The organism is Streptomyces sp. NPDC058051 (genome assembly GCF_042885475.1).
Lineage (GTDB): Bacteria > Actinomycetota > Actinomycetes > Streptomycetales > Streptomycetaceae > Streptomyces.
Genome location: NZ_JBHVRW010000004.1, coordinates 113,032 through 227,741, shown reverse-complemented (window position 1 = coordinate 227,741; position 114,710 = coordinate 113,032). Strand labels below are relative to the sequence as shown.

The following is a 114,710-nucleotide window of genomic DNA, read 5'->3' as shown; positions in this document are numbered from 1 at the left end:
GGATATGGGGCGTTGACCCCCCGGTGTGCGCCTTCGCGCATTGACCGTGCCCGGCTGCCCCCGTATGCTACAAGTTGCGCTGCGAGCCTGCGCGCCTCAGACCTAGCAGGCCGCGCTCGCGTCTGTTGTATGTCCCCTCGGTTCACGAGGCGCCTCCCGTCCGACGGGGCCGGTGCTTCCCGGGCTGTCCGGCTTCTTCAGAGGCGATACGGGCTCCCGGCGTAGCAGTACCTACGACTCACTGTCCGTACCGGAGCCCTTTCCCACATGACGAGCAGCACCGAGACCACCGCCACCACCCCGCAGGTAGCGGTCAACGACATCGGTAACGAGGAAGCCTTCCTCGCCGCGATCGACGAGACGATCAAGTACTTCAACGACGGCGACATCGTCGACGGCGTCATCGTGAAGGTCGACCGGGACGAGGTCCTGCTCGACATCGGTTACAAGACCGAAGGCGTCATCCCTTCCCGCGAGCTTTCGATCAAGCACGACGTCGACCCGAACGAGGTCGTCAAGGTCGGCGACGAGATCGAGGCCCTGGTTCTCCAGAAGGAGGACAAGGAAGGCCGCCTCATCCTGTCCAAGAAGCGCGCTCAGTACGAGCGTGCCTGGGGCACGATCGAGAAGATCAAGGAAGAGGACGGCATCGTCACCGGTACCGTCATCGAGGTCGTCAAGGGTGGTCTCATCCTCGACATCGGCCTCCGTGGCTTCCTGCCGGCCTCCCTTGTCGAGATGCGCCGCGTCCGCGACCTCCAGCCCTACGTGGGCAAGGAGCTCGAGGCCAAGATCATCGAGCTGGACAAGAACCGCAACAACGTGGTCCTGTCCCGCCGTGCCTGGCTGGAGCAGACCCAGAGCGAGGTTCGCCAGACGTTCCTCACGACCCTGCAGAAGGGTCAGGTCCGCTCCGGCGTCGTCTCCTCGATCGTCAACTTCGGTGCGTTCGTGGACCTCGGCGGCGTCGACGGTCTCGTGCACGTCTCCGAGCTGTCCTGGAAGCACATCGACCACCCCTCCGAGGTTGTCGAGGTCGGCCAGGAGGTCACCGTCGAGGTTCTCGACGTCGACATGGACCGCGAGCGCGTCTCGCTGTCCCTCAAGGCGACGCAGGAAGACCCGTGGCAGCAGTTCGCCCGTACGCACCAGATCGGGCAGGTTGTTCCCGGTAAGGTCACCAAGCTCGTTCCGTTCGGTGCGTTCGTGCGCGTCGACGAGGGCATCGAGGGTCTGGTCCACATCTCCGAGCTGGCCGAGCGCCACGTGGAGATCCCGGAGCAGGTCGTCCAGGTCAACGACGAGATCTTCGTCAAGGTCATCGACATCGACCTGGAGCGTCGCCGCATCAGCCTCTCGCTGAAGCAGGCCAACGAGTCCTTCGGTGCCGACCCGGCCTCGGTCGAGTTCGACCCGACCCTGTACGGCATGGCCGCGTCCTACGACGACCAGGGCAACTACATCTACCCCGAGGGCTTCGACCCCGAGACCAACGACTGGCTCGAGGGCTACGAGACCCAGCGCGAGGCGTGGGAGACGCAGTACGCCGAGGCGCAGCAGCGCTTCGAGCAGCACCAGGCCCAGGTCATCAAGTCCCGCGAGGCCGACGAGGCCGCTGCTGCCGAGGGCGCTGCCGCCCCGGCCGGTGGCGCCCCGGCTGCCTCCGGCGGCAGCGGTGGCGGCTCGTACTCCTCGGAGTCCGCGGACAACTCCGGCGCCCTGGCGTCGGACGAGGCCCTGGCTGCCCTGCGCGAGAAGCTGGCGGGCGGCCAGAGCTGACGCTCCGCCCCTCCGGCCGCTGATCGGCTGCACAAAGCGCGACGAGTGAGGCCCGCTCCCTTCGGGGGGCGGGCCTCGCCCGTATGTGCGGCGCGGTCACGGAGTCATGGCGTGACGGCGATGTTGGTCAGGCCCTTGCCGCCCGTCACCGTGTTGCCGCTGTAGACGGTGGTCGGACAGCTCGCGCCGTAGTTGGTGATGTTGAACGCGATCTGCTTGTCACCCGTGGAGCCGGTCAGGTCCGAGGTGTTGTCGCGGAACACCGTGCCGCAGCCCCAGCCGCTCTGCTGGGTGTGGGTCTCATAGCCGTTGTTGGTCGTACGAGAGCCCCGGTTGCCCTGCACCAGGACGTCGTTGCCCTTCACATCGACCCAGGAGTCGTCGTAGTTGGCACCGGTCAGCCCGCTGCCGTCGAAGGTGTTGCCGATGATCTGCGTCCCGGTGGTGCCCTCCTTGATGTCGACGTTCTCGCCGCCGACCCCCGGACCGATCGTGTTGTTCAGGATCTGGACCCGGTCGCTCCTGTCGGACAGATCGCCTGCCGTGCCGACATAGACGCCCTCGCCCATGCCGCGGCCGTCGTGCCCGGTGTCGTGGATCCGCGAGTTCTTGATGACGCCGTCACTGCTGGACGTGCGGAAGTGGACGCCTTCCATGTCCAGGTCGTGCACGGTCACCGAATCGATGACGACACCGGTCGCGGCGTCGGTCACGATGCCCTTCTGACCGCCGGTGACGGTGATGCCCCGGACGGTCCAGTAGGAGGCGCCGTTGAGGTGCAGCCCGTATCCGCCGCCGGCCGTGAGGACCGCGTCGGCGGAGCCGGTGAGGGTGATCCGGGCGGACGCGGTGGCGGCGGCGGTCGCCTTGAAGTTGCCGGTGTACGTGCCGTCGGCCAGGTGGATCGTGTCGCCCGGGGTCGCGGCGGTGAGCGCGGCCTTGAGCTGGGCGGCGGTGCTCACCTCGACAACCGACACCGCGATCGCATTCGCGTTCACGTTCATGGCGGAGGCGGAGGCGGAGGCGGAGGCGGGGGAGGTGGTGAGGGCGAGGCCGCCGGTGGTGAGCGCGGTGGCCAGCAGGGCGGGGAGCAGTGAGCGGGTGCGCATGGGTGCCTTCCCGTCGAAGAAGTTCAAGAGTTCTCGTACGTGAATGTGGGGCGAGTCTCTGAACGTGCCGCCTGGTGACGGTAGGGGTGCCACAGAGGCGTGTCAAGGTCTGGACCAATAGGTGCGCCGGCGGCGGATGGGGTGAACGCAGGGAATCGTGCGGGATTCACGAATAGCTGAGGGCCCGTAACAAGCCCTTGCCGGGATCCCGGCAACCTCAAAGAGCGGAAGGGGGGCCGGTGCATGACACACGCACTTTGCGCGACCCGTCAGCGGTGCCGGGCGCGAGCCGCCGCACGCTTCTGCGCGACGTGGGGCTCACGGGGCGAGAAGGGTGAGGGGGGTAAGGGTGCGATGTCCGCGACGGTGAGGGCCCTCGGTTTCGGAACCGGCCGGATTCCGCAGGGGATGGTCACCCCCGACTGCGGTCGTGAACTCGGCTTCTCCACCGAGGTGTTCACCAACGTGAACGTCAACGCCGCTATCTTTAACGAGAAGGCGGGCATGAAGGCTCCGGTGCGCTACCGGACCGCCCAGGCCGACCTGTACGGCTACGTCGCCGCACTCCTCTCCGGGAGAACCGACAAGGGTGCCCTCGACCGGCAGATCACGGCCGAGGGCCAGGAGCGACTCCTGGAGTTCCTCAAGGACTTCGGCGACATCGGCGACACGCTCGACTGCACAGGAACCCCTGGCGCGGCTGAGCGGACACGTGGCAGCACGGCGCGTCCGCCTCGGCCCGGAAGACGGTGACGGCGCCGCGCATACGCGTCCTCGCGTGCGTTGCGGCATGCATGAAACGCCCGGCGAAGGGGCACGGTCCGGGAATGCCCGTGCCCCGTCGGGCGTTCTTCTCCAAGAACACGAGGAGGAGCGGTAACCGTGCCTGATCCGCAGAGTTTGTACGAATGGGAGCCGAAGGGACTGGCCGTCGTCGACATGGCGCTCGCCCAGGAGTCGGCCGGCCTGGTCATGCTCTACCACTTCGACGGATACATCGACGCGGGCGAGACCGGAGAGCAGATCGTCGACGGCCTGCTCGAAACCCTCCCGCACCAGGTCGTCGCCAGCTTCGACCACGACCGGCTCGTCGACTACCGCGCCCGCCGCCCCCTGCTGACCTTCCGACGCGACCGCTGGTCGGCCTACGAGACACCGACGATCGACGTACGGGTCGTGCAGGACGCCACCGGAGCGCCCTTCCTGCTGCTCTCCGGGCCTGAGCCGGATGTGGAGTGGGAGCGCTTCGCCGCCGCCGTCGAGCAGATCGTCGAGCGGCTCGGCGTCCGCCTCGCGGTGAACTTCCACGGCATCCCGATGGGCGTTCCGCACACCCGCCCCGTCGGCATCACCCCGCACGGCAACCGCACGGACCTCATGCCCGGCCACCGCAGCCCGTTCGACGAGGCGCAGGTGCCCGGCTCCGCCGAGGCGCTGGTGGAGTACCGGCTGATGGAAGCGGGACACGACGTCCTCGGTGTCGCCGCCCACGTGCCGCACTACGTCGCCCGCTCCTCCTACCCGGACGCGGCGCTCACCGCCCTCGAATCGATCACGGCCGCGACCGGCCTGGTCCTGCCGACCGTCGCCCACGCGCTGCGCACGGAGGCCCACCGCACGCAGACGGAGATCGAGCGGCAGATCGGCGAGGGGGACGAGGAGCTCGTATCGCTCGTGGAGGGCCTGGAGCACCAGTACGACGCGGTCGCGGGCTCCGAGACCCGGGGCAATCTGGTCGCCGAACCGGTCGACCTGCCGTCCGCCGACGAGATCGGTCTCGAATTCGAGCGGTTCCTCGCGGAACGCGAGGGAGACGCCTGATCAGCCGTCCCGGGCAGCCCCGTCGCTCCTCGTACCAGTGGCCTGACCTGCTACGTTCGCCCTGCGGCGAGCGTGCGGGCCGGGTGGCGCGACGGGGCGAACAGGGCCCGGAGGGGCGCTAGGCTGCCCAGCATGCTGAAAGTGGGCCTGACCGGTGGGATCGGCGCCGGCAAGAGTGAAGTGTCCCGGCTGCTCGTCGGATACGGGGCCGTGCTGATCGACGCGGACCGGATCGCCCGGGAGGTCGTCGAGCCGGGTACCCCCGGGCTCGCGGCCGTCGTCGAGGCGTTCGGAGCCGGCATCCTCAACGCCGACGGCACCCTGGACCGGCCGAAGATCGGCGCGATCGTCTTCTCGGACGCCGACCGGCTCGCCACCCTCAACGCGATCGTCCACCCGCTGGTCGGTGCCCGCTCCGCCGAGCTGGAGCGGGCCGCAGGACCCGACTCGGTGGTCGTCCACGATGTGCCCCTCCTCACGGAGAACGGCCTCGCCCCGTTCTACGACCTGGTCGTCGTCGTGGACGCCACTCCCGAGACCCAGCTCGACCGGCTCGTACGGCTGCGCGGCATGACCGAGTCCGAGGCCCGCGCCCGGATGGCCGCGCAGGCCACCCGGGAGCAGCGGCGTGCCGTGGCCGATCTGATCGTCGACAACGACGGGCCGCTGGAAGAACTGGAACCCCAGGTCCGCAAGGTCTGGTCGGAGCTGACCCGGCGGGCGGCGGCCGGCTGACCTCCGGACTCCGGACCGGAATACCGGACAGCGGCCGGAGGTTGGGAACGCGGTAGCGAAGGGAAGGATGCGATCGTGCGCGAGAGGACCCCGGAAACCGACGTCATCGACTTCCGCGCGGCCGAACGGCTGCTGGCGGCACGCGACCCCCGGGGCGCGGTCAAGCTGCTGGACTCGGTGATCGCGTCCCATCCGGAGAACACGGCTGCCCGGCTCCTGCGGGCCCGTGCCTTCTTTGCAGCCGCGCAACTGCGCCCCGCCGAGCTGGAATTCGAACTCGTCCTGGAGCGCGAGCCGGACAATGCCTTCGCGCACTTCGCACTCGCCCGCACCTTCGAGCGCTCCGGCCGCTCCGACCGGGCCGCCCGCCACTTCCGGCTGGCCGCCGCACTCGACCCGAACCCCGAGTACCTGAAGGCGGCCCGCTTCCCCGCGCAGGACTGACGCGCAGGACTGACGCGCAGGACTGACGCGCAGGACTGATCGGTCCCGGTCCCGTACGCAGGACCGACCGTTTCCCGTAAGCAGAACCGGCCGGATCCCGCCCGCAGGGCCTGCTGGTCCCTGCGGGCGGCGGCGGTCTTGCCGCAGGGGGTATCCGCTGCCCGGGTCAGTGCCCGTACCTGCCGTGTCCGCCGTGGTCGGGCTCGTACGGCGGGATGTTGCGGCCCGGCTGGTAGTGCGGGCCCTGGTGGATGTGGTGCACGATCACCGCGATGTCCACGAGGACCAGCAGGAGCAGCAGACCGCAGGCGGCGGCCCATCCCGGGCGGCCGGTCAGCGTGAAGGCGGCCAGGCCGAACACGGCCCAGACCAGCCCCCATAGACTCAGGCAGAGCCGCAGCCGCAGGGGACTGCGGGCAGTCGTCGGTTCATTACCGGTACGCATGGCGATCGCCTCTCTTACCAGGATGGACCCACGACGCCGTTGTGCGGACTGTCGACGTCGGAATTGAGGGGATCGTGCGTGAACGGCACATCGTGGGACGACCGTGCGGGCCGCAGGGCGAGGGTCCGGGGCTGTCTGCTGGGCGGGGCGATCGGAGACGCCCTGGGGAATCCGGTGGAGTTCCTGTCGCTCGCCGGTATCCGCCGTGCCCACGGTGAACACGGCGTACAGGGCCTCACCGCGGACGACCAGGGAGTCGCCGGACGGGTCACGGACGACACGCAGATGACCCTGTTCACGGCAGAAGGGCTGATCAGAGCCCATGCCCGGGCGCGGTCGAAGGGGGTCGGCGGCGGTGAGACGGGGATCGTGCGGAACGCCTATCTGCGCTGGCTCGACACCCAGAACCACCCGGCTCCGCCGGCTCGTGGCGGCGACAGCCCGGTACGGACCGGCTGGCTCAGGCAGCAGCCCTGGCTGTACGCGCGCCGTGCCCCCGGCAACGCCTGCCTGACGGGGCTCGGGACGGGGCATGTCCCCGAACCGTCGGACCGGCTCGGCGAGCCGGGCCCCGTCAACACCGGGTCCAAGGGATGCGGCACGGTGATGCGGTCCGCGCCCTTCGGCCTGGTGGGGGAGGACGCCCAGGGGGCGTTCCGGCTGGCCTACTGGTGCGCGCAGATCACCCACGGCCACCCGACCGGCGCGTACGCGGCCGGGGCGTTCGCCGCGATCGTGGCCCACCTCCTGGAGGGCGACTCGATGGCGGGCTCGGTGCTGCGGGCCGTCGATCTGCTGGGCCGCCACCCGGGGCACGAGGAGACGACGGCGGCGCTGCGCGCGGCCGTCGACCTGGCCGCCGAGGGCGGGCCGACCGCCGAGCGGGTGGAGACCCTGGGAGCGGGCTGGGTCGCCGAGGAGGCCCTTGCCATCGCCGTGTACTGCGCCCTGGTGCTGCCGGGCGCCGACCAGGTGGCCCAGGCGCTGCTGCTCTCGGTCAACCACTCCGGCGACAGCGACTCCACCGGTGCGGTCTGCGGCAATCTGCTCGGCGCGCGGCACGGGGACGTGCACCTCCCGCCGTCCTGGCTGGTGGCGACCGAGGGGCGAGCGGTGATCACCGAGGTGGCCGACGACCTGTGCGTGGAGTTCGAGCAGGCGGTCGTGTGGCCGGCCGACCGCTATCCGATGCACTGACGGGCCGGTGTACGCTCCGCGCGCCGAAGGACCGCCGGTGCACCCGGGGTGACGGTCCTTCGACGCACGGCAGTTGACGGCCCGTCAGTACTCCGTGGGGAGAGGTCCGGTCAGTCCGTCAGCATCTTGGCGCGCAGCGCGGCCACCGTCGCGTCGTCGAGCTTCAGGCCCTCGCGCACGTAGGCGTCGAAGGTGCCGTACAGCTGGTCCACCTCGTCGAACGCCGCGCGCAGCCAGCTCAGTTCGACGGCCCCGGGGTTGCCGGTGTACTGGTTGCTGGCGAGGAAGTCCGCTTCGACGGTGGCGCGCGGGACGCCGAGCAGAGTGAGCAGGACGGCGGTTCCCCAGCCGGTGCGGTCCTTGCCCGCGCTGCAGTGGAAGACGGTCGCGCCCGAGGTGTTCGTGGTGACGGCGGTGACCAGATCGTGGAACGCGTAGTCCGCACCCACGAAGTTGACCATGAACGGGTAGCCGATGGACTGGCCGAGGTCGGACGAGCCGGAGAACAGACCGGCCGCGATGGCCTCGGCCAGCGTGGTCAGTGCGGAGTCGTGGAAGCGGATGCCGTGGCTGAGCGACGCCACATCGGCGACCTGGTACTTCACTCCGGCGGGCAGCCGGTCAGGATCGTCGTTGCGCTCGATCGCGTTGCGCAGATCGACGTCGAGGGTGAGGTGCTGGGAGAGCAGCCGCTGCTGTTCGGCGTCGGTGAGAGCGTTGAGCTTGTTGGAGCGGTAGACGAGACCGGAGCGCACCCAGCGGCCGTCGGAGGTGCGGTAGCCGCCGATGTCCCGGAAGTTGCGGGCGGACTCGATCCCGAGCGAACGGTCGGCGACGACGAGTGGAGAGCCGCTGTCCGGAGTGAGCCGGAAGTACCAGCGTCCGGCTGTGGAGAGTGTCCCGGCGGGGACGGTCAGGGAACCGCTGCCGGGGGCGGTGCCCACCGGGGTGCCGGTGGTGGCGTCGGGTGAGGTGACGGCGGTGACGGTCACGGATCCTGCGGCGGAGGACCAGGAGAGCGTGTATCCGCCGTCGGCGGCGCGCTGGGCGGTGGCCGCCGTGAACGGCACGGCGGACTGGAGGGCGGCCGTGGCGCCGGCCGCCGTCGGTGTGTGCGGCGTGGCGGCGATGGCCGGCGGGGCAAGGACCGTACCGGCGAGCAGGGTGGCCGCGACGGCTGCCTGGATGATGCGGTGCTTACGCATGGTGCTCCTTGTCTGATCCCTGTGGGGGAGGGCGGCGTCAGGAGGTGGGCGTGGCGGTGCACGGCGAGTTGCCGCAGACATTGATGACACGGCCGGTGGTCAGGAAGGTGGCCTTCTGCCGACGTGCGGCCGAAGAGTTGCGGGGGTCGGAGTGCGGGTCGTGGCCGTACTGCGGTCCGGCGGGCGGGGTGTTGGTGAGCGGCGGGGTGGGGGTGCCGCTGTCCCACACCGTCATGACGGACCCCTGGTAGGGGAGTTGGTCTCGGGTGAGGGTTCTGATGCCCCAGTACGGGACCGTGTCCGGGCTGCGGTCCGCGGTGAGCGCGGGGGCGAGCAGTCGGGCGCCGATGGTGCGTGCCTCCACGTCGGCTGCCACGCCCGCGACCTGGTGGTCTCCGTACGCGATGTGCATCAGTACCTGGTGGTGGTCGGTGAGGTGGTTCGCGTACGCGTCGGTCTCGCCGCGGTCCCACACCATCTGGAACAGTTGCAGGACGATCTGCTGACGCAGCTTGTCCGGGTAGGAGAGGTCCAGGACCTGCTGGAACGGGGCGAAGTCGGCGCTGCGGTTGAGCAGCAGGCCGTAATTCATGCCGGTGACACCGAGGACCCCGCGCCGGATGTCGGGCGAGGCGGCGACGAGCGCGCCGCCGAGGATTCCGCCCTGGCTGTTCCCGTCGTACGCGATGCCGTGGCGGATGTCGACGAGCGGTTGCCCGTGATCGTCACGGAACGCCGCGTCGGTGGTCAGCCCGTCGGTGTGGATCAGTGCACGGGCGAGGAAGAGGGCGTTCAGCATGCCTTGTTCGCTGCGTTCGGGAACGGCGGGGAAGAGGTTCGGGTCGGCGAGCGCACCGAGCACCACGGGGACGTCCTCCTCGGCCATCCCGATCCAGTCCGTCGCGCAGAACGTGAAGCCGTGCTCGGCCGCCATGGCCTTGACGTTGCTCGCGCCGACCTCCGAACGGCGGCCGAGCAGACCGTGCCCGTAGAGGGAGGGGTGGGACGGTGTACGGAACGCGGAGCGCGGTATCTCGCAGCGGAACGAGGCGAGTTGGGTGTTGAGCGGGAGCCGGCGCGGGGCGCCGTCACGGCCCCGCGCGAGGACGGAACCCGGCGGTCCACCGGGCAGGTTCAGATAGCTGGGCACGCTGATGCTGCCGGTCACCTCCCGGGCGATCCCGGGGTCCTGGTCGGCCGTGAAGTCCGTGACGTCCGTGACGGCGAACGCGGGGGAACGGTCGCCGAGCCGGCGGAACGCGTCGTCGCGGAGGGTGAAGAGGTCACCGGTGAGACTGCGGGTGCTCGCAACGGTGAAGTCCCAGGCGAGGTACAGCCCCTCGGTGCGGACTCCGGCCCTGCGCAGTGCCTTCAGGGCGGGTCGGAGCCGGTGCTGACGGGCGTGCAGCGGTTCATCGGCGGCGAGGGTCTTCCCGGCGACGGCGGCGAACGGTGCGGCGGCCGGAATCGTATGTCCCGCACCGTCCTTGAGCCGGCGCAGGGCTACGGCGTAGTGGTGGCCGTCGCGGAAGTTGCGCGCGGGGTGGATCAGCAGCGCCTGGCGTGCCGGGTCGGTGGCGTTGGCGTCCAACTCGGCCCAGTACGGCCACCGTTCGCCGGTTCCGGTGTCGAGCAGCACGACGGGCGCGTCCGCGGCGAGGGAGCGGCCGATGTCGGTGAGCGGGGCGGCGCCGGTCTCCTCCAGGTCGACCCCGGGCACCTGGGCGATCAGCTCGGAGCCGGGGGAGAAGCCGTCGGACCTGTTCCAGGCGGTCGGGTCGACGGGGAGACCGGCGCTCGGGCGCGGGAGGTCGGCCGGGCCGAAGGCCACCCGGCGTCCGGTGTCGGTGGCCGGATCGCGCCGGGTGTACCAGTCGTTCGGGAACGGCAGCAGACACTCGGCGGGCGCCAGCGGGTCGCAGCCGGTTCCGTGCGGCACGGTGGCCCGTGCCGTGGGTGCGGTCGGGACCAGAGCGGCGGCGCCGAGCGCCGCCGCCAGCAGTCCGTTCAGCAGCCCGTGCCGCAGTCGGTGCCGCAGTCGGTCCCGCAACGGGGGTCAGCTCCCCTGGATGTGTGCGCCGATGATGGCGGCGTAGTTCGCCTCGCCGTTGCGGTTGGGATGCAGCGGGGCGGCCGCGGCGGTGGGCACGTATCCCTCGACCCACTTGTCCGACGGGGCCTGGCAGGCGTCGTGGCCCTTGCTGGGCGTGGCGAGATCGATGTACTCGGTGCCGTGCAGGGCGCTCTGCTCGGCGATCACCGTGTTCATCCGGTCGACGCTGCCCTGCAGGAAGTCGGCGTCCACCGGGAGCACCGGCTGGAGCGGCCAGCAGCCGCCGGGCTTGATGTAGAGGCCGTACCCCGTGACGATCACCCGGGCCTGCGGCGAACGCTGGTGGATGGTGTCCAGTACGACACCCAGCTTCGGCGCGAACTCGGCGATGCGCTGCCCCACCTGGTCCACGCCGCCTTCGTTGTACTTGTCCTTGCACGGAGTGGCGGTCGGGTCGAGAGTGGCGCAGCCCTCCGCGATGCCGACCAGGCCGGCGTCGTTGCCGCCGATGGTCAGGGTCACCAGGTCCGTGTCCGGGCGCAGCGCGTCGAACTGCGGCGGGGCCGACCCCATCGGAATGTCGAGCAGCGAGAGCGACTGCTTCTCGGTCATGTGCTTCGACGCGGCACCGCTGCATGTGACGTCGCGCAGCGAAGCGCCGAGCCGCGCCGCGAGCTCGTGCGGGTAGTTGTGCGTCGACCGGCCGCAGGCCACCGGTCCGGTGATGTCCGGGATGAGCGGCCCGGAGGCCATGGAGTCGCCGAGGGCGACATAGGACGTGGTGGCGTCCTCGGCCGCGGCGGATGCCGGCACCGCGCCGGTGCCCAGGGCCAGACCGGCCAGGGCGAGCACGCCCATGCCAGCTCTGACGGAACGACAAAAACCTTTGTTCTGCGACAGGTTCACGAAATCCTCCGACGGTGGGGCGTGGTGAGGCGTGGCACGTGACGCCGGTCATCATGCAGACTCAAGAGCCGTCGTTTAACTGGTGGGTAACGCAGACTTCTGCGGGGGAACTTGTGACGCGTGACAAACAGGGGTCCGGCGAGACGGAGGAGCGGTGCGGCTCCACAGGGCCGGTGAGCGCACCGCTGTCCATCGCCGGACGCCCGGTGGCCTCCCATCTGCGCGCCCGTGTTCCGGCCCTGACCGGCCGTGTCGTCGCCCGGCTCCTCGCCGATCTGCCGGTCTACGCGGACCTGCCCCACGAGGAGATCTCCGGCGACATCGCCGACATCGTCCAGCACAATCTCCGGCTCTTCGCCGACGTCGTCGAGTACCGCCGCCCCGCCACCGACGCCGAACTCGACCAGCAGCGCGACTCCGCCGCCCAGCGCGCCGAGGAGGGCGTGCCGCTGGACGCGATTCTCACCGCGTACCAGGTCGGAACAGCGATGTGCTGGCAGGAGACCGCCGAAGGAGCGCTCCCCGGCGATCTCCCCACCGTCCTGGAGATCATGGACCGCATCATGGTCCTCCAGCAGCAGCTCACCTCTGCGGTCAGCGGCGCCTACCTGGAGGCGCGGCAGATCCTCGACAGCCAGGAACACGGCGGCCGGCACGCCCTGATGGCCGCCCTGCTGACCGGCGAGCCACTGGACCGGTTCACCCACGGCACCGGACTGCGGCCGGCCGTCCGCTACCTCGCGATGACGCTGGCGCTGGCCCCGCACCCCGACGAACTGGCCCAGTCACCGGGGCCGGGTGCCGGCGTCGCGGCCCGCCGCAAGATCCGCCGTGTCCGTACCGTCCTCGACCATTTCGCGGGTACGCCGGTGCTCACCGCCCTCGACACCTCCGGAGGCACGGTGCTGCTGCCGGCGGCCGAGCCGCCGCCGTGGCACGGTCCGAGCGGGCTGTGCGCACTCGTCGACGAGGCGACCCGGGCGGCAGGGGTGCCCATCACCGCCGCCGCGGAGACCGCGGAACCGGAGACCGTGCCGGCCGCCGTGGCCCGCAACGCCGAGATCGTCGACCTGGTCGCCCGGACGGGCCGGCCTCCCGGCCTGTACCGGCTGTCCGACGTCCTGCTGGAGTACCAGCTCAGCAGGCCCAGCGAGGCCCTGCGCGGGCTGGCGCACCTGCTGATGCCGCTGGAGGAGAAGCCGGAACTGCTGCACACCCTGGAGACGTATCTCGCGCTCGGCCTGGACCGGCGGACCACCGCGTCCGCCCTGCACATCCACCCCAACACCGTCGACTACCGCATCCGTCGCATCGACCGCCTGACCGGACTCTCTCCCGCCCGCCCCGTCGATCTCCAGCACATCAGTGCGGCCCTGGTCGCGCGTCGCTCGGTGTGACGGGCAACCGGTGCGCGGGCCGGCGGGCCGGTCGACCTGCCCGCCGACCGGGCGCGGCTTCGACGGCGCCCGCGTGAACGAGCGCGGAAGGACGTGAACGAGGCGGAAGGACGTGAACGAGAGCGAGCGCGCGTGAACGAGAGCGAACGGGCGTGAACGAGAGCGAGCGCGCGCGAACGAGAGCGAATCGGCCGGTGCGGATGCCGGAACGCATGGTGCGGGGCGCAGGGGCCGACGGATACGGTGAGGGGTGACGGCGGGTGGGCAAAGGACGAAGGGGGCGCTGTGGAAGCCGAGTTGGTGGCACTGGCGGCATCGGGGGCGACAGCACTCGTGCAGCACATGGTGGCCGATTCCTGGAGCCAGGTGCGCGAACGGCTGGTGTCCCTCTTCGCCCGGGACGGAGCCACGGCCGAGGAAGAGGCTGTGCTGACCGGGGAGTTGGAGGCCGCGCGCGGCGAGCTGACCGCCGCGCGCGGCGGAGGCGACGACGCGCTGGCCGGGGACGTCGAGGCCGAGTGGCGTGCACGGCTGCGCCGCACGCTCGCCGAGGATCCGAGGGCGGCCGACGAGCTTCGCGCCATCCTCGCCGAGTCGGCACCCGCGGGCGACCGCACCCGCGCCGGAGACGTGCACAACACCATCAGCGGGAAGGCCCGCATCAGCGGTGCGGTGATCCAGGCCGGCGAGATCGGCTCCATCAACTTCGGCACCGAACGCTAGTACCTCTCCCGGCCATGTTTGCCGGTCACGGCACCGGGCGTTCAGTCCTGGGAGGCCGTGGGCGGGAACGCGACGACCGGATCCAGCGGGCTTCGCGCCGTGCAGGGGGCTTCACGCTGCCCAGCGGACTTCGCGCAGGTCGGCGGACTTCGCGGCGGTCAGGGTGCCTGGCGGCGGCCGACGGGCTTGGCGGCGGCCGGCGGGCTGCGGCCCCGGCTGTCCTTCCGCTCGGCCGTGAGGCCGGTCAGTGGACCGTGCTGAAGCTGCGCCACGGGAGCGTGCCGGTCCCGATGACGTCGCTGAATGTGGTCGCGAGGTACGTCGTGCCCGGACCTGTGCAGTCGGGGGTGCGGTACAGAATGATGTCGATCAGAGTGCCGTTGCTCACTTCCTTCGCACCGGCGTGAGCGAGCCGGTGGCAGCCCTTCACCAACGGACTGTTCACCATGATCACGGCATCCCGCTCCGTCGTGTAGGTGACCGGCCCGACCGCGGTCCGGCCGAGACCGGAACAGCCTGCGACGGTGAGGGTCAGGAGCGCGGTCCCGGCTGCGATGCCGAGTCGGCGGCGCCGGTGATCGATCACGGGCATGGGCGGGTCCTCGTCTGTCTCGTCCGGCTCATCGGCCGGCGCGGCGTACACCACAGGGCCGCATCTGCTGCGGAGAACGTGCTGACGCTGGTCACCCTGCCCGCTCCACGGAGCCCCGGCATCCGGGGAGCGGCCGGCCGGGGGACAGGTCGTGACGGGTCGATCCCGGACAATGTTCATATCGGGTGATAGTGGGCATACCGTGGTAGCAGTGAGTGGTTTACGTGGTTCTACGTTTCCGGCATTCAGGGGGCCGTCATGGTCCAGGAGCTCGTGATCGCGATAGTGGGGGCGGCCTCGGCGGGTGCGCTCTACATGGCGGCGGCGGCCAAGATCGTCAAGCAGTACGAGCGGGGCGTCGTGCTACGGCTCGGCAGGCTCCGTGACGACGTGCGCGGGCCCGGATTCACCCTGGTGATTCCCGGCGTCGAGCGGCTGCGCAAGGTGAACATGCAGATCGTGACCATGCCGGTGCCCGCTCAGGACGGGATCACCCGGGACAACGTGACGGTGCGGGTGGACGCGGTCATCTACTTCAAGGTGGTCGACGCGGCGAGTGCCGTGATCCAGGTGGAGGACTACCGGTTCGCGGTCTCGCAGATGGCACAGACCTCACTGCGGTCGATCATCGGCAAGAGCGATCTCGATGATCTGCTGTCCAACCGCGAGAAGCTGAATCAGGGCCTGGAACTGATGATCGACAGCCCGGCGGTCGGATGGGGTGTGCAGATCGACCGGGTGGAGATCAAGGATGTCTCGCTGCCGGAGACGATGAAGCGCTCCATGGCCCGTCAGGCGGAGGCCGACCGTGAGCGGCGGGCCCGTGTCATCAACGCGGACGCCGAACTCCAGGCATCGAAGAAGCTCGCCGAGGCGGCGGGGCAGATGTCCTCCCAACCGGCCGCCCTCCAGTTGCGCCTGCTGCAGACGGTGGTCGCGGTCGCGGCGGAGAAGAACTCCACGCTGGTGCTCCCGTTCCCGGTGGAGTTGCTCCGCTTCCTGGAGCGGGCACAGCAGCAGCCCGTACAGCAGGAGACGCCGCAGCCGCAGCAGGCTGTTCGACCGCCGCAGCCGCAGCCGCAGCCGCAGCAGGCTGTTCGACCGCCCCAGCCGCAGCCGCAGCAGGCTGTTCGACCGGCACAGCCGCAGCGTCCCGCTCCGGCACAGCCGCGGCCGCGGCCGCGGCCGCCGCAGCAGCCGCCTTCCGTGGCGCCCGCGCCCGCGGCCACGCCCGCTGCTGCCGATGCCACCGGGCCCGCGCGGCCTCCTCGTCCGAAGCCGTTCGCGCACCACTGAGCCGGGCCACGCCGAATCTCGACCGATCCGTTCCCGGGCCGCTCCGGCCCGGGAACGGATCGGTCGGCTCGGGTCGGTCCCGGAACGGTCCGGATCGGACAGTACCGCCCCTGACCTGCGGGGACAGAGGCGCGCGGTCGATTGTCAGACCCTCCGCCTAGACTCGCAGGAGTCAAAAGGATCAAGACGATCAAGGCGATCGAGAGGATCGGCGCGGGAGGGGAGGGGACCGATGACCACGGCACAACACGGGATGGACACATCCGCCGCCCGCCTCCTGAGCTGCGCCGCCGTCTTCCTGCCCGCGTCGTTGCCGCGGGACGGGCGCGTCGCCTTCTGGGATCCCGACGGCGGTCCTCTTCCGTATCCGGAGGAGCTTGCCGATCCCGGGAATCGGGCACCCGGCTCCACCACCGGGGAGATCACCGTCGTCCGTCGGCACGGGCGGCAGGACGGTGTCCGTCGGCGTTCGGTGCCCGCCGTCCTGCTGTCCGTGACCGATGCCGTGCCGCTGCTGGCCCACGCACGGCATCGGCAGTCCGCCCACCCCGCCACCCGCTGCTGGGGTGCCGCCGCACTCCAGGCGCTCCATCTGGTGGCGCGCGGCAGGCTGCTCCCCGGTCTCACGGCCGACGACCACGACGCCTGGCGGGCCGGTCCGCGCGACGCCGAGGACGTCGCTCATCTCCGGGCGATCGCGGCGGCCATGCCGGTCGAGGGGTACGCGGTCCCGCTCCCGGATGTCACGCCGCTGCGGATCCCCGATCCGGAGTGGCTGCTCGGAGCGTTCCTCGACGCGGTCGCCGACACCCTGCCCCGGACGCCCGCCGCGGCGTACGCGATGGGCGCGCCCTTCGCCGCTCCGGAGGCCCAGCATCTGCCCGGCGCTCGCGACTGGTCCGTCGAAGTCGCGTCCGGCCTCGACGCGGGGGTACGGGTCTCGCTGCGCCTCGACCTGTCGGCGTACGACCTCTTCGACACGACCGGTGCGTACGACAGCCCCGCCGACGCCGATACCGGCGTGGGCTCCGACGACGAGGGCGCCGACGTCACCCCGGCCGACGCCGATACCGGCGTCGGCTCCGGCGACGAGGGCGCCTCCGGTGCACCGGGGGATGTCCCTTCCCGCGCCGCGCGGCACGCCGCCGCGGCCATCACCCAGGTGCACAGCCTGGCCGATCCGACCTACGTGGTCGACGCCGCCGCCCTGTGGAACGGCGGGGCGGGGGAGCCGTTCGGCCCCCGGGCCAGGATCGACGCCGTGCTCGCGCTGCGCCGTGCCGCCCGCGTCTGGGCACCGCTGGAGCGGTTGCTGGACCAGCCGGTGCCCGATGTACTCGCCCTCGAAGAGGATGAGCTGTACGAGCTGCTGAGCGATGCCGGAGCCAGGCTGGCGGCAGCCGGGGTGAGCGTCCACTGGCCCAGGGAGCTCGCCCGTTCCCTCACCGCCGCCGCCGTTGTTCGGCCCGCCCCCGGTTCGGCCACCGACGGCACTTCCTTCTTCGACACCGAGCAGCTCTTCTCCTTCAACTGGCAGTTGTCACTGGGCGACGAGCAGCTCACCGAAGCGGAGATGGACGTTCTGGCGGAAGCCCACCGACCGGTGGTACGCCTGCGGGACCAATGGGTCGTCGTCGATCCCGCGCTCGTGCGCAAGGCGCGCAAGCGGGAGCTGGGCCTCCTCGATCCGGTCGACGCCCTCGCTGTCGCCCTGACCGGCAGCGCCGAGGTGGACGGCGAGCAGATCGAAGCGGTGCCCGTCGGCGCGCTGGCCGCACTCCGTACCCGCATCACCGACGACGACGCCACCCTCACCCCGCCGCCCGGGCTGAACGCCACGCTCCGCGACTACCAACTGCGCGGTCTCGCCTGGCTGGACCGGATGACCTCACTCGGCCTCGGCGGCTGCCTGGCCGACGACATGGGCCTGGGCAAGACGATCACCCTCATCGCACTCCACCTGCACCGCGCCCACCCCGCCCCCACCCTGGTGGTCTGCCCCGCCTCCCTCCTGGGCAACTGGCACCGGGAGATCAACCGCTTCGCCCCCGGTGTCCCCGTGCGCCGCTTCCACGGCACCGGCCGCACGCTCGCCGAACCCGACGGCGGCTTCGTCCTCACCACCTACGGCACGATGCGTTCGAGCGCGGAGCAACTGGCCGACCACAGCTGGGGCCTGATCGTCGCCGACGAGGCCCAGCACGTGAAGAACTCGCACTCCTCCACGGCGAAGGCGCTGCGCACCATCCCGGCCCCGGCCAGAATCGCCCTCACCGGCACACCCGTGGAGAACAACCTCTCCGAGCTGTGGGCCCTGCTCGACTGGACCACCCCTGGACTGCTCGGCCCCCTCAAGACGTTCCGGGCCCGCCACGCCCGTATCGTCGAGAGCACCGGGACGCCTGCCGGTCTCGCCAACGACGAAGCGATCGAACGGCTTTCCCGGCTGGTGAGGCCCTTCCTCCTGCGCCGGAAGAAGTCCGACCCGGGCATCGCGCCCGAGCTGCCGCCCAAGACGGAGACCGACCACCCCGTCTTCCTCACGCGGGAGCAGGCCACGCTCTACGAGGCGGCGGTCCGCGAGACGATGGCCTTCATCGAGGCGTCGGAAGGCATCGCCCGCCGCGGTCTGATCATGAAGCTGCTGGCCTCGCTCAAGCAGATCTGCAACCACCCCGCGCAGTACCTGAAGGAGGAGCCGACCCGGCTCGTCGGCCGCTCGGGAAAGCTCGCCCTGCTGGACGAACTCCTCGACACGATCCTCGCCGAGGACGGGTCCGTCCTTGTCTTCACCCAGTACGTCACGATGGCCCGGCTCCTCTCCGCCCATCTCGCCTCGCGCGCCATCCCCTCCCAACTCCTCCACGGCGGCACGCCGGTGGCCGAGCGGGAACGGATGGTGGACCGCTTCCAGACCGGTGAGGTCCCCGTCTTCCTGCTCTCCCTCAAGGCGGCGGGCACCGGGCTGAATCTCACCAGAGCCGCCCACGTCATCCACTACGACCGCTGGTGGAACCCGGCAGTCGAGGAGCAGGCCACGGACCGGGCGTACCGCATCGGCCAGACGCAACCCGTGCAAGTGCACCGGCTGATAGCGGAAGGCACGGTCGAGGACCGGATCGCCGAACTGCTGCAGGCCAAACAGGTCCTGGCCGACGCGGTCCTCGGCGTCGGCGAGACCGCGCTGACCGAGCTCAGCGACCGTGACCTGGCCGATCTCGTCTCGCTCCGGAGACCGTCATGAGCCCCCGCCCCGAGCCCCGGCCGTACGTCCGCCCCGAGCCTCACCGCCATGCCCGTCCCGAGCCCCGCTCGTACGCCCGTGCCGAGGCCCGCCCCGTGGCCCGTTCACGCCCCGGCCCCGATGACCTGCGGCGCACCTTCGAGGCCGTGCCGCCCCGCACGTCCGACGGCGACGAGCCCTTCGCGGACAGCTGGTGGGGTCGCGCCTGGGTGGCCGCTCTGGAATCCCTGTCGATGGACGAGGGACGGCTCTCCCGCGGTCGCTCGTACGCCGACAGCGGCAAGGTCGCGGCGATCACCGTCACCCCCGGACGGGTCGTCGCCTACGTCCACGGCAGCCGTCCCCGCCCCTACCGCGCCGAGCTGCGTCTGCGGTCGCTCGCCGACGCGGACTGGGACACGTTCCTTGACGCGGTCGCCGCCCGGCCCGGTCACCTCGCCGCGCTGCTGACCAAGGAGATGCCGCACTCCCTCGTCGACACGGCGGCCGAGGCCGGTATCGGACTGCTGCCCGCCGCGGGCGACCTCGATCCCGCGTGCACCTGCCCCGACCACGGCTGGCCCTGCAAGCATGTGGCCGCCCTCTGCTACCAGACGGCCCGGCTGCTGGACACCGACCCGTTCGTCCTCCTCCTGGTGCGCGGCCGGGGCGAGCGCGCGCTCCTCGAAGAGCTGGGCCGTCGCAATGCCGCACACTCCGCCAGGGAGCGCCCCACGGCACCCGCCACTCCCTCCGTGCAGGCTCGTGAAGCCCTCGCCGAGCGTTACCTGCCGCCGCTGCCCGCCCCTCTACCGGTCCTGCCGCATCCCGCGCAGCCTCCCTCGTACCCGAGCCTGCCGGGTGCCCGCGACCCGCTCGCCCTCGATCACCTCGCCACGGAAGCGGCAGCCCGGGCGCACACACTGCTCACCACCGGCCACGATCCGATCGCCGGTCTCACCCCCTGGCAGGACGCGGTGCGACTGGCCGCGTCCCGCCCCACCGCCGGACTCACCGCGACCACCCGCGCCCTCTACCGCGAGCTGGCGTACGCCACCAGCCGCACCCCCACCGAACTGGCCCGAGCCGTCGCAGCCTGGCGCCAGGGTGGTGCGGAAGGGCTGGCCGTCCTCGAAACGCCCTGGGATCCTCCGGCCGGCCCCTTCGACCGGGCCCGCCCCGCGCTCGCAGCCGCCGACTTCCCCCGCTTCCACCCCTGGCGCAACCACCTCACACACCCCGGCGGCACGCTCCAGCTCCGCTTCGGGCACGACGGCCGTTGGTACGGCTACGAGTCCGAGCCGGGTGAGGACGACTGGTGGCCCCGCGCCACCCCGGACCCCGATCCGGTGAGCGTTCTGACGGAACTCAGCGGAGCCTGACACACGGTCACCCCCGGACGGGCCGGTAGCCCCCGGACAGGGCCGGTCGGCCCTCAGCCGCTCAACTCGCCAGATGGACGAAGCAGCACGACGACGACCGGCAGCACGATCAGCCGCGCCTTCCGGAACGACTCGTCTTCCTGCTGGGTCAGCCCCCGGTCGGCGCCGTGTGCCGACGCCACATGCTCCCCACGACAGGGGTACGGTTCCCGGTCGCCGGTCGCCGGTCGCCGGTCGCCGGTCGCCGGTCGCCGGTCGCCGGTCGCCGGTCGCCGGTCGCCGCTCCCCGGTCGGTGTCGGAAGTCGGAAGGTCGCGGTCGGTGTCAGAAGTCGGCGTTCGCGCGTTCCTCGATGCGGGCCACCGAGTCCTGGGCGTACGCCTTCTCGTAGGCGTTGCGGATCCGTTCGATCTGCACGTCCCGCACACGTGCCTCGGACGCCGGGTAGAGCAGGGTCAGTTCGTAACTCCGCTCCCGCTCGATCACTCCGCGGGAGTCCCGCCACTGCCCCCGGCCCTCCTGAATGGTCAACCCGTTCGGGAAACGCGGTGTGACCTCTTCGTCGATGAACGCGAGGAACTGGCTGTCAGTCACTTTCGGTCCGCCGTCGGGACGTTCCGTTCCGAAGAGCAACCGGGTCTCGATGTAGGACTTGCCGCGCGTGGCACCGGCCGAGGTCGCGGACTGCGAGGCGGAGGAGGCGCCGTCGCCGAGAGTGGCGTAGGCGACGGGTGTGCCCACGGCAAGGACGGCCAGGGCGGCAGCCGCTGCCGTGAGCGCGGTGTGCTGACCTGGGCCGGCGAGACCCTTCGGGCCGACGACGCGGGGGAGACGAGGCACGGTGGGCCTTCTTTCGGAGTCTGCGAGGGCGAGGCGTGTGGCGGATTCCGTGTCGCTCTGCGACGCGGACACGCGGGGCCACTGTGGCAAGCGGCCCTCGACAGACAGCGGCGGGACATGGGGATCCACGGGAAACCACCCGTACGGGCCGTCCCTGCTCCGCCGGAAACCCGCGGTGTCCACACCTCCCGACTGTTCCGGACGAGACCATGTGTTCCGTCAGAGCCAGGGGAACGAGCGAATCCCGGCGACGCGAATCCCGGCGACGCGAATCCCCGCGAGGCGGCGTACGGCCTGTCCGAGGTGCGGTCACAAAACCCGGTGGTTAAAGCCGACTTGATGTTGATAGCGTCCCCGACGTGGCGAAACTCAATCAGATCATCGCAGTGGAGAAGGGCGTCAAGTCCAAGGCTCACCAGGACCTGACGGCGGCGCATCACGGCCTTCAGAAGACTGGTCTGCTGGCCGGGATCTCCCGGACGTACCAGCCGAAGGACGAGGAGGGCGAGCAGTTGCCGCCCGAGTCGACGCTGGTGCAGATCAAGGCCGAGGACGTGCTGCGGCAGACCGCGACGACCCTGACCCGGCTCTTCGATGTGACCGCCACGAAGGACTGGGCGAACTGTTCGGCCCGCGCGGATGTGAAGGTCGACGGGCGCGTGCTCGTGCGCGAGGTGCCGGTCTCGTACCTGCTCTTCCTGGAGAAGCAGCTGACGGACATCAATACCTTTGTCCGTAAGCTTCCGGTGCTCGATGCCTCCGAGGCGTGGACCCAGGACCCGTCGACGGACTCCTGGAAGACCGAGCCGGTGAGGACCCTCCGTACGAAGAAGGTGCCCCGCAACCATGTGAAGGCGGAGGCCACCGAGAAGCACCCGGCGCAGGTCGAGGTGTACTACGAGGACGTTCCGATCGGGTACTGGACGACCGTGAAGTTCTCCGGAGCCCTCCCCGCCCGTCGGGTCAACGAACTGCTGGACCGGGTGGAGAAGCTTCAGCAGGCCGTGAAGTTCGCCCGCGAGGAGGCCAATGGCGCGGAGATCACCGACCAGCGGGTGGGTGATGCGGTATTCGGTTACCTCTTCGGGTGACCGACCATGGATTCCCCGGCCGCTTGACGCGGCCGGGGTGCGCGAGGAGCGCAAGCTGAAACTGAAGCTTGTCGTGACGACGCGGTTCCAGTGGAGGTTCGAGTCCTCCCCCCGGCATTCAGATCGCCCGATTCGTCGGTGCGACCAGGCAGGCCGGGGTAGCCCAAATGGCAGAGGCAGACCGCGATCAATCTCAGACTCTTGCTCCAGACTCAGCATTCGCCGCCGATCGCCGGATCAAACGGGCACGGGCCCAGGTGCGTCGAGATGTTGGTTCGACTCCAACCCGCGGAGCTTCGATCTGCGGTCGTCTAAAGGCAGGACGCGGCGACATGACAACTGACCCGGGCTCTTAAAAGTGCCGGCGTGCCGAATGGGCGGCATCATTCAGGACCCGGGGGTCGGCTACGCCCCCGGGTCCGCTCCTGCTACCGGCCGCCGTCGCGCGCCGACATCGAGCGACACCCCACGTCCGGCGAAGAAACGCTCGAATTCCCGCAGGGGCAGTTCCGCGGCCCGCGTGGTGGCCGTCGTGCCCGACGGGTTGTGGAAGTGGACGCCGTCGCCGTCCGGCGTACGGGACGTCACCAGCACCAGATGACCGCCCCGGGCCGGGGCCGGCCGCTGCGGATGACGGATCCCGTAGTGGACCGACGTCATCACCGTCCGCCCCTCGTCCAGCAGGGCCAGGATCTCGTCCGTCGACAGGTGGCGGTGGACGGCGGCATCGAAACCGTGCACCTCGCGCACGTACTGTGCGAAGGGCGCGTAGACCAGGCCCCTGATCGCCCCTTCCGCATCCTCCGTGTACGCCCCGTACGCGAGTGCCCCGTCGCGCAGGGCGAACAGTGGCGGGGCGTCGGCGCCGAGCGCCATGCGCAGACAGGTCACACCGCACAGATGACCTGACCAGCGCGCGTACTCGGCGGGCGACGCCGCGCCCGATTCCGCCCATGCCGGGTCCGTCGCAGGATCGCGTCCGCCCTCCACGATCGGGCCGACGAGCTCGAACGAGGCGAACTGGGTGAGAACGGGAACGCGGCAGGCGCGACAGGTCACCGGGGGCATCCGATCACTGGCGGTATCCGGTCAGGAAGCGGCCGATGCGGCTGATCGCCGCGTCGAGATCGTCAGCGTAGGGGAGCGTGAGGATCCGGAAGTGGTCGGGCCGCGGCCAGTTGAACCCCGTGCCCTGCACGACCTGGATCTTCTCCCGCAGCAGCAGATCCAGGACGAACCTCTCGTCGTCGACGATGCGATGCACCTTCGGATCGATGCGCGGGAACGCGTACAGCGCTCCCTTCGGCTTCACGCACGACACACCCGGGATCTCGTTCAGCTTCTCCCAGGCCCGGTTGCGCTGCTCGTACAGCCTGCCTCCCGGGGCCACCAGGTCCCGGATGGACTGCCGGCCACCGAGCGCGGCCTGAATCGCGTACTGCGCGGGAGCGTTCGGACACAGCCGCATGGAGGCGAGCATCGTCAGCCCCTCCAGGTAGTTGCGGGCGTGCTGCTGCGGACCGGACACCACCATCCAGCCGGAGCGGAACCCTGCCACCCGGTACGTCTTCGACAGGCCGCTGAAGGTGAGGCAGACCAGGTCGGGAGCGAGGAGCGCCACGCTGTGGTGCTCGGCGTCGTCGTAGAGGATCTGGTCGTAGATCTCGTCGGCGAAGACCATCAGGCCGTGCCTGCGCGCCAGATCGAGGATGCCTTCGAGAACCTCGCGCGGATAGACGGCACCGGTCGGGTTGTTCGGGTTGATGATCACGACGGCCTTGGTGCGATCGGTGATCTTCGACGCCATGTCCGCGAGGTCCGGGTTCCAGTCCGACGCCTCGTCACACGTGTAGTGCACGGCCCTGCCGCCCGCGAGGGTCACCACCGCGGTCCACAGCGGATAGTCGGGGGACGGGATGAGGACTTCGTCACCGTCCTCCAGCAACGCCTGTACCGACATGGAGATCAGCTCCGACACGCCGTTGCCGAGGAAGACGTCGTCGACTCCGACATCGGTCAGGCCCATCGCCTGATAGCGCTGGGCCACCGCGCGGCGGGCGGAGAGGATGCCGCGCGAATCGCTGTAGCCGTGGGCCTGCGGGAGCATCCGGATCATGTCCTGGACGATCTCCTCCGGCGCCTCGAAACCGAAGAGCGCGGGATTGCCCGTGTTGAGGCGGAGCACGCTGTGACCCGCCTCCTCCAGGGCGTTGGCGTGCTCGATGACCGGGCCCCGGATCTCGTAACAGACCTCGTTGAGCTTGCTGGACTGCCGGAATTCCATGCGGTGGCCTCCCCGACCTGATTGCGATACTTGGTTTTACCAAGCTCAGGCTTGGAAAGTCCAACAACATGTCTAGACTGCGTCGCATGCCACGTCAGCAACAGCCCGCAACCCGCTCGGTCCGCCGCCGGAGTTACGACCAGTTCTGCGCCACCGCGCGCTCCCTCGACGCCGTGGGCGACCGGTGGACCCTGCTGATCGTCCGTGAACTGCTGGCGGGCCCCCGCCGCTACACCGACCTCCACGCCGACCTGCCGGGCGTCAGCACGGACGTCCTCGCCTCCCGGCTCAAGGACATGGAGCAGAGCGGCCTGCTCACGCGCCGCCGCCTTCCGCCGCCCGCCGCCGCCTCGGTGTACGAACTGACGGAGCGCGGCCACGGACTGCTGCCCGTGCTTGCCGCGCTCGCCGAGTGGGGCGCGCCCGCGCTCGCCGAGCGGCGGCCCACCGACGCGGTGCGGGCGCACTGGTTCGCACTGCCGCTGCTCCGCGCCCTGGACGGGCTGACCCATGCCGGAGTCGTCGAAGTCCATCTGGACGAGGGTGAGTTCCATGTGCGCGCGGGTGGCGCGGAAGCCGGTGCGAGGATCGAAGACGGCGTCCGGGCCGGGGCCGGGGCCGGGGTCGGCATTGGCATCGGTGTCGGTGGCGGTGTCGCGGAGGCTGCCGCGTCCGGGGCGCCGGTGGCGGTGTACGGGGACGGTCCTGCCGCCCGCCCCGATGCCCGTATCGCGCTCGACGTCGAGGTCTGCCTGGCGCTCGGGCGGGGGGAGTTGACGCTCGCCGAGGCCGTCAAGGACGGACGGGTCGAGGTGTCGGGCGAGGGGCCGCTCGCCGCCGAGATCCGCGGCGAGTGACCGGTCGCGGACCGGAGGGTTCCGCGACGTGGCTCGCGGGTAGCGTGGGGGCATTTGGGACGCCCGGTTCCGGGACACCTGGTTCGGGATGCCCGACTCGGGACGCCCGGTTCGGGATGCCCAGGACGCTTCCGCACCACCGAGGCAGAGGAGTCGCAGGTGAAGGTCGGCAGACTGCAGGGGAGCCCGGAACCGCGGATGCGACAGGGAAGTCTCACCAAGGCTCTGGTCGTGGGAGGTTGCGTGGCCGCGCTCGGCTTCGTTCCGTCGGCGGCCGTCGCCACACCCGGCAGCGGTGTGGGCGGCACGGTGGTCGCGGAGGGCACATCGGTGGGGAAGCTGAAGGTGAAGACCCCGAACGGCCGCACCGATGTGACGTTCCGGACCATCACCGTCGAACCGGGCGGTTCCACCGGCTGGCACACCCACAGAGGTCAGCTGATCGCCGTCGTGAAGTCAGGGACGCTGACGCGCACACTGGACGACTGCTCGGTCGAGGTGACGCCTGCGGGCTCCTCCTTCATCGAGCCGTCCGGGGTCTCGCACCGTCACATCGGGCGCAACCTGGGGACCGAGCCCGTCGTGCTCTGGGTGACCTATCTGCTGCCCGAAGGCAGCGCGCTCTCCGACGACGCCGACGCGGTGGACTGCGACGCGAAGAAGTAGCGGAGCGCGACGCCCGCCCACCGCCGGGAGCGGCTGCCGTTCGGCGGGCGTCTTGTTCGCTGTGGCTGTGGCTGTGGCTGTGGCTGTGGCTGTGGCTGTGGGCGTGGGCGTGGTTGCGCGCGTGGCCGGGCGGCTGCCCGACTTGATCTTGTCTCGATCACCGCCGTGCCACAGTCTGGGGCCATGCAGAATCTTCCGACATTCGTTCTCGTTCATGGCGCCTTCGCGAATTCGTTCTCCTTCGCGCCGCTGCAGGCCGAACTTGCCCTGCTCGGGCATCGCTCCGTTGCGGTCGACCTTCCCGGTCACGGATTCCGGGCGACATTTCCTGCGGCTTACCAGGCTCCTCAGGACCTCGACGCGCTCGCCTCGGAACCGGGGAGCATCAAGGGCGTCACGCTCGCCGACAATGCCGCCCATCTGATCGAAGTCCTCGAACGGGCGAAGCGGAACGGGCCGGTCATCCTCGTCGGCCACAGCCGGGGCGGCATCACGATCACCGCAGTCGGCAACGCACGACCCGATCTGATCGACCGGATCTGCTACGTCTCCGCCTGGTGCCCCGTCGATCTCGACGTCAGCGACTACTACGCCGAGCCGGAGATGGCCGAAGCGGACTCCGGCGCATTCGCGTCGACGCTTGTCGGGAACCCGGCCGAGCTCGGTCTGATCCGGACCAACTTCCGGACCGCTGAACCGGCGTCGCTCGCCGCCTTCCGGGATGCCTTCGCCGCCGACCTGGGCGACGACGAGTTCCGGACCTTCCTGAACACCTTCCAGCCCGACGAGAACCTTGATGTCGGTACGTCCGCCGACCGGGCACAGGCCACGAGTTGGGGCCGGATTCCCAAAACCTTCGTGCGCCTCGCCGACGACGCCGGCATTCCGCTCGCCATGCAGGACCGCATGATCCGCGAAGCGGACGCGCTCACCCCCGACAACCCCTTCGACGTCAGGACGCTCGCGGGGAGCCATCTGCGCTGGCTCGTCCACCCCGAGCCCGCCGCCGAACTGCTCGCGGACCTCGCGGCGCGCTGACGGCCGCCATCCCCTCCGCAGCACTGAGATCCCGGAAGCCGCTGCTCGCCGACCTCGGGCGGCGCCGCGCCGGAGTCCGTACAGGCCCGGGCCGGAGTCCGTACGAGCCCGCGCCGGAGTCCGTACAGGCCCGGGCCGGAGTCCGTACGGGCCCGGGCCGGGACAGCCGACGCCGACGCAACGGGCCGGGGTGATGATGGGGGCGTGCGATTCGAAGCGATCACCTGGGAGCGGCTGGCGGAAGCCTGCGCCGCGCACGCCGACGGTCTGAAACCGGCCGACGCCGGTCCCTGGCTGAAGGTCGCCGTCGACGGTGCGCCGGCGGCCCGGACCGGGGAGCTGGCCGGGCGGGTCGCGCAGGCGCTGCGGGTGCGGGGACGTGCGGTGCTCGTTGTTTCGACGGAGGGTTTTCTCCGGCCGGCGAGTCTTCGGTACGAGTACGGCAAGCAGGACCCCGACGCGTACTACGACGGCTGGTTCGACACGGGTGCGCTGTGGCGCGAGGTGTTCGGGCCAGTGGAAGCGGGCGGGAGCGGGCGGGTGCTGCCCGATCTCTGGGATCCGGTGACGGACCGGGCCACGCGGAGCGCGTATCGACTCCTGCCCGAGGGCGGGGTGCTGGTGGTCCATGGTCCGCTGCTGCTGGGGCACTGGTTTCCGTTCGACCTGAGTGTCCATCTGCGGTTGTCGCCGGGCGCACTGCGGCGACATACCGAGGAGAGCGGGCGCTGGACCCTGCCCGCCTTCGCGCGGTACGAGGACGAAGTGGCACCCGGCGCCCGCGCGGACGCGGTCGTACGGGCCGACGATCCACTGCATCCCGCCTGGACCGGGTGGAGGCCGGGCGAGTAGCGGGCCGGCCGGGTCCGGGCCCCGGTGGGTCATGGACCGGGGCGGCCCCCCACGGTGGTGACCGCCTCCGCCCCCGCCCGGCAGCCGGCCTCCACGGCCGAGGCGTCGTCTGCTCCCGACAGGTGCGCCGCGAGGAAGCCGCCGGTGAACGCGTCGCCCGCGCCCGTCGAGTCCACGGCATCGGGCACCTGCGGGGCGGGGACGTGCCGAGTCACCGTTCCCGCGGTGGCCAGAAGAGCTCCACCGCTGCCGAGCGTGACGACCACCCGGGGCACGAGAAGGCTCAACTTGGCTGCGGCGTCAGCCGGTTCGGGGAGTCCGGTGAGGAGTCGGGCCTCGTCCGCGTTGGGCAGCAGCAGATCCGCGCCGTCCACCGCTGTCAGGAAGTGCCCGACACCCAGCGAGGCGAGGAAGCCGGCCGAAGCCGGGTCGACGCTCACCGGAATCTGTCGCCTGCGGGCCTCCCGCAGGGCGAGCAGGGCCGTCGCCCTGCTCGTCGCGGCGAAGAGGAGATACCCGGAGAGATGGAGATGGGCGATGCCGTCGAGCATCGACGGCGACCAGTCGTCACGGGACAGGCGGAGCACGGCGCCGCTGTCGGTGAGGAACGTGCGCTCGGCGACGGAATCGACGAGGGCGACGACGGTGGCGGTCGGCGCGTCGTCGTCCACCGCCAGCAGGCAACGCACTCCCGCCCGCTCCAGCGCCTCCCGGTGCCAGGCCGCGCTGTCGGCGCCGACGCGGGCCAGCAACCGTACGTCGGCGCAGCCCGAACGCACGGCCCAGCAGGCGACGTTGGCACCCGCACCGCCCGGGAGAGTGCGGATCCGGGCCGGTATGTCCGTGCCGTGGACCAGCGCCGTTTCGTGCCGGGCCACGACATCCGTGACCACGTCGCCGACGACGAGCAGACCGCCGTCGGTCATTGGCCGGCCCATGCGCCGGAGATCCGCGCGGCAAGCGATACGTTTCCGCGTACGGCCGCCAGATTGGCCTCCAGCGAAGCACCCCCGGTCGCCCGCATCAGCCGGTCCAGCAGGAACGGTGTGACGGCCTGGCCCACGATGCCGCGCTCCCGGCAGGCGTCAAGGGCCTCGGCCAGCACGCGGTCATGGAGTGCGGGATCCAATTGGTCCTTCACCGGCACGGGGTTGGCGACGATCAGCGCGGAGCCGGAACCGCCGAGTGCGTCCTGAGCCCGCATCACCTCCGCGACCTCCTCGGGCGTCCGTACCGTCCAGTCGACCGGTTCGCCCGAGCTGTTCAGGTAGAAGCCGGGGAAGCGGTCGGTGCCGTAACCGAGCACCCCGACACCGAGCGTTTCCAGGCGTTGCAGCGTGGCGGGGACGTCCAGGATCGATTTCACCCCCGCGCACACCACGGTGATGCCGGTCCGCGCGAGGAGCCGGAGGTCCGCGGACTCGTCCTGTGTCTGCGTCCATTCCCGGTGTACGCCGCCGAGACCGCCGGTCGCGAAGACGCGCAGGCCCGCACGGGCGGCCAGGAACGCCGTCGCGGACACGGTCGTCGCTCCGCTCGTGCCCGAGGCCAGGGCCGGTGCGAGATCCCGGTGTCCCAGCTTCCGCATCGTCGGGTCGGCGGCGACGCGTTCCAACTGGGCTTTGTCCAAGCCGATGTGGGCCCGCCCGTCCAGTATGGCGATGGTGGCGGGCACGGCACCCGCGGACCGCACGAGCCCTTCGAGTTCCTCGGCGACCCGCAGATTGCGCGGGCGCGGCAGACCGTGGGCGATGATCGTCGACTCCAGGGCCACGACGGGGTGGTGCGTGGCGAGGGCCGCCTGCACCTCGGTGGAGAGCGCGGGGGCGTAGGGGTGTGCGCTGTGCGACGCATTCAGTGACATGTCCACATCCCTGTCGCGGGCGCATCGACCTCAAACGTGCGGTGGGGCACCGGCCGCATCACGTGTCCTGCCGTCGCACTCCCGACTCGCTCGGCATCGCTGCTTTCTTCCCGCAGCACCCGCCCCGTACGCAGCACTTGCCCGGTACGTCCCAGCCGCGTCGTACGCGCGACCCGCCCCGTACGCACCGCCCGGCCGGTACGCGCGACCCGACCGCTTCGAGCTGCCCGTCCCTTCCACGCCCCTGGCGGCTCAGAACAGCGGCTGGGGCAGCACGCCCTCCAGAGCGAGCAGTTTCCGCTTGGTTTCGAGACCACCGCCGAACCCGCCGAGGCCCCCGTCGCTCTCCACCACGCGATGGCACGGCACCACGACCGGCAACGGATTGGATCCCATGGCCGCCCCGACAGCCTGCGCCGCCCACGGCTGCCCCACGCGGCCGGCGAGATCCCCGTATCCGACGACCGCCCCGTACGGCACCCCGGCCGCCAGCTCGCGGAGGACCTGGCGGTTGAAACCGGAGGTCAACGACCAGTCCAGGTCCAGCGAGAACTCCCGCGACGCGCCCGCGAAATAGGCCGCGAGCTGGCGTATCGGCTCGGCGAGCCGTGTGGAGCGGGGGTTCTCCACCGGCATCACGCCGAGCCGCGACCGCAACTGCCCGACCGCTTTCTCCCGCACCTCGGGACGGGCGTGGAAGGCCACCTGCGCCAGTCCCGCGTCGGTGGCGGCAAGCAGCAGCGGGCCGATGTCGCTCTCGACGACGGCCCACTCGACGACCCCGTTGCTGTTCATGGAATCACCGTACGGCCGACCACTGACAACGGGCCGCGGCGGCGGGGCAGCCCTGCTCTCAGCCCGCTGCCTCACGCACCGCTCTCAGCCCGCTGCCTCACGCACCGCTCTCAGCCCGCTGCTTCACGCACCGCTGTCAGCGTGTGGCCTCACGCACCACATCGGGGGTGTTGGTGATGATCCCGTCCACGCCGAGTCCCGCCATCTTCGCCGCGGTCGCCGCGTCGTTGACCGTCCAGGTGTTGACCCGGAGCGGCTTGCCGTGTGCGCCCTTCAGGGCGTGCACCGCCGCCACGTAGTCGGCGGAGACCGAGGTGTACGCCGGGTTGATCTGGTCGGTGAACGCCGCGTACGCGGGCAGATCCGCGACCGCGGGGGTACCGAGGAAGCCGGTCGTGATGTCCGGACGCTGCTCGTGCACCTTCTTCACACTGTCCGCGCCGAAGCTCTGGATGACGAGCCGGCTCTTGACGTGCTTGCGATCGAGCCATCCCTTCTGCCCCAGTACGCGCAGGGTCGCCCTCTCGATGCCCGGGTAGATCTCCGGGCTCTTGATCTCCAGCAGCAGCTTCTGGTGATTGCGCTCGACCCGGTCCAGGTACTGCTTCAGGGTGGGCACCCGGGCCCCGGCGAACTGCGGGCCGAACCAGCTGCCCGCGTCCAACTGGGCGATCTCGGCGGCGGTGAAGTCCTTGACCGCCCACGGCGCACGGTCCGGGAAGACCTCCTCGGCGTCGGTGGTCCGCTTCAGGTCGGTGTCGTGGACGACCACCAGGACACCGTCCTTGGTGAGCTGGACATCGTTCTCCACCCAGTCGAAACCGAGTGCGTCGGCCTTGTCGACGGCCGCCAGGGTGTTCTCCGGCGCGTAGGCCGAAGCACCCCGGTGGGCGAAGACGACCGGGGCGGCCGGCTTCTTCGCGGACGCGGTCCGGGCGCTCACGGTCCGGATGCCCGTGATGGTGCTCGTGTGCCCGGCTGTGACCGTGTTCCCCCGGCCCGTGCTCCGCGTATCGGTGGTCGACACCAGCAACGCGCCGGCACCCGCGAGAGTGGTGGCGACGACGGCGGCGATTGCGGTACGTGCGTACACGTGTACTCCTTGCGTCAGAGTTGCGGACGGGCCGAGAGTGGCAGCTTCCCCCCAACGGGGGACAGGCGAAGGATGGCCACAACGTGAACGCCGCTGTTGGGACCGGGTCACGGACCGATTTCCATGTCGATAAAATGCAGCTCATCTGTTTGTCTTCCGGGCCTCGCGCCTTAGGGTCACCCCGGACCCGGGCCTCCGCGAAGGGCGGCGTACGAACATGCAGGGCACGATCGACGGTTTCAGCTACGGAGCGGTGACGCCCGTCGCAGCCTTTCTCATGGCCGGCCTCGGCGCTGCCCTCGGCCTGCGCTGTACGACCCGTTCGCTGCGCACCGAGCGTTCCTTCAAGGCCGGCTGGCTGGCGCTCGGCGCGACCTCCATAGGGTCCGGTATCTGGACGATGCACTTCATCGCCATGATGGGCTTCTCCGTCGAGGGGATGGTCATCGGCTACGACAAGCCGATCACCTTCGCCAGCCTCGCGGTCGCGATCGGCATGGTCGCCATCGGCATCTTCATCGTCGGGTACCGGGGCGCCACCCCTATGGCCCTGGTGACGGGCGGCACCATCACCGGCCTGGGCGTGGCCACCATGCATTACCTGGGCATGGCCGGAATGCGTCTTGAAGGACGGTTCGAGTACAACACGTTGATCGTGGCCCTCTCCGTCGTCATCGCCGTGGTGGCCGCGACGACCGCACTCTGGGCGGCCGTCTCCATCCACGGCTTCCTGCCCAGTCTCGGCGCCAGCGCCGTGATGGGCGTCGCGGTGAGCGGCATGCACTACACGGGCATGGCCGCGCTCAACGTCCATCTGCACACCGGCTCCCTCGCCGACACCACGATGCCCGCAGGACGGACCGCTCCCCTCGTACCGCTGCTGATCGGGCCCGCCTGCTTCCTGCTCCTGGCCGCGGTGGTCGTGATGTTCGACCCCTTGATGGTGATGGGCACCCCGGACTGGAACGACCCCAGTTCCATGAACGGGGCCGGGCGTCCTCCCGGAATCCCGGCCCAGCGCCAGATTCCGCGGTTCGGCACCCATGCCGACCCGGCGTCGTTCCACTCCCGGCCGCGCGACCCCGCGCCGCCCGGAGAATGGTGACCCCGACCCCGCGCGACGGCTGATCCGGCCCGGTTGTCAGTGGCGGGTCGTACGGTGGTTGCATGCGGCCCGTTTCGAAGATCGAACGTTCGGTGGCGCCTTTCGAGGTCGTCAGTCCCTACCAGCCCAGCGGCGACCAGCCCGCGGCCATCGCCGAGCTGGAGCGGCGCATCCGCGCGCAGGAGAAGGATGTCGTGCTGCTCGGCGCGACCGGCACGGGCAAGTCGGCGACCACCGCCTGGATGATCGAGAAGCTGCAGCGCCCCACCCTCGTGATGGCGCCGAACAAGACGCTCGCGGCCCAGCTGGCGAACGAGTTCCGCGAGCTGCTGCCCCACAACGCCGTCGAGTACTTCGTCTCGTACTACGACTACTACCAGCCCGAGGCGTACGTCCCACAGTCGGACACCTACATCGAGAAGGACTCCTCGATCAACGAGGAGGTCGAGCGGCTGCGCCACTCCGCGACGAATTCGCTGCTCACCCGGCGCGATGTCGTCGTGGTCGCCTCCGTCTCCTGCATCTACGGCCTCGGCACACCCCAGGAATACGTGGACCGGATGGTCCAGCTCAAGGTCGGCGACGAGATCGACCGCGATCAACTGCTGCGCCGCTTCGTCGAGATCCAGTACAGCCGCAACGACCTCGCGTTCGCCCGTGGCACGTTCCGGGTCCGCGGCGACACCATCGAGATCTTCCCGGTCTACGAGGAGCTCGCCGTCCGGATCGAGATGTTCGGTGACGAGATCGAGGCACTCTCCACGCTGCACCCGCTCACCGGCGAGGTCATCAGCGAGGACCAGTCCCTCCACGTCTTCCCCGCCAGCCACTACGTCGCGGGCCCCGAACGCATGGAGAAGGCGGTCAACGGCATCGAGCGGGAGCTGGAGCAGCGCCTCGCCGAGCTGGAGAAGCAGGGCAAGATGCTGGAGGCCCAGCGGCTGCGCATGCGCACCACGTACGACATCGAGATGCTGCGGCAGATCGGCACCTGCTCCGGCGTCGAGAACTACTCGATGCACTTCGACGGCCGCGCCCCCGGCACCGCCCCCAACACCCTCCTCGACTACTTCCCCGAGGACTTCCTGCTCGTCCTCGACGAGTCGCATGTCACCGTCCCGCAGATCGGAGCCATGTACGAGGGCGACGCCTCGCGCAAGCGGACCCTCGTCGACCACGGCTTCCGGCTCCCCTCGGCGCTCGACAACCGCCCGCTGAAGTGGGAGGAGTTCCTGGGCCGGATCAACCAGACCGTCTATCTCTCCGCCACCCCCGGAAAGTACGAACTCTCCAGGGGCGACGGCTACGTCGAGCAGATCATCCGCCCCACCGGCCTGGTCGACCCGGAGGTCGTCGTCAAGCCCACCGAGGGCCAGATCGACGACCTGGTGCACGAGATCCGCACGCGCGCCGAGAAGGACGAGCGGGTCCTCGTCACGACCCTCACCAAGAAGATGGCAGAGGACCTCACCGACTACTTCCTGGAGCTCGGCATCCAGGTCCGCTACCTGCACAGCGACGTCGACACCCTGCGCCGCATCGAGCTGCTGCGCGAACTGCGCTCCGGTGAGTACGACGTACTGGTCGGCATCAACCTGTTGCGCGAGGGCCTCGACCTGCCCGAGGTGTCGCTTGTCGCCATCCTCGACGCGGACAAGCAGGGATTCCTGCGCTCGGGAACATCCCTGATCCAGACCATCGGACGCGCCGCGCGCAACGTGTCGGGACAGGTCCATATGTACGCGGACAAGGTCACCCCGGCGATGGCACAGGCGATCGACGAAACCAACCGCCGCCGCGAGAAGCAGGTCGCCTACAACACCGAGCGCGGCCTCGATCCGCAGCCACTGCGCAAGAAGATCAACGACATCGTCGCGACGATCGCCCGCGAAGAGGTCGACACCGAGCAACTGCTCGGCACCGGCTTCCGCCAGGAGAAGAAGGGGGCCAAGGCCCCCGTACCCACGCTCGGAGCCAGGAAGGCCGGTTCCAAGAAGGCCGGGGAGACACGCGCGGTGGCCACCGACCGGCCCACTGCCGAACTGGCCGGGATCATCGAGGAGATGACCGACCGGATGCGGGCAGCCGCCGCCGACCTCCAGTTCGAGGTGGCCGCCCGACTGCGTGACGAGGTCGGTGAGTTGAAGAAGGAGCTGCGCCAGATGCGGGAAGCGGGCCTCGCCTGACCCGCCGTCCCCGGTGTGTTGCAGGACCGACACAAAAACACCCCAAGCGGCCACGCCTCCGGCGCGACTGCGTAGGGTGCTGGAGAACCGCGCACGGACGGGCGCGGGGCAAGCGGAGAGGGGACAGCGCGTGACGGTCAATATGACCAAGGGCCAGGCCATCAGCCTGCAGAAGAGCGACGGGGGGACCCTGACCGCAGTACGGATGGGCCTCGGCTGGCAGGCGGCGCCGCGCCGGGGTCTGTTCGGTTCACGTACGAGGGAGATCGACCTCGACGCCTCGGCGGTGCTGTTCGCGGACAAGCAGCCGGTCGACGTGGTCTTCTTCCGCCACCTCGTCAGTGACGACGGCTCCGTCAAGCACACGGGGGACAACCTGGTCGGCGGCGCCGGCTCCGGCGGCGACGACGAGGCGATCCTCGTCGACCTGCAGCGGGTGCCCGTCCACATCGACCAGATCGTCTTCACGGTGAACTCCTTCACCGGTCAGACGTTCCAGGAGGTGCAGAACGCCTTCTGCCGCATCGTCGACGAGACGAACGGCCAGGAGCTCGCCCGCTACACGCTGGACGGCGGCGGGCAGTACACCGCCCAGATCATGGCGAAGGTGCACCGTTCGGGGAACGGATGGCAGATGACCGCCATCGGCACCCCGGCCAACGGCCGCACCTTCCAGGACCTGATGCCGGCGATCCTGCCCCACCTGTAGGAGCGGCAGGACCAGCCGGTCGATATCAGTACGCGCAGCTCCCGGAGGCATCGGCCGCCGGGAGCTGCACCACATGGTGCCGCATCGCAGAGCACCGCACCGCGCAGCACAACTCACCGAGGAGACAGGGCAATGACGGCCGAACTGGTCCGGGGACAGAACCACACCTTGCCTCAGACCCGTCTGGAGATCCGGGTATCGGCCGGCACGCCTGTCGTGGCCGGTGCGACACTCGGCGACGAGAACGGCACCGTGCACGGCACCGAATGGGTCGCCCACCCGGGATCGCCCCAGCTGCCCGGACTCGAAGTGTCCGCACAGGCCGCCGCCGACCACCGGCTCGCCGTGGACCTCGATGCCCTGCCCCCTTCGGTGCACCGCGTCACCGTGCTGCTGGCCCTGCCCACGGGCATCGGCGGCCCGGTCCGGTTCGGCGTCGTCGCCGCACCGTTCGTCGCCGTCACCGGGCTCGACGGCGGCGAGATCGCCACCTTCACCCTCACCGGCCTGGACACCGAGTCCGCGGTCGCCGCTCTGGAGCTCTACCGCCGCCAGGACGCCTGGAAGGTCCGCGCCGTCGGTCAGGGCTACGCGGGCGGTCTCGCCGCCATGCTCGCCGACCAGGGTCTGACGCAGGCGCCCGAGCTGGCCCATTCGATTCAGGACGCCGTCGTCCGCGGGATGGCCCGCTCGGTCTCCCCGCCCCCGCCGCGCACCCCGGACCCCGACCGGGTCGGTCACGGCACGGGCCCCGCAGCACCTTCGGACGGCCCGACGCCTCCTGTCGCGCCACCGGCGGGCGTCCGGGCCGGCGAACCGCTCACCGGGACCACCACCGCGACGCCCGCGGCCACGACAGGCGGCCCCATCGACTACGCGCACCCGCGGCGTCAGTCGTCGGCGCCCCCGCCCCCGCCCACCGCACCGCCCGCCGAGCCGGGCCGGCCCGCCCGGCCCGTCGCCGGGGACGCGACCGGCTGGTCCATGGAGGAGCGCCTCTACAACCAGATATGGGGCATGTTCGAAGACCTGGCCCGCACCACCGCCGCGTACCGCAGCGCCATCGACTTCGCGGACTCCCGCATGGACCAGGAACTCGACCGGGCCCTGTCCGACCCGCGCAACCGGATCGGTGGCGCCGGCGACCCGGCCCGCGAACAGGCCCGCGCCAAGCGCGACGAGCTGACCGGCCGGGCCCGCGAGGTCCTCGATCGCGACCTCGCCCAGCTCGCCGCCGAGTCCGCCGTCGTGGAACCCGCGCTCCCCGCCGCGTACGCGGGATGGGACAACCCCGTCTGGCACGCCTACCGCGTCCCGATGGAGATGCCCATGGCGGCGCGTCTGGGCGACCTCCATCTGCCCGAGAGCCCCGACCTGAGCATTCCGCTGCTGGTCCGGCTCCCCCTGGAACGCGGTATCTGGATCGACAGCGGCCGTACGGCCTCCGAGGACGCGGCCCTGCTGGACACCGCCCAGCTGCGCCGCCTGGCCGTGGAGAACGCGGTCGCGCACGCGGCCCGCCTGCTGGCCGTCCACCCGGCCGACGAGTTCTCCGTCCATGTCATCGACCCCGCGGGTTCGGCAGCGGGAGCGTTGGCCTCGCTGGTCGAATCCGGGGCCCTCGCCGCACCGCCCGCCGCCGGAGCCGGGGGAGTCGCCTCGGTCCTCGCGCAGCTCACCCGGCGCGTCGACCTGGTGCAGATGGCGATCCGGGCCGGCGCCGCCGATTCGCTTCCGCCGGACCTGGACACGGGCCAACAGCTGCTCATCGTCAACGACTTCCCGCACGGCTTCGACGACCGGGCCGTCACGCAGCTGCGCTACCTGGCCGACGAGGGGCCCTCGGTCGGTGTCCATCTGCTGATGGTCGCGGACCGGGAGGACGCGCGCGCGTACGGACCGGTGCTCGACCCGCTGTGGCGTTCGCTGCTCCGGATCACGCCGGTCGCCGACGACCACCTGGCCGATCCCTGGGTCGGCCATGCCTGGACGTACGAGCCGCCGAGGGTGCCGCCGGGCAGCCGGGTCCTTGAGCAGGTGCTCGCCCAGGTGGCTGCGGCACGACGCCCCCGGCACCTGTGAGCCGAACGGCAATACTGCCTTAACGCACCCCTGACCAGCCCTTTTAGGAGATCTTTACCCTTCTCTTTACCTTTCTTTGGTGTTTCCTGTACTGTTCTTTGGGCGGAGGGGAGTACTCCCATACGCGACGTGCCCGTCAGTACGGACTGTGACCGGTCCCGGGGCGTCGGCCCGTGGCGCGCAGCCCGTGCGCCCGGGTGGAAGAGACCTCCGGCAGCGACGACGCTGATCAGTAGCCGTAGCGAACTGCCGGAGGCGCAGTGGACGTTTCATGGACCCTCTGGGTGCTGACCATTCTTGGTCTGTCAGCCCTTATCGCCGTCGACTTCTTCATCGGGCGCAAACCCCATGACGTGACGACGAAGGAAGCCGGAATCTGGACGGTCGTCTGGATCGCGCTGGCCGCGCTCTTCGGGCTCGGTCTTCTGGTCTTCGGCGAGAGTCAGGCGTCGGGAGAGTTCTTCGCCGGCTTCATCACCGAGAAGTCGCTCAGTGTCGACAACCTCTTCGTCTTCGTCCTGATCATGGCGAAGTTCTCGGTCCCTTCCCACCTCCAGCAACGGGTACTGCTCGTCGGCGTGTTGATCGCGTTGGTGCTGCGGGCGGTCTTCATCGCCGCCGGTGCCGCCGTCATCGCCAACTTCTCGTGGGTCTTCTACATCTTCGGCGCGTTCTTGATCTACACCGCCTGGAAGCTCATCCAGGAGGCGCGGGCCGACGAGGAGGAAGAGGAGTTCGAGGAGAACCGGCTCCTCAAGTCGATCGAGCACCGCTTCGGAGTCGCCGACCGGTACCACGGCACCAAGCTCTTCATCCGTAACAACGGCAAGCGCGTCCTCACGCCGCTGATGGTCGTCATGCTCGCCATCGGCACCACGGATGTGCTGTTCGCCCTCGACTCCATCCCCGCGATCTTCGGCCTGACCCAGGACCCGTACATCGTCTTCACCGCCAACGCCTTCGCCCTGATGGGGCTGCGGCAGCTGTACTTCCTGATCGGCGGACTGCTGAAGAAGCTGGTCCACCTCAGCTACGGTCTCTCCGTCATCCTCGGCTTCATCGGGGTGAAGTTGGTGCTGCACGCGCTGCACGAGTCCGGCGTGCACGTGCCGGAGATCTCCATACCGGTCTCGCTCGGCGTCATCTGCGGCGTGCTGGTGGTCACCACGATCACCAGCCTCCTCGCCACCAGGAAGCAGGAGCGGGCCGAGGCGGACGAGTCCGCGGACAAGGGCGCCGGCATCGGCGCCTGACCGCACCGCCCGAACCGGCCCCGCCCGAGCGGCCGTCGCCGGGTCGGACGGGAACCGGCACCGGCCGGGGCGAGCAACTGTCCGTTGCCCGCCCCGGCCGGCGTTCGTACCGGGGAGTGCGCCCCGCGGCGGCTGCTACCAGCCGCGGGCGCGCCACTGCGGCAGCTGCTCGCGCTCGTCGCCGAGCGTGGTGTCGTGCCCGTGGCCCGGATAGACCCAGGTCTCGTCGGGCAGTGGCTCGAAGAGCTTGGTCTCCACGTCGTGGAGCAGGCTCGCGAAGGCCTCGGGGTCCTTGTGCGTGTTGCCCACCCCGCCCGGGAAGAGGCAGTCCCCGGTGAAGACGTGCGGGGCGCCGTGCGGGTCGTCGTAGATCAGTGCGATCGAGCCCGGGGTGTGACCGACGAGGTGGCGGGCGGTCAGGGTGACCTGGCCGACCCGGATCGTGCCGTTGTCGTCCACCAGGACATCCGTCGGGACCGGGATGCCCTCGGCGTCGTACCGCCCGGCGTACGTCCGCGCGCCGGTGGCCGCCACCACCTCGCCGAGCGCCTGCCAGTGGTCGCCGTGCCGGTGGGTGGTGACGACCGAGGCGATGCCGTCGTCACCGATCAGTCGCAGCAGGGTCGCGGCCTCGTTGGCCGCGTCGATCAGGAGCTGCTCGCCGGTGGCCCGGCACCGCAGCAGATAGGCGTTGTTGTTCATCGGGCCGACGGCGACCTTGGAGATCATCAGATCCGTCAACTCGTGTACGTCCGCACGCCCGCCGACCTTGACCGCTCCGCTGTACGTCATACATCTCAGCCTATAGCGGGGGCAGGACGGGAAGGTCGCCGCCTCCGACGCTCAGCGCCGAGCCGTCGCGCCGCCCGCAGAGCCAGCCGAGCAGCTCGGGGGCCGTGCCGCTGACCGTGACAGGACCACCCTGTGCGCCGCCGCCCGTCGTCCAGGACCGGCCCTCGTCGTCGGTCAGGGCCGTGGGCACGACATCGGGGTGCCCGCCGAACCGCTCGGCGAGGAACGCGATCTCCCGGCCCGTGAACTCCGCGGAAAGATCCTCCAGCTCGTAGCCGATTCCGAGGTCCACGTGGTGCAGCTCGATCTCGATGCGGCGGCGGAAGGGAATCCGGGAGGCCGAGTCGGTCACGCCGTTGCGCAGCGTGACCGTGCGGGACCAGTCGGCCGGGGCCGAGGCGGCGGCCACGAAACGGGCCGCGCTCTCGGCGAGGTCGGTCAGCTGCTCGGCCTTCGGGCGGGGCGCGCCGCGCTCGATGTCGCGGTCGCGGGTTTCGCTGTCTGCGTACATGGGACGGCCCTGGAGAACATTTACGAGCGCGTCGGCGTTACGAGAGAGGTGCGCAACGACATGGCCGCGGCTCCAGCCCGGCAGGCGCGACGGTTCGCGGAGTGCGGCGTCGTCCAGTTTCGCGGTGGCGCTGAGCAGTCGATCGGTCGCTGCACGTACGGCGTCCAGGTCAAGCGCGTGATCCATCATGAGGCCGAGCCTAGCCTCGCCACTCATTCGGGTGAAGGAGTCTGTGACCGTCCGTAAATCGAATGCGCGTGCTATACGCTCGGAGTTGAAAGCTTCGTACATCGCTGTGGCGCCCCCCATACCCTGGGACAGGGGCTCAGTTCCCCCGCTTCTCTCAAGAAAGGTGCGGACCGGCGTGGCCGACCGTCTCATCGTCCGTGGCGCTCGCGAGCACAACCTCAAGAACGTCTCGCTCGACCTCCCCCGCGACTCCCTCATCGTCTTCACCGGGCTTTCCGGGTCGGGTAAGTCGTCTCTCGCGTTCGACACGATTTTCGCCGAGGGGCAGCGGCGCTACGTGGAGTCCCTCTCCTCGTACGCCCGCCAGTTCCTCGGCCAGATGGACAAGCCGGACGTCGATTTCATCGAGGGCCTCTCGCCCGCCGTCTCCATCGACCAGAAGTCGACCTCGCGCAACCCGCGCTCGACGGTCGGCACCATCACCGAGGTCTACGACTACCTCCGGCTGCTCTTCGCCCGGATCGGCAAGCCGCACTGTCCCGAGTGCGGCCGGCCCATCTCGCGTCAGTCGCCCCAGGCCATCGTCGACAAGGTGCTCGGCCTTCCCGAAGGCAGCCGGTTCCAGGTGCTCTCGCCGCTGGTGCGCGAGCGCAAGGGCGAGTTCGTCGACCTCTTCGCCGATCTGCAGACCAAGGGGTACAGCAGGGCCCGGGTCGACGGCCGGACGATCCAGCTCGCCGAGCCTCCCCAGCTGAAGAAGCAGGAGAAGCACACCATCGAGGTGGTCATCGACCGTCTCACGGTGAAGGACAGCGCCAAGCGCCGGCTGACCGACTCGGTCGAGACCGCGCTCGGCCTCTCCGGCGGCATGGTCGTGCTCGACTTCGTCGACCTCCCCGAGGACGACCCCGAGCGTGAGCGGATGTACTCCGAGCACCTCTACTGCCCGTACGACGACCTCTCCTTCGAGGAGCTGGAGCCGCGCTCCTTCTCCTTCAACTCGCCCTTCGGCGCCTGCCCCGACTGCACGGGCATCGGCACGCGGATGGAGGTCGACCCGGAGCTGATCGTCCCCGACGAGGAGAAGTCGCTCGACGAGGGCGCGATCCACCCCTGGTCGCACGGCCACATCAAGGAGTACTTCGGCCGACAGATCAACGCGCTCGCCGAAGCACTCGGATTCCGTACGGACATCCCGTGGGCCGGGCTGCCGCAGCGAGCCAAGAAGGCCCTGCTCTTCGGCCACAAGATCCAGACCGAGGTCCGCTACCGCAACCGCTACGGGCGCGAGCGTGCCTACACCACCCCCGCCTTCGAGGGCGCGGTGCAGTACGTGAAGCGTCGGCACTCCGAAGCCGAGAGCGACTCCAGCCGGGAGCGCTTCGAGGGGTACATGCGTGAGGTGCACTGCCCGACCTGTGAGGGCACCCGGCTCAAGCCGATCGTCCTCGCGGTCACGGTGATGGAGAAGTCCATCGCCGAGGTGTCCGCGATGTCGATCAGCGAGTGCGCCGAATTCCTCGGCCGGCTGACGCTGAACGCCCGCGACAAGAAGATCGCCGAGCGGGTGCTGAAGGAGGTCAACGAGCGGCTGAGGTTCCTGGTCGACGTCGGTCTCGACTACCTCTCGCTGAACCGCGCGGCAGGCACGCTGTCCGGCGGCGAGGCCCAGCGCATCCGGCTCGCGACCCAGATCGGCTCCGGCCTGGTCGGCGTGCTCTACGTGCTGGACGAGCCGTCCATCGGTCTGCACCAGCGGGACAACCACCGGCTGATCGAGACCCTGATCCGGCTCCGCGACATGGGCAACACCCTCATCGTCGTCGAGCACGACGAGGACACCATCAAGATCGCCGACTGGGTCGTCGACATCGGCCCCGGCGCGGGCGAGCACGGCGGGAAGGTGGTCCACTCCGGATCGCTCGCGGAACTGCTGGGCAACGAGGAGTCGATCACCGGTCAGTATCTGACCGGCAAGAAGGCGATCACGATGCCGGACATCCGGCGCCCCGTCGACCCGTCGCGCAGGCTCACGGTGCACGGCGCCCGGGAGAACAACCTCCAGGACATCGACGTCTCCTTCCCGCTCGGCGTGCTCACGGCCGTCACCGGTGTCTCGGGCTCCGGAAAGTCGACGCTGGTCAACGACATCCTCTACACCCACCTGGCACGCGAACTGAACGGCGCCAAGTCGGTCCCCGGCCGGCACACCAGGGTCGACGGGGACGACCAGGTCGACAAGGTGGTGCACGTCGACCAGTCGCCGATCGGCCGTACACCCCGGTCCAACCCGGCCACGTACACCGGCGTCTTCGACCACGTCCGCAAGCTGTTCGCGGAGACGATGGAGGCGAAGGTGCGCGGCTATCTGCCGGGCCGCTTCTCCTTCAACGTCAAGGGCGGGCGCTGCGAGAACTGCTCCGGCGACGGCACCATCAAGATCGAGATGAACTTCCTGCCGGATGTGTACGTCCCGTGCGAGGTCTGCCACGGAGCGCGCTACAACCGGGAGACCCTGGAGGTCCACTACAAGGGCAGGTCCATCGCCGAGGTGCTGGACATGCCGATCGAGGAGGGCCTGGAGTTCTTCGAGTCCGTCCCCACGATCGCCCGCCACCTGCGCACGCTTCATGAGGTCGGCCTCGGATACGTGCGGCTCGGCCAGTCCGCGCCGACGCTCTCCGGCGGCGAGGCCCAGCGCGTGAAGCTCGCGAGCGAGTTGCAGAAGCGCTCCACCGGCCGCACGGTCTACGTTCTGGACGAGCCCACCACGGGTCTGCACTTCGAGGACATCAGCAAGCTCATCAAGGTGCTGTCCGGGCTGGTCGACAAGGGCAACTCGGTGATCGTCATCGAGCACAACCTCGATGTGATCAAGACCGCGGACTGGGTCATCGACATGGGCCCCGAAGGGGGCAACGGCGGCGGTCTGGTCGTCGCCGAGGGCACGCCGGAGCAGGTCGCCGGGGTGCCGGCCAGCCACACCGGCAAGTTCCTCCAGGACATCCTGGATCCGGACCGAGTGAGCGAGGCATCGGTGCCCGCGGCACGCAAGCCCGTGCGGAAGGTGGCCGCGAAGAAGGCGGTCGCCGCGAAGTCGGCCCCCGCCAGGAAGACGGCCACGGCCAGGACGAGCGCGGGCCAGGCCGCCAAGTCGGCCACGGCCAGGACCGCCAAGACAGCTGCGGCGAAGAAGCCCGCGGCGAAGAAGGCGACGCGCGCGCGCAAGGTCTGACGACCCCGTGCCGCGGCGGCGGCACCCGGAACCGGGTGCCGCCGCTTCTGCCGGTACGGCGCCTCGGGCCCGGGGCGGCCCTGTCGCCGCCCGCCTCGGCCCCGGGCGGCCTCTGCCGCCGCATGCCTCGGCACGGCTGAGCGACGCTCCCGCAAGGTCCGGCGAGACCTCGCTCGCACAGGCTCCGTGCCCCCGTCCGCGTGGGCTGCCACACGTGCCCGTCCGTGAGGGCCCCGGCGGCGTCGTGGCCCGGAGGTGTCCGCCCCCGAGTCCCTGGCTCCTGACCAGGGACAATCGGACTTGGGCGGCCCGGCCACGGACCCTGCGTTCTCCGCCGGTATCGTCGGTTCTGTCACCGATGGCTCCGACACCCCCGGTACCCCTGGTACCGCCGGTGTCTCAGTGGCCCCCGATGCCCCTCTGCGACCCTCGCCCCTCCGACCAGTGGAGACCGCATGCCCGGCCAGCCCGCCGCCCGCCGTACCGTGCTGAAGGGCGCCGCGCTCGCCGGCGTCGCCGGGCTGGGCGTGGCCGCCTGCTCGACCGACTCGAAGCTCGGTCATGCCCAGACCCCGACGCCCACCGCCCCTGTCGAGCTCGGTGCCGCGGACGAGGTTCCGGTCGGCGCGTCCAAGCTCTACCGCGACCAGCGGGTCATCGTCACCTGCCCGGCCAAGGGCCAGTACAAGGCGTTCAGCGCCCAGTGCACCCACGCGGGCTGCCTGCTGGACAAGGTCGAGGACAACGTGGGGAACTGCCCCTGCCACGGCAGCCGCTTCGACACCACGACCGGCAAGGCGATGCAGGGCCCGGCGACCGCGCCGCTGCCCGCGGTACCGGTCAGGGTCGAGGGCGGAAAGCTCGTCGCGGGCCCCGACGCCTGACACCCTGCCCGGGACGGGCCGCACTCCTGCCGGGCAGGCCGCACTGTCACTGCCCGCAAGTAGGGTGGTACGCATGGCAGACCCCTCCAGCTACCGCCCCAAGCCGGGACAGATCCCCGACTCCCCGGGGGTCTACAAATTCCGCGACGAACACCGCCGGGTGATCTACGTCGGAAAGGCCAAGAACCTGCGCCAGCGCCTGGCCAACTACTTCCAGGACCTGGCCTCGCTCCACCCGCGCACGCGCACGATGGTCACGACGGCCGCCTCGGTGGAGTGGACCGTGGTCTCCACGGAGGTCGAGGCGCTCCAGCTGGAGTATTCCTGGATCAAGGAGTTCGACCCCCGGTTCAACGTCAAGTACCGCGACGACAAGAGCTATCCGTATCTCGCCGTCACGCTCAACGAGGAGTTCCCGCGGGTCCAGGTCATGCGCGGAGCCAAGAAGAAAGGCGTGCGCTACTTCGGGCCGTACGGGCACGCCTGGGCGATCCGCGAGACGGTCGACCTGATGCTCCGGGTCTTTCCGGTGCGTACCTGCTCCGCCGGAGTCTTCAAGAACGCCGCCAGGACCGGCCGCCCGTGCCTCCTCGGCTACATCGGCAAGTGCTCGGCCCCCTGCGTCGGCCGCGTCACCCCCGAGGAGCACCGCGAACTGGCGGTCGACTTCTGCGACTTCATGGCCGGCCGCACCGGCACGTACATCCGCCGCCTGGAGAAGGACATGGTGGCGGCGGCCGAGGAGATGGAGTACGAGCGGGCGGCCCGGCTCCGTGACGACGTGGAGGCCCTCAAGCGGGCCATGGAGAAGAGCGCCGTCGTTCTCGCCGACGCCACCGACGCCGACCTCGTCGCGGTCGCCGAGGACGAACTCGAAGCCGCCGTCCAGATCTTCCACGTGCGCGGCGGCCGGGTGCGCGGCCAGCGCGGCTGGGTCACCGACAAGGTCGAGAACGTCGACACCTCGGGTCTGGTCGAGCACGCCCTGCAACAGCTGTACGGCGAGGAGACGGGCGACTCCGTTCCCAAGGAGGTCCTCGTCCCGGCCCTTCCCGAGGACCCCGACGCGGTCTCCCAGTGGCTCGCCGACCGCCGGGGCTCCCATGTCAGCCTGCGCATCCCGCAGCGCGGCGACAAGAAGGACCTGATGACGACGGTCCAGCGCAATGCCCAGCAGGCCCTGGGACTGCACAAGACCAAGCGCGCCTCCGATCTCACGACCCGCTCCCGAGCCCTGGAGGAGATCGCCGACGCACTCGGCCTCGACACGGCTCCGCTGCGTATCGAGTGCTTCGACATCTCGCATCTTCAGGGCGACGACGTGGTCGCTTCCATGGTCGTCTTCGAGGACGGGCTGGCCCGCAAGAGCGAGTACCGCCGCTTCCAGATCAAGGGCTTCGAGGGCCAGGACGACGTCCGGTCCATGCACGAGGTGATCGGCCGCCGCTTCAAGAGGTACCTCCAGGAGAAGGAACGGACGGGGGAGTGGGAGGAGACCCCCGCGCCCACGGGCCCCGTCCCGGCACCGCACACCGCCCTGTCGGCGCGGAACGGCCGGACGGCCCCGGTCAGCGGTACGCCCGACCATCCCGCCGAGGCAGCCGCCGCCCCGTCGGGCACCGCCTCCGCCCGGTCCGACGCGGCGCCCGTCCGGTCCGCCGCCGTCGATCCGGACAATGAGCCCCGTGAGGACGACGGCCGTCCCAAGCGGTTCGCCTATCCGCCGCAGCTCGTGGTCGTCGACGGCGGTCAGCCACAGGTCGCCGCGGCCAAGCGCGCACTCGACGAACTCGGGATCGACGACATCGCCGTCTGCGGCCTCGCCAAGCGCCTCGAAGAGGTCTGGCTGCCCGAGGACGACGACCCCGTCGTCCTGCCCCGCTCCAGCGAGGGCCTCTACCTCCTCCAGCGCGTCCGTGACGAGGCCCACCGCTTCGCGATCACCTATCAGCGCGCCAAACGGGCCAAGCGCATCCGTTCCAGCCCCCTGGATGCCGTGCCCGGCCTCGGAGAAACCCGCAAACAGGCGTTGATCAAGCATTTCGGCTCCGTGAAGAAGCTGAAGCAGGCGACAATCGACGAGATCTGCGAAGTTCCGGGGATAGGCCGCAGAACGGCGGAATCCGTGGCTGTCGCCCTGGCCTCGGCCGCCCCGGCCCTGCCTGCCGTGAACACGGCGACAGGAGAGATCATTGAAGATGACGACGGGGGCAGCACCGCATGACTGAGCACGAGCACGAACGAGAAGTCGGGCACGAACGAGAAGTCGAGCACGACAGCACCGACCGAGCAGACGGAGCGGGACACGTGAGTACGGGCACCACGACCGACACGGGCGACGGGAGTACGACCATCCCCGAGCTGGTGATCATCTCGGGGATGTCGGGCGCCGGGCGCAGCACCGCGGCCAAGTGCCTGGAGGACCTCGGCTGGTTCGTCGTCGACAACCTGCCACCCGCCCTGATCCCCACCATGGTCGAGCTCGGCGCGCGCTCGCAGGGCAACGTGGCCCGGATCGCCGTCGTCGTCGACGTGCGGGGCCGCCGCTTCTTCGACAACCTCCGCGAGTCCCTCGCCGACCTGGAGACGAAGCACGTCACCCGGCGCATCGTGTTCCTGGAGTCCTCCGACGACGCCCTGGTCCGCCGCTTCGAGTCCGTCCGGCGCCCGCACCCGCTCCAGGGCGACGGCCGCATCGTCGACGGCATCGCCGCCGAGCGCGACCTGCTGCGCGAGCTGCGCGGCGACGCCGATCTGGTGATCGACACCTCCAGCCTCAACGTGCACGAACTGCGCGCCAAGATGGACGCCCAGTTCGCCGGCGACGAGGAGCCGGAGCTGCGCGCCACGGTGATGTCGTTCGGCTTCAAGTACGGTCTGCCGGTCGACGCCGACCTCGTGGTCGACTGCCGCTTCCTGCCCAACCCGCACTGGGTCCCCGAGCTGCGCCCCTTCACCGGGCTGAACGAAGAGGTCTCCGCCTACGTCTTCGACCAGCCGGGCGCCAAGGAATTCCTCAACCAGTACACGGAACTGCTCCAGCTCATCGCCGCCGGATACCGACGCGAGGGCAAGCGCTACGTGACCATCGCCGTCGGCTGCACGGGCGGCAAGCACCGCTCGGTCGCCATGTCCGAGAAGCTCGCGGCCAGACTCGGGACCGAGGGCATCGAGACCGTCATCGTCCACCGGGACATGGGGCGCGAGTGACCAGCCGCAATCTGCGCCTGCGGCGGCTGCGCAGAGCCACCTCCGCGCTCCCCGGCCGCAAGCGCGGCACACAGCCCAAGGTCGTCGCCCTCGGCGGCGGCATGGGGCTGTCCGCATCGCTCGCGGCGCTCCGCCGGATCACCGGCGATCTCACAGCCGTGGTCACCGTGGCGGACGACGGCGGCTCCAGCGGCAGGCTCCGCGAGGAGCTCGGCGTGCTGCCGCCCGGCGACCTGCGCAAGGCGCTCGCCGCCCTGTGCGGTGACGACGACTGGGGCCAGACCTGGGCCCGGGTCATCCAGCACCGGTTCCAGTCCAAGGGCGATCTGCACGAGCACGCGGTCGGCAATGTGCTGATCGTCGCCCTGTGGGAGCAGCTCGGGGACCACGTCCAGGCCCTGGACCTGGTCGGCAAGCTGCTCGGGGCGCACGGCCGGGTGCTGCCCATGTCCGCCGTGCCCCTGGAGCTCCAGGCGCTCGTACGGGGACACGACCCGGCCCGCCCGGACGAGGTCGACACGGTGCGCGGCCAGGCCACCGTGGCGCTCACGCCGGGCGAGGTGCAGTCCGTCCACCTCGTCCCGCACGACCCGCCGGCCGTCCCCGAGGCCGTCGCCGCCGTCCTGGACGCCGACTGGGTGGTGCTCGGCCCGGGGTCCTGGTTCTCCTCCGTGATCCCGCACCTGCTCGTCCCGGACCTGCTCGACGCACTCGTCGAGACCAAGGCCCGCAAGGTCCTCTCGCTCAACCTCGCACCGCAACCCGGCGAAACTGATGGCTTCTCTCCGCAGCGTCATTTGGAGGTTTTGGGACGACACGCCCCTAAACTCGCCATGGACGTGGTGTTGGCCGACGAAGCCGCCGTGCCCGATCGTGAGTCCCTCGCCGATGCCGCCAAGCGGCTCGGTGCCGCGGTCGAGCTGGCGCCGGTGGCCTCACCCGACGGCGTTCCGATCCATGATCCGGAGCTGTTGGCCGCCGCGTACGACCGTATTTTTCGGATGCATGGAAGGATCGGCCCATGGCGATGACGCCGGCGGTGAAGGACGAAATCTCTCGGCTTCCCGTGACCCGGACCTGCTGCAGGAAGGCAGAAGTCTCGGCGATCCTCCGGTTCGCCGGTGGGCTGCACCTGGTGAGCGGCCGCATCGTGATCGAGGCGGAGCTGGACACCGCGATGGCGGCGCGCCGGCTGAAGCGGGACATTCTCGAAATCTTCGGGCACAGCTCGGAGCTGATCGTGATGGCTCCCGGCGGGCTGCGGCGCGGCTCCCGCTATGTCGTACGGGTGGTGGCGGGCGGTGATCAGCTGGCCCGCCAGACCGGCCTGGTCGACGGCCGCGGCCGTCCCATCCGCGGCCTGCCCCCGCAAGTGGTCTCGGGGGCCACCTGCGATGCCGAGGCCGCCTGGCGCGGGGCGTTCCTGGCCCATGGCTCGCTCACCGAGCCGGGCCGCTCGTCCTCGCTGGAGGTGACCTGCCCGGGCCCGGAGGCGGCGCTCGCGCTGGTCGGCGCGGCCCGCAGGCTCTCCATCGCCGCGAAGGCCCGCGAGGTACGCGGGGTGGACCGGGTCGTCGTCCGCGACGGCGACGCGATCGGGGCCCTCCTGACCCGGCTCGGCGCCCACGAGTCGGTGCTGGCCTGGGAGGAGCGGCGGATGCGCCGCGAGGTCCGCGCCACCGCCAACCGGCTCGCCAACTTCGACGACGCCAACCTGCGCCGTTCCGCGCGGGCCGCGGTCGCCGCGGGTGCCCGGGTCGGGCGCGCGCTGGAAATCCTCGGCGAGGAGGTGCCCGAGCACCTTGCCGCGGCCGGACGGCTGCGCATGGAGCACAAGCAGGCCTCCCTGGAGGAGCTGGGCGCGCTCGCCGACCCGCCGCTGACCAAGGACGCGGTCGCCGGCCGGATCCGCCGGCTGCTGGCCATGGCCGACAAGCGGGCCCAGGACCTGGGTATCCCGGGAACGGAATCGACGCTCAGTGAAGAGCTCGCGGACGGCCTGGTGGGCTGACCCGCGAAGGTCACGGAATCGGCCGGATCGGGAACGCGCGGCATTTACAGCGTTGTTGACGCTCCGTAATCATCGCCGCGTGGACGGCCAGGTATCCGGAGGCCCGTACTCCTACCGAGGAGTACGGGCCTTTGCGGTCCTTACGGCCCCGCTCGATGTCACCCGGCGGCCGTCGGAGAGGTAGGGTCGGAGGCGGTCGGGGACATCCCATACAACTCGCCGGCGTCGAAACCCGGCGTACCTAACGAGGAGATCGGTTCGTGACGATCCGCGTAGGCATCAACGGCTTTGGCCGCATCGGTCGTAACTACTTCCGCGCGCTGCTGGAGCAGGGTGCGGACATCGAGATCGTGGCTGTCAACGACCTGGGTGACACTGCGACCACGGCGCACCTCCTGAAGTACGACACCATTCTGGGTCGTCTGAAGGCCGAGGTGAGCCACACCGCCGACAGCATCACCGTTGACGGCCACACCATCAAGGTGCTCTCCGAGCGCAACCCGGCCGACATCCCCTGGGGTGAGCTGGGCGTCGACATCGTCATCGAGTCGACCGGCATCTTCACCAAGAAGGCCGACGCCGAGAAGCACATCGCGGGTGGCGCGAAGAAGGTCCTCATCTCGGCCCCGGCCAAGAACGAGGACATCACCATCGTGATGGGCGTCAACGAGGACAAGTACGACGCGGCCAACCACCACGTCATCTCCAACGCCTCCTGCACCACCAACTGCGTCGCCCCGATGGCCAAGGTTCTGGACGAGAACTTCGGCATCGTCAAGGGCCTCATGACGACGGTCCACGCGTACACGAACGACCAGCGCATCCTGGACTTCCCGCACTCCGACCTGCGTCGCGCCCGCGCCGCCGCGGAGAACATCATCCCGACCACGACCGGTGCCGCCAAGGCCACCGCCCTGGTGCTCCCGCAGCTCAAGGGCAAGCTGGACGGCATGGCCATGCGTGTCCCGGTCCCGACCGGTTCGGTCACCGACCTGGTCATCACGCTGGAGCGCGAGGTCACCCGCGACGAGGTCAACGCCGCCTTCCAGAAGGCCGCCGAGGAAGGCCCGCTCAAGGGCAAGCTGGTCTACACCGAGGACCCGATCGTGTCCTCGGACATCGTCTCGGACCCGGCGTCCTGCACCTTCGACTCGCTGCTCACCATGGCAGAGGGTTCGCAGGTCAAGGTCATCGGCTGGTACGACAACGAGTGGGGCTACTCCAACCGCCTCGTCGACCTGACCGTCTTCGTCGGCAGTCGGCTCTGACCTTCGGATCGGCAGGCACCTCGATGTGAGCACGGGGCTCGAACAGCGCAACGCCGCGCCGTTCGAGCCTCGTTGCATGCTCTCTCGTCCTCCCAAGGAGTCCAGCAAGATGAAGACGATCGACGAACTTCTCGCCGAAGGGGTCACCGGCAAGCGCGTATTCGTCCGCGCCGACCTCAACGTGCCCCTGAGCGGCACCACCATCACCGACGACGGCCGCATCCGAGCCGTCCAGCCGACCGTGGAGAAACTCGCCGCGGCCGGTGCGCGGGTCATCGTCGCCTCGCACCTGGGCCGCCCCAAGGGCGCCCCGGACCCCGCCTTCTCCCTGGCGCCCGCCGCGGCCCGTCTCGGTGAGCTGATCGGGGCCGACGTGGCCTTCGCGACCGACACCGTCGGCGAGTCCGCCCGGGCCACGGTCGCCGCGCTCGCCGACGGCAAGGTCGCCGTCATCGAGAACCTGCGCTTCAACCCCGGTGAGACGTCGAAGGACGACGCCGAGCGCGGTGCCTTCGCCGACCGGCTCGCCGAGCTCGCCGATGTGTACGTCGGCGACGGCTTCGGAGCCGTCCACCGCAAGCACGCCTCGGTCTTCGACCTCCCGGCCAGGCTGCCGCACGCCGCCGGTGACCTGATCGCCACCGAGGTCGGCGTCCTGAAGAAGCTCACCGAGAACGTCGAGCGCCCGTACGTCGTCGTGCTCGGCGGCTCCAAGGTCTCCGACAAGCTCGGCGTCATCGACCACCTGCTGGAGCGCGCCGACCGCATCCTCATCGGCGGCGGCATGGCGTACACCTTCCTCAAGGCCCAAGGCCACGAGGTCGGCAGTTCCCTCCTCCAGGAGGACCAGATCCCGGCGGTGCTCGACTACCTGAGGCGCGCCGAGGAGAAGGGCGTGGAGTTCGTGCTCCCCGTCGACGTCGTGGTCTCCGCGCAGTTCCCGGACCTCAAGGCCAAGGCCCCGACCGAGCACCGCACCGTGCCCGCGGACGCCATCCCGGCCGGTTTCATCGGCCTGGACAACGGCCCCGAGACCAACAAGCTGTACGCCTCGAAGCTCGCCGACGCCGCCACCGTCTTCTGGAACGGCCCGATGGGCGTCTTCGAGCACCCCGACTACGCCGAGGGCACCCGTGCCGTCGCGCAGGCCCTCGTCGACTCCTCGGGCTTCAGCGTCGTCGGCGGCGGAGACTCCGCCGCGGCCGTCCGCATCCTGGGCTTCGACGAAAACGCATTCGGACACATCTCGACCGGTGGCGGCGCCAGCCTCGAATACCTTGAGGGCAAGACGCTTCCCGGCCTCGCCGCACTGGAGGACTGACCTTTCATGACCACCCGCACCCCGCTGATGGCGGGCAACTGGAAGATGAACCTCAACCACCTTGAGGCCATCGCGCACGTCCAGAAGCTCGCTTTCGCCCTGGCCGACAAGGACTACGACGCCGTCGAGGTCGTCGTCCTGCCGCCCTTCACCGACCTGCGCTCCGTGCAGACCCTGGTGGACGGCGACAAACTGAAGATCAAGTACGGCGCCCAGGACATCTCGGCGCACGACTCCGGCGCGTACACCGGTGAGATCTCCGGACCGATGCTCGCCAAGCTGAAGTGCAGCTATGTCGCCGTCGGTCACAGCGAGCGCCGCCAGTACCACGGCGAGACCGACGAGGTCTGCAACGCCAAGGTGAAGGCCGCGTTCACGTACGGCCTGACCCCGATCCTCTGCGTCGGCGAAGAGCTGGACGTCCGGGAAGCGGGCAACCACGTGGCGCACACGCTCGCGCAGGTCGACGGCGGTCTCAAGGACGTCCCCGCCGATCAGGCCGAGTCGATCGTGATCGCGTACGAGCCGGTCTGGGCCATCGGGACCGGCAAGGTCTGCGGAGCCGACGACGCCCAGGAGGTCTGCGGGGCGATCCGCAGCCGCCTCGCCGAGCTGTACTCGCAGGACGTCGCCGACGCGGTCCGTATCCAGTACGGCGGCTCGGTGAAGTCCGGGAACGTCGCCGAGATCATGTCGAAGCCCGATGTGGACGGCGCGCTGGTCGGCGGCGCCGCACTCGACGCGGACGAGTTCGTCAAGATCGTCCGCTTCCGCGACCAGTGAGTATGCGGTAGCGCGGATCCGTCGTACCCTTGCGGGGGCCGAGGAGGGCACAGCCTCCCGGCCTCCGCTGTTCGCAATGCAGTCCAGAGAATTCCGGAAAGTAGGGACCAGCCGTGATTTTGGCGTTCGAGATCGCCCTGATCGTCTTCAGCCTGCTGCTGATGCTGCTGGTGCTGTTGCACAAGGGAAAGGGCGGCGGCCTCTCCGACATGTTCGGCGGTGGCATGCAGTCGTCCGTGGGCGGCTCGTCGGTCGCCGAGCGGAACCTCGACCGGATCACCGTGTTCATCGGCCTGGCCTGGTTCGCGTGCATTGTGGTGCTTGGTCTGCTCATCAAGCTGGACAGCTGACCCGTCGTACGCGATTCCCGGTGAGGGTGTAACTCCTTTCACTGGACGCGCGTTGGGCCTTACGTAGACTGGGGCATCTTCGAGCACCATCACGCAGGGAGTTACGACCGTGGCAAGTGGCAACGCGATCCGGGGAAGCCGGGTCGGAGCGGGGCCGATGGGGGAGGCCGAGCGGGGCGAGTCCGCGCCGCGCCTCCGCATCTCCTTCTGGTGCTCGAACGGGCACGAGACGCAGCCGAGCTTCGCCAGTGACGCACAGGTACCGGAGACTTGGGACTGCCCGCGCTGTGGCTTCCCGGCCGGCCAGGACCGGGACAGTCCGCCGGACCCGCCGCGCACGGAACCGTACAAGACGCACCTCGCGTACGTGCGAGAGCGGCGCAGCGACGCGGACGGTGAGGCCATCCTCGCCGAGGCCCTGGCAAAACTCCGGGGCGAAATCTGAAAGTTCACCGGCCGGGCACCCACAGGGTGTCCGGCCGGAGTGCTTTTGTCGTGCCGCAGCCCGCCCTTGTCCCGTCAGCCCCGCTGATCAATTAAGTTGGGAGGGCAGCGGGGCATCTGCAGGCACGAGAAGAAGTGGGCTGAAATCCGGGATGAACACACCAAGCCGAACCAGGCTCAACCAGACGCCCGAATGGACCGCTCTGGGCAAGCACCGCGAGCAGCTCGGGGCGACCCATCTGCGGCAGCTCTTCGCGGACGACCCGGAGCGTGGCACCGGATACACCCTCCGGGTCGGCGATCTGTACGTCGACTACTCCAAGCACCTGGTCACCGACGAGACGCTCCGGCTCCTGCGCGAACTCGCCGGGGCCACCGGCGTGGCCGAGCTGCGCGACGCGATGTTCCGCGGCGAGAAGATCAACACCACTGAGGACCGCGCCGTCCTGCACACCGCGCTGCGTGCCCCGCGCGACGCGGTGATCGAGGTCGACGGCGAGAACGTGGTACCCGCCGTGCACGCCGTGCTCGACAAGATGGCGGCCTTCTCCGACCGCATCAGGTCGGGGGAGTGGACCGGCCACACCGGCAGGCGCATCAAGAACATCGTCAACGTCGGCATCGGCGGCTCCGACCTCGGTCCCGCCATGGCGTACGAGGTGCTGCGCTCCTTCACGGACCGCTCGCTCACCGTCCGCTTCGTGTCGAACGTCGACGGCGCCGACCTCCACGAGGCCGTGCGTGATCTCGACCCGGCCGAGACGCTCTTCATCATCGCGTCGAAGACCTTCACCACGATCGAGACCATCACCAACGCCACCTCCGCCCGCAACTGGCTGCTGACCGGTCTGAAGGCCGACCGGGACGCGGTCGCCAAGCACTTCGTGGCCCTGTCCACGAACGCCGAGAAGGTCGCGGACTTCGGCATCGACACCGCCAACATGTTCGAGTTCTGGGACTGGGTCGGCGGCCGCTACTCCTACGACTCCGCCATCGGTCTCTCGCTGATGATCGCCATCGGCCCGGACCGTTTCCGCGAGATGCTCGACGGCTTCCATCTCGTCGACGAGCACTTCCGCACCGCCCCCGCCGAGGACAACGCCCCGCTGCTGCTGGGCCTGTTGGGCGTCTGGTACGGCGCGTTCTTCGACGCGCAGTCGCATGCCGTGCTGCCCTACAGCCACTATCTCTCCAAGTTCACCGCGTACTTGCAGCAGCTGGACATGGAGTCCAACGGCAAATCCGTGGACCGGCAGGGCAATCCGGTCGACTGGCAGACCGGCCCGGTCGTCTGGGGCACCCCCGGCACCAATGGCCAGCACGCCTATTACCAGCTGATCCACCAGGGCACCAAGATCATCCCGGCCGACTTCATCGGCTTCGCCGAGCCCGTCGCCGATCTGCTGCCCGGTCTGGTCGCCCAGCACGACCTGCTGATGGCCAACTTCTTCGCCCAGACCCAGGCACTGGCCTTCGGCAAGACGCCGGACGAGGTCCGCGCCGAGGGCGTCGCCGAAGATCTGGTGCCGCACAAGACCTTCCGCGGCAACCACCCGACGACGACGATCCTCGCCGACCGGCTGACCCCGTCCGTCCTCGGCCAGCTGATCGCCCTCTACGAGCACAAGGTCTTCGTGCAGGGCGCCATCTGGAACATCGACTCCTTCGACCAGTGGGGTGTCGAACTCGGCAAGGTCCTCGCCAAGAAGATCGAGCCGGTGCTGACCGGGACGTCGGCCTCCGCAGCCGCCGGGGAGGAGCGAGGCGGGCAACTGGACAGCTCGACCGCCGCGCTCGTCCGGACCTACCGCGCCCGCAGGGGGCGCTGAGCCGGTGACCGGGGGGAAGCGGACGGTACGACTGAGGCCGCCGAGCAACACACTGGACCCGAGAGCCGTCGCCTGGTGGCGGGCCCAGTGGCTGCTGCTCACCGCGGTGCCGGTGGCCGTGGCGGCCGTGCTGGGCGCGCTCATCGGGCCCGCCCGGTACTGGCTGCTGCTGTCCGCCGCGGTCCTCGCGATCGTCGGCGTCGGCTGCGCCGTCCTCTTCCCCCTCTGGTGGTACCGCACCCATCGCTGGGAGGTCACCGACGAAGCGGTGTACGTCAGGACCGGCGTCATCCGGCAGGAGTGGCGGATCGCCCCGATGTCCCGGATCCAGACCGTGGACACCGTGCGCGGCCCGCTCGAACAGCTCTACCGGCTCGCCACGGTCACCGTGACCACCGCATCCGCCAAGGGCGCGGTACGGATCGAGGGACTGGACCACGAACGGGCGGCCGAGCTGGCCGAGCGGCTGACCCGGATCACCCAGGACACACCCGGGGACGCCACATGAGCCCCGGGGCGACCCTCTCCCCGGACGCCGAGGACCGGGGCAGTGGCACCGGCCCCGAGGCGGACAGCACCGCCGACTGGCGGCGGCTGGACCGGCGTACGGTCCTGCTCAGCGCCCTCCTCACGGCCGGAGTGGTGGCAGGTGCGGCGGTGCCCACCACGCTCGGCCTCTCCGGCCGGCTCGGGCTCGGGCAGGCGGCCGGCTGGGTGCTGGCGGGCGCGCTGGTACTGATCGGCTGCGCCGCGTCCGGCGACTACGTGCGGTGGCGCCGCACCCGCTACCGCATCGGCGCCGAACGGGTCGAGCTCCACACCGGACTCCTGCTGGTCAGGAAACGCTCACTGACCCGCGAGCGCATCCGCAGCGTCGACCTCACCGCCCATCCGCTGCAACGGGTCCTCGGCCTGGTCACCGTCCGCATCGGGACCGGCGAGCACTCCGGCAACGACGCCACCCTGGAACTCGACCCCGTCCCCGGGGCCGAGGGCGAACGGCTCCGTCGCGAACTGCTGGAACGCACCGTCACCGCTACCCCGGGCACCCATCGCGAGGGGCAGCTCGCCGTCCTCGACCCGCGCTGGATCCGCTACGCACCGGTCTCGTTCGTCGCCCCCGCCCTCGGCGGTGCGGCGGCCGGAGCGCTGATGCAGGTCAGCGACTGGTTCGGCGCTCAGGGACAGGTGATCCGCTGGATGAGCGACCGGTTCCGGGACTCCTCGCCGGCCGCCGTGATCGCGATTCTCGTCGTCGCGGCGACGGCCGCCGGCGTCGTCGGCGCGCTCGGCCTGTGGGTCGAGATGTGGTGGGGCTACCGGCTGGAGCGCGAACCCGGCGGCACCCTGCGCATCCGGCGCGGCCTGCTGACCTCCCGATCCGTCTCCGTAGAGGAGCGGCGACTGCGCGGCGTCGACCTCGTCGAACCGTTCGGCATCCGGCTGTTCGGCGCCGCCCGGGTCGACGCGATCACCACCGGACTGGCCAAGGACGACGAGGAACAGCACGGCGACCACAACACCCTGCTGCCCGCCGTGCCCAGACCCGTCGCCGACACGGTGGCCGCCGACGTCCTGCGCGAGGCCGTGTCCCCGACCGGCGCCACGCTGACGCGGCACCCGCCCGCGGCCCGCGGCCGACGGCTGCGCCGGGCGCTCTGGGCCGTCGCCGTGCCCGTGTCCGTCCAGGTCCTCCTGGGCGCGCTGCTCACCCCCGTCCTGCTCTGGACCGCGCTCGCCTGCGCCGTCGTGGGGCTGCCTGTCGCGCTGTTCCTCGCCCGGGACGCGTACCAGGGCCTCGGGCACACCGTCAGCGGCGACTACCTGGTGGTCCGGTCCGGCACGGTCCGGCGCTCGACCGCCGCGCTGGAACGGGCCGGCGTCATCGGATGGACGGTCCGGCAGACGTACTTCCAGCGCCGGTCCGGGGTCCTGAGCATCACCGCGACGACGGCCGCCGGTGCGGGCGCGTACACCGCGTACGACGCGGATGCGGACGAGGGCCTCGACTTCGCCTCCGTGGCGGTCCCCGGCCTGCTGGAGCCCTTCCTGGAGCGCACCCCGCGAGGCCGGTGACGGCGACGGTCAGCCGTGCGTCGTCTCGATGTCGCCGAACCTGTCGCCCCGGTCATGCCGCGGGCCCGGTCCGCTCCGAAGAGCGCCCCGGGCCCGCGGGCCACGCCACTGACGACCGTTCAGGGAGAGGCCGGCGGATACAGGCCCCGCGGCAGCCGCGAGGCCGCCGCCGCGTCCAGCAGCCACAGCGTGCGGCTGCGCCCGTACGCACCGGCCGCCGGGGCCTGGATCTCCCCGGCCCCCGAGAGCGCGATCTCCGCGGCCTCCGCCTTGTCCTCGCCCGCGGCGAGCAGCCACACCTCGCGCGCCGCCCGGATCGCGGGCAGCGTGAGCGAGACGCGGGTGGGCGGCGGCTTGGGGGCCCCGTGCACACCGACGACGGTGCGCTCGGTCTCCCGTACCGCGGGCAGCTCCGGGAAGAGCGACGCGACATGCGTATCCGGGCCGACGCCCAGCATCAGCACATCGAACGTCGGCACCGGACCGTGGTCCTCCGGACCGGCCGCAGCGGCCAGTTCACCGGCGTACGCGGCCGCTGCCGCGTCGACATCGCCCCCGCAGGGGCCGTCCGAAGCGGGCATCGCGTGCACCCGGGACGGGGCCAGCGGCACCGAGTCCAGCAGGGCCTCACGGGCCTGCGTGACATTGCGTTCAGGATCGCCCTCCGGCAGGAACCGCTCGTCGCCCCACCACAGGTCGAGCCGCGACCAGTCGATCGCGTCCCGGGCGGGGGCGTCGGCGAGCGCGGCCAGCAGGCCGTTGCCGTTGCGCCCGCCGGTGAGCACCACCGAGGCGTGCCCGCGCGCGGCCTGGGCGTCCACGATCTTCGTGATCAGCCGGGCCGCGGCGGCCTGCGCCATCAGTTCCTTGTCGCGGTGCACGACAAGTTGAGGTGCACTCACTTCGCCGCCGCCTTCTTGGCCGCGGTCTTCTTCGCGGCGGCCGGGGCAGCGGCGGGAGCGGCCGGCTCGGACTTCGTCCGTGGGCCGAGCTTCTCCACGCCGAACCGCACCGACGCCTCGTAGGTGTTGTCCGGGTCCAGGCGCCGCAGTTCCTCGGCGAGCAGCTCGGCGGTCTCCCGCCTCTTGAGCGCCACCGCGCGGTCCGGCTGGCCCTGCATCGAGAGCGTGGCCAGCGAACCGTCGGGCCGGTCCAGGACGATGACGCCGTTCTTCGTCTCCATCCGCACGGCCGTCAGACCGGGACCGGAGGACATGGTGCGCTCCACCGGAACCTTCAGCCGGTCCGCGAGCCACATGGCGAGCAGCTCACAACTCGGGTTCTCCGACTCGCCCTCGACCGTCGCCGAGACGACCTCGACCTGCTGCTGGTCGAGTGCGGCCGCCAGCATCGAGCGCCACGGTGTGATGCGGGTCCAGGCCAGATCGGTGTCACCCGGGGTGTACGAACTGGCGCGCACCGCGAGTTCGTCGATCGGGTCGACCGACGAGTACGCGTCCGTGATCCGGCGCTGGGCGAGCGCGCCCAGCGGGTCCTTCGCCGGATCGGAGGGGGCGTCCTCGGGCCACCACACCACGACCGGGGCGTCCGGCAGCAGCAGCGGCAGGACCACCGACTGGGCGTGGTTGGCCAGCTCGCCGTGGAGACGCAGGACGACGGTCTCGCCGGTGCCCGCGTCGGATCCGACCCGCACCTCGGCGTCGAGCCGGGCGTCCCGGCGGCTGCGCGGCGAACGGCTGACCCGCTTGATCACCGCGATGATGCGCGAGGGGTGCTCGCGCGAGGCGTCACCGGCCGACTTGAGCGCGTCGTACGCGTTCTCCTCGTCGGTGACGATGACCAGGGTCAGCACCATGCCGATGGCCGGGGTGCCGATGGCGCGGCGAGCCGACACCAGCGCCTGGTTGATCTTGCTGGAAGTGGTCTCCGTGAGATCGATCTTCATGGCCGGCGCCAGCTCCGTCCGTCTCGTGCAAGCATCTCGTCCGCCTCGGCCGGGCCCCAGGTGCCCGCCGGGTACTGCGCGGGCTTGCCGTGCTTGTCCCAGTACGCCTCGATCGGGTCGAGGATGTTCCAGGAGAGTTCGACCTCCTGGTGCCGCGGGAAGAGGTTGGCGTCGCCGAGCAGCACATCGAGGATGAGCCGTTCGTACGCCTCCGGGCTGGACTCCGTGAAGGACTCGCCGTACGCGAAGTCCATCGTGACGTCCCGGACCTCCATCGAGGTGCCGGGCACCTTGGAGCCGAACCGCACCGTGACGCCCTCGTCCGGCTGGACCCGGATGACCAGGGCGTTGCCGCCCAGCTCCTCCGTCGCACCGGACTCGAAGGGCAGGTACGGGGCGCGCTTGAAGACGACCGCGATCTCCGTGACCCGGCGGCCGAGCCGCTTTCCGGTACGGAGGTAGAACGGCACGCCCGCCCAGCGGCGGTTGTTGATCGTCAGCTTGATCGCGGCGAAGGTGTCGGTCGTCGACTTGGGGTCGATGCCGTCCTCCTCCAGATAGCCGAGGACTTCCTCGCCGCCCTGCCAGGCGTGCGCGTACTGGCCGCGCACCGTGTGCTTGCCCAGGTCCTCCGGCAGCTCCACCGCCGTGAGCACCTTGAGCTTCTCGGCGACCAGGGCCTTCGGGTGGAAGGAGCCGGGCTCCTCCATCGCGGTCAGCGCCAGCAGCTGGAGCAGGTGGTTCTGGATGACGTCACGGGCCGCGCCGATGCCGTCGTAGTAGCCGGCCCGGCCGCCGATGCCGATGTCCTCGGCCATCGTGATCTGGACGTGGTCGACGTACGACCTGTTCCAGATCGGCTCGAACATCGTGTTGGCGAACCGCAGCGCCAGGATGTTCTGGACGGTCTCCTTGCCCAGGTAGTGGTCGATCCGGAAGACCTCGTTGGGCGGGAAGACGTCGTGCACGATCTGGTTGAGCTCCTGCGCGCTCTTCAGGTCGTGGCCGAAGGGCTTCTCGATGACGGCACGCCGCCAGGAGCCCTCCTTCTGGTCGGCGAGCCCGTGCTTCTTGAGCTGCTGGACTACCTTGGGGAAGAACTTCGGCGGCACGGACAGGTAGAAGGCGAAGTTGCCTCCCGTGCCCTGTGCCTTGTCGAGGTCCTGGATCGTGGCCTTCAGCGTCTCGAAGGCGTCGTCGTCGTCGAAGTTGCCCTGGACGAAGCGCATCCCCTGGATGAGCTGCTGCCAGACCTCTTCGCGGAACGGCGTACGGGCGTGCTGCTTGACGGCGTCGTGGACCTCCTGTGCGAAGTCCTCGTCCTGCCACTCGCGGCGCGCGAAACCGATGAGGGAGAAGCCCGGCGGCAGCAGGCCGCGATTGGCCAGGTCATAGACGGCGGGCATCAGCTTTTTACGGGACAAATCGCCCGTGACACCAAAAATCACCAGACCCGACGGTCCCGCGATGCGCGGGAGCCGTCGGTCCTGGGGGTCACGAAGCGGGTTGGCTCCGGGAACACCAGACAAGGTGGTCAGCCCTCCGAAGGGGCGAGGCGCTTGAGCTCCGCCTCGGTCGAGTTGAGCAGGTCGATCCAGGACGCCTCGAACTTCTCGACGCCCTCGTCCTCAAGGAGCTGGACGACGTCGTCGTAGGAGATCCCGAGCTTCGCGACGGCATCGAGCTCGGCACGGGCCTGCTCGTAGGTGCCGGTGATGGCGTCGCCCGTGATCTGCCCGTGGTCCGCCACGGCGTCCAGGGTGGCCTCCGGCATGGTGTTCACCGTGCCGGGGGCGGCCAGGTCGTCGACGTACAGGGTGTCCTTGTACGCGGGGTCCTTGACGCCCGTCGAGGCCCACAGCGGGCGCTGCTTGTTGGCCTGCGCCCGGTCCAGGACGGCCCAGCGGTCCGAGGAGAAGACCTCCTCGAACGCCTCGTAGGCGAGCCGGGCGTTGGCGACCGCAGCCTTGCCCTTGAGCGCCGCGGCCTCCGGGGTGCCGACCGCGTCGAGACGCTTGTCGATCTCGGTGTCCACACGGGACACGAAGAACGACGCCACCGAGTGGATTTTGGACAGATCCAGGCCCGCGGCCTTCGCCTTCTCCAGCCCCGCCAGGTACGCGTCCATGACCTCGCGGTAGCGCTCCAGCGAGAAGATCAGCGTGACATTGACGCTGATGCCCTTGCCGATGACCTCGGTGATCGCCGGCAGACCGGCCTTCGTCGCCGGGATCTTGATGAGTGTGTTGGGCCGGTCCACCAGCCAGGCCAGCTGCTTGGCCTCGGCGACGGTGGCGTCGGTGTGGTGGGCCAGGCGCGGGTCGACCTCGATGGAGACCCGGCCGTCCTGGCCCTCCGTGGCGTCGAAGACAGGACGCAGGATGTCCGCGGCGTCCCGTACGTCGGCCGTCGTGATCATGCGGATGGCCTCGTCGACGGTGACCTTGCGGGTGGCGAGGTCGGTGAGCTGCTGCTCGTAACCGTCGCCGTGCGAGATCGCCTTCTGGAAGATCGACGGGTTGGTGGTGACGCCCACGACGTGCTGCTGGTCGATCAGCTCGGCGAGGTTCCCCGAGGTGATCCGCTTGCGCGACAGGTCATCGAGCCAGATCGCCACGCCCTCGTCGGAGAGGCGCTTGAGTGCGTCTGTCATGAGAATTGCATCTCCTACTAGTCGTATAACGGGTCAGCGCGCGACGGCGGCGAGAGATTCCCGCGCGACGGCGGCGACGTGCTCGCCCGTGAAGCCGAACTCGCGGAAGAGGAGCTTGGCGTCGGCCGAGGCACCGAAGTGCTCCAGCGAGACGATCCGGCCGGCGTCGCCGACGTACCGGTGCCAGGTCAGACCGATGCCGGCCTCGACCGCGACGCGGGCCTTCACGGACGGCGGCAGAACGCTGTCCTTGTACGCCTGGTCCTGCTCCTCGAACCACTCGACCGACGGCATCGAGACCACCCGGGTCGGGATGCCGGCGGCCTGGAGCTCCTCGCGCGCCTCGACGGCGAGGTGCACCTCGGAGCCGGTACCGATCAGGAGGACCTGGGGCGCCGTGTCCTGCCCCTCGGGCCCCTCGGCCTCGAAGAGCACGTAGCCGCCCTTGGCCGCGTCCTCGTTCGCCTCGTACGTCGGAACGCCCTGGCGGGTCAGCGCCAGGCCGTGCGGGGCTCCCTTGCCGAACACCTTGGTGTACCGGCGCAGGATCTCGCGCCAGGCGATGGTGGTCTCGTTGGCGTCGGCCGGGCGGACGACGTTCAGGCCCGGAATGGCGCGCAGCGAGGCCAGGTGCTCCACCGGCTGGTGGGTCGGGCCGTCCTCGCCGAGACCGATCGAGTCGTGCGTCCACACGTACGTCACCGGCAGGTGCATCAGCGCGGACAGGCGCACGGCGTTGCGCATGTAGTCGGAGAACACCAGGAAGGTGCCGCCGTAGACGCGGGTGTGACCGTGCAGCGCGATGCCGTTCATGGCCGCGGCCATGGCGTGCTCGCGGATACCGAAGTGGACCGTGCGGCCGTACGGGTCCGCCTCCGGCAGCGGGTTGCCCGCCGGGAGGAAGGACGACGTCTTGTCGATGGTGGTGTTGTTCGACCCCGCGAGGTCGGCGGAGCCGCCCCACAGCTCGGGAATGACCGGGCCGAGCTGCTGGAGCACCTTGCCGGAGGCGGCGCGGGTGGCGACGCTCTTGCCCGGCTCGAAGACCGGGAGCTTCTCCTCCCAGCCGGCGGGCAGCTCGCCCGCGGAGATCCGGTCGAAGTCGGCGGCACGCTCGGGGTTGGCGGTGCGCCAGGCGGCCAGCGCCTTCTCCCACTCGGCCTTGGCGTCCCGGCCGCGGTCCAGCGCCTCACGGGTGTGGGAGATGACCTCGTCGGAGACCTCGAAGGTCTTCTCCGGGTCGAAGCCGAGGACCTTCTTCGTCGCGGCGATCTCCTCGTCACCGAGCGCCGAGCCGTGCGACGCCTCGGTGTTCTGGGCGTTCGGGGCGGGCCAGGCGATGATCGAGCGGGCCGCGATGAACGACGGGCGTTCGGTCTCGGCCTTGGCCGCCTGCAGCGCCTCGTACAGACCCGCCGGGTCCAGGTCGCCGTTGGGCAGTTGGTCGACGCGCTGGACGTGCCAGCCGTACGCCTCGTACCGCTTCAGGGTGTCCTCGGAGACCGCGGTCTCCGTGTCGCCCTCGATCGAGATGTGGTTGTCGTCCCACAGCAGGACCAGGTTGCCGAGCTTCTGGTGCCCGGCCAGCGAGGACGCCTCCGCGGAGATGCCCTCCTGGAGGCAGCCGTCGCCGGCGACGACCCAGACCATGTGGTCGAACGGGGAGGTGCCGGGGGCCGCCTCCGGGTCGAACAGGCCGCGCTCGTAACGGGCGGCCATCGCCATGCCCACCGCGTTGGCGACGCCCTGGCCCAGCGGGCCCGTGGTCGTCTCGACGCCGGCGGTGTGGCCGTACTCCGGGTGACCGGGGGTCTTCGAGCCCCACGTACGGAAGGCCTTGAGGTCGTCGAGCTCCAGGCCGTACCCGGCCAGGTAGAGCTGGATGTAGAGGGTCAGGCTGCTGTGACCCGCCGAGAGCACGAACCGGTCGCGACCGGCCCACTCCGGATCGGCGGGGTCGTGCCGCATCACCTTCTGGAACAGGGTGTACGCGGCGGGAGCCAGGCTCATCGCCGTGCCAGGGTGGCCGTTTCCGACCTTCTGTACGGCGTCGGCGGCAAGGACGCGGACAGTGTCCACGGCCCGCTGGTCCCATTCGGTCCACTGGAGGTCTGTGGTCGGCTTGGTGCTCACCCTGAGTCAGGGCTCCTCTCCACTGTTGTAAACCGGTGACTGGTTACCGCACCGGGCGCTGTCGAGCCTACCCCCGACGGAACGAGCATTTTCCGGCTGCTTTCCAGGGTGCAGGCGGTCCGCGGAGTTCGCCTCCCGTATGAGCGCACCAGCTCACTCATGCGCTACTCCGATGAGCGTGCGCCCTTACCGATGGGCCCTCCGATGAGCGTGTCCCCCTACGTGTGTGCCGGTTCCGTTCCGGCTCCACTCCGATGGGCGGAACCTCTCGCTTCCGAGCGCTCCGACGTGTGTGCCCTGCGGCTTCTGTGCGACGTCAACACGACCCACCCCCGCGAAGGGCCGCCTGTCCCCAACGTCTACAGTGGTCTGGTTCGCGCAAGTCTTTACCGGGCCCTCACGCCCGGAGCTTGCTGGGATTTCTCTGTCAGGGGTGTGCGTGACGGCCGTCGAGTCCCGACCCGCAGGGGTCGCCTTGACTCCCAGCCCAGGGGGCCATCGCCCGCTCGGGGCCCGTGTCAAGGCATTCGTGGCGCTGACCAAGCCCCGGATCATCGAGCTGCTGCTGATCACCACTGTTCCGGTGATGTTCCTCGCCGCTCAGGGCGTGCCCGACCTGTGGCTCGTACTCACCACCACCATCGGCGGTTATCTCTCCGCGGGCGGTGCCAACGCGCTGAACATGTACATCGACCGCGACATCGACGCGTTGATGGACCGTACGTCGCAGCGCCCGCTGGTCACCGGCATGGTGTCCCCGCGTGAGTGCCTGGCCTTCGGATTCGCCCTCGCGGTGGTCTCCACGGTCTGGTTCGGACTCTTCGTCAACTGGCTGTCGGCCGCGCTCGCGCTCGGTGCGCTGCTCTTCTACGTCGTCGGCTACACGATGCTGCTGAAGCGCCGCACCTCCCAGAACATCGTCTGGGGCGGCATCGCCGGCTGCATGCCGGTCCTCATCGGCTGGTCGGCCGTGACCGACTCGATGTCCTGGGCCGCGGTCATTCTCTTCGCCGTGATGTTCTTCTGGACGCCGCCGCACTACTGGCCGCTGTCCATGAAGGTGAAGGACGACTACGCCCGGGTCGGTGTCCCGATGCTGCCGGTCGTCGCCTCCAACCGGGTGGTGGCCCGCCAGATCGTCGTCTACAGCTGGGTGATGGTGGCGGTTTCCCTGCTGCTGACCCCGCTCGGCTACACCGGCTGGTTCTACACCGCGGTGGCGCTGCTGACCGGCGGGTTCTGGCTCTGGGAGGCGCACGGCCTGCTCAACCGGGCCAAGGCCGGGGTGACCGGCGGGAAGCTCAAGGAGATGCGGCTGTTCCACTGGTCGATCACCTACGTGTCGCTGCTCTTCGTCGCCGTGGCGGTCGACCCCTTCCTGAGGTAGTCCCGCTTCTTCTGCTCCTGCCGACGGGCGGGGTACGTGGTCCATGCCACGTGCCCCGCCCGTCGCCCGTCGATCTACCCATCGGTAGCATCCTGACCATGGCAGAGACGGCAGAGACCCAGGTGGAGAGCGGCAAGCGGGCGGCCCGCGCGGAGCGCAGGGCGGCCAAGCTGGCCAAGCAGATCGGCGCCTTCTCCAAGGCGCACGGCGGCGCGGAGGGGCAGCTCGCCTACATCGGGCAGACGGGCACCCGCATCGTCCTCGTCGGCGAGGACGGCGGCTGGGGCGATCTGGTCGCGCCCTCGTACGCGATCGCCGAGAGCGCCACGCGGAAGGCCGGCATCACGATGCACGAGTCCTTCGACGGGGAGTTCGCCGCGAAGGTCCGCACCGGCCCGTACGAGTGGACCCGGATGGCCGGCATTCAGCTGGGCGGCCCGTCCGACAAGGCCTGACCGCACCCACGCGCGCAAACGCCGACCGCCGGACAGCCCGCATGTACGGGCTGTCCGGCGATCGACGTTTCCGCGAGGGCCGGGCGGCTGTCGGACACCCGACCAGAGACCACCCGACAGGCTCTCAGCCCGCCGCGGCGGGCTCCGGCTGCTCGGCGGCCGGGCCGGGCACTGCGGCGGTGGCCACCGGGCGCTCACGCAGCGACAGCAGCACCCGCACGACCGCGATCCACACCAGGCACGAGCCGAGCATGTGCAGGCCGACGAGGATCTCCGGGGTGTCCATGAAGTATTGGATGTAACCGATCACTCCCTGGGAGAGCAGCACCAGGAAGAGGTCCCGGGTGCGGCGCAGCGGCCCGACCGGCGCGTCCACGGCCTTCAGTACGAACCAGAGGGCCGCGGTCAGCGCCACCACGATCCAGGCCAGATCGGCGTGCAGCTGCGTGATGATCTTCCAGTCGATCGGAATGCGGTGGACGTCGCTGGAGTCACCCGCGTGCCGTCCGGCGCCCGTGACGACCGTACCGACCGCGACCAGCAGCCCCGCCGCGACCGTGAGCAGCCAGGTCAGCTGCGACACCGCCTTGCCCACCAGTGGACGCGGAGCCTCGTCCCCCTCACGGGTCCGCTGCCAGGTCAGCAGCGCGACGGTGAGCAGCGCGGTGCTGAGCAGGAAGTGCGCCGCGACGGTGTACGGGTTGAGGCCGACCAGCACCACGATGCCGCCGAGCACCGCGTTGCCCATGACGATCCAGAACTGCGCCCAGCCGAGCCGGGTGACGCCGCGCCGCCAGGGCTTCGCGGACCGGGCGGCGATGATCGCCCACCCGACCGCCGCGCAGAGGACGTACGTCAGCATCCGGTTGCCGAACTCGATGGCGCCGTGGAGGCCCATCGCGCTGGTCGCCGTGAGGCTGTCGTCGGTGCACTTGGGCCAGGTCGGGCAGCCGAGGCCGGATCCGGTCAGCCGCACGGCGCCGCCGGTCACGACGATGAGCACGGACATGACGACGGCCGACATGGCCGCCCGGCGGACCGTGCGGGGGGACGGAGTCCATCGCTCGGCGATGAAGAGGAGCGGGTTCCGCGCGGCTTGAGCGACATCGGCTCGGGTCAGCTTGGGCACGCGCACCATCGTAGGCGGCGGCTTGTGCAAGCTTTCACGAGGGGGACGAGTTACCCCGAAACGGCGACGGAGCGCCTCCGCCGGCTCACTCCCGGCGGGCGCCCGGACGTACCCCGGGCGGAAGCCGGGGCACATTCCCGGCGGGCGCCCGGACTCATTCCCAGCGGAAGAACTTCGCCGCCGCGCCCAGTCCGAGCACCGCCCACACCACGAGGATGCCGAGGTCGCCCCACGGCATCGACGCGCCGTGCTGGAGCACATCCCGCAGCCCGTCCGACAGGGCCGCGATCGGCAGCAGCCCCAGCACGGACTGCACCGCGTCCGGGAACTTCTCCAGCGGCACGATGACTCCGCCGCCGACGAGCAGCAGCAGAAAGACCAGGTTGGCCGCGGCGAGCGTCGCCTCCGCCTTCAGCGTCCCGGCCATCAGCAGCCCGAGTCCGGAGAAGGCCGCGGTGCCGAGCACGAGCAGCATCAGCACGGCGAACGGGTTGCCGTGCGGCGACCAGCCGAGCGCGAACGCGATGACCGTGAGCAGGATCACCTGCAACACCTCGGTGACCAGCACGGAGAGGGTCTTGGCGGTCATCAGCGCCCAGCGGGGCAGCGGCGAGGCGCCGAGCCGCTTGAGCACCCCGTACCGCCGCTCGAAACCGGTCGCGATGGCCTGGCCCGTGAAGGCCGTCGACATCACGGCCAGCGCGAGGATGCCGGGCGCCAGGAAGTCGACGGACCTGCCCGCGCCCGTGTCCACGACGTCGACGGCACTGAACAGCACCAGCAGCAGGGTCGGGATGACCACGGTCAGCAGCAACTGCTCGCCGTTGCGCAGCAGCATCCGCGTCTCCAGCGCGGTCTGCGCGCTGATCATGCGGGACAGCGGGGCGGCGCCCGCCCGCGGGGTGTACGTACCGGCGCTCATGCGCGCAGCTCCTTGCCGGTCAGTTCCAGGAAGACGTCCTCCAGGGTGTGACGCTCCACGGAGATGCCGGACGGCATGACTCCGTGCTGCGCGCACCAGGCGGTGACGGTGGCCAGCAGCTGCGGGTCGACGTCGCCGCTGATGCGGTACGTGCCGGAGGTGACCTCAACCGCTTGCGCGCCGTCGGGCAGCGCCTTCAGGAGGGAGCCGAGGTCGAGGCCGGGGCGTCCGGTGAAGCGCAGGGTGTTCTCGGCACCGCCGCGGCAGAGCGCCTCGGGGCTGCCCTGCGCGATGACCTTGCCCGCGTCGATGACGGCGACGTCGTCGGCGAGTTCCTCGGCCTCGTCCATGAAGTGCGTGGTGAGCACGACCGACACGCCGTCGGAGCGCAGCTCCCGGACGAGGTCCCAGGTGGACCGCCGGGCCTGCGGGTCGAGACCGGCGGTCGGCTCGTCCAGGAAGACCAGCTCGGGGCGGCCGACGACGGCCATCGCCAGCGCGAGCCGCTGCTGCTGGCCGCCGGAGAGCCGGCGGTAGGCCGTACGCCCGCAGCTGCCGAGGCCGAGGCGCTCGATCAGGGCGTCGACGTCGAGCGGATCGGCGTGGAGCTTCGCCATGTGGCGGAGCATCTCGTCGGCGCGTGCTCCGGAGTAGACACCACCCGACTGGAGCATCACGCCGATCCGGGGCCGGAGCCGCGCCGCGTCGGCGACCGGGTCGAGACCGAGGACGCGCACCGTCCCGTCATCCGGACGGCGGTAGCCCTCGCAGGTTTCTATCGTGGTGGTCTTGCCGGCGCCGTTCGGGCCGAGGACGGCGGTGACCGCGCCGGTGCGTACACACAGGTCGAGGCCGTCCACAGCGGTCTTGGGGCCGTACCGCTTCACCAGGTTCCTGACCTGTACGACGGGCTCGCTCTCCATGGCCGGTAAGTCTAGGCAGAGGCGGGAAGAGACCGTCTCCCGGGGCCGAATTAGGTAACCCTAAGTGATGAACCGCACCCCGGGTCGCTTCGGACCGTGGTTGTCAGGGCCGGATGAATTACGCAACAATGGCGTTGTGAAATACGGCGAGGCCAAGCGGGAGTCCCCGCAGGAGGAACTCGCGACCGGTGAACGTTCGACACGCAACCGGGTCGCGCGCTCCATCCTGGACCACGGCCCGTCCACGGTGGCGGAGCTGGCGAAGCGCCTCGGCCTCACCCAGGCCGCGGTCCGCCGTCATCTCGACGCCCTCGTCTCCGACGGCGTCGTCGAGGCCCGTGAGCAGCGGGTGTACGGGGCGCGGACCCGAGGCCGCCCGGCCAAGGCGTTCGCCCTCACCGACTGCGGACGGGACGCCTTCGACCAGTCCTACGACAAGCTCGCCGCGGACGCGCTCCGCTGGATCGCCGAGACCTCGGGTGACGAAGCGGTCGCCGCCTTCGCCAGGGCCAGGATCGCGGCCCAGTCCGAGGCGTACCGTACGGCGATCGAGGAGGCGGAACCCGGGCAACGGACCGAGGCACTGGCCAAGGCCCTGTCCGCCGACGGGTACGCTGCGACGGCGCGTAGTGCGCCCGGCCCGCAACAGGGCGAGCAGCTGTGCCAGCACCACTGCCCGGTCGCGCATGTCGCCGAGCAGTACCCGCAGCTGTGCGAGGCGGAGACGGAGTTCTTCTCCCGCCTCCTCGGGACGCATGTGCAGCGTCTGGCCACCATCGCCCACGGCGACGGTGTGTGCACGACGTACATTCCGCGCAGCGGCCACTCAGCACCACCACAGACCACCACATCAGCATCTGCAAGCACGGCCGGGAGGAACCCCGCATGACGCTCCCTACGGAGACTGCCCACCCTGAGCTCGAGGGTCTGGGTACGTACGAATTCGGCTGGGCCGACTCCGACGCGGCAGGCGCCGCAGCCAAGCGCGGGCTCTCCGAGGATGTCGTCCGCGACATCTCGGGGAAGAAGAACGAGCCCGAGTGGATGCTGAAGCTGCGCCTCAAGGGCCTGAGGCTCTTCGACAAGAAGCCCCTGCCCAACTGGGGCTCCGACCTGTCGGGCATCAACTTCGACAACATCAAGTACTTCGTGCGGTCCACCGAGAAGCAGGCGGAGTCCTGGGAGGACCTGCCCGAGGACATCAAGAACACCTACGACAAGCTCGGCATCCCGGAGGCGGAGAAGCAGCGCCTGGTCGCCGGTGTCGCCGCGCAGTACGAGTCGGAGGTCGTCTACCACCAGATCCGTGAGGACCTGGAGGAGCAGGGCGTCATCTTCCTCGACACCGACACCGCGCTGAAGGAGCACCCGGAGCTCTTCAAGGAGTACTTCGGCACCGTCATCCCGGTCGGCGACAACAAGTTCGCCTCGCTGAACTCGGCCGTGTGGTCCGGCGGCTCGTTCATCTACGTGCCGAAGGGTGTCCACGTCGACATCCCGCTGCAGGCCTACTTCCGTATCAACACGGAGAACATGGGCCAGTTCGAGCGGACGCTGATCATCGTCGACGAGGACGCGTACGTCCACTACGTCGAGGGCTGCACCGCACCGATCTACTCCTCCGACTCGCTGCACTCGGCGGTCGTCGAGATCATCGTGAAGAAGGGCGGCCGCTGCCGCTACACGACGATCCAGAACTGGTCGAACAACGTCTACAACCTGGTCACCAAGCGCGCCGTCGCCTACGAGGGCGCGACCATGGAGTGGGTCGACGGCAACATCGGCTCCAAGGTCACCATGAAGTACCCGGCCGTCTACCTGATGGGCGAGCACGCCAAGGGTGAGACCCTGTCCATCGCCTTCGCGGGCGAGGGCCAGCACCAGGACGCCGGCGCCAAGATGGTCCACATGGCACCGAACACCTCGTCCAACATCGTCTCCAAGTCGGTGGCACGAGGCGGCGGCCGCACCTCTTACCGCGGTCTGATCGAGATCGGCGAGGGCGCGCCGGGCGCCAAGTCCAACGTCCTGTGCGACGCGCTGCTGGTCGACACGATCTCGCGCTCCGACACCTACCCCTACGTCGACGTCCGCGAGGACGACGTGTCGATGGGGCACGAGGCGACCGTCTCCAAGGTCTCCGAGGACCAGCTCTTCTACCTGATGAGCCGCGGCCTGACGGAGTTCGAGGCGATGGCGATGATCGTGCGCGGCTTCGTCGAGCCGATCGCGAAGGAACTGCCGATGGAGTACGCCCTTGAGCTCAACCGGCTGATCGAGCTGCAGATGGAGGGTTCGGTCGGCTAGCACCGCCCGACGACCGAATCCCCCGACTTTTGACAGAGAAAGCGAGCACTACGACAGCCATGGCTGAGGCTCAGAACATTCCGGCGGGATCCACCACCACCGGGTCCATCGCGGTGGCCGCCGAGTCGACCGTCGCCACGCGCATGAGCGCGCCCCCGTCCTTCGACGTCGCGGACTTCCCGGTCCCGCACGGCCGTGAGGAGGAGTGGCGGTTCACGCCGCTGGAGCGGCTGCGCGGGCTGCACGACGGCACCGCCGTCGCCACCGGCGGCGCCGTGAAGGTCGCGATCGAAGCTCCCGAGGGCGTCACGGTCGAGACGGTCGGCCGTGACGACGCCCGGCTCGGCAGGGCCGGCGCCCCGGTGGACCGCGTCGCCGCCCAGGCGTACACGTCCTTCGAGCAGGCGTCCGTCGTCACGGTCGCCAAGGAGGCCGTGCTCACCGAGCCGATCCGCATCGCGGTGCACGGCGAGGGCGGGGTGGCCTACGGACACCAGGTCGTGGAGCTGGGCGCCTTCGCCGAGGCCGTCGTCGTCATCGACCACACCGGTGACGCGGTGCTCGCCGCCAACGTGGACTACGTCCTCGGTGACGGCGCGAAGCTGACCGTCGTCTCCGTGCAGGACTGGGACGAGTCCGCGGTCCACGTCGGCCAGCACAACGCGCTGGTCGGCCGGGACGCCTCGTTCAAGTCGATCGTCGTCACCTTCGGCGGTGACCTCGTCCGTCTCCACCCGCGTGTCAGCTACGCGGGCACCGGCGGTGAGGCCGAGCTCTTCGGCCTGTACTTCACCGACAAGGGCCAGCACCAGGAGCACCGCCTCCTGGTCGACCACAACACCCCGCACTGCAAGTCCAACGCGGCCTACAAGGGCGCGCTCCAGGGCGACGGCGCACACGCGGTGTGGATCGGTGACGTCCTGATCCAGGCCAGGGCCGAGGGCACCGACACCTACGAGATGAACCGCAACCTCGTCCTCACGGACGGCGCGCGGGTCGACTCGGTGCCGAACCTGGAGATCGAGACCGGCGAGATCGTCGGCGCCGGCCACGCCTCCGCGACCGGCCGTTTCGACGACGAGCAGCTCTTCTACCTGATGTCGCGTGGCATCGGCGCCGAGGAGGCCCGTCGGCTCGTGGTGCGCGGGTTCTTCGCCGAGCTCGTCCAGCAGATCGGCCTGCCCGACGTCGAGGCGCGGCTGTTGGAGAAGATCGAGGCCGAGTTGAAGGCTTCCGTCTGATGGCCTTCGTCAAAGCCTGTGCGCTGAGTGAGCTGGAGGACGACACCCCGAAGCGGGTGGAGCTCGACGGCGTCCCGGTGTCCGTCGTCCGTACCGAGGGCGAGGTGTTCGCGATCAACGACATCTGCTCGCACGCGAACGTCTCCCTGTCCGAGGGAGAGGTCGAGGACTGCATGATCGAGTGCTGGCTGCACGGCTCCAGCTTCGACCTCCGCACCGGCAAGCCGTCCGGCCTTCCCGCGACGCGCCCCGTCCCCGTATACCCCGTCAAGATCGAAGGGGACGATGTGCTCGTCTCCGTCACCCAGGAGTCCTGAGTCACCCATGGCAACGCTTGAAATCCGCGACCTGCACGTCTCCGTCGAGGCCGACAACGCCACGAAGGAGATCCTCAAGGGCGTCGACCTGACCGTGAAGCAGGGCGAGACCCACGCCATCATGGGGCCCAACGGCTCCGGCAAGTCCACCCTCGCGTACTCCCTCGCCGGTCACCCCAAGTACACGATCACCAGCGGTTCGGTGACCCTGGACGGCGAGGACGTCCTGGAGATGACCGTCGACGAGCGCGCCCGCGCCGGTCTGTTCCTCGCGATGCAGTACCCGGTCGAGATCCCCGGCGTCTCGGTCTCCAACTTCCTGCGCACCTCCGCCACCGCCGTGCGCGGCGAGGCACCCAAGCTGCGTACCTGGGTCAAGGAGGTCAAGGAGACGATGGGCCGGCTCCACATGGACCCGGCGTTCGCCGAGCGCAACGTCAACGAGGGCTTCTCCGGCGGTGAGAAGAAGCGCCACGAGATCCTTCAGCTGGAGCTCCTCAAGCCCAAGGTCGCGATCCTCGACGAGACCGACTCCGGTCTGGACGTCGACGCCCTGCGCATCGTCTCCGAGGGAGTCAACCGGGTCCGCGAGACCGGCGAGGTCGGCACCCTGCTGATCACGCACTACACGCGGATCCTCCGCTACATCAAGCCCGACTTCGTGCACGTCTTCGCCAACGGCCGTATTGCCGAGTCCGGCGGCGCCGAGCTCGCCGACAAGCTGGAGAACGAGGGCTACGAGGCATATGTGAAGGGTGGCGCTTCCGCGTGACACAGCTGCCGGGCCTCCTCGACACCGAGGCGATCCGCAAGGACTTCCCCCTGCTGGATCGGACGGTCCACGACGGGAAGAAGATCGTTTACCTGGACAGTGCGGCGACCTCGCAGAAGCCGCGCCAGGTGCTCGACGCGCTCAGCGAGTACTACGAGCGGCACAACGCCAATGTGCACCGCGGCGTGTACACGATCGCGGAGGAGGCCACGGCGCTGTACGAAGGCGCCCGTGACAAGATCGCCGCGTTCATCAACGCGCCGAGCCGCGACGAGGTGATCTTCACGAAGAACGCCTCCGAGTCGCTGAACCTCGTGGCCAACATGCTCGGCTGGGCCGATGAGCCCTACCGCGTGGACCACGACACCGAGATCGTCACCACGGAGATGGAACACCACTCCAACATCGTGCCGTGGCAGCTGCTCTCGCAGCGCACCGGCGCGAAGCTGAAGTGGTTCGGCATCACCGACGACGGCCGCCTCGACCTGTCCAACATCGACGAGATCATCACGGAGAAGACGAAGATCGTCTCCTTCACCCTGGTCTCCAACATCATGGGCACGATCAACCCGGTCGAGCAGATCGTCCGCCGTGCCCAGCAGGTCGGCGCGCTGGTCTGCATCGACGCCTCGCAGGCCGCCCCGCACATGGTGCTCGACGTGCAGGCGTTGCAGGCCGACTTCGTGGCTTTCACCGGTCACAAGATGGTCGGCCCGACCGGGATCGGCGTGCTCTGGGGCCGGCAGGAGCTCCTGGAGGACCTGCCGCCGTTCCTGGGTGGCGGCGAGATGATCGAGACCGTGTCGATGCACTCCTCCACGTACGCTCCGGCGCCGCACAAGTTCGAGGCCGGTACGCCCCCGATCGCCCAGGCCGTCGGCCTCGGCGCGGCCGTGGACTACCTCTCGGCGATCGGCATGGAGAACATCTACCGGCACGAGCACGCGATCACCGAGTACGCGGTGAAGCGGCTCCTGGAGATCCCCGACCTCAGGATCATCGGTCCTGCGACGGCCGAGGACCGCGGCGCCACGATCTCCTTCACGCTCGGTGACATCCACCCCCACGACGTGGGACAGGTACTCGACGAGCAGGGCATCGCGGTCCGGGTCGGACACCACTGCGCACGGCCGGTCTGCCTGCGGTACGGAATTCCTGCGACGACGCGAGCGTCTTTCTATCTGTACTCGACGCCCGCCGAGGTCGACGCCCTGGTGGACGGTCTGGAACACGTCCGGAACTTTTTCGGTTAATTGGCAGAGCGGCTGAGGGTTGACTGGTGAAGCTTGATTCCATGTACCAGGAAGTGATCCTGGACCACTACAAGCACCCCCACGGGCGCGGCCTGCGGGACGGCGACGCCGAGGTGCACCACGTCAACCCGACGTGCGGCGACGAGATCACTCTCCGGGTGAAGTACGACGGCGAGACCATCGCCGATGTGTCGTACGAGGGTCAGGGCTGCTCCATCAGCCAGGCCAGCGCGTCCGTGCTGAACGAGCTGCTGGTCGGCAAGGAGCTGGGCGAGGCGCAGAAGATCCAGGAGACCTTCCTGGAGCTGATGCAGTCGAAGGGCCAGCTGGAGCCGGACGACGCGATGGAAGAGGTACTGGAGGACGCCGTCGCGTTCGCCGGTGTCTCGAAGTACCCGGCCCGGGTCAAGTGCGCGCTACTGAGCTGGATGGCGTGGAAGGACGCGACGGCGAAAGCGCTGTCCGAAGGGAAGACGGTATGAGCGAGAACACGGTGACATCCGACGGGAGCCTGACGAAGCCGGCCACCGAGGAGGAGGTCCGCGAAGCCCTGTACGACGTGGTCGACCCCGAGCTGGGCATCGACGTCGTCAATCTGGGCCTGATCTACGGCATCCACATCGACGACGCCAACATCGCCACTCTCGACATGACGCTGACGTCCGCGGCCTGTCCGTTGACCGATGTCATCGAGGACCAGGCGAAGTCCGCGACCGACGGCATCGTCAACGAGTTGCGGATCAACTGGGTCTGGATGCCGCCGTGGGGCCCGGACAAGATCACGGACGACGGGCGCGAGCAGCTGCGCGCGCTCGGATTCAACGTCTGAGTCGTCCGAGCTCTCCGTACCGCCGAACGGCCCCCGGCTTCCGCCGGGGGCCGTTCGGCGGTGTTCGCCCGTGGTGACGGGTTCTGGGGCGTCGGCGAGCCGCTCTCTCCCGACCGCGACCCGCCGTGCGCCGGGATGCCGTTCCTACGGGCCGTACGGCGGCGGGGGCGTGGCCGCCGCCTCGGCGAGGACCGGGCCCAGGTTCTCCGTGCGCATGCGCCGGTCGACGTAGAGGATTCCGGTCACCAGCTGCGGGAAGGTCACCGAGATGAACTGGCCGACCAGCTGCCCCAGCGCGAAGAGCACCAGATAGCCGCTCATCGCGAAGAGGATCGCTGCCGCGTTCGGGTCGTCGTCCAGGGTTGAGCCGCCGATGACCCCGGAGAACGCGCCGAGGAACGAGAACGGGATCTGGATGACGTAGTTCGCCACGGCCGCCATGCCGAAGGCCAGCAGGCTGATCCCGAAGACCCGCCACCAGTCGCCGCGCACCAGCTGCGACGAGCGGCGCAGCGCCGCCATCGGGCGCTGCCCCTCGAAGACGACGGCCGAGGGCGCCAGGCTGAATTTCACCCAGAGCCAGGCCGCCAGCGGCGCGGTGGCCAGGGCGCCCAGGAAGCCGAACGCGGTCCACACCGCGGCGTTCGGCTCGTCCGACAGGGTGATCGCGCTGATCACGAGAGCGACGAAGCCGACCATCGCCAGTACCACCGGGATCATCGCGATCAGTGCCGCGAGGATCATCGCTCCGAGCAACGCCGGCACCCGGGCCCAGGCCCGGCGCCAGACGGCGGAGAAGGTGGTCGGCCTGCCCAGTACCGCCTCCTGGAGGACCACGGGAACGGCCGCGTACATCATGGCCGAACCGATCACGAAGGCGGCCACGGCGATCAGCCAGACGATGCCGAGGGCGACGAATATCGGTACGAGGTCATCCGGCGACGGATCCTCGTCGGCGCTGAGCGAGATGACCCGGTCCAGGTGGTCACCGACCGCGGAGTACCCGATCAGGACCGCCGCCCCCACGATGAGCAGCGCCCCGCCGTACACGGCCGCGGCGAGGCCGAACAGCTGCTTCCAGTAGCGCCCCATCGTGCTGAAGGCGCCGCTGAGTATGTCCCCGAGCCTCAGGGGCGCCAGTGGTATCACTCCGGGTTTCGGCGGCGGCATCCAGCCGCCCCACCCCGGTGCTCCTCCGTACGGCGTTCCTCCGTACGGAGGAGCACCGCCCCACCCTGCGTCGTGCGCCACTGCTGCTCCGTTGTGTGTCGTCGTCCGGCGTGCTGGTCGGGACACCGTAGCGTCCCGGGGCCGCACGGCGGTCGTACTGGGATACGAATGGCGATGCGTACAGTCGTACACATGGGATACGGACTGCTTGCCGCGGCGATCGCGGCGGAGGTGGCCGGTACGACGGCCATGAAGTACAGCGAGGGCTTCACCCGGCTCTGGCCCTCGCTCATCACCGTCGCGGGGTATCTCACCGCGTTCGCGCTGCTCGCCCAGACGCTGAAGACGCTGTCGATGGGCACCGCCTATGCCATCTGGGCCGGGATCGGCACCGCCGCGATCGCCGCCATCGGCATCCTCTTCATGGGGGAGTCCGGCAACCTGGTCAAACTGGCGGGCATAGCGCTGGTCGTCGCCGGAGTGGTGGTGCTGAATCTGGGCGGAGCCCACTGATGGCACGCCGCTACGACCCCGAGCGGCGCGACCGCATCATCGATGCCGCGATCCGGGTGGTCGGTGCCCAGGGGATCGCCGGGCTCAGCCACCGCTCCGTCGCGGCCGAGGCCGATGTGCCGCTCGGTTCGACGACGTATCACTTCGCTTCACTGGACGAGCTGTTGATCGCGGCCCTGCGCCGGTCGAACGAGAACTTCGCCGACGTCATGCGGGAGAGCGGGGCCCTGGCCGATCCCGCCGCCGATCTCGCAAAGGCGCTGGCCGGGCTGCTGGGGGCGTACTTCTCCGGCGGGCGCGGGAGGGCCGAGCTGGAGTACGAGCTCTACCTTGCCGCGCTCCGCAGGCCGTCGCTGCGGCCTGTCGCCGCCGAATGGACCGACGGCACGGCCGAGTTGCTGTCCCGGCGGACCGATCCGGCCACAGCGCGGGCACTGGTCGCGCTCATGGACGGGATCTGCCTGCACGTGCTGCTCACCGGCGGGGAGTACGACGAGGCGTACGCGCGCGAGATGCTGGGACGCGTCGTCGGCTGACGGCCCCGCTCGCCGCTGCACCGGGGCGCTCCGGTTTCGCGTGCCGCTCGCCACGGCATGGAGGCGCTCCGGCCTCGCGTGCCGCTCGCCGTGCCACCGGGGTGGTCCGGTCTCGCGTATCGCCGGGCGCGGCACCCGGACTCTCAGGTCTCGCGTGCCGCCCGCTCGCCGGACGGGTCTGTCTCGCGGACGGCCGTCAGTGCCGCCCGCACGCTCGCCTCGATGTCCGTGACCGGGTACAGCGCCTCGCGGATCGTCCGGTCGCGGTCCACCACCAGCGTCAGCCGCTTCAGCCGGCTCGTCCCCGCCGCGCGGAACGTCGGCAGCCGCAGCGCCGCCGCCAGCTCCAGCTCCGCGTCGGACAGCAACGGGAAGCGCAGCCGTTCCGCCTTCGCGAACGCCCGCTGCTCGTCCGGCCGTTGGGTGGACACCCCGTGCACCGTCGCGCCCGCCGCCGTGAACTCGGCCAACTGGTCACGGTACGTGCAGGATTCGAGAGTGCAGCCGCTCGCGCCCGGGATCTCGGACCAGCCCGGCGGATAGGCGTCCCGCCGGGCGTAGGCGCCGGGGAAGCAGTACAGGACGGTGTACGGGGTGTCGGCGACCGGGTCGCGCAACGCGCCGTCGTGGTCCGGCAGCCGCAGCTCGGGCAGGCGCGTGCCCACCAGGGCGTGCACCCGGGCAGCCTCCTTCGACGCGTCCGCAGCCGTGGCCATCGTCTCCCCTTCCCCCAGCACCCAGGTGTCGCCCCAGTCCTGGAGCGCGATCAGCACGGGCAGCAGCGCCCGCCCACGCGGGGTGAGCCGGTACTCGTACCGGGGCGGCCGGTCCTGATACGGCTCCCGGGACAGCACTCCCGCGTCGACCAGCAGCCGCAGCCGCTCCGTCAGCACCTTGCGGGACACGCCCAGCTCTTCCTGGAGCGCGTCGAAGCGGTGCACCCCGCGCGCCGCGTCCCGCACGATCAGCAGGGTCCACCAGTCGCCCACGACGTCGAGCGCCTGAGCGATGGCGCAGTCGGCGTCGGCCAGGCTGGTCCGCTGGGGCATGGCTCCTCCGTTGGTCTCCCGCGGCCCTCTCCTCCTGATTGACCTGCGGGAATACATGGTGCCATAGTCCGTTCCCAAAGGAAACTCACTGGGGGTGTCGCGCATGAGGTCCTTCGGGGTCGTGCGGGAGGTACCGCGCACGGTACGGCTGCTGGCCTTCGGGTCCTTTCTCAACGGGGTCGTGAGCTTCACGTTCGTCTATCTCTTCATCTATCTGACCGGTCCGCGCGGGCTGACCGTCCCGCAGGCCGGAGCGATCGCGGGCGTCGGCGGCGTCGGTCTGGTCGCGGGGAACTTCACCGGCGGCTGGTTCGGCGATCGCTACGGCCACCGCCGGATGCTCCTGACCGGTTCGCTGGTCAGCGGGGTGACGCTCGCCACCCTGCCGGTCCTGCCGGTCGTGGCGATGTACGGGGCACTGCCGCTCGCGCAGTACGCGGCAGGGGTCGTACGCGCGGCCAACGCCGCCCTCGTCGCCGTCTCCGTCCCCGAGGGTGATCGGCGCCGGAGCTTCGCCCTCGTACGGACCGCGGGCAACGCGGCGTTCGCCGTCGGCCCGCCGCTCGGGGCGCTGATCGCCGCGCGCTTCTCGTACGACTGGCTGTTCGTCGCCGACGGCCTCGGCACGCTCCTCGTCGCCGGATACGCGACGGCGGTGCTCCCGGCGCGCGACACGGCGCACAACCGGCCGGTGCGCGAGCCCGGCACTCCCGGGCTCTGGCGCGAGCTGCGGGCCAGACCCGCCGTGCTGGTCCTGCTCACCGCGAGCCTCTGCGCCGACCTCGTCTACCGGCAGCAGTACTCGACCCTGCCCCTCTTCCTGACCGAGCACGGCCACAGCGCCCAGTTCTACGGCTGGCTGCTCTCCGTCAACGGCGCCCTCATCCTCCTGCTGGAACTGCCCACCGTGCACGCGCTGCGCCGACGCGCGCCGCTGGGCATCGTCGCCACCGGGCTGCTGCTGGTGGGGCTGGGCTACGCGGTGCTGATCCCGGGGGCCGGGACGCTGTTCGCCCTCACCATGATGGCGTCACTGACCGCGGGGGAGATCCTCTACAAGTCCACCGCGACGGCGTACGTCGCCGACCAGGCCCCCGCCCATGCTCAGGGCCGCTTCCAGAGCCTGTACGCGGGAGCCTCCATCAGCGGCCAGGTGGTGGCGCCGCCGCTCGGCGGCGCCCTCTACACTGCCGCGCCCGGACTGCTCTGGCCTGTCTGCGCGGTGCTGGCGGGCGGGGCGGGTACGGCGGTCCTGGCGGCGCGACGGCTGCCGGCGCCGGAGCGCGAGAAGGTTCCCGCGCCGGTACGCGAGGAGGCTCCCGTGCCGGCACGTGAATGACCGGCTCGGCTTCGCAGACCGGCCGGCCGGGTGGTCGGCAGACCGCAGACCGGCTGGTCGGGGGGCTGCGGGCCCCGGGGGCCGTACCGCGACCATCGGGCGAGACCGGTTGGCTCCGGCGGTGCCTCGCCGGTTAGGTTCGTGTCATGACCGACACGACTCCTGCTCGCACCACCGGCGCCGTCGCCGCCGGCCTCGCCACCATCGCCGGCGACGGTTCCGTTCTCGACACCTGGTTCCCCGCCCCCGAACTCACCGCGGAGCCCGGCCCGGCCGGGACCGAACGGCTCACCCCCGACCGGGCCGTCAACCTCCTCGGTGAGGGTGCCGCCAAGGCCATCGGTGTGGACGCCCGCCGCGGTGTCGAGATCGTCGCCGTACGCACGGTCATCGGTTCGCTCGACGACAAGCCGCTCGACGCCCACGACACCTATCTGCGCCTGCACCTCCTCTCGCACCGTCTCGTCCGGCCGCACGGCCTGAACCTCGACGGCATCTTCGGCTTCCTCGCCAACGTCGCCTGGACCTCGCTCGGCCCGGTCGCCGTCGACGACGTGGAGAAGGTGCGGCTGAACGCCCGCGCGGACGGTCTGCACCTCCAGGTCACCTCGATCGACAAGTTCCCCCGGATGACGGACTACGTCGCGCCGAAGGGCGTCCGGATCGCCGACGCCGACCGGGTGAGGCTCGGCGCGCACCTCGCCTCCGGCACCACCGTCATGCACGAGGGCTTCGTCAACTTCAACGCGGGCACCCTCGGCACGTCGATGGTCGAGGGCCGGATCTCCGCGGGTGTGGTGGTCGGTGACGGCTCGGACATCGGCGGCGGCGCGTCCACCATGGGCACCCTCTCGGGCGGCGGCAAGGAGCGCATCGTCATCGGCGAACGCTGCCTGATCGGGGCCGAGGCCGGTGTCGGGATCGCGCTCGGCGACGAGTGCGTCGTCGAGGCCGGGCTCTACGTCACGGCGGGCACCCGCATCACGCTGCCGGACGGACAGATCGTCAAGGCCCGTGAACTCTCCGGTGCTTCGAACATCCTCTTCCGCCGCAACTCCGTCACCGGCGCCGTCGAGGCCCGCCCGAACAACGCGGTCTGGGACGGCCTCAACGACGTCCTGCACAGCCACAACTAACGTGTAGCGGCGAGCAGTTCCTCGTACACCCTGCGCAGCCCGTCGGTCGCCCCGCGCCCGGCGGGCTGCAGCGGTTCGCGGACCGGTCCGGCGCCGAGCAGGGCCTTCGCCGTGACCGTGCCGGGCAGTCCGGACGCCATCATCGCCTCGGCCAGGGGGACGGTCAGCCGGTTGAGCCGGGCGGCCTGCGCGGTGTCCCCCGAGTCGAAGGCGTCCAGGACCGCCCTCAACTGCCGGGGCGCCACATTGGCGACCGTGCTGACGTAGCCCGCCGCGCCCACCGCGTACAACGGCAGATTCAGCTCCTCGCAGCCCGAGTAGTACGCCAGCGAGGTCGCGCCGATCACCTTCGTGGAGCCGAGCAGGTCGTACGAGCAGTCCTTCACGGCCGTGATGCGCGGGTGTTCCGCCAGCCGCAGCAGGGTCTCCGTCTCGATGCGGGTGCCGGTGCGGCCGGGGATGTCGTACAGCATCAGCGGCAGTCCGGTCGCGTCGGCGACCCGCCTGAAGTGGGCCTCGACGGCGGCCTGCGGCGGCTTGCTGTAGTACGGCGTCACCACCAACAGGCCGTCCGCGCCCGCCTGTTCGGCCTGACGGGCCAGAGTCAGGGTGTGCCGGGTGTCCGGGCTGCCGACCCCGGCGACGATCGGCACGCCGTCGCCGACCGCTTCCCTGACGGCCCGCAGCAGTGCGGTCTTCTCGGCATCGGTGGTGGTCGGGGACTCGCCGGTGGTGCCGCTGAGCACCAGTCCGTCGCAGCCGTCGGCCACCAGGGAGGCGGCATGCTTCCGGGCGGCGTCCGGGTCCAGTGCGCCGGAGGCGGTGAACGGCGTGATCATCGCGCAGAGCGCGCGGCCGAAGGGGGCTGCGGGGGCTACGGAGGCTGTCATGCCTGAAGTGTCAGCCGACCGGACCGTGAAGGTCCACTTAGTTCTTCTTGGGGTGAAGGGAAAGGAACGCTCAACGGTTGCGGGGGAGGAAGGGCAGAGGCGGCTCCGAGTTCTGGCATGATCGAACGCCTATGCGGCAAACCGACGTGGGGGTGGGTGCGTGAGCATGCGGGCACAGGAACGGGCAGGGGCGGGGTCCGGAGCCTTTGGGCGGAGGCCGGTGGTGGCCGTGCTCACGGCCGGGGCGCTGGGCCTGTCGCTCTCGGGATGTGCCGGATTCCTCGTGCCGGCGGGCGAGGGCGAGCCGGAGCCGACACCGACCGTGTCCTTGGGGGGCGTGCACGCCGACAAGCTGCCGTCACCGTTTCCCAGCGTCTCCTCGGGGCTCCCCGACCGGCCCCCGTCCACATCGGCTCAGGGGCCCGGTCCCACGCCCACCGCCCGGGCCGGCTGCCCGGCCTCCGGGGTCGTCGTCGACATGGGCGAGGTGCAGGCCGCGCTGGGCCACCGGGCCGTCGGCCTCACCCTCACCAACTGCGGCAGCAAGCCGTACCGCGTCGACGGGTATCCGTCCGTCCGGGCCCTGGACGACGCCGGTGACCCGCTGCCGGTGCCGGTGAATCCGGGCTCCTCGTACATGGGGAGCGACCCGGGCCCGAAGGAGGTCATGCTGAAGCCGGGGCAGACGGTGCGGTCGCTCCTGGCCTGGGTCTCCACGCCGACCGGCGGTGACCTCATCGAGGGCGACGCGCTGGAGGTCGCACCGGCCCCCGGCCTGGAGTCGCGCACCTTCCCGCTGGAGGGAAGCGACGTACGGCTGCTCGACGAGCTGAACATGACCGCCTGGCGGGCCGAATCGTCCCGGTAGTGCGACGGGGGAGCCGGCGGGCGAGGTCAGCGACGTGCCATGTAGAAGGCGAAGACCTTGTGGAGCATCTTGTTGATCGGGTAGTCCCACTCGCCGATGTACTCGGCCGCCCGGCCGCCGGTGCCGACCTTGAAGCGCAGCAGGCCCACGAGATGGTTGCCCTCGTCGAGGGTGTCGGTGATGCCGCGCAGGTCGTAGACGGCCGCGCCCCGCTCGTGCGCGTCGCTCATCATGCGCCACTGGACGGCGTTGCTGGGCTGGACCTCGCGCTTGCGGGCGGTCGAGGCACCGTAGGAGTACCAGACGTGGTTCCCGACGGTCAGCATCGTCGCCGCGGCGAGCGTCTCACCGTCGTGATGGGCGAGGTAGAGCCGCATCCGGTCGGGGTCCTCGCTCCGCAGCGCGGTCCACATGCGCTGGAAGTAGACGAGCGGGCGTGGCACGAAGCGGTCGCGCCCGGCCGTCTCGCGATACAGCTCGTAGAAGGCCGGAAGGTCCTCGTAGCCGCCCTCGACGACCTTCACGCCCGCCTGCTCCGCCTTCTTGATGTTGCGCCGCCACTGCTGGTTCAGCCCGCCCCGGACCTCCTCCAGTGACCGTCCGGCGAGCGGCACCTGGAACACGTAGCGGGGCTGTCCGGCGCTGAAACCGTCCTCGCCGTCCTCCTCGCCCTGCTGCCAGCCCATGCGTCGCAGCTGCTCCACCACCTGGGCGGCCCGCGGCTCGTCCACGTCCGCCTCCACGTCGCGCAGCCGCGCGGCGGCCGGGTCGGCGATGGCCTCCTTGACGGTCTCGGCCTTCCAGCGCCGGGCGACCACCGGTGGGCCCATGCGCACCGAGAACGCACGCTGCTCCTTCAGATGCGCCAGCATCGGATCCAGCCACTGCCCCAGACCGGTGTGACCGGCGTCGTCCCAGTCGATGACGGGGCCTTCCGGCAGATAGGCCAGATAGCGCCTCGTCCGGGGGATCGGCCGGTAGAGGACGAGCCCGGCCCCGACGATCCGGCCCGGGCCGATGCCGTCCCGGTCGAACCAGCCGATGCTCTCCGCGCGCCAGCCGGGCTTCACGTCGCCCCACGACGGAACCTGCATATGGCTCACGGTGGACCGGCTCGCGACGAACTCCAGATGTTCCTCGCGGGTGATCGCCTTGAGGCGCAGCTTCATGAGGTACTCCGTTCGTTTTCCTGTCGGCGGTGTTCGTTTTCCTGCCGGTGGCCCGAGGTGTCAACGGGGAGTGTTGACCTCAAGCGCACTTGACGTACCAGGGTGGGCGGCAGCGGTGCACCACACGGCTGCACCATTCAGGAGGACGCGTGATGAGCGTGCAATTCGAATCCCGCCCTGATCTTGCCCGCAACGACGTCGGAATCGCCAAGGCGAGCACCTGGGATGTCGGCACCCCCGAGCGGCAGCGGCGGACGGTCGAGGCCGTCCGTGAGGCGTGGGGCAGCAGGGAGTGGCCCCATCCGGGGCTGCTCTCGTACACCGTCCATGTCGGTGAGGACGGGAAGACGTTGTTCCACTACACCCAGTGGAGTGGCGAGCAGGCGCACCAGGACTTCTTCCGGCACGGCCGGGACGAGCGCATCGCGGACATCGACGCAGCCGTGCCGGGTATCCGGCGGCTCGGCCTGCACACCTTCGAGCCCTACCGTTCCGCCGGGCCCGGGGACGGGCGGGAGCCGGGGTGCGTCGTGATCGTCGACGTCGAGTTCGACGGGGCGGACGCGGCGCGGCAGCGGGACTGGGTGAACACCGTGTTCGAGGCGCTGGAGACCGATCCGGCGCTCGCCCCCGGCGGCATCTCCGCGCACTTCCATGTGAGCACCGACGGAACGCGTGTGCTCAATTACGCCGAATGGGAGAGCGCGCGGGCCCATGCCGACGCGCTGGCCGCGGGCGGTGACGGGGTCGGGTCGCGGACACCCCAGTGGGAGCGGGTGCGGTCGTACCCGGGCGTGACCGGCAGTGGCGTGCACCGGTACGCGCCCGCGCTCAGCATGAGGCCGGGGGCGGGCGCGTAGGTCCTGTCCGGTGGGCCGGCGGCGATGGACAGGCCCTCGCGGCGTGCGGGCTACGGGCGGAAGCGGAGCACCTGCGGGTCGTGGTCGCTGTCCTGTGCGGCGAACTCGGCGTTGATGTGCACGCTGTCGTACTGGAAGCCGTGGATCGACGGACTGGTCAGGATCTGGTCGAGGACCTGCGTGTTGCCCTGGTAGACGTACGAGTAACGCTCCGCGCGCGGCAGGGACTTCACCGCCGGGTACAGGACGCCGCCGGCCGTCAGCGCCTCGGTCGTGCCGGAGAACTCGAAGTCGTTGATGTCGCCGACGACCAGGACGTCCGCGTCCTTCTGCACGCTCAGCAGCTTCTTGACGAAGGTGTTGACCGCCGTGGCCTGCGCGTGCCGCTGGACCTCCGACGAGCGGGCCGGCGGCTGGTGCTGCGAGACGATGGACTCGTCGCCGCCCTTGGACGCGAAGTGGTTCGCGACGACGAAGACCGTGCGGCCCCGGAAGCTGAACTCCCCGGCGAGCGGCTTGCGGCTGGCCTGCCACGCCGCGTTCGCCGGGTCGATCCGGCCGGGGGAGAGGGTCAGGGCGGCGCGGCCCGCCTTCCGCACGACATCGGTCGGCGTCGTCGCGTCGCCGCCCGCGCGGTCGGTGAACGACACCCGTGCCGGGTTGAAGAGGAAGACCTGGCGGATGTTGCCGCCGGGCTCGCCGCCGTCCTTCTTGTCCTCCGGGTCGATGGAGCGCCACTCGTACGCCGGGCCGCCCGCCGCCACGATCGCGGCGATGAACTTCTGCACCGTCTGCCCGGCGCCGACCGTGCCGTCGTCCGTGGCACCGTTGTCGTCCTGGATCTCCTCCAGCGCCACGATGTCGGGCGAGGCGAGGTGGTCGACCACGGCGGCGGCGAGCGCGTCGAACTTCTCCTGCGGGTCGGTCGGATCGAGGTTCTCGACGTTGTACGTCGCCACCGCCAGTTCGCCGTCGCGCTGCTTGCGGGTCGTCTCCCGGGCAAGGCCCTTGCGGCTGACCGTGCCCAGCGTGCGCGCGGTCAGGGTGTAGCCGCCGTACTGGTTGAAGTCGAGCGGACCCTCGGTCGTACCGGACAGGACATCGCCCACGTCGACGGTCGGGAAGGGCTGCTCGTCGAGCGGCACCAGCGACTGGATCTGGAGGCGTCCGGTGTTCTGCGCGGTGTACGAGCCGTAGACCGTACCGCCGCGGAGGGCGGCGTTCTCGTGCGGCTTCACCGTCACCCACAGCTCGGCGTACGGGTCGGTGGCGCCGACCACCCGCGACGTGCCGATGCGGATGTTCATGCCTTCCAGCGACTCGTAGTAGTCCAGGGCGTAGCGGGACGGCGCGAGGGGGAGCGCGTTGATGGAGCCGCTTGCCGCGGCGTCACCCGTGGGGGTGTAACGGGAGGGCACCGTGCGCTCCGAGACCGTCACGGGCGCGGGCACGGCGTTGCCGGAGGACACCACCGTGACGGTGGGCTTGGTGATCTGGGTGAGCGACTGGTTGCCGGAGGAGGCGCCGCCGGGAACGAACTCGGCGACCGTGCCGGAGACGGTGACCGCGTCACCGACCGCGACGGTCGGCGCGGAGCCTGTGTAGACGAAGACGCCCTCGCTGGTGGCGGGGTCGGCGTCGGGGTTCGGGTCCTGGAACCAGAAGCCCTTCGAGCCGTACGAACGCACCCCCGTGACGATGCCCGGGACGTCGCTGACCTGCTGTCCCGCGAGCGGGGATATCCGGGTGGCGCCCTGGATGTCATGGATCCGGACCGGGCCGTCCGACGAGATCGGCGTCGACGGGGCCGGGGCCGGGGAGGCGGAGGCGGAGGTGGTGGCGGCGCCGGTGAGCAGGCCGGCGGCGAGCGCGGCGGTGACTACGGCGGAGACGGCGGTTGTTCGGGACGATGCGGCAGGCATCACGAGCTCCGGTGGTATCGAGGGTGGGAGTGGAGGTCTACGCGCGTCAATCTCGTGTGCGCGCAAGGAGGTTGTCAAGGACCTCCGGGTGGACTGCGGCAGTCCGTCGGGTGAACCGGGTGGCATGGGGCGAAATGCGTCTACGCTTGGGCCGCCTGACCCCGTACGCCCCCGTACGTCCCGAGGAGAACCACCTGATGTCCGCAGAGCGCCCCACCCTGCCGCCCGTACGGCTGCGCACCGAGGCCGAGCTCGCACGGGACGCGCTCGCCACGCCGCTGCTCGCCCGTGCCGTCCGGCTCGCCCGCTGGGCGGGCCCCGGTACCAGGGTCGGCGCCGGCGGCGAGCTCGTCGAGGAACAACTGCCCGCGGCGGCCGAACACCTCGGCCTCACGCCGGACGAGGACGGTGCGGCGGAGGCGAGCGAGGCGTGGCGGCTCGCGGTCGACGCGGGCCTCGTCGACGTCGAGGACCCGGAGGAGGCCGCGGGCCGGGACGGCGAGGGGACCGCCGCCGCCGGTGAGAACCTGGCGCTGATCACCGGCGGTTCCCCGCAGGACGTCCTGTCGATCTGGCTCGACGGCCTGGACGCCGTCCACGCCGACGCCACCGCGCCCGTCTTCGACGACCTCGCCGAGATCGTGGCCGAGGACGGCTCGATCGACTTCCAGGCCCTGGACTGGGATCCGGAGGCCGAGGCGGAATTCCTCGACGGGGTACTCGGCAATCTGTACCTGCTCACCGTCGGCGACGGTGGCACGGACGCGGCGCCCGTACCGCTGCCCGCGCTCGCCGCTTCGATGATCGTGCCGGACGGCATGGGCGAGCCCACCGACGACATCCTGGAGCAGGTGTCCGAGGCGATGATGCGTCTCGACGACCAGTTCCGGGTCCTCGAACCCATCGGAATCGTCGAATACCGCCCGGTGGACGAGACGTTGCTGGTCGAGGTGGGCGAGGACGACGCCCCGGAGGCCGACGACGAGGACGTCACCCGGTACGGAATGGTGAAGCTGACTCCCCTCGGGCTGTACGGCATCCGGTCCCGGATGCTGGACGCCGGCCTGGACGCCCCGGCGATCGGCGACCTCACGGACAAGGGTGCCGACGCGCTCCTCGGCGGCATCGCGTACTACCCGGAGGCGGCGGCCCGCAGCGAGGTCGAACGGTGGCTCGCCCGGCGCGGCGGGGACGGCGCGGCGGCCGAACTCCTCGCCGCGGCACGGGGCATGGACCAGCAGGCGCCGCTGCGCCGTCTCCACTGCCAGCAGGCGCTCGCCCTGGTCGGCGCGGAGGCGGAGCCCGAGGTGCGCGCGGTGCTCGACGACCCGGAGCTGGGTGGTCTCGCGCGGGTCTGGCTCGCGGAGACGGGCGCGGCGGACATCCCCGTACCGTCGGAGTCGATGATCTTCTGGCTCGCCGTCGACACGATCGCGGCCCAGTTGGAGGCCGAGGGCGAGCTGGACGAGCTCCAGGACCTCGTCGAGGGCCTGGCCGGACAGCACAGCGGCTTCTTCGACGAGGTGTGGCGGGTGGAGCACCCGGCGACCGCGGACGTCCTCGAAGCGATGGGGCGGCTGCACAGCGACAAGAAGAAGGCCAAGGAGGCCCGCAAGGCGGCGTTCAAGGCGCGGTCGCGGGCGGGGGCCTGAGACCTGGGGGCCGCGTCGGTCACTCACGTCGGTGCGCGCCTCCGGCGGGCCGCATCCGGTCAAGTGCACAAGAAGGGTGCCCCTCGTGGTCGCCCGCAGTTCAACTGGTGTTGGGTCAGGGGCGCGACTGTGGGCGCGCCAACAACCGCCCACCCGCTCCGGGAGTACGTCATGTCCTTCACGCGCAGGGAATTCACCAGACACTCCGCCCTCACCGGTGCCGGCATCGCCCTGACCGGTACGGTCGCCGCACTGGCCACCGCGCCCGGTGCGCTTGCCGCGGAGGACTCCAAGCGCGGCCACGACGACCACGACCACGGTCACGGACACGGCGACGAGCCCGGTTACGGGCCGCTGATCGCCGACCCCGACGGACTTCTCGCGCTGCCCGCCGGCTTCTCCTACACGGTCATCACCCACAGCGGTGTCACCAAGCTGGAGTCCGGCGAGTACACCCCCTCCAACCACGACGGCACGGCCACCTTCGAGGGCCCCCGCGGAGTCACCCTGCTCGTCAACAACCACGAGCTGAGCGGCACCCGGGCCGGCTGGGAGTACCCGGTGCCGCTGGCCGAGGGTCTCGTCTACGACCCGGTCGCCGCCGGCGGCTGCACCGTCGTGGAGACCCGCCGCGACGGCCGTACCGCGGAGTGGGTCGGCATCGCCGGCACGTCCACCAACTGCGCCGGTGGCGCCTCCCCGTGGGGCACCTGGCTCACCTGCGAGGAGACCGAGGACAAGGCCGGCAAGAACGGTCTGCTCAAGGACCACGGCTACGTCTTCGAGGTCGACCCGTACGACAAGCACGCCAACCGCGACCCGCGCCCGATCAAGGCGTTCGGCCGGTTCGCCCACGAGGCCGTCGTCATCGACCCCAAGCAGGGCCACGCCTACCTGACCGAGGACGCCTCGGGCCCCAACGGCCTGCTCTACCGCTGGGTTCCGCCGCACGGCTTCCGGCACGGCCGCGGCAAGCTGCGCACGCTCGCCGACGACGCCGGTGTCCTCCAGGCCACCAAGTGCTTCGACAGCAACGGCGCGTTCGTCGACGACCTGTCCCGCGCCACGAAGATCGGCACGGTGTACGGCGTGGACTGGATCGACGTCCCCGACCGCGACGCGAAGACCGTCTCGGTGCGCAAGCAGTTCGCGGACGGCACGATCACCCGCGCACGCAAGCTCGAAGGCATGTGGTGGGGCGACGGCGGCGCGTACATCGTCTCCTCGTTCGCCCGCGAGGAGAGCCCCGTCCAGCACGACGGCCAGGTCTGGTTCTACGACCCCAAGCGCCGCACGCTGACGCTGAAGGTGCTCCTCGGCGTGAACGCCGACCCGTCGAAGGACGGCGCGTTCGACGGCCCGGACAACATCACCGTCTCGCCGTACGGCGGTCTGGTCATCGCCGAGGACGGCAACGGCATCCAGCACCTCTTCGGCGCGACCGAAAGCGGCCGCACGTACCCCATCGGCCGCAACGAGCTGAACATCGGCAGCGAAGAGGAGCCGGAGTACAGCGAGTTCACCGGCGTCACCTTCTCGCCGGACGGCAAGACGCTGTACGCCAACATCCAGACGCCCGGCATCATGCTCGCCATCACCGGCCCGTGGAAGCGCCAGCCGAACCGCCGCTGACGGACCCGGTGCCGCCGCTGACGGACCGTACCGCAACCGACGACCGGTACCGTCACAGGCCGTCCGCCCCGGAATTACGCGCGAGGGAATTCCCTCGCGCGTAATTCCGTCGCACACCGTGGAGTTCCGCTCCAGAGTCCTGACCGTGTCCGGGTGCGCAGGCAGGACCTACTTCCACTCTTCATGGGGATGCCGCGGGTTCGAATCCCGCCACCGGCTCTCGTGCCGGTGTAGCTCAGGGGCCAGAGCACCTTCGTCGGTTCCGCCGACTGTGATCTCTGGACACCACAACTTCATCAGCAGTGAACGACTGCACGCACCTCCCGGTGCGCGGGCTGCGGCTCCTTCCTCTCAAGAAACCGCCGCCGCCGACTCTGATCTCGGGAGGCACAGACATCGGGGGGTGCCCGGTGCGCAGGTGACGGATACTTCCCGGATCCGACGGTTGCGGGTTCGCGTCCCGCCCGGCCCCGGCCGGTGGCTCAAGTGGACAGCGCATCGGACAAGCCCGTCGCCGACTCCTGATCTCGGGCGCCCTTTCCCTTTTCCGCTGTGCCTTCCCCCATGAATTCGGGGGAATTCACATGGCCCGCTTCAACACCCGCACCACCAGGTCGCACGCCACCTCGCCCGTGAAGTCGACCGGACACACCGCGCCGGCCCATCAGGGCGGACGCGGACACCTCCGCGACAACCGCTCCGAACTCTTTCTGCTCGCGGTCGCCAACTTCGTCTCGCAGCGGACCTTCTACGAGGACGGCGAGCAGCGCGACCGGCGATTCGCCGAACTCGTCCGGGTACTCGCCGTCGGCGACCCCGGATGGACCGCCGGTCTGCTCCACTGGCTTCGCCGCGACGGAGGGATGCGCAGCGCCTCGATCGTCGGGGCCGCCGAGTACGTGAAGGCGCGGCTCGACGCCGGTGCCGCGGACGGACCTTCCAACCGGCAGGTCGTCGACTCCGTCCTGCTGCGCGCCGACGAGCCCGGTGAACTCCTCGGGTACTGGACATCGCGCTACGGCCGCGCCGTGCCCAAGCCCGTCAAGCGCGGCATCGCCGACGCCGTACGCCGCCTCTACAACGGCACGTCGCTGCTGAAGTACGACACCGCGTCCAAGGGGTACCGCTTCGGCGACATCCTGAACCTGGTGCACGCCTCGCCGGCCCCGGAGAAGCCGTGGCAGGGCGAGCTGTTCCGGTACGCCCTCGACCGCCGCCACCACCCGGAGACGGCCGTGGTGCCGGCCTCGGACCGCACCCTCACCGCCCACCGCGCGCTGATGGAACTGCCCGTCCAGGAGCGTCGGGCGGTGATCGACGGGGAGGACGGGGCGCGGCGGCTTGCCGCCGCGGGTATGACCTGGGAGGCCCTGGCGGGCTGGTTGCAGGGACCGATGGACGCCGCAGCCTGGGAAGCGGTGATTCCGTCGATGGGTGTGATGGCGCTCGTCCGCAATCTGCGCAACTTCGACGAGGCGGGTGTCTCGGACGAGGTCGCGGCGCGGGTGGCGGCGAAGATCTCTGATCCGGCCGTGGTCGCCGCGTCCCGGCAGTTCCCGTTCCGCTACCTCGCCGCCCATCAGCACGCGCCGTCGCTGCGCTGGGCCCACCCGCTGGAGAAGGCGCTCGGCCACTCCCTCGCCCAGGTGCCCGCGCTGCCGGGGCGGACGCTGATCCTGGTCGACCGCTCGGGCTCGGTGTGGGCGCCGCTCTCGGACCGCTCGCAGCTCAACCGGGCCGACGCCGCCGCGATCTTCGGGACGGCGCTGGCGCTGCGGGCAGCCGACGCCGATCTGGTGCAGTTCGGTACAAACAGTGCACGGGTGACGTATCGTCCGGGTGAGTCCGTACTGAAGGTCCTGGAGCGCTTCGGCGACCTCGGCGGGACCAGCACCGCGGAGGCGGTGCGCCGGCGCTACCGGGCCCACGACCGGGTGCTGATCGTCACCGACGAGCAGGCGTCGTTCTCGTACGCCGCGGACGCCACCGCGGCCGTGCCGTCCACCGTGCCCGTCTACACCTGGAACCTGGCCGGATACCGGGTCGGTCACGCCCCGTCGGGAAGCGGGAACCGCCACACCTTCGGGGGCCTTTCGGACGCGGCGTTCCGCATGGTGCCGCTGCTGGCGGCGGGCCGGGACGCCCACTGGCCCTGGAGCCGCTGATGACGAATCGGGTGTCAGTGTGCCCCCAGGAGGGGACGGGCATGGCGTCGGGGTGTTCTCGGGGCGCATACTTCTAGGTAATGAAACAGTCAGCCGGATCCCGGCGCCACCTGCCGTCCAGTCCCTTCAACCGCCCGACCCAGGCGGCCCCACCGGTCGAATCGTTCGATGTGGGCGACAGGGTGTCGCACGACCAGTTCGGACTCGGCCGCGTCCTCGCTGTCGAGGGGGACAATGCCGCGGTGCTCATCGACTTCGCGGGGCGCCAGGGAAGGATCCTGAGCCCCTATTCCAAGCTGACCAAGCTCTGAGGGGCGGCGGGCACGCGCAGTTCCGCGGTCCCGCCCCGCTCCCCGGCTTCAGGGGCACCCGGCAAGCGCGGGTGCCCCTGAAGCCGTGTCGGAAGTCCTGCTGGTCACAGTGACTGGGCGGCGGGCTTCACCATGCCTCGGACGGTGCGCGACTTCACGAAGTCGCCCATGGCCGTCATCTCCCACTCGCCGGAGAACTGCCTGATCAGCTTGGCCATCATCACGCCGGTCTGCGGCTCGGCGCCCGTCAGGTCGAAGCGGACCAGTTCCTCGTCGGTGGCGGCGTCGACCAGACGGCAGTAGGCCTTGGCCACTTCGGTGAACTTCTGGCCGGTGAAGGAGTTGACCGTGAAGATCAGACCGCTCACCTCCGCCGGGATTCGGCCCAGGTCGACGACGATCACTTCGTCGTCACCCGCGCCCTCGCCCGTGAGGTTGTCGCCGGAGTGCTTGATCGCGCCGTTCAGGATGGAGAGCTTGCCGAAGTAGCAGCTGTCCAGGTGGTTCCGGTTGGGGCCGTAGGCGATCACCGAGGCGTCGAGGTCGATGTCCTTGCCGCGGAACGCGGGCTCCCAGCCGAGGCCCATCTTGACCTGGGAGAGCAGCGGTCGACCGCCCTTGACCAGGGACACCGTCTGGTTCTTCTGGAGGCTCACCCGGCCCTTGTCGAGGTTGATCTTGCCGGAGGCGGCGGGCGCGGGAGCGGCGGCGGGCGGGGCCGTGGGGGCCGGGGGTGCGGCGACCCGTGGGTCCAGCGGAGGGGTGGTGGGCATCGGGGGTGCGGCGACGGGTGCGGCGGGTGCGGGAGCGGCGGGCTCCTCCTCGACCGAGACACCGAAGTCCGTGGCGATGCCGGCCAGCCCGTTCGCATAGCCCTGGCCGACCGCGCGGGCCTTCCAGGCGCCGTTGCGGAGATAGACCTCGATGACCACGAGCGCCGTTTCGGTGCCCAGCCGGGGCGGGGTGAAGGTGGCGAGCACACTGCCGTTGTCGGCGTTGCGCACGGTCGCGGTGGGCTCGATGCCCTGGAAGGTCTGGCCCGCCGCGTCCGGGCTCGCCGTGACGACGATCTTCTCGATGCCGGCCGGGACCGCTGTGGTGTCCACCACGATCGCGTCCGGTGCGGTGCCGCCGCCGGAGCGGTACGTCACACCGGGGCCGGCGGGCTGGTTGTAGAAGATGAAGTCGTCGTCGGAGCGCACCTTGCCGTCGGCGGTGAGCAGCAGGCCCGAAACGTCGAGCCGCACCGGTGCGGAGACGTCCACTGCCACGCGGGCGGCGGAGAGAGGGATGTTCGAGCCGGGGGTCATAGCGGTCATGCACGGGGTAACGAACGATCGGGCTTTGCCGTTCCCTTACCATCACCGGCCTTCACGCACCCCTCACCGGCGAGCGGTCGGGCAGGCGGTCGGGCGGTCGGGCGGTCGGGCAGGCGGTCGGGCGGTCGGGCAGGCGGTGCCGGTGTGCCCGCCGGTCCGGTCACTACGGCCGGATCGGAGGGCCGGTCGCGGTAGGGCCGGATCACCGGTCCGGTCAGTACGGCCAGATCGGGGGGTTCGTGCAGAAGTGGCCGCCGAGGTGCGCGTGGTCGGGGTTGTCCGGGTCGAGCTCTCCCTGTTCGGCGATGAGCTCGGCCGCGTACGGCTCCGAGTCGTCCCTCGGTTCGTATCCCAGTGAGCGGGCCGTCGTCAGGTCCCACCACAGCCGGGTGTTGTCGGACGAGCCGTGGACGACGGTGTGCCGCACGTCGTCGGCGGTGAGCGCGGCGTGGAAGAGGCGCGCGCCGTCCCCGGGGCTCATCCAGACCGACAGCATTCGCACGGACGTCGGTTTCGGGAAACAGGAGCCGATGCGTACGGAGACGGTTTCCATGCCGTGCCGGTCCCAGTACAACTGGGCGAGGTCCTCGCCGAAGGACTTGGACAGACCGTAGAAGGTGTCGGGGCGGCGCGGCGTGTCGATGGGGATCAGCGGGTCGCCGGGGAGCGGCCGGGGGGTGTAGCCGACGACGTGGTTGGAGGAGGCGGACACGATCCGCTTCACGCCCTCCTCGCGCGCGGCCTCGTAGAGGTTGTACGTCCCCTCGATGTTCGCCCGCAGAATCTTGTCGAACGGGGCTTCCAGGGAGATGCCCGCGAGGTGGATGATCGCGTCGACACCGCGTACGGCCTCGCGGAGCGCCTTCTTGTCACCGAGGTCGGCGGTGATCGCGTCCGGCTCGCCCTCGACGGGGGCGAGGTCGAAGAGACGGAGCTCGTAGCCGTACGCGGGCAGAAGTCCGCGCATCAGGGTGCCGAGACCGCCTGCGGCGCCGGTGAGCAGGACGGTGCGGGGAGCGGGCATGCGCGGATCTCCTCGGTACATAGGCGCACGCGCACGGCCTGCGCGCGCGGCACGGCCCCCGCGGTACCTGCGACCTGTACCCACGGGGCGTCAAATCCATGGACGGCATTCATATGCATGGACAAGCTAAGAAGTGGGGACGTGCCGCGTCAAGGGGCGGGCGCCGCGCGTGGCGGGTGCGCGCGGAGCCGATGGCTCCGTCAGGGGGATCACGTGGTGCGCGCGTTCTCGCCTTGACCTGCGACAGGCGGCTGCCTTAGCGTGTGGGCGTTCATGAGTATGGACACCGATCAGAATTGTGCACGCCTGAATCTTGCTCAGGGAGCGCCCGTGACCTCAGCCCCTCTTGCTGCCCGACTCACCCGTGTCGCCGGGCCGCTCTTCTTCCCCGTCACCGCCTACGGGCCGGACGGCGCCGTTGACGTCGACGTGTTCCGCGCACACGTGCGCGCCGGCATCGACGGCGGTGCGGCGGCCGTCTTCGCCTGCTGCGGCACCGGCGAGTTCCACGCCCTGACGCCGGAGGAGTTCCGTCTCGTCGTCGGCGCCGCCGTCGAGGAGGCCGCCGGAGAGGTGCCCGTCGTCGCGGGAGCCGGATACGGCACGGCACTCGCGATCCAGTACGCGAAGCTCGCCGAGGAAGCGGGCGCGGACGGGCTCCTCGCCATGCCCCCGTATCTCGTCGTCGCCGACCAGGCGGGGCTGCTGGCCCACTACACGGCCCTCGCCGCGGCCACCGGTCTGGAGACGATCGTCTACCAGCGCGACAACGCCGTCTTCACTCCGGAGACCGTCGTCGCGCTGGCCCGAACGCCGGGCATCACGGGCCTCAAGGACGGCTACGGCGATCTCGACCTGATGCAGCGCATCCTCAGCGCCGTCCGCACCGAACTGCCCGGCCGGGAGTTCCTGTACTTCAACGGGCTGCCCACCGCCGAACTCACCGGCCTCGCCTACCGGGGCATCGGCGTCAGGCTCTACTCCTCCGCCGTCTTCGCCTTCGCCCCCGACATCGCGCTCGCCTTCTACCGGGCGCTGGACTCCGGCGACGACGACCTGGCCAACGCGCTGCTCGACCACTTCTACCGGCCGCTGGTGGAACTGCGCGCCAAGGGCCGCGGCTACGCCGTGTCGCTCGTCAAGGCGGCCGTCCGGCTGGGCGGTCTGGACGTCGGTGAGGTCCGCACCCCGCTCAGCGAGCCGCCCGCGGCCCACGTCGAGGAGCTGACCGGGATCATCGCGCGCGGTCGTGAACTGCTGGAGAAGTACGGACAGGAGCGGCGCGGGTGAAGACTTCGGCCTTTCTCTATCCGTGGGACGTCGTCGGCGACCCGGACGCGGCCGCCCGCGTCGCGGACCTGGGCGTCCAGCAGGTGACGCTCGCCGCGGCCTACCACTCCACCCGGGCGCTGACCCCGCGTCACCCCGGCCGCCGCATCGTCACCGCCGAACACGCCGCGGTGCTCTACCCGCCGGACGCCGCCCGGTGGGCGGGACGCGAACTGCGCCCGTACGCACAGTCCTGGGTGGCCTCGGACGACCCGTACGCCGAAGCCGCACAGGCCCTCGCCGACGCCGGTCTCGACGTGCACACGTGGGTGGTCCTCGCACACAATTCCCGGCTGGGTGCCGAGCACCCGGACATCTGCGTGGTCAACGCGTACGGCGACCGCTATCCCTGGGCGCCCTGCATCGCGCGGCCCGCGGTCCGCGCGTATCTGGTGGACCTGGCGGCGGAGGCGGCGGTGCGGGACGGTGCGCGCGGCACCGAGCTGGAGTCCTGCGGCTGGTACGGCTTCGCGCATCTGCACGCACACGACAAGACCGCAGGTGTCGGTCTCGGGGACGCGGCGCAGTATCTGATGTCGCTCTGCTTCTGCCCCGACTGCCGTACCGGATACGGCGAACACGGCGTGGACGCGGACGCGCTGGGCCGGGCCGTGCGCGCGGCCCTGGAGCCGGTCTGGGCGGGGTCCGGCTCCCCGGAGGCCGGCTGGTCCGGCGTCGAGAGGCTGCTCGGCGCCGAACTCGCCGCCGCCACGCTGGAGTTCCGCGGTCAGGTCGCCCGTACCCTCCAGGAGTCCGCGGTCGCCGCTGTGCGGGCGGCGGCCGCGGAGGGCTTCCAGGTGCTGCTGCACGCCGATCCCGCCCCGTACCGCTCCGGTGCGAACGTGGGAGTCGACCCGCGGCACATCCTCTCCGTGGCCGACGGCGTGGTGCTGCCCTGCACCGGCGGCGACGCGGCGCGCGAGACGGTCCTCCGGCCGTTCGCCGGCCGCTCCGACCGCGTGGTCGCCGCCAACTTCACCGTGGTCGGGGGCATGGGCGGCAGCCCCGCCACCCTGGAGCGCGACGCGGCGCACGCGGCATCGCTCGGCGCGAACCAACTGCGCCTCTACCACGCCGGGCTGGCCTCCGGCCCGGACCTCGGAGCCGTCGCCGGAGCGCTGTCACGCCTCGGTCGATGAGGGACGCGGGCCGGTGGGGGCGCCCGTCAGCCTTCCCCACCGGCCCGCCACCAGCAGGATCGCGGGCAGCAGTGCCGCCGCGGCTGCCACCGGCAGCAGCACGCGGACGTCCACCAGCGCGATCAACCCGGCGCCCAGCGCCAGTGCCACCGCGTTCGGGGCCATCATCAGTGTGTGGGCGGTCGCGGCGGTACGGCCCAGCACGGCGCCCGGAGTCTCCCGCTGCACCGCCGTCATCGCGGCGATCAGCACACACGGCAGTCCGAGCCCGACGGCCGCGCTCGCCATCAGCGCCACCGTGTCGTAGGGCAGCGCCCGCGCCCCCACCGCCACCGCGAAGAGAGCGATCCCGGCCGCCGTGAACACCCGCTCCGGCAGCCTGCGCAGCAGCGGCCCGGACAGCAGCCCGACGGCGACGGAGCCGGCCCCCTGTGCCGCGTACAGCACACCCGCGTACGCGGGGGAGCGGCCCAGAACGTCGTCGACGACGGCCTGGACCGCGGCTCCGTTGAGCCCCGCGCACAGCATCGTCACCGAGCCCGCCAGCACGAGCGGCCGCAGCGCGGGCGACCACCACAACTGCCTTATGCCCGCCGCGAGTTCACCCCGCCACCTGGACGGAGCGGTTCCGGACACATCGCTCCCGGAGCGATCCGTCCCGGGCCGATCCCTCCCCGGAGCCCGCACCGGCAGCAGCGCGTAGATTCCCGCCGCCAGTACGAACGACGCCGCGTCCAGCAGTGCCACCGCGCCGCCCCCGTACCGCGCGTACAGCCCGGCTCCGGCCAGCGGCGCCAGCAGCTTCATGCCCTCGCCCGCCACCGTCCGCAGCCCGTTGAAGTCACCCAGCAGCCGGGCGTCCACGGCCCCGCCGACCAGCGCCGACTCGGCCGCGTCCATCAGGACGGAACTCGCTCCGTACAGCACGAGCACGGTGAAGAGGATCCAGATCCGCCCCGCCGAATCGACCGCGAGCAGCGCGGCCAGGAGTGCCGCCATCACGAGATTCGACCGGACGAGAAGCGGCTTGCTGCGGAACCGGTCGGCCAGTGCCCCGAGCGCGGGCCCGATCAGCACCGGCAGCCACATGGCGAACACGGCAAGCGCCGCCAGACTGTCCGACCCGGTGAGCCACTTGACCCAGACCCCGGCGACGAGCCACATCGCGGACGTCCCGAAACCGGAGGCGACGACCGCCGTCAGAAGCAGCCCCGCCGTGCGGTCGCGCACCACCCGTACCGTCGCCGACCCCGACCCCGACCCCGATCCCGACCTCGACCCCGATCCCGACCTCGACCCCGATCCCGACCTCGACCCCGATCCCGACCTCGACCCCGATCCCGACCTCGACCCCGATCCCGACCCCGCCACCGCACCCGCCGCCCTCCTGATCCGTGCCTTCGTCACCGGGTCAGGCTGCTGGGTAAGGAGGCCGGGCGGCATCGGGCGGTCGCCCTACTCCCCTCCGGCCGCAACCGCCCGTCCCGCACCGGGTGTACGGCGCATGCCGGATGTCGGTGAAGTTCTTTTGACAGAAGCGTTGACGAAACATTCCGCTCCGCTCTAGCTTCATCGCGTCATACTTCGTACGTCATATATGAGACGCGATACGCGAGATGTGAGAGCCCTTCACCCATGACCTTTGCGACGCCCACCCCGATTCCGTCCCGCACCCAGTACGTGCTGGAGGCGATCAAGCACGCGATCCTCACCGCGCGGCTGAAACCAGGGCAGGCGCTCGTCGAGACGGAGCTCGCCGCGCAGTTCGGGGTCTCCAAGACACCGGTGCGCGAGGCGCTCAAGACCCTGGCCGGCACCGGTCTCGTCGTCATGAGCCAGTACAAGGGTGTCACCGTGCGGCTGGTCGACGCGGCCATGGCGCGGGAGGTGTACGACGTGCGCCTGCTCCTCGAACCGGAGGCGCTGCGACGCTCCATCACCCGCAGCGCCTCGCTCGACGCCGCCCAGGAGGCCCTGGAGCGGGCCGACTCGGCCGGTGACAAGGCGGACAGGTCGCTCGCCAACCGGGACTTCCACCGGGCGCTCTACCTGCCCTGCGGCAATCCGCTGCTGGCCCGCATGCTCGACGAGGTCCGCGACCAGGCCGCACTGGTGTCGACCGTGGCCTGGGCGACCATCCCGTCCTGGGAGCGGGAGGCCGCCGAGCACCGGGAGATCCTGCGGCTCGCACTCGGCGCCGACGCGGACGCCGCGGCCCGGGCCCTCCACGAGCACATCGCGTCGTTCGTCAGCCGTGCGTTCCCCGAGGAAGCGGAGACCGAGGGGGATCGGGCATGAACCACCAGCACACCGACGAAAGGCCTGTCCGCATGGACTTCCTCCCGCTGAAGGCGGCCCTCGCAGATGTCGTGGCGATCCCGGTGACCCCGTTCGCCGCGGACGGCACCATCGACACGGCGACCCACCGCGGACTGCTGCGGCGGCTCCTCGACGGCGGTGTACGCATCCTCACGCCGAACGGCAACACCGGTGAGTTCTACGCGCTCACCCCCGAGGAGCGGCGCACCGTCACCGAGGCGACGATCGACGAGACCGGTGGCCGCGCCACCGTCCTGGCCGGTGTCGGGCACGACGTGCCCACCGCGGTCGCCGCCGCCGAGCACGCGCGCGACGCCGGTGCCGAGATGGTGATGGTGCACCAGCCCGTCCACCCGTACGTCTCGCAGGACGGCTGGGTCGACTACCACCGGGCCATCGCCGAGGCCGTCCCCGGTCTCGGCGTCGTCCCCTACATCCGCAACCCGCAGCTCGACGGCGCACGCCTGGCCGCACTCGCCGACAGCTGCCCCAACGTCATCGGCGTGAAGTACGCCGTACCGGACGCCGCGCGCTTCGCCGCCTTCGCCCGCGACGCCGGCCTGGACCGCTTCGTCTGGATCGCCGGCCTCGCCGAGCTGTACGCCCCCGCCTACTTCTCCGCCGGTGCCACCGGCTTCACCTCCGGGCTCGTCAACGTCGCCCCCGGCGTCTCGCTCGCGATGCTGGAGGCGCTGCGGGCCGGCGACCACCCGGCCGCGATGAAGGTCTGGGAGCGGATCCGCCGCTTCGAGGAACTCCGGGCCGACCAGCAGTCCGCCAACAACGTGACGGTCGTCAAGGAGGCCCTCGCCTCGCTGGGGCTCTGCCGCCGGGACGTCCGCCCGCCCAGCCGGGTGCTGCCCGAGGCGCAGCGCGCCGAGGTCGCCGCCGAGGTCGCCGGGTGGTCGATATGACGTCCCGGGACGGCAGGATCGGCCCCGAGGAGCTGCGCAGTCACCAGTGGTACGGGACGGACGGGCTGCGCTCCTTCAGCCACCGGGCCCGCACGAGGCAGCTCGGCTACCTCCCCGAGGAGCACCTCGGCAAGCCCGTCATCGCGATCCTCAACACCTGGTCCGACATCAACCCCTGCCACGTCCACCTGCGCGACCGCGCGCAGGCCGTCAAGCGGGGCGTCTGGCAGGCAGGCGGCTTCCCGCTCGAATTCCCGGTCTCCACACTGTCGGAGACGTTCCAGAAGCCGACCCCGATGCTCTACCGCAACATGCTGGCGATGGAGACGGAGGAGCTGCTGCGCTCCTACCCGGTCGACGGGGCCGTGCTGATGGGCGGCTGCGACAAGTCCACACCCGCGCTGCTCATGGGCGCCGCCTCCGTCGACCTGCCGGCCGTCTTCGTGCCGGCCGGGCCGATGCTGCCGGGACACTGGCGCAACGAAGTCCTCGGCTCCGGCACCGACATGTGGAAGTACTGGGACGACAAGCGGGCCGGACTCATCGGCGACTGCGAGATGGACGAGCTGGAGAACGGGCTGGCGCGCTCACCGGGCCACTGCATGACGATGGGCACCGCGTCGACCCTGACAGCCGCCGCCGAAGCGCTCGGTGTCACCGTGCCGGGCGCCTCCTCCATCCCGGCCGTCGACTCCGGACACGACCGGATGGCCGCCCGGTCCGGACTCAGGATCGTCGAACTCGTGTGGCAGCAGCGGAAGTTGTCACACATCCTCACGGAGGAGGCGTACGAGGACGCCGTCGCCACCGTGCTCGCGCTCGGCGGCTCCACCAACGCCGTCATCCACCTGATCGCCATGGCGGGCCGCTCCGGGATCACGCTCACGCTCGACGACTTCGACCGGGTCGCCCGGACCGTGCCCGTCCTCGCCAACCTCCGTCCGGGCGGCCAGTACCTGATGGAGGACTTCCACTTCGCCGGCGGGCTGCCCGGGTTCCTGGCCCGGCTGACCGACGTACTCCATCTGGACCGGCCCACCGTCGCGCACGACACCCTGCGCGAACAGCTCGACGGGGCGCTCGTGCACAACAGCGAGGTCATCCGGGAACGCGACAACCCCCTGGCGGACGAGGGCGGCGTCGCCGTGCTGCGCGGCAACCTCTGTCCGGACGGCGCGGTCATCAAGCACATCGCCGCCGAGCCCCACCTGCTGCGCCACACCGGCCCCGCGGTCGTCTTCGACGACTACAAGGAGATGCAGCGCACCATCAACGACCCCGCTCTGACACTCACTCCGGACCATGTGCTGGTCCTGCGCAACGCAGGGCCCAAGGGCGGCCCCGGGATGCCCGAGTACGGCATGCTGCCGATCCCCGACTACCTGCTGAAGCAGGGGGTGCGGGACATGGTGCGGATCTCCGACGCCCGGATGAGCGGCACCAGTTACGGCGCGTGCGTGCTGCACGTGGCGCCCGAGTCGTACGTCGGCGGACCGCTCGCCCTCGTCCGCACCGGTGACCTGATCACCCTGGACGTCGAGGAGCGCTCGCTCCATCTCGATGTGACGGACGAGGAGTTGACGCGGCGCAGGGCCGCGTGGACACCCCCGCCCACCCGGTACGGACGCGGTTACGGGGCGCTGTACCACGACCAGATCACCCAGGCCGACACCGGCTGTGACTTCGCCTTCCTGTCCCGGCAGGGAGACGTGCCCGACCCCTACGCCGGCTGAACGACACCCCCGCGCCGGCAGAACGCCCCCGGGCCGGCTCGACGCTCCCCCCGCGCCGCCCGATCGACTCGTACGCCGCCCGATCGACCCGTACGCCGACCGAACGACCCGTACGCCGACCGAACCTCCCCCCGAGCCGCTTGTTCGAGATCTCGAACATCGTGCGGCAAGCGCTTGCGCCCCCGCATCACCCAGCACTTGAGAGAGAACGGAGACGTGTCATGGCCCAAGCCGCAGCTGTGGCCACACCGCCCAAGGTGCCCCGGCGCCGCTCCGCGAGCCCCCGCCGACTGCCGTATCTGCTGATCGCCCCCGCGGCTCTGCTGATGCTGGGCTTCATCGCCTACCCGGTGATCAGCGTCTTCTACTACAGCCTGCAGAACTACAACGTCACCAAGCCGTGGCGGAACGGCTTCGCCGGCTTCGACAACTTCACCCGGATCTTCACCGAGGACGACCAGTTCTGGACGACGCTCGTCTTCAGCGGCCAGTGGGTCGTCACCCAGGTCGCGCTCCAGCTCACCCTCGGCCTGGCGCTCGCCCTGATCGTCAACCAGACCTTCATCGGACGCGGCATCTCCCGCGCCATGGTCTTCTCGCCGTGGGCCGTCTCCGGTGTGCTGACCAGCACCATCTGGATCCTGCTCTACAACTCCTCGACAGGGTTCAGCCGTTACCTCGCGGACGCCGGAATCGGCGAATACGGCACCTCGGTGCTCTCCGACACCGGCACCGTGTTCTGGGCCGCGACCGTCGCCGAACTCTGGCGCGGTGTCCCCTTCTTCGCCATCCTCATCCTCGCCGACCTCCAGTCGGTCTCCAAGGAGCTGTACGAGGCCGCGTCGGTCGACGGCGCCGGGCGCATGCGCCAGTTCTTCCACATCACGCTGCCGCACCTGCGGGACGCGATCATCCTCGCCACACTGCTGCGCGGCGTCTGGGAGTTCAACAACGTCGACCTGCTCTACACCCTCACCGGCGGCGGGCCGGCCGGCGAGACCACCACGCTGCCGCTCTATGTCGCCAACACCGGCATCGAGGGCCACGACTTCGGCTACGCCTCCGCGCTCACCACCGTCGCGTTCGTGATCCTCCTGTTCTGCTCGATCGTCTATCTGCGCCTGAGCAAGTTCGGAGGCGACCACAAATGACTGCCGCACTGGCCGAGAAGCACATCGGCACCGCCGAGGAGCCCGTACGCACCAGCCCGTCGCCCACCGCGCACCGCGGCCGAAAGCGCGAGCGTGCCTACGACGACGTACCGCGCTGGCAGATCTACGTACCGCTGGGCGTCTACCTGCTCTTCACCCTCATCCCGTTCTACTGGATGCTGCTCTTCGCCGTGCGGCCCGCGGGCTCCACCTCGCTCGTGCCGTGGCCGATGACCGGGGAGCACTTCTCCAAGGTCTGGACCGAGCGCAGCTTCGCGGTCTTCTTCCAGAACAGCATGATCGTCGGCGTCTGCACCCTGATCGCCACGACGCTCGTCGCCCTGGCCGGCGGGTACGCCCTCGCCCGCTTCGAGTTCAAGATCAAGGGCGCCTTCATGCTGGCGCTGCTCTGCTCGCAGTTCATCCCCGGCGCGCTGATGCTGGTACCGCTCTTCGAGATCTTCAAGAACCTCCAGATGATCAACTCGCTGGGCAGCGTCGTCATCGCCGAGACGGTCTTCCAACTGCCGCTCTCGATCATCCTGATCAGCGGATTCATCAAGAACGTGCCCGCCTCCCTGGAGGAGGCCGCCTGGGTGGACGGCTGCTCGCGCTTCCGGGCCTTCTGCGCCGTGGTGCTGCCGCTGCTGCGGCCCGGACTCATCGCCGTCGGCTCCTTCGCCTTCGTGCACAGCTGGAACCACTTCCTGTTCGCCGTGATGTTCCTCAGCCGGCAGGACAGGCAGACGATCCCGGTCGGCCTGAACACCCTCATCGGCGCGGACAGCGTCGACCTGGGCGCGCTCGCCGCGGGCGGTGTGATCGCCGCGGTGCCCGTGGTGATCGTCTTCGCCTTCATCCAGAAATGGCTGATCACCGGCTTCAGCGCCGGCGCGGTGAAGGGCTGATGACCGTGCAGCGCCGAGCCGTCCGCACCCCGCACGACCGGTCGAGAAGGACCCCCCGATGACCACGCCACCCACCCCCCTCCCGATCGTCCTCGCGGGCGCCCGCGGGCACGGCCGATGGCACCTCGCCAACATCCGCCGCCTTCAGCACCAGGGCCTCGTCCGGCTGGCCGGAATCTGCGAACTCGACCCGCTCGACGCCGGCGAACTGTCCGCCTTCGCCGGTGAGATGCCCGAGCAGTCACCCGACTTCGGTGCGCTGCTCGACTCCACCGGGGCCCGCGCCGCGGTCATCTGCACCCCCATCCAGACGCATGCCGAACTGGCACTGACCGCCGCCGCCCGCTCCGTCCACCTCCTGCTGGAGAAACCGCCCGCGGCGACGTACGCCGACTTCGTCCGCATGACCGACGGCATCCGGGCGGCCGGCGTCGCCTGCCAGATCGGCTTCCAGTCCTTCGGCTCCCACGCCGTGCCCGCCGTCCGGGAACTCGTACGCTCCGGCGCCATCGGCACCCTCCGGGGCATCGGCGCCGCGGGCGCCTGGGTCCGCGACGAGGCGTACTACCGGCGGGCGCCCTGGGCCGGCCGGCGCCGGATCGGCACGGTCGACGTCGTGGACGGAGTTCTGACCAACCCCCTCGCCCACGCCGTCGCCACCGCGCTCGAACTCGCCGACCGCGGACGGGCCGAGGACATCGCGTCCATCGAGACCGAGCTGTACCGCGCCCACGACATCGAGGCCGACGACACCTCGTGCCTCCGCATCACCACCGCGGACGGGCTGCCCGTGACCGCCGCCGTCACCCTCTGCGCCGAACAGGCCGGGGAACCGTACGTGATCGTCCACGGCGACCGGGGCCGGATCACCTTCTGGTACAAGCAGGACCGGGTGCTCGTGCAGCGCGCCGGACACGGACCGGAGGAGACCGTGCACGGACGCACCGACCTCCTGCACAACCTCGTCGACCACCTCGCCGGGCGCGCCGACCTCCTCGTGCCACCGGAGCGCACCGGCGCGTTCATGCGGATCGTCGAAACCGTACGGACCGCCCCGGAGCCCGCGGCCCTGCCGGCCGACGCCTGGTACACCGAACCCGCGACGGCGTCCACCGGAGCCCGCCGGGTGGTGCGCGGCATCGACGCCGCGGTCGCCGCGGGCGCCGACACCCTCACGCTCTTCTCCGAACTCGGCGTCCCCTGGGCGCAACCCAGCGAGGTGAGTATCCCGTGACCAGCGCACTCCTCAGCTGCGCCGGACGCCCCGTGGCCCGGTACACCTGCCGGCCCGTGCCCGACAGCCGCCCCTACCTCCACCCGGTCACCACGCTCGGGGGCGTCCCCGTCACCGAGGAGAGCCCGGCCGACCACCTCCACCACCTCGGCGCCTCGGTCGCCGTCCCGGACGTGGCCGGGCACAACTTCTGGGGCGGACGCACCTTCGTCCGCGACCAGGGCCCCACCGCACTCGACAACCACGGGGCCCAGCGCCACGTCGGCTGGAAGCTCCGCGACCCCGACGGGTTCGTCCAGGAGCTGAGCTGGGAGGCGCACGGCACGGAGCTGCTGCGCGAGCACCGCACCGTCGCCACCGTCGAACTCTCCTCCACCGCATGGGCGCTGGACCTCTCCTTCTCGCTCACCAACCCCAACGCCACCGATCTCTCGATCGGCAGCCCCGCGACCAACGGCCGTCCCGGCGCCGGCTACGGCGGCTTCTTCTGGCGCGCCCCGAAGGAGGCGTCCGCCCCCGCCGTGTTCAGCGGATACGAGGACGGTGAGGAGGCCGTGCACGGCCGGGCCGCCGACTGGCTGGCCATGACCGGCGACGGCTGGACCCTGGTCTTCGCCGGGGCGACCGAGGCGACCCGGAGCGACCCGTGGTTCGTCCGGACCACCCAGTACCCGGGCGTCGGCTCCTCGCTCGCCGCCGCGCAGCGGCTGCCGGTCCCGGCGGGTGCCACCGTCGTACGACGGGTCGTGACCGTCGTCGCGGACGGCCGGCTCGACCGCGCGACGGCGGCGGCGTACGTACGCCGGGCGGTGACCGCGTGAGCCGCCCCTGGACCGCGGACCTGGGCGACGGCACGTACCGCAACCCGGTCCTGAACGCCGACTGGTCCGATCCGGACGTCGTGCGCGTCGGCGACGACTACTACCTCACCGCCTCCAGCTTCGGCAGGGTTCCCGGACTGCCGCTGCTGCACTCCCGCGACCTGGTCAACTGGACCCTCGTCGGCCATGCCCTGGACCGCCTGGAACCGGCCGCCGACTTCGCCGTGCCCCGTCACGACTGCGGGGTGTGGGCACCGTCCATCCGGTACCACGGCGGCCGGTTCTGGATCTTCTGGGGCGATCCCGACCACGGCATCCAGCAGGTCAACGCCGAGTCGGTGCGCGGTCCGTGGACCGCTCCGCACCTGGTCAAGGCGGGGAAGGGGCTCATCGACGCCTGCCCCCTGTGGGACGAGGAGACCGGCGAGGCGTATCTCGTGCACGCCTGGGCCAAGTCCCGCTCCGGCATCAAGAACCGGCTCACCGGCCACCGGATGAGCCCCGACGGCAGGGAACTCCTCGACGAGGGCACGACTCTGATCGACGCCGACCGGATCCCCGGCTGGTTCACCCTCGAAGGCCCCAAGCTCTACCGGCACGACGGCGAGTTCTGGATCCTCGCCCCGGCCGGCGGAGTGGCGACCGGCTGGCAGGGCGCCTTCCGCTCGCGCGACTTCTTCGGACCCTACGAGGAACGCGTCGTCCTCGCCCAGGGCGGCACCGCGGTCAACGGACCGCACCAGGGCGGCTGGGTCCGCACCCCGGCGGGCGAGGACTGGTTCCTCCACTTCCAGGAGCGCGGGGCGTACGGACGCGTGGTGCACCTCCAGCCGATGCGCTGGACCGAGGACGGCTGGCCGGTCCTCGGCGACGAGGGCGAACCGGTCCTCGCGCACCCCAAGCCGGCCGCACCCGCCCAGCCCGTCGAAGCCCCCGCCGTCGACGACGACTTCCCGGGCGGCCGGTACGGCAGACAGTGGCAGTGGACGGCGAACCCGAGGCCAGGCCGGACGGTCGAGCACTCCGGGGACGGGCTGCGTCTGGCCTGCGTACGGACCGCGTACGCGCACGATCTGCGGGCCCTGCCCCATGTCCTCGTGCAGCGGCTGCCCGCTGAGACGTTCACGGCCGAGGTCGCGGTGGCGCTCGGCAGCGAGGAACCGGGGGCGAAGGCCGGGTTCGCCGTGCTGGGGGACGCGTTCGGCTGGATCGGCCTCGAACGGGACGAGGACGGCGGGGTGCGCCTCGTGCACCGGTACGCCGAGACGGTCGCGGAACACGAACGGGACGCCGCGCACAGCCGTCCGGCCCCCGAGGGGCGGGCCCGGCTGCGGATCGAGGTCACGCCGGGTGCCCGCTGCCGGTTCTCCGCGGACACCGGTGACGGGAACGGATTCGTGCCCTCGGGCCTGCCGTTCGCCGCGACTCCCTGGCGCTGGGTGGGCGCCCTGCTCGGCCTCTTCGCCACCGCGCCGACCGGGACGGGGCCGGCCGGGACAGCCGACTTCACCCGCTTCCGCGCCACCGCCTGACCGCCCGGGACCGGTCCGACACATCCGCCTGATCCGTCTGATTCGCACGTACAGGAGCCGCATCGATGCACCTGAACCACAAGCGCACCAGAGCACGGACCTTCGCCACTGCCTTCGCCCTGGCCGCAGCCCTCCTCACGCCGGCCGGCCCCGCGGTCGCGTCGGCCGGCCCGGCCGAGCAGCCGGCGGAGCAGTCGGCCGGGCGGAGCGGCCGGCCGGACACCCCGCACGGCTTCGCCTCACTGGACGGCGGGACCACGGGAGGCCGGGGCGGCAAGGTCGTCACCGTCACCACCCAGGCGGATCTGGCCCGGTACGCGGCCGCCGACGAGCCCTACATCATCCGGGTCGCCGGTTCCGTCGCCGTCGAACCCTTCGGCCACGACATCGTCGTGGCGTCGGACAAGACCATCGTCGGCGTCGGGGACACCGGCGAGATCGTCCACGGCGAACTGCACCTGAACCCCGGTACCCACAACGTCATCATCCGCAACCTCACCATCCGCGACTCGTACGTCGAGGGCGACTGGGACGGCAAGACCACGGACTTCGACGCCATCCAGATGGACTCGGTCGACCACGTCTGGATCGACCACAACCGGCTGACGCACATGGGCGACGGGCTCCTCGACATCCGCAAGGACAGTGAGTACATCACCGTCTCCCACAACCGGTTCGACAACCACAACAAGGCGTTCGGCATCGGCTGGACCGAGAACGTCAAGACCCAGATCACCATCGACCACAACTGGTTCAACGGCACCAAGCAGCGCAACCCGTCCGCCGACAACTGCGCGTACGCCCACCTGTACAACAACTACCTCTCCGCACAGGTGGCGGACGGCGACCCGGTCTGGACCTACGGCAACTGGGCCCGCGGCAGGACCAGGATGGTCATCGAGAACAGCTACTACGAGGACGTCCAGCACCCCTACCAGGCCGATGACACCGCCGAACTGGTGCAGCGCGGGTCCATCCTGAAGAACACCACCGGCCGCACCGACGCCTGGGGGGCCGCCTTCAGGCCGCGTGACCTCTACCCGTACACCCTGGACCGCGCGGCCGACGTACCGAAGCTGGTCACCCGCGACTCCGGGCCGCAGAAGACCATCGGCACCGGCACCGTGCTCCGCGTTCCGGCCGACTACCCGACCGTGCAGGCCGCCGTCGACGCCGTGCCCGCGGGCAACGACGGACGCGTCACGGTCGAGATCGCCCCCGGCACCTACCGCGAACACGTCCGGATCGGGAAGAACCAGCCGTACGTCTCCCTCGTCGGGACCGGCAAGCGGCGCTCCGACACGCTCATCGTCTTCGACACCCCGTCCGGTGAGACCAAGCCCGACGGCACCACCCAGGGTTCGTGGGGCAGCGCGACCGTCGTCGTCGAGGGACACGACTTCAGCGCACAGAACCTCACCTTCTCCAACGACTTCGACGAGGACGCCGTCGAACTGGACGGTGAGCAGGCCCTCGCCGTGAAGACCACCGGGGACAGGCTGACCTTCGAGAACACCGCCTTCCTCGGCAACCAGGACACCCTGATGACCGACACCCCCGTCCTCACGCAGAAGGCCCGGGTCTACCTCAGGGACGCGTACATCGAGGGCGACGTCGACTTCATCTACGGCCGCGCCACCACCGTCATCGAGGACTCGGTGATCAAGGCGCTCAGCCGCGGTTCCGACACCAACAACGGCTACATCACGGCCGCTTCGACCTGGAAGGAGAACCCGTACGGCTTCCTGATCACCCGCAGCCGCATCGTGAGCGACGCCCCGGCGGACTCCTTCCACCTCGGCCGGCCCTGGCATCCGAGCGGGAACCCGGACGCGATCGGCCAGGTGCTGATCCGGGAGACCGAGCTGCCCGCCGCGATCAAGGCCACGCCGTGGACCGACATGAGCGGCTTCCCCTGGCAGGAAGCGCGCTTCAGCGAGTACCGGACGTACGGACCGGGCGCCGCCCGGACCGCCGACCGGCCGCAGATGTCCGCCGCGGACGCCGCACACCACCGGGTCGCCGACTACCTCGCGGGCGAGGACGGCTGGGCCCCGCACCACACCCCCCACGCAGCGCATTCCTGACTCCCGAGCATCCAGACCGAGAGAGAGCCGACCATGAACATCTCGAAGACGCAGCGGGGGCGTGCCGCAGCGGCCGTGTCCCTGGCGGCAGTGCTGGCCCTGACCGCCACCGCCTGCGGCGACAGCGGAAGCAGCAGCGGAGAAGAGGGCAGCGGGAAGGGTGAGATCACCTTCTGGGACAACAACGGCGGTCCGCGCACCGCCGTCTGGACCGAGATCATCAAGGACTTCGAGGAGAAGTACCCGGACATCAAGGTCACGTACGTCCCGATCCCGATCGCGGACGTCCAGTCCAAGTACGACACCGCGATCGCGGGCGGCGGCCTGCCGGACGTCGGCGGTGTCGGCACCGCCTACCTCTCCAACATCGTCGCCCAGGAGGCCCTGGAGCCCGTCGGCGACCGCATCAAGGGATCCGCCCTGAACGGCAAGCTCGTCGAGAGCATGGTCGCGAGCGTCAAGGACGCGGGCGGCCGGGGCGATGAGATGTACACCGTGCCCACCTCCGCGAACAACGGCGCGCTCTGGTACCGCACCGACCTGTTCGAGGCGGCGGGACTGAAGGCCCCGGCCACCTGGGCCGACTTCTACACGGCGGCCGAGAAGCTCACCGACGTCAAGAACAACAAGTTCGGCTACACCATCCGCGGCGGCGCCGGCTCCATCGCCCAGGCCATCGACGCGGCCTACGGGCAGTCCGGCATCACGGAGTTCTGGAACGGCGACAAGACGACGCTCAACGATCCGAAGAACGTCGCCGCGCTGGAGAAGTACGCCGCCCTCTACAAGAAGACGACCCCCGCGGCCGACGTCAACAACGACTTCACCAAGATGGTCGCCCAGTGGGACTCCGGCACCATCGGCATGCTCAGCCACAACCTCGGCTCCTACCAGGACCACCTGAAGGCACTGGGCAAGGACAAGTTCGCCGGCATCCCCAACCCGATCGGTGACAGCGGCACCCGCGTCCAGGTCTCCAACCCCGTCGACGGGCTCGGCCTGTTCAAGTCCAGCAAGAACAAGACGGCGGCCTGGAAGTTCATCGAGTTCGCCGCCTCCCACGAGTCCAACAGCAAGTGGAACGAGTCGGCCGGTGCCATCCCGGCCAACACCGAGGCCGCCAAGGACCCGTGGATCAGCGCCGCCGCCCCGACCGAGCTCGCCGCGAAGTCCCTGACCGACGGCTCCACCGAGATCGTGCAGCTGCCGTACTACCTGCCCGACTGGAACAACATCAGCAAGGCCGACAACGAGCCGGAGTTCCAGAAGGTGCTGCTCGGCAAGACCACGGCGAAGGCCTTCCTGGACAAGATGGCCGAGGAGCTGAACAAGGCCCAGGCGGAGTGGAAGGAACAGAGCAAGAGCTGACCCCGAGGACGGTCCTGTCACGGCCGACCCCCCGGTGACCGGGGGCCGGCGGCGGTCCGGGTCGCGCCGCGCCGCCGGTCCCTCTCCCGCTGTCAGAGAGGTAGCTCCACCGTGTCACTCACCCGCAGACGCACGGCAGCCGCGCTCGCCGCGCTGCCCCTCGCCCTGGCCGCGACCCCCGCCGTCGCACACGGCCGGGGCGGCCCTGACCGTCTCCGTACCGTGCACATCGCGGGCGACTCGACGGCCGCCCAGAAGTACGCCGACGCGGCACCCGAGACCGGGTGGGGGATGGCCCTGCCGTTCTTCCTCGGCCACGGGCTCCACGTCGCCAACCACGCCATGAACGGGCGCAGTTCGAAGAGCTTCATCGACGAGGGCCTGCTCGCCGCACTCCTCGTGGCAGTCCGCCCGGGCGATCTGCTGCTCATCCAGTTCGGGCACAACGACGAGAAGACCACGGACCCGGCCCGCGGCACCGATCCGTTCACCACCTACCAGGAGTACCTGCGGCAGTACGTGACGGCCGCCCGCGACCACGGCGCGCGGCCCGTCCTCCTCACCCCCGTCGAGCGCCGCCGCTTCGCCACCGACGGGACCGCGACGCCCAGCCACGGCGACTACCCGGCCGCGATGCGGGAACTGGCCGCCGAGGAGGACGTGCCGCTGCTCGATCTGCAGGCCCTCACCCTGGCCCGCTGGCAGCAGCTCGGCCCGGACGGGACGCAGGCACTGTTCAACTGGCTGGAACCGGGCCAGTCGCCCAACTACCCCGACGGGCAGCAGGACAACACGCACTTCCAGCCGCGCGGAGCCGTCGAGGTCGCCCGGATCACCGCGCGGGCCCTGTTGGACGCCCGCGTCCTCGCGCCGCGCGACCTGCGCCGGCTCGACGACCCGGTCCCCACCGAGTGGATCACCTGGCCCCGGGCCTGACCCGGCACCGTCCCACCCCACCCACCGAAGGAACCCACATGCCCGCACGTATGTGTCATGCTCGCGCCATCGCTCTGGTGATGGGCTGTGCCTCACTCGCCCTCGCCGTGTCCGTCCCCGCCCAGGCCGCCCCGCACCCCGCGAAGGGCATCGAGCGCGCCGTGCTCCCCGCGAGCGACGGCTGGGCCGCCGCCGACGGCTCCACCACCGGCGGCGCCGCCGCGACGCCCGACCACGTCTACACCGTCACCGACCGGGCCGAACTCATCGCCGCCTTCGAAGACGCCGGCGACGCCCCGAAGATCGTCAGAATCGCCGGCACGATCCACGGGAACGCCGACGCCGCCGGTGACCCCCTGGACTGCGAGGACTACCAGACCGACGGCTACACCCTCGACACGTACCTCGCCGCCTACGACCCGGCGACCTGGGGCAAGGAGCTCCCGGCCGGCCCGCTGGAGGAGGCCCGCGCCGCGTCGGCCGCCGTGCAGAAGGCCGCGGTCGAGGTCCAGGTCCCCTCCAACACCACACTGGTCGGCGTCGGCGAGGACGCCACCGTCATCGGCGCCAGTCTCCAGATCAGCAACGTCTCGAACGTCATCGTCCGCAACATCACCTTCGAGGACACCTACGACTGCTTCCCCCAGTGGGATCCCACCGACGGGGAGACCGGCGCCTGGAACTCCGAGTACGACAACCTCGTCGTCACCGGCTCCCACCACGTCTGGGTCGACCACAACACCTTCAGCGACGGCGACCGGCCCGACGCCGACCAGCCCCACTACTACGGCGAAATCTTCCAGCAGCACGACGGCCTCTTCGACATCGTCCGCGGCGCCGACCTGGTCACCGTCTCCTGGAACGTCCTGAAGAACCACGACAAGACGATGCTCATCGGTAACAGCGACAGCGCCGCCACCGCGGCGATCGACCGCGGAAAGCTCCGCGTCACCCTGCACCACAACCTCTTCCAGGACGTCAAGGAGCGCGCACCCCGCGTCCGTTTCGGCGCCGTCGACTCGTACAACAACCACTTCGTCGCCACGGCGGGCGCCGCCTACGGCTACAGCTACGGCGTGGGCATGGAGTCCCGGATCGTCGCCGAACACAACGCGTTCACCCTCGCCCCGCAGGCCGACCCGGCGACCATCCTGAAGAAGTGGAAGGAGTCCCCGATCACCGCGGCGGACAACTACGTCAACGGCCGCAGGACCGACCTCATCGCCGTCCACAACGCGGGCGTCCCCGCCGAGCAGCTCACCCCGGACGCCGGCTGGACCCCGACCCTGCGCACCAGGATCGACAACCCGCGCGCCGTCCCGGCCCTCGTCGGCCGCGGAGCCGGAGCCGGCCGCGGCTGCTGAGACGCACGCGGGGCCGGGACGGGCACCACTCCCGTCCCGGCCCCCTCCTGTGTCCTCACCTCACCCACCATGAAGGAGGTACCCCTCGTGCGTGTGAAATCCCCCGTACGGCCCGGAGGCCGTACGCGCAGGGCGACTGCCGCGGCGACCGCCGCACTCGCCGCCGTAC

At 70.4% G+C, this 114,710-nt stretch carries 103 protein-coding genes and 1 pseudogene (1 of these 104 running past the window's edge); 72 read left to right on the top strand and 32 right to left on the bottom strand.

Annotated features, from left to right (window positions below; genetic code table 11):
- The first annotated feature begins 267 nt into the window (after positions 1–267).
- Positions 268–1,779: a 30S ribosomal protein S1 gene (gene rpsA / locus ACFVUT_RS09000; RefSeq protein WP_072483117.1), complete on the top strand. Its 1,512-nt coding sequence runs from the start codon at positions 268–270 to the stop codon at positions 1,777–1,779.
- A gap of 104 nt (positions 1,780–1,883) precedes the next feature.
- Here the strand turns inward: rpsA and ACFVUT_RS08995 are convergent, their stop codons facing one another.
- On the bottom strand, positions 1,884–2,888 hold the full coding sequence (locus ACFVUT_RS08995) for a right-handed parallel beta-helix repeat-containing protein (RefSeq protein WP_389646276.1): 1,005 nt from the start codon (positions 2,886–2,888) through the stop codon (positions 1,884–1,886).
- A 354-nt stretch (positions 2,889–3,242) separates the two neighbouring features.
- On the opposite strand from ACFVUT_RS08995, the gene ACFVUT_RS08990 reads away from it, so the two are divergent.
- The 4 genes from ACFVUT_RS08990 (at position 3,243) to ACFVUT_RS08975 (ending at position 5,888) form a co-directional block, all read left to right on the top strand.
- Positions 3,243–3,641 carry a hypothetical protein gene (locus ACFVUT_RS08990; protein WP_389646279.1) on the top strand — a complete coding sequence of 133 codons (399 nt, stop codon included), beginning with the start codon at positions 3,243–3,245 and terminating at the stop codon, positions 3,639–3,641.
- Between the two features lie 129 nt (positions 3,642–3,770).
- Positions 3,771–4,709 carry a PAC2 family protein gene (locus ACFVUT_RS08985; protein WP_389646281.1) on the top strand — a complete coding sequence of 313 codons (939 nt, stop codon included), beginning with the start codon at positions 3,771–3,773 and terminating at the stop codon, positions 4,707–4,709.
- Positions 4,710–4,841: 132 nt separating this feature from the next.
- A complete protein-coding gene (gene coaE, locus ACFVUT_RS08980; protein WP_389646284.1) occupies positions 4,842–5,444 on the top strand; it encodes a dephospho-CoA kinase in 603 nt (200 codons plus the stop codon).
- Between the two features lie 75 nt (positions 5,445–5,519).
- A complete protein-coding gene (locus ACFVUT_RS08975) occupies positions 5,520–5,888 on the top strand; it encodes a tetratricopeptide repeat protein (protein ID WP_389646287.1) in 369 nt (122 codons plus the stop codon).
- 166 nt (positions 5,889–6,054) lie between these two features.
- On the opposite strand, the gene ACFVUT_RS08970 is transcribed toward ACFVUT_RS08975, so the two are convergent.
- Positions 6,055–6,333, bottom strand: coding sequence for a DUF6343 family protein (locus ACFVUT_RS08970; protein ID WP_389646290.1), 279 nt, complete (start codon positions 6,331–6,333; stop codon positions 6,055–6,057).
- A 78-nt stretch (positions 6,334–6,411) separates the two neighbouring features.
- Here ACFVUT_RS08970 and ACFVUT_RS08965 point away from each other — a divergent pair, with 78 nt between their 5' ends.
- Positions 6,412–7,530 carry an ADP-ribosylglycohydrolase family protein gene (locus tag ACFVUT_RS08965; protein ID WP_389646293.1) on the top strand — a complete coding sequence of 373 codons (1,119 nt, stop codon included), beginning with the start codon at positions 6,412–6,414 and terminating at the stop codon, positions 7,528–7,530.
- A gap of 110 nt (positions 7,531–7,640) precedes the next feature.
- On the opposite strand, the gene ACFVUT_RS08960 is transcribed toward ACFVUT_RS08965, so the two are convergent.
- From ACFVUT_RS08960 to ACFVUT_RS08950, 3 genes are read right to left on the bottom strand one after another with little or no spacing between them, the layout of a single operon-like run.
- Positions 7,641–8,735 carry a tyrosine-protein phosphatase gene (locus ACFVUT_RS08960; protein WP_389646295.1) on the bottom strand — a complete coding sequence of 365 codons (1,095 nt, stop codon included), beginning with the start codon at positions 8,733–8,735 and terminating at the stop codon, positions 7,641–7,643.
- A 37-nt stretch (positions 8,736–8,772) separates the two neighbouring features.
- Positions 8,773–10,761, bottom strand: coding sequence for a hypothetical protein (locus tag ACFVUT_RS08955; RefSeq protein ID WP_389646844.1), 1,989 nt, complete (start codon positions 10,759–10,761; stop codon positions 8,773–8,775).
- 30 nt (positions 10,762–10,791) lie between these two features.
- Positions 10,792–11,694 (bottom strand): SGNH/GDSL hydrolase family protein, encoded by a 903-nt coding sequence (locus ACFVUT_RS08950; RefSeq protein ID WP_389646298.1) that lies wholly within the window; start codon positions 11,692–11,694, stop codon positions 10,792–10,794.
- A gap of 185 nt (positions 11,695–11,879) precedes the next feature.
- Between ACFVUT_RS08950 and ACFVUT_RS08945 the strand changes: the two genes are divergently transcribed.
- Positions 11,880–13,091: a PucR family transcriptional regulator gene (locus ACFVUT_RS08945; RefSeq protein ID WP_389646847.1), complete on the top strand. Its 1,212-nt coding sequence runs from the start codon at positions 11,880–11,882 to the stop codon at positions 13,089–13,091.
- Positions 13,092–13,376: 285 nt separating this feature from the next.
- The gene (locus tag ACFVUT_RS08940) at positions 13,377–13,814 is read left to right on the top strand and encodes a hypothetical protein (protein WP_389646301.1); all 438 of its coding nucleotides are present in this window, start codon (positions 13,377–13,379) and stop codon (positions 13,812–13,814) included.
- A 244-nt stretch (positions 13,815–14,058) separates the two neighbouring features.
- Here ACFVUT_RS08940 and ACFVUT_RS08935 read toward each other — a convergent pair whose 3' ends face one another.
- Positions 14,059–14,406: a hypothetical protein gene (locus ACFVUT_RS08935; protein ID WP_389646303.1), complete on the bottom strand. Its 348-nt coding sequence runs from the start codon at positions 14,404–14,406 to the stop codon at positions 14,059–14,061.
- 258 nt (positions 14,407–14,664) lie between these two features.
- On the opposite strand from ACFVUT_RS08935, the gene ACFVUT_RS08930 reads away from it, so the two are divergent.
- From ACFVUT_RS08930 to ACFVUT_RS08920, 3 genes are all read left to right on the top strand, one after another.
- A complete protein-coding gene (locus tag ACFVUT_RS08930; protein ID WP_389646306.1) occupies positions 14,665–15,702 on the top strand; it encodes a slipin family protein in 1,038 nt (345 codons plus the stop codon).
- A gap of 232 nt (positions 15,703–15,934) precedes the next feature.
- Entirely contained in the window at positions 15,935–18,946 is a 3,012-nt protein-coding gene (locus ACFVUT_RS08925) for a DEAD/DEAH box helicase (protein WP_389646308.1), read from the top strand.
- Complete coding sequence (locus ACFVUT_RS08920) at positions 18,943–20,307, top strand: SWIM zinc finger family protein (protein ID WP_389646311.1); 1,365 nt, start codon at positions 18,943–18,945, stop codon at positions 20,305–20,307. The genes ACFVUT_RS08925 and ACFVUT_RS08920 overlap by 4 nt, the downstream gene beginning before the upstream one ends.
- Before the next feature lie 53 nt (positions 20,308–20,360).
- On the opposite strand, the gene ACFVUT_RS08915 is transcribed toward ACFVUT_RS08920, so the two are convergent.
- Together ACFVUT_RS08915 and ACFVUT_RS08910 are read right to left on the bottom strand one after the other, a co-directional pair.
- Positions 20,361–20,489: a hypothetical protein gene (locus ACFVUT_RS08915; RefSeq protein WP_389646314.1), complete on the bottom strand. Its 129-nt coding sequence runs from the start codon at positions 20,487–20,489 to the stop codon at positions 20,361–20,363.
- 141 nt (positions 20,490–20,630) lie between these two features.
- Positions 20,631–21,146: a DUF3574 domain-containing protein gene (locus ACFVUT_RS08910; RefSeq protein WP_389646317.1), complete on the bottom strand. Its 516-nt coding sequence runs from the start codon at positions 21,144–21,146 to the stop codon at positions 20,631–20,633.
- Between the two features lie 359 nt (positions 21,147–21,505).
- Between ACFVUT_RS08910 and ACFVUT_RS08905 the strand changes: the two genes are divergently transcribed.
- Entirely contained in the window at positions 21,506–22,237 is a 732-nt protein-coding gene (locus tag ACFVUT_RS08905; RefSeq protein WP_389646320.1) for a hypothetical protein, read from the top strand.
- A 31-nt stretch (positions 22,238–22,268) separates the two neighbouring features.
- Positions 22,269–22,354 (top strand): annotated as a pseudogene (locus ACFVUT_RS08900).
- Positions 22,355–22,642: 288 nt separating this feature from the next.
- Here ACFVUT_RS08900 and ACFVUT_RS08895 read toward each other — a convergent pair.
- Complete coding sequence (locus tag ACFVUT_RS08895) at positions 22,643–23,296, bottom strand: C39 family peptidase (protein WP_389646323.1); 654 nt, start codon at positions 23,294–23,296, stop codon at positions 22,643–22,645.
- Between the two features lie 13 nt (positions 23,297–23,309).
- Positions 23,310–24,521: a pyridoxal phosphate-dependent aminotransferase gene (locus ACFVUT_RS08890; protein WP_389646326.1), complete on the bottom strand. Its 1,212-nt coding sequence runs from the start codon at positions 24,519–24,521 to the stop codon at positions 23,310–23,312.
- 86 nt (positions 24,522–24,607) lie between these two features.
- Between ACFVUT_RS08890 and ACFVUT_RS08885 the strand changes: the two genes are divergently transcribed.
- The 4 genes from ACFVUT_RS08885 to ACFVUT_RS08870 all read left to right on the top strand — a co-directional run bounded on the left by ACFVUT_RS08885 (position 24,608) and on the right by ACFVUT_RS08870 (position 27,934).
- Positions 24,608–25,378 (top strand): winged helix-turn-helix transcriptional regulator, encoded by a 771-nt coding sequence (locus tag ACFVUT_RS08885; RefSeq protein WP_389646329.1) that lies wholly within the window; start codon positions 24,608–24,610, stop codon positions 25,376–25,378.
- A 198-nt stretch (positions 25,379–25,576) separates the two neighbouring features.
- Entirely contained in the window at positions 25,577–26,044 is a 468-nt protein-coding gene (locus tag ACFVUT_RS08880) for a cupin domain-containing protein (protein ID WP_389646849.1), read from the top strand.
- 183 nt (positions 26,045–26,227) lie between these two features.
- Positions 26,228–27,082: an alpha/beta fold hydrolase gene (locus ACFVUT_RS08875; RefSeq protein ID WP_389646332.1), complete on the top strand. Its 855-nt coding sequence runs from the start codon at positions 26,228–26,230 to the stop codon at positions 27,080–27,082.
- Positions 27,083–27,286: 204 nt separating this feature from the next.
- Positions 27,287–27,934, top strand: a complete 648-nt coding sequence (locus ACFVUT_RS08870) for a uridine kinase (protein WP_389646335.1) — start codon at positions 27,287–27,289, stop codon at positions 27,932–27,934.
- Positions 27,935–27,963: 29 nt separating this feature from the next.
- Here the strand turns inward: ACFVUT_RS08870 and ACFVUT_RS08865 are convergent, their stop codons facing one another.
- The 4 genes from ACFVUT_RS08865 to ACFVUT_RS08850 form a co-directional block, all read right to left on the bottom strand.
- Entirely contained in the window at positions 27,964–28,872 is a 909-nt protein-coding gene (locus tag ACFVUT_RS08865) for a carbohydrate kinase family protein (RefSeq protein ID WP_389646338.1), read from the bottom strand.
- On the bottom strand, positions 28,857–29,798 hold the full coding sequence (locus ACFVUT_RS08860) for a pseudouridine-5'-phosphate glycosidase (protein ID WP_389646340.1): 942 nt from the start codon (positions 29,796–29,798) through the stop codon (positions 28,857–28,859). The genes ACFVUT_RS08865 and ACFVUT_RS08860 overlap by 16 nt, the downstream gene beginning before the upstream one ends.
- A 252-nt stretch (positions 29,799–30,050) precedes the next feature.
- Positions 30,051–30,593 carry a methylated-DNA--[protein]-cysteine S-methyltransferase gene (locus tag ACFVUT_RS08855; RefSeq protein WP_389646343.1) on the bottom strand — a complete coding sequence of 181 codons (543 nt, stop codon included), beginning with the start codon at positions 30,591–30,593 and terminating at the stop codon, positions 30,051–30,053.
- A gap of 136 nt (positions 30,594–30,729) precedes the next feature.
- Positions 30,730–31,554 (bottom strand): glycerophosphodiester phosphodiesterase, encoded by an 825-nt coding sequence (locus tag ACFVUT_RS08850; protein WP_389646852.1) that lies wholly within the window; start codon positions 31,552–31,554, stop codon positions 30,730–30,732.
- Positions 31,555–31,903: 349 nt separating this feature from the next.
- Between ACFVUT_RS08850 and ACFVUT_RS08845 the strand changes: the two genes are divergently transcribed.
- The 5 genes from ACFVUT_RS08845 to ACFVUT_RS08825 all read left to right on the top strand — a co-directional run bounded on the left by ACFVUT_RS08845 (position 31,904) and on the right by ACFVUT_RS08825 (position 39,021).
- Positions 31,904–32,791 carry an MHYT domain-containing protein gene (locus ACFVUT_RS08845; RefSeq protein WP_389646346.1) on the top strand — a complete coding sequence of 296 codons (888 nt, stop codon included), beginning with the start codon at positions 31,904–31,906 and terminating at the stop codon, positions 32,789–32,791.
- 62 nt (positions 32,792–32,853) lie between these two features.
- Positions 32,854–34,977, top strand: a complete 2,124-nt coding sequence (gene uvrB / locus ACFVUT_RS08840; protein ID WP_389646348.1) for an excinuclease ABC subunit UvrB — start codon at positions 32,854–32,856, stop codon at positions 34,975–34,977.
- Positions 34,978–35,107: 130 nt separating this feature from the next.
- Complete coding sequence (locus ACFVUT_RS08835; protein WP_136328667.1) at positions 35,108–35,686, top strand: TerD family protein; 579 nt, start codon at positions 35,108–35,110, stop codon at positions 35,684–35,686.
- A 132-nt stretch (positions 35,687–35,818) separates the two neighbouring features.
- A complete protein-coding gene (locus ACFVUT_RS08830) occupies positions 35,819–37,768 on the top strand; it encodes a TerD family protein (protein ID WP_389646351.1) in 1,950 nt (649 codons plus the stop codon).
- A gap of 260 nt (positions 37,769–38,028) precedes the next feature.
- Positions 38,029–39,021, top strand: coding sequence for a TerC family protein (locus ACFVUT_RS08825; RefSeq protein WP_389646354.1), 993 nt, complete (start codon positions 38,029–38,031; stop codon positions 39,019–39,021).
- Positions 39,022–39,156: 135 nt separating this feature from the next.
- Here the strand turns inward: ACFVUT_RS08825 and ACFVUT_RS08820 are convergent, their stop codons facing one another.
- A complete protein-coding gene (locus tag ACFVUT_RS08820) occupies positions 39,157–39,813 on the bottom strand; it encodes an MBL fold metallo-hydrolase (protein WP_389646357.1) in 657 nt (218 codons plus the stop codon).
- Between the two features lie 10 nt (positions 39,814–39,823).
- Positions 39,824–40,513, bottom strand: coding sequence for a maleylpyruvate isomerase family mycothiol-dependent enzyme (locus ACFVUT_RS08815; RefSeq protein WP_389646360.1), 690 nt, complete (start codon positions 40,511–40,513; stop codon positions 39,824–39,826).
- A gap of 175 nt (positions 40,514–40,688) precedes the next feature.
- Here ACFVUT_RS08815 and uvrA point away from each other — a divergent pair, with 175 nt between their 5' ends.
- From uvrA to ACFVUT_RS08745, 14 genes are all read left to right on the top strand, one after another.
- The gene (uvrA, locus tag ACFVUT_RS08810; RefSeq protein ID WP_389646363.1) at positions 40,689–43,748 is read left to right on the top strand and encodes an excinuclease ABC subunit UvrA; all 3,060 of its coding nucleotides are present in this window, start codon (positions 40,689–40,691) and stop codon (positions 43,746–43,748) included.
- 455 nt (positions 43,749–44,203) lie between these two features.
- Positions 44,204–44,632: a Rieske (2Fe-2S) protein gene (locus ACFVUT_RS08805; protein ID WP_389646366.1), complete on the top strand. Its 429-nt coding sequence runs from the start codon at positions 44,204–44,206 to the stop codon at positions 44,630–44,632.
- Between the two features lie 73 nt (positions 44,633–44,705).
- The gene (gene uvrC / locus ACFVUT_RS08800; RefSeq protein WP_389646368.1) at positions 44,706–46,856 is read left to right on the top strand and encodes an excinuclease ABC subunit UvrC; all 2,151 of its coding nucleotides are present in this window, start codon (positions 44,706–44,708) and stop codon (positions 46,854–46,856) included.
- Positions 46,853–47,842, top strand: a complete 990-nt coding sequence (gene rapZ / locus ACFVUT_RS08795; RefSeq protein ID WP_389646371.1) for an RNase adapter RapZ — start codon at positions 46,853–46,855, stop codon at positions 47,840–47,842. Before uvrC ends, rapZ begins: the two co-directional genes overlap by 4 nt.
- The gene (yvcK, locus tag ACFVUT_RS08790; RefSeq protein ID WP_389646374.1) at positions 47,839–48,873 is read left to right on the top strand and encodes a uridine diphosphate-N-acetylglucosamine-binding protein YvcK; all 1,035 of its coding nucleotides are present in this window, start codon (positions 47,839–47,841) and stop codon (positions 48,871–48,873) included. Before rapZ ends, yvcK begins: the two co-directional genes overlap by 4 nt.
- Positions 48,864–49,853, top strand: a complete 990-nt coding sequence (whiA, locus tag ACFVUT_RS08785) for a DNA-binding protein WhiA (RefSeq protein ID WP_030919772.1) — start codon at positions 48,864–48,866, stop codon at positions 49,851–49,853. Before yvcK ends, whiA begins: the two co-directional genes overlap by 10 nt.
- A gap of 260 nt (positions 49,854–50,113) precedes the next feature.
- The gene (gene gap, locus ACFVUT_RS08780; protein WP_389646378.1) at positions 50,114–51,121 is read left to right on the top strand and encodes a type I glyceraldehyde-3-phosphate dehydrogenase; all 1,008 of its coding nucleotides are present in this window, start codon (positions 50,114–50,116) and stop codon (positions 51,119–51,121) included.
- A 109-nt stretch (positions 51,122–51,230) separates the two neighbouring features.
- Entirely contained in the window at positions 51,231–52,442 is a 1,212-nt protein-coding gene (locus ACFVUT_RS08775; RefSeq protein ID WP_389646855.1) for a phosphoglycerate kinase, read from the top strand.
- A 6-nt stretch (positions 52,443–52,448) separates the two neighbouring features.
- Positions 52,449–53,225, top strand: coding sequence for a triose-phosphate isomerase (gene tpiA / locus ACFVUT_RS08770; RefSeq protein WP_389646381.1), 777 nt, complete (start codon positions 52,449–52,451; stop codon positions 53,223–53,225).
- A 113-nt stretch (positions 53,226–53,338) separates the two neighbouring features.
- Complete coding sequence (secG, locus tag ACFVUT_RS08765) at positions 53,339–53,575, top strand: preprotein translocase subunit SecG (protein WP_389646383.1); 237 nt, start codon at positions 53,339–53,341, stop codon at positions 53,573–53,575.
- A gap of 109 nt (positions 53,576–53,684) precedes the next feature.
- On the top strand, positions 53,685–54,020 hold the full coding sequence (locus tag ACFVUT_RS08760) for an RNA polymerase-binding protein RbpA (RefSeq protein ID WP_072483070.1): 336 nt from the start codon (positions 53,685–53,687) through the stop codon (positions 54,018–54,020).
- A 151-nt stretch (positions 54,021–54,171) separates the two neighbouring features.
- Entirely contained in the window at positions 54,172–55,848 is a 1,677-nt protein-coding gene (pgi, locus tag ACFVUT_RS08755; protein ID WP_389646386.1) for a glucose-6-phosphate isomerase, read from the top strand.
- 4 nt (positions 55,849–55,852) lie between these two features.
- Positions 55,853–56,356: a PH domain-containing protein gene (locus tag ACFVUT_RS08750; RefSeq protein ID WP_389646389.1), complete on the top strand. Its 504-nt coding sequence runs from the start codon at positions 55,853–55,855 to the stop codon at positions 56,354–56,356.
- Complete coding sequence (locus ACFVUT_RS08745; protein WP_389646391.1) at positions 56,353–57,924, top strand: PH domain-containing protein; 1,572 nt, start codon at positions 56,353–56,355, stop codon at positions 57,922–57,924. The genes ACFVUT_RS08750 and ACFVUT_RS08745 overlap by 4 nt, the downstream gene beginning before the upstream one ends.
- A gap of 119 nt (positions 57,925–58,043) precedes the next feature.
- Here the strand turns inward: ACFVUT_RS08745 and pgl are convergent, their stop codons facing one another.
- From pgl to tkt, 5 genes are read right to left on the bottom strand one after another with little or no spacing between them, the layout of a single operon-like run.
- The gene (gene pgl / locus ACFVUT_RS08740) at positions 58,044–58,826 is read right to left on the bottom strand and encodes a 6-phosphogluconolactonase (RefSeq protein WP_389646394.1); all 783 of its coding nucleotides are present in this window, start codon (positions 58,824–58,826) and stop codon (positions 58,044–58,046) included.
- Positions 58,823–59,830 carry a glucose-6-phosphate dehydrogenase assembly protein OpcA gene (gene opcA / locus ACFVUT_RS08735; RefSeq protein ID WP_389646397.1) on the bottom strand — a complete coding sequence of 336 codons (1,008 nt, stop codon included), beginning with the start codon at positions 59,828–59,830 and terminating at the stop codon, positions 58,823–58,825. Before opcA ends, pgl begins: the two co-directional genes overlap by 4 nt.
- Entirely contained in the window at positions 59,827–61,359 is a 1,533-nt protein-coding gene (gene zwf / locus ACFVUT_RS08730; protein ID WP_389646400.1) for a glucose-6-phosphate dehydrogenase, read from the bottom strand. Before zwf ends, opcA begins: the two co-directional genes overlap by 4 nt.
- Before the next feature lie 5 nt (positions 61,360–61,364).
- Complete coding sequence (gene tal / locus ACFVUT_RS08725; RefSeq protein WP_389646403.1) at positions 61,365–62,483, bottom strand: transaldolase; 1,119 nt, start codon at positions 62,481–62,483, stop codon at positions 61,365–61,367.
- Positions 62,484–62,516: 33 nt separating this feature from the next.
- Positions 62,517–64,616, bottom strand: a complete 2,100-nt coding sequence (tkt, locus tag ACFVUT_RS08720; RefSeq protein WP_389646406.1) for a transketolase — start codon at positions 64,614–64,616, stop codon at positions 62,517–62,519.
- A gap of 433 nt (positions 64,617–65,049) precedes the next feature.
- On the opposite strand from tkt, the gene ACFVUT_RS08715 reads away from it, so the two are divergent.
- Together ACFVUT_RS08715 and ACFVUT_RS08710 are read left to right on the top strand one after the other, a co-directional pair.
- Positions 65,050–66,003, top strand: coding sequence for a heme o synthase (locus ACFVUT_RS08715; RefSeq protein ID WP_389646408.1), 954 nt, complete (start codon positions 65,050–65,052; stop codon positions 66,001–66,003).
- Positions 66,004–66,101: 98 nt separating this feature from the next.
- Entirely contained in the window at positions 66,102–66,458 is a 357-nt protein-coding gene (locus ACFVUT_RS08710; RefSeq protein ID WP_389646411.1) for a hypothetical protein, read from the top strand.
- A gap of 124 nt (positions 66,459–66,582) precedes the next feature.
- On the opposite strand, the gene ACFVUT_RS08705 is transcribed toward ACFVUT_RS08710, so the two are convergent.
- The 3 genes from ACFVUT_RS08705 to ACFVUT_RS08695 all read right to left on the bottom strand — a co-directional run bounded on the left by ACFVUT_RS08705 (position 66,583) and on the right by ACFVUT_RS08695 (position 69,432).
- Positions 66,583–67,596, bottom strand: a complete 1,014-nt coding sequence (locus ACFVUT_RS08705; RefSeq protein WP_389646414.1) for a heme A synthase — start codon at positions 67,594–67,596, stop codon at positions 66,583–66,585.
- 145 nt (positions 67,597–67,741) lie between these two features.
- Positions 67,742–68,509 (bottom strand): ABC transporter permease, encoded by a 768-nt coding sequence (locus ACFVUT_RS08700; RefSeq protein WP_389646417.1) that lies wholly within the window; start codon positions 68,507–68,509, stop codon positions 67,742–67,744.
- Positions 68,506–69,432: an ABC transporter ATP-binding protein gene (locus tag ACFVUT_RS08695; RefSeq protein WP_389646420.1), complete on the bottom strand. Its 927-nt coding sequence runs from the start codon at positions 69,430–69,432 to the stop codon at positions 68,506–68,508. Before ACFVUT_RS08695 ends, ACFVUT_RS08700 begins: the two co-directional genes overlap by 4 nt.
- A 100-nt stretch (positions 69,433–69,532) precedes the next feature.
- Between ACFVUT_RS08695 and ACFVUT_RS08690 the strand changes: the two genes are divergently transcribed.
- Genes ACFVUT_RS08690 through ACFVUT_RS08655 form a run of 8 tightly spaced genes read left to right on the top strand, consistent with a single transcriptional unit; the run spans position 69,533 to position 76,151 of the window.
- Positions 69,533–70,321, top strand: a complete 789-nt coding sequence (locus ACFVUT_RS08690; RefSeq protein WP_389646858.1) for a helix-turn-helix transcriptional regulator — start codon at positions 69,533–69,535, stop codon at positions 70,319–70,321.
- Positions 70,318–71,739: a Fe-S cluster assembly protein SufB gene (gene sufB / locus ACFVUT_RS08685; protein ID WP_389646423.1), complete on the top strand. Its 1,422-nt coding sequence runs from the start codon at positions 70,318–70,320 to the stop codon at positions 71,737–71,739. Before ACFVUT_RS08690 ends, sufB begins: the two co-directional genes overlap by 4 nt.
- 59 nt (positions 71,740–71,798) lie before the next feature.
- Positions 71,799–72,980, top strand: coding sequence for a Fe-S cluster assembly protein SufD (gene sufD, locus ACFVUT_RS08680; protein ID WP_389646425.1), 1,182 nt, complete (start codon positions 71,799–71,801; stop codon positions 72,978–72,980).
- Positions 72,980–73,297: a bifunctional 3-phenylpropionate/cinnamic acid dioxygenase ferredoxin subunit gene (locus tag ACFVUT_RS08675; protein WP_093539686.1), complete on the top strand. Its 318-nt coding sequence runs from the start codon at positions 72,980–72,982 to the stop codon at positions 73,295–73,297. The genes sufD and ACFVUT_RS08675 overlap by 1 nt, the downstream gene beginning before the upstream one ends.
- Before the next feature lie 7 nt (positions 73,298–73,304).
- Complete coding sequence (gene sufC, locus ACFVUT_RS08670; protein ID WP_360918895.1) at positions 73,305–74,069, top strand: Fe-S cluster assembly ATPase SufC; 765 nt, start codon at positions 73,305–73,307, stop codon at positions 74,067–74,069.
- Positions 74,066–75,322 (top strand): cysteine desulfurase, encoded by a 1,257-nt coding sequence (locus tag ACFVUT_RS08665; protein ID WP_389646429.1) that lies wholly within the window; start codon positions 74,066–74,068, stop codon positions 75,320–75,322. Before sufC ends, ACFVUT_RS08665 begins: the two co-directional genes overlap by 4 nt.
- A 26-nt stretch (positions 75,323–75,348) precedes the next feature.
- Entirely contained in the window at positions 75,349–75,804 is a 456-nt protein-coding gene (gene sufU / locus ACFVUT_RS08660; protein WP_389646432.1) for a Fe-S cluster assembly sulfur transfer protein SufU, read from the top strand.
- Complete coding sequence (locus tag ACFVUT_RS08655; RefSeq protein ID WP_389646435.1) at positions 75,801–76,151, top strand: metal-sulfur cluster assembly factor; 351 nt, start codon at positions 75,801–75,803, stop codon at positions 76,149–76,151. The genes sufU and ACFVUT_RS08655 overlap by 4 nt, the downstream gene beginning before the upstream one ends.
- Positions 76,152–76,295: 144 nt before the next feature.
- Here ACFVUT_RS08655 and ACFVUT_RS08650 read toward each other — a convergent pair whose 3' ends face one another.
- Positions 76,296–77,321, bottom strand: a complete 1,026-nt coding sequence (locus tag ACFVUT_RS08650) for a hypothetical protein (protein WP_389646437.1) — start codon at positions 77,319–77,321, stop codon at positions 76,296–76,298.
- A 192-nt stretch (positions 77,322–77,513) separates the two neighbouring features.
- Between ACFVUT_RS08650 and ACFVUT_RS08645 the strand changes: the two genes are divergently transcribed.
- On the top strand, positions 77,514–77,834 hold the full coding sequence (locus ACFVUT_RS08645; protein WP_389646440.1) for a DMT family transporter: 321 nt from the start codon (positions 77,514–77,516) through the stop codon (positions 77,832–77,834).
- Positions 77,834–78,370 carry a TetR/AcrR family transcriptional regulator gene (locus ACFVUT_RS08640; protein WP_389646443.1) on the top strand — a complete coding sequence of 179 codons (537 nt, stop codon included), beginning with the start codon at positions 77,834–77,836 and terminating at the stop codon, positions 78,368–78,370. Before ACFVUT_RS08645 ends, ACFVUT_RS08640 begins: the two co-directional genes overlap by 1 nt.
- Before the next feature lie 143 nt (positions 78,371–78,513).
- Here ACFVUT_RS08640 and ACFVUT_RS08635 read toward each other — a convergent pair whose 3' ends face one another.
- Positions 78,514–79,419: a winged helix-turn-helix transcriptional regulator gene (locus tag ACFVUT_RS08635; RefSeq protein WP_389646446.1), complete on the bottom strand. Its 906-nt coding sequence runs from the start codon at positions 79,417–79,419 to the stop codon at positions 78,514–78,516.
- Between the two features lie 103 nt (positions 79,420–79,522).
- Here ACFVUT_RS08635 and ACFVUT_RS08630 point away from each other — a divergent pair, with 103 nt between their 5' ends.
- Together ACFVUT_RS08630 and dapD are read left to right on the top strand one after the other, a co-directional pair.
- Entirely contained in the window at positions 79,523–80,758 is a 1,236-nt protein-coding gene (locus ACFVUT_RS08630) for an MFS transporter (protein ID WP_389646449.1), read from the top strand.
- 146 nt (positions 80,759–80,904) lie between these two features.
- Complete coding sequence (gene dapD, locus ACFVUT_RS08625; RefSeq protein WP_389646452.1) at positions 80,905–81,894, top strand: 2,3,4,5-tetrahydropyridine-2,6-dicarboxylate N-succinyltransferase; 990 nt, start codon at positions 80,905–80,907, stop codon at positions 81,892–81,894.
- Here the strand turns inward: dapD and dapA are convergent.
- A complete protein-coding gene (gene dapA / locus ACFVUT_RS08620) occupies positions 81,891–82,784 on the bottom strand; it encodes a 4-hydroxy-tetrahydrodipicolinate synthase (RefSeq protein WP_389646455.1) in 894 nt (297 codons plus the stop codon). The two genes, dapD and dapA, sit on opposite strands and share 4 nt — an antisense overlap.
- Positions 82,785–82,950: 166 nt before the next feature.
- On the opposite strand from dapA, the gene ACFVUT_RS08615 reads away from it, so the two are divergent.
- A complete protein-coding gene (locus ACFVUT_RS08615) occupies positions 82,951–83,652 on the top strand; it encodes a DUF4232 domain-containing protein (RefSeq protein ID WP_389646861.1) in 702 nt (233 codons plus the stop codon).
- 26 nt (positions 83,653–83,678) lie between these two features.
- On the opposite strand, the gene ACFVUT_RS08610 is transcribed toward ACFVUT_RS08615, so the two are convergent.
- Entirely contained in the window at positions 83,679–84,821 is a 1,143-nt protein-coding gene (locus tag ACFVUT_RS08610; protein ID WP_389646458.1) for a lipid II:glycine glycyltransferase FemX, read from the bottom strand.
- A gap of 152 nt (positions 84,822–84,973) precedes the next feature.
- Between ACFVUT_RS08610 and ACFVUT_RS08605 the strand changes: the two genes are divergently transcribed.
- Entirely contained in the window at positions 84,974–85,681 is a 708-nt protein-coding gene (locus tag ACFVUT_RS08605; RefSeq protein ID WP_389646460.1) for an antibiotic biosynthesis monooxygenase, read from the top strand.
- 50 nt (positions 85,682–85,731) lie between these two features.
- Here the strand turns inward: ACFVUT_RS08605 and ACFVUT_RS08600 are convergent, their stop codons facing one another.
- Positions 85,732–87,603: an endonuclease/exonuclease/phosphatase family protein gene (locus tag ACFVUT_RS08600; protein WP_389646463.1), complete on the bottom strand. Its 1,872-nt coding sequence runs from the start codon at positions 87,601–87,603 to the stop codon at positions 85,732–85,734.
- 197 nt (positions 87,604–87,800) lie between these two features.
- On the opposite strand from ACFVUT_RS08600, the gene ACFVUT_RS08595 reads away from it, so the two are divergent.
- The 4 genes from ACFVUT_RS08595 to ACFVUT_RS08580 all read left to right on the top strand — a co-directional run bounded on the left by ACFVUT_RS08595 (position 87,801) and on the right by ACFVUT_RS08580 (position 93,363).
- Positions 87,801–89,255 carry a hypothetical protein gene (locus ACFVUT_RS08595; protein WP_389646465.1) on the top strand — a complete coding sequence of 485 codons (1,455 nt, stop codon included), beginning with the start codon at positions 87,801–87,803 and terminating at the stop codon, positions 89,253–89,255.
- Between the two features lie 171 nt (positions 89,256–89,426).
- The gene (locus ACFVUT_RS08590; RefSeq protein WP_389646467.1) at positions 89,427–90,887 is read left to right on the top strand and encodes an alkaline phosphatase PhoX; all 1,461 of its coding nucleotides are present in this window, start codon (positions 89,427–89,429) and stop codon (positions 90,885–90,887) included.
- Positions 90,888–91,471: 584 nt separating this feature from the next.
- A complete protein-coding gene (locus ACFVUT_RS08585; protein WP_389646470.1) occupies positions 91,472–93,052 on the top strand; it encodes a TROVE domain-containing protein in 1,581 nt (526 codons plus the stop codon).
- Positions 93,053–93,132: 80 nt separating this feature from the next.
- Complete coding sequence (locus ACFVUT_RS08580; RefSeq protein WP_389646472.1) at positions 93,133–93,363, top strand: hypothetical protein; 231 nt, start codon at positions 93,133–93,135, stop codon at positions 93,361–93,363.
- Between the two features lie 104 nt (positions 93,364–93,467).
- Here ACFVUT_RS08580 and ACFVUT_RS08575 read toward each other — a convergent pair whose 3' ends face one another.
- A complete protein-coding gene (locus ACFVUT_RS08575; protein ID WP_389646475.1) occupies positions 93,468–94,682 on the bottom strand; it encodes a TerD family protein in 1,215 nt (404 codons plus the stop codon).
- Positions 94,683–94,896: 214 nt separating this feature from the next.
- Entirely contained in the window at positions 94,897–95,706 is an 810-nt protein-coding gene (locus ACFVUT_RS08570; RefSeq protein WP_389646478.1) for an NAD-dependent epimerase/dehydratase family protein, read from the bottom strand.
- Between the two features lie 330 nt (positions 95,707–96,036).
- Here ACFVUT_RS08570 and ACFVUT_RS08565 point away from each other — a divergent pair, with 330 nt between their 5' ends.
- Both ACFVUT_RS08565 and ACFVUT_RS08560 read left to right on the top strand, forming a co-directional pair.
- Complete coding sequence (locus tag ACFVUT_RS08565; protein WP_389646481.1) at positions 96,037–96,996, top strand: 5-dehydro-4-deoxyglucarate dehydratase; 960 nt, start codon at positions 96,037–96,039, stop codon at positions 96,994–96,996.
- Positions 96,993–98,174, top strand: a complete 1,182-nt coding sequence (locus ACFVUT_RS08560; protein ID WP_389646483.1) for a hypothetical protein — start codon at positions 96,993–96,995, stop codon at positions 98,172–98,174. Before ACFVUT_RS08565 ends, ACFVUT_RS08560 begins: the two co-directional genes overlap by 4 nt.
- Here ACFVUT_RS08560 and ACFVUT_RS08555 read toward each other — a convergent pair.
- Positions 98,157–99,404 (bottom strand): MFS transporter, encoded by a 1,248-nt coding sequence (locus ACFVUT_RS08555; protein ID WP_389646486.1) that lies wholly within the window; start codon positions 99,402–99,404, stop codon positions 98,157–98,159. The two genes, ACFVUT_RS08560 and ACFVUT_RS08555, sit on opposite strands and share 18 nt — an antisense overlap.
- Between ACFVUT_RS08555 and ACFVUT_RS08550 the strand changes: the two genes are divergently transcribed.
- The 14 genes from ACFVUT_RS08550 to ACFVUT_RS08485 form a co-directional block, all read left to right on the top strand.
- The gene (locus ACFVUT_RS08550; protein WP_389646488.1) at positions 99,391–99,741 is read left to right on the top strand and encodes a hypothetical protein; all 351 of its coding nucleotides are present in this window, start codon (positions 99,391–99,393) and stop codon (positions 99,739–99,741) included. The genes ACFVUT_RS08555 and ACFVUT_RS08550 overlap by 14 nt on opposite strands.
- A 68-nt stretch (positions 99,742–99,809) precedes the next feature.
- The gene (locus tag ACFVUT_RS08545; RefSeq protein ID WP_389646491.1) at positions 99,810–100,472 is read left to right on the top strand and encodes a GntR family transcriptional regulator; all 663 of its coding nucleotides are present in this window, start codon (positions 99,810–99,812) and stop codon (positions 100,470–100,472) included.
- Positions 100,473–100,504: 32 nt separating this feature from the next.
- Positions 100,505–101,407 carry a dihydrodipicolinate synthase family protein gene (locus ACFVUT_RS08540; RefSeq protein ID WP_389646864.1) on the top strand — a complete coding sequence of 301 codons (903 nt, stop codon included), beginning with the start codon at positions 100,505–100,507 and terminating at the stop codon, positions 101,405–101,407.
- Positions 101,404–103,140 carry an L-arabinonate dehydratase gene (gene araD / locus ACFVUT_RS08535; RefSeq protein ID WP_389646494.1) on the top strand — a complete coding sequence of 579 codons (1,737 nt, stop codon included), beginning with the start codon at positions 101,404–101,406 and terminating at the stop codon, positions 103,138–103,140. Before ACFVUT_RS08540 ends, araD begins: the two co-directional genes overlap by 4 nt.
- 221 nt (positions 103,141–103,361) lie before the next feature.
- On the top strand, positions 103,362–104,291 hold the full coding sequence (locus tag ACFVUT_RS08530; protein WP_389646497.1) for a carbohydrate ABC transporter permease: 930 nt from the start codon (positions 103,362–103,364) through the stop codon (positions 104,289–104,291).
- Positions 104,288–105,199: a carbohydrate ABC transporter permease gene (locus ACFVUT_RS08525; RefSeq protein ID WP_389646499.1), complete on the top strand. Its 912-nt coding sequence runs from the start codon at positions 104,288–104,290 to the stop codon at positions 105,197–105,199. Before ACFVUT_RS08530 ends, ACFVUT_RS08525 begins: the two co-directional genes overlap by 4 nt.
- Before the next feature lie 58 nt (positions 105,200–105,257).
- Positions 105,258–106,433, top strand: a complete 1,176-nt coding sequence (locus tag ACFVUT_RS08520; RefSeq protein WP_389646501.1) for a Gfo/Idh/MocA family protein — start codon at positions 105,258–105,260, stop codon at positions 106,431–106,433.
- On the top strand, positions 106,430–107,254 hold the full coding sequence (locus ACFVUT_RS08515) for a PmoA family protein (protein WP_389646503.1): 825 nt from the start codon (positions 106,430–106,432) through the stop codon (positions 107,252–107,254). The genes ACFVUT_RS08520 and ACFVUT_RS08515 overlap by 4 nt, the downstream gene beginning before the upstream one ends.
- Positions 107,251–108,786 (top strand): glycoside hydrolase 43 family protein, encoded by a 1,536-nt coding sequence (locus ACFVUT_RS08510; RefSeq protein ID WP_389646505.1) that lies wholly within the window; start codon positions 107,251–107,253, stop codon positions 108,784–108,786. The genes ACFVUT_RS08515 and ACFVUT_RS08510 overlap by 4 nt, the downstream gene beginning before the upstream one ends.
- A gap of 65 nt (positions 108,787–108,851) precedes the next feature.
- On the top strand, positions 108,852–110,873 hold the full coding sequence (locus tag ACFVUT_RS08505) for a pectinesterase family protein (RefSeq protein ID WP_389646508.1): 2,022 nt from the start codon (positions 108,852–108,854) through the stop codon (positions 110,871–110,873).
- Between the two features lie 33 nt (positions 110,874–110,906).
- Positions 110,907–112,241 (top strand): ABC transporter substrate-binding protein, encoded by a 1,335-nt coding sequence (locus ACFVUT_RS08500; protein ID WP_389646511.1) that lies wholly within the window; start codon positions 110,907–110,909, stop codon positions 112,239–112,241.
- Between the two features lie 111 nt (positions 112,242–112,352).
- A complete protein-coding gene (locus tag ACFVUT_RS08495) occupies positions 112,353–113,177 on the top strand; it encodes a rhamnogalacturonan acetylesterase (RefSeq protein WP_389646513.1) in 825 nt (274 codons plus the stop codon).
- A gap of 38 nt (positions 113,178–113,215) precedes the next feature.
- A complete protein-coding gene (locus ACFVUT_RS08490) occupies positions 113,216–114,541 on the top strand; it encodes a polysaccharide lyase family 1 protein (protein ID WP_389646516.1) in 1,326 nt (441 codons plus the stop codon).
- Between the two features lie 87 nt (positions 114,542–114,628).
- Positions 114,629–114,710, top strand: the start of a protein-coding gene (locus ACFVUT_RS08485) for a polysaccharide lyase family 1 protein (RefSeq protein WP_389646519.1). 1,307 nt of this gene lie beyond the right edge of the window; the window shows 82 of its 1,389 coding nt (coding positions 1–82); its start codon is at positions 114,629–114,631; its stop codon lies beyond the right edge, outside the window.

Excerpts from the sequence above, each read along its gene's own strand:
- opcA (WP_389646397.1), bottom strand. The coding sequence starts at position 59,830 with ATGAAGATCGATCTCACGGAGACCACTTCCAGCAAGATCAACCAGGCG.
- sufB (WP_389646423.1), top strand. The coding sequence starts at position 70,318 with ATGACGCTCCCTACGGAGACTGCCCACCCTGAGCTCGAGGGTCTGGGT.
- pgi (WP_389646386.1), top strand. The coding sequence starts at position 54,172 with ATGAACACACCAAGCCGAACCAGGCTCAACCAGACGCCCGAATGGACC.
- araD (WP_389646494.1), top strand. The coding sequence starts at position 101,404 with ATGACGTCCCGGGACGGCAGGATCGGCCCCGAGGAGCTGCGCAGTCAC.
- ACFVUT_RS08540 (WP_389646864.1), top strand. The coding sequence starts at position 100,505 with ATGGACTTCCTCCCGCTGAAGGCGGCCCTCGCAGATGTCGTGGCGATC.
- ACFVUT_RS08595 (WP_389646465.1), top strand. The coding sequence starts at position 87,801 with ATGTCCGCAGAGCGCCCCACCCTGCCGCCCGTACGGCTGCGCACCGAG.
- ACFVUT_RS08880 (WP_389646849.1), top strand. The coding sequence starts at position 25,577 with ATGCGACAGGGAAGTCTCACCAAGGCTCTGGTCGTGGGAGGTTGCGTG.
- uvrB (WP_389646348.1), top strand. The coding sequence starts at position 32,854 with ATGCGGCCCGTTTCGAAGATCGAACGTTCGGTGGCGCCTTTCGAGGTC.
- ACFVUT_RS08845 (WP_389646346.1), top strand. The coding sequence starts at position 31,904 with ATGCAGGGCACGATCGACGGTTTCAGCTACGGAGCGGTGACGCCCGTC.
- rapZ (WP_389646371.1), top strand. The coding sequence starts at position 46,853 with ATGACTGAGCACGAGCACGAACGAGAAGTCGGGCACGAACGAGAAGTC.
- ACFVUT_RS08935 (WP_389646303.1), bottom strand. The coding sequence starts at position 14,406 with ATGCCCGTGATCGATCACCGGCGCCGCCGACTCGGCATCGCAGCCGGG.
- ACFVUT_RS08635 (WP_389646446.1), bottom strand. The coding sequence starts at position 79,419 with ATGCCCCAGCGGACCAGCCTGGCCGACGCCGACTGCGCCATCGCTCAG.
- ACFVUT_RS08865 (WP_389646338.1), bottom strand. The coding sequence starts at position 28,872 with ATGGGCCGGCCAATGACCGACGGCGGTCTGCTCGTCGTCGGCGACGTG.
- ACFVUT_RS08675 (WP_093539686.1), top strand. The coding sequence starts at position 72,980 with ATGGCCTTCGTCAAAGCCTGTGCGCTGAGTGAGCTGGAGGACGACACC.
- ACFVUT_RS08805 (WP_389646366.1), top strand. The coding sequence starts at position 44,204 with ATGCCCGGCCAGCCCGCCGCCCGCCGTACCGTGCTGAAGGGCGCCGCG.
- ACFVUT_RS08655 (WP_389646435.1), top strand. The coding sequence starts at position 75,801 with ATGAGCGAGAACACGGTGACATCCGACGGGAGCCTGACGAAGCCGGCC.
- ACFVUT_RS08650 (WP_389646437.1), bottom strand. The coding sequence starts at position 77,321 with ATGCCGCCGCCGAAACCCGGAGTGATACCACTGGCGCCCCTGAGGCTC.
- ACFVUT_RS08570 (WP_389646478.1), bottom strand. The coding sequence starts at position 95,706 with ATGCCCGCTCCCCGCACCGTCCTGCTCACCGGCGCCGCAGGCGGTCTC.
- ACFVUT_RS08525 (WP_389646499.1), top strand. The coding sequence starts at position 104,288 with ATGACTGCCGCACTGGCCGAGAAGCACATCGGCACCGCCGAGGAGCCC.
- ACFVUT_RS08830 (WP_389646351.1), top strand. The coding sequence starts at position 35,819 with ATGACGGCCGAACTGGTCCGGGGACAGAACCACACCTTGCCTCAGACC.
- ACFVUT_RS08575 (WP_389646475.1), bottom strand. The coding sequence starts at position 94,682 with ATGACCGCTATGACCCCCGGCTCGAACATCCCTCTCTCCGCCGCCCGC.
- ACFVUT_RS08930 (WP_389646306.1), top strand. The coding sequence starts at position 14,665 with ATGGTCCAGGAGCTCGTGATCGCGATAGTGGGGGCGGCCTCGGCGGGT.
- tal (WP_389646403.1), bottom strand. The coding sequence starts at position 62,483 with ATGACAGACGCACTCAAGCGCCTCTCCGACGAGGGCGTGGCGATCTGG.
- ACFVUT_RS08505 (WP_389646508.1), top strand. The coding sequence starts at position 108,852 with ATGCACCTGAACCACAAGCGCACCAGAGCACGGACCTTCGCCACTGCC.
- ACFVUT_RS08995 (WP_389646276.1), bottom strand. The coding sequence starts at position 2,888 with ATGCGCACCCGCTCACTGCTCCCCGCCCTGCTGGCCACCGCGCTCACC.
- dapD (WP_389646452.1), top strand. The coding sequence starts at position 80,905 with ATGACCGACACGACTCCTGCTCGCACCACCGGCGCCGTCGCCGCCGGC.
- ACFVUT_RS08545 (WP_389646491.1), top strand. The coding sequence starts at position 99,810 with ATGACCTTTGCGACGCCCACCCCGATTCCGTCCCGCACCCAGTACGTG.
- ACFVUT_RS08590 (WP_389646467.1), top strand. The coding sequence starts at position 89,427 with ATGTCCTTCACGCGCAGGGAATTCACCAGACACTCCGCCCTCACCGGT.
- ACFVUT_RS08605 (WP_389646460.1), top strand. The coding sequence starts at position 84,974 with ATGAGCGTGCAATTCGAATCCCGCCCTGATCTTGCCCGCAACGACGTC.
- ACFVUT_RS08920 (WP_389646311.1), top strand. The coding sequence starts at position 18,943 with ATGAGCCCCCGCCCCGAGCCCCGGCCGTACGTCCGCCCCGAGCCTCAC.
- ACFVUT_RS08820 (WP_389646357.1), bottom strand. The coding sequence starts at position 39,813 with ATGACGTACAGCGGAGCGGTCAAGGTCGGCGGGCGTGCGGACGTACAC.
- ACFVUT_RS08775 (WP_389646855.1), top strand. The coding sequence starts at position 51,231 with ATGAAGACGATCGACGAACTTCTCGCCGAAGGGGTCACCGGCAAGCGC.
- ACFVUT_RS08860 (WP_389646340.1), bottom strand. The coding sequence starts at position 29,798 with ATGTCACTGAATGCGTCGCACAGCGCACACCCCTACGCCCCCGCGCTC.
- ACFVUT_RS08630 (WP_389646449.1), top strand. The coding sequence starts at position 79,523 with ATGAGGTCCTTCGGGGTCGTGCGGGAGGTACCGCGCACGGTACGGCTG.
- tpiA (WP_389646381.1), top strand. The coding sequence starts at position 52,449 with ATGACCACCCGCACCCCGCTGATGGCGGGCAACTGGAAGATGAACCTC.
- coaE (WP_389646284.1), top strand. The coding sequence starts at position 4,842 with ATGCTGAAAGTGGGCCTGACCGGTGGGATCGGCGCCGGCAAGAGTGAA.
- ACFVUT_RS08585 (WP_389646470.1), top strand. The coding sequence starts at position 91,472 with ATGGCCCGCTTCAACACCCGCACCACCAGGTCGCACGCCACCTCGCCC.
- ACFVUT_RS08500 (WP_389646511.1), top strand. The coding sequence starts at position 110,907 with ATGAACATCTCGAAGACGCAGCGGGGGCGTGCCGCAGCGGCCGTGTCC.
- sufD (WP_389646425.1), top strand. The coding sequence starts at position 71,799 with ATGGCTGAGGCTCAGAACATTCCGGCGGGATCCACCACCACCGGGTCC.
- sufC (WP_360918895.1), top strand. The coding sequence starts at position 73,305 with ATGGCAACGCTTGAAATCCGCGACCTGCACGTCTCCGTCGAGGCCGAC.
- ACFVUT_RS08600 (WP_389646463.1), bottom strand. The coding sequence starts at position 87,603 with ATGCCTGCCGCATCGTCCCGAACAACCGCCGTCTCCGCCGTAGTCACC.
- ACFVUT_RS08580 (WP_389646472.1), top strand. The coding sequence starts at position 93,133 with ATGAAACAGTCAGCCGGATCCCGGCGCCACCTGCCGTCCAGTCCCTTC.
- ACFVUT_RS08970 (WP_389646290.1), bottom strand. The coding sequence starts at position 6,333 with ATGCGTACCGGTAATGAACCGACGACTGCCCGCAGTCCCCTGCGGCTG.
- ACFVUT_RS08745 (WP_389646391.1), top strand. The coding sequence starts at position 56,353 with ATGAGCCCCGGGGCGACCCTCTCCCCGGACGCCGAGGACCGGGGCAGT.
- ACFVUT_RS08885 (WP_389646329.1), top strand. The coding sequence starts at position 24,608 with ATGCCACGTCAGCAACAGCCCGCAACCCGCTCGGTCCGCCGCCGGAGT.
- ACFVUT_RS08695 (WP_389646420.1), bottom strand. The coding sequence starts at position 69,432 with ATGGAGAGCGAGCCCGTCGTACAGGTCAGGAACCTGGTGAAGCGGTAC.
- ACFVUT_RS08700 (WP_389646417.1), bottom strand. The coding sequence starts at position 68,509 with ATGAGCGCCGGTACGTACACCCCGCGGGCGGGCGCCGCCCCGCTGTCC.
- ACFVUT_RS08645 (WP_389646440.1), top strand. The coding sequence starts at position 77,514 with ATGGGATACGGACTGCTTGCCGCGGCGATCGCGGCGGAGGTGGCCGGT.
- ACFVUT_RS08610 (WP_389646458.1), bottom strand. The coding sequence starts at position 84,821 with ATGAAGCTGCGCCTCAAGGCGATCACCCGCGAGGAACATCTGGAGTTC.
- ACFVUT_RS08960 (WP_389646295.1), bottom strand. The coding sequence starts at position 8,735 with ATGCGTAAGCACCGCATCATCCAGGCAGCCGTCGCGGCCACCCTGCTC.
- ACFVUT_RS08615 (WP_389646861.1), top strand. The coding sequence starts at position 82,951 with ATGCGGGCACAGGAACGGGCAGGGGCGGGGTCCGGAGCCTTTGGGCGG.
- ACFVUT_RS08815 (WP_389646360.1), bottom strand. The coding sequence starts at position 40,513 with ATGATGGATCACGCGCTTGACCTGGACGCCGTACGTGCAGCGACCGAT.
- dapA (WP_389646455.1), bottom strand. The coding sequence starts at position 82,784 with ATGACAGCCTCCGTAGCCCCCGCAGCCCCCTTCGGCCGCGCGCTCTGC.
- ACFVUT_RS08925 (WP_389646308.1), top strand. The coding sequence starts at position 15,935 with ATGACCACGGCACAACACGGGATGGACACATCCGCCGCCCGCCTCCTG.
- ACFVUT_RS08710 (WP_389646411.1), top strand. The coding sequence starts at position 66,102 with ATGGCAGAGACGGCAGAGACCCAGGTGGAGAGCGGCAAGCGGGCGGCC.
- ACFVUT_RS08705 (WP_389646414.1), bottom strand. The coding sequence starts at position 67,596 with ATGGTGCGCGTGCCCAAGCTGACCCGAGCCGATGTCGCTCAAGCCGCG.
- ACFVUT_RS08520 (WP_389646501.1), top strand. The coding sequence starts at position 105,258 with ATGACCACGCCACCCACCCCCCTCCCGATCGTCCTCGCGGGCGCCCGC.
- whiA (WP_030919772.1), top strand. The coding sequence starts at position 48,864 with ATGGCGATGACGCCGGCGGTGAAGGACGAAATCTCTCGGCTTCCCGTG.
- ACFVUT_RS08990 (WP_389646279.1), top strand. The coding sequence starts at position 3,243 with ATGTCCGCGACGGTGAGGGCCCTCGGTTTCGGAACCGGCCGGATTCCG.
- ACFVUT_RS08640 (WP_389646443.1), top strand. The coding sequence starts at position 77,834 with ATGGCACGCCGCTACGACCCCGAGCGGCGCGACCGCATCATCGATGCC.
- rpsA (WP_072483117.1), top strand. The coding sequence starts at position 268 with ATGACGAGCAGCACCGAGACCACCGCCACCACCCCGCAGGTAGCGGTC.
- ACFVUT_RS08855 (WP_389646343.1), bottom strand. The coding sequence starts at position 30,593 with ATGAACAGCAACGGGGTCGTCGAGTGGGCCGTCGTCGAGAGCGACATC.
- ACFVUT_RS08530 (WP_389646497.1), top strand. The coding sequence starts at position 103,362 with ATGGCCCAAGCCGCAGCTGTGGCCACACCGCCCAAGGTGCCCCGGCGC.
- uvrC (WP_389646368.1), top strand. The coding sequence starts at position 44,706 with ATGGCAGACCCCTCCAGCTACCGCCCCAAGCCGGGACAGATCCCCGAC.
- ACFVUT_RS08890 (WP_389646326.1), bottom strand. The coding sequence starts at position 24,521 with ATGGAATTCCGGCAGTCCAGCAAGCTCAACGAGGTCTGTTACGAGATC.
- ACFVUT_RS08875 (WP_389646332.1), top strand. The coding sequence starts at position 26,228 with ATGCAGAATCTTCCGACATTCGTTCTCGTTCATGGCGCCTTCGCGAAT.
- ACFVUT_RS08490 (WP_389646516.1), top strand. The coding sequence starts at position 113,216 with ATGCCCGCACGTATGTGTCATGCTCGCGCCATCGCTCTGGTGATGGGC.